This is a genomic window from Polaribacter butkevichii (assembly GCF_038024105.1).
Lineage (GTDB): Bacteria > Bacteroidota > Bacteroidia > Flavobacteriales > Flavobacteriaceae > Polaribacter > Polaribacter butkevichii.
The window spans coordinates 115,344-230,686 of the sequence record NZ_CP150661.1 but is presented as its reverse complement, the minus strand read 5'-3'; the positions used below and the strand labels follow the sequence as shown (position 1 = coordinate 230,686).

General features: G+C 29.9%; 74 protein-coding genes (1 of these 74 only partly in view). 16 read left to right on the top strand and 58 right to left on the bottom strand.

The genetic code is table 11. The features are described from left to right. A protein-coding gene (locus WG951_RS00795; protein WP_105048317.1) for a family 78 glycoside hydrolase catalytic domain crosses the window boundary here: on the bottom strand, nt 1–1,142 show its 5' portion. Its footprint begins 2,056 nt before the window's first position; only the first 1,142 of its 3,198 coding nucleotides appear in the window; it begins with the start codon at nt 1,140–1,142; the stop codon falls past the left edge of the window. A 213-nt stretch (nt 1,143–1,355) separates the two neighbouring features. Between WG951_RS00795 and WG951_RS00790 the strand changes: the two genes are divergently transcribed. Both WG951_RS00790 and uxaC read left to right on the top strand, forming a co-directional pair. After that, nucleotides 1,356–2,231 carry an AraC family transcriptional regulator gene (locus tag WG951_RS00790; protein WP_105048316.1) on the top strand — a complete coding sequence of 292 codons (876 nt, stop codon included), beginning with the start codon at nt 1,356–1,358 and terminating at the stop codon, nt 2,229–2,231. Nucleotides 2,232–2,385: 154 nt separating this feature from the next. Then, a complete protein-coding gene (gene uxaC / locus WG951_RS00785) occupies nt 2,386–3,795 on the top strand; it encodes a glucuronate isomerase (protein ID WP_105048315.1) in 1,410 nt (469 codons plus the stop codon). Nucleotides 3,796–3,885: 90 nt separating this feature from the next. On the opposite strand, the gene WG951_RS00780 is transcribed toward uxaC, so the two are convergent. The 39 genes from WG951_RS00780 to WG951_RS00590 all read right to left on the bottom strand — a co-directional run bounded on the left by WG951_RS00780 (nt 3,886) and on the right by WG951_RS00590 (nt 67,564). After that, nucleotides 3,886–5,802 carry a hypothetical protein gene (locus tag WG951_RS00780; RefSeq protein ID WP_105048314.1) on the bottom strand — a complete coding sequence of 639 codons (1,917 nt, stop codon included), beginning with the start codon at nt 5,800–5,802 and terminating at the stop codon, nt 3,886–3,888. A 236-nt stretch (nt 5,803–6,038) separates the two neighbouring features. Beyond that, nucleotides 6,039–8,501, bottom strand: a complete 2,463-nt coding sequence (locus WG951_RS00775; protein ID WP_105048313.1) for an Ig-like domain-containing protein — start codon at nt 8,499–8,501, stop codon at nt 6,039–6,041. Nucleotides 8,502–8,782: 281 nt separating this feature from the next. Further along, complete coding sequence (locus WG951_RS00770) at nt 8,783–11,236, bottom strand: BNR-4 repeat-containing protein (protein WP_105048312.1); 2,454 nt, start codon at nt 11,234–11,236, stop codon at nt 8,783–8,785. Between the two features lie 186 nt (nt 11,237–11,422). Beyond that, nucleotides 11,423–14,953 (bottom strand): sulfatase-like hydrolase/transferase, encoded by a 3,531-nt coding sequence (locus WG951_RS00765; protein ID WP_245893476.1) that lies wholly within the window; start codon nt 14,951–14,953, stop codon nt 11,423–11,425. Nucleotides 14,954–15,432: 479 nt separating this feature from the next. Next, a complete protein-coding gene (locus tag WG951_RS00760; RefSeq protein ID WP_170062871.1) occupies nt 15,433–15,600 on the bottom strand; it encodes a hypothetical protein in 168 nt (55 codons plus the stop codon). Between the two features lie 27 nt (nt 15,601–15,627). Then, nucleotides 15,628–17,361 carry a T9SS type A sorting domain-containing protein gene (locus WG951_RS00755; RefSeq protein WP_105048310.1) on the bottom strand — a complete coding sequence of 578 codons (1,734 nt, stop codon included), beginning with the start codon at nt 17,359–17,361 and terminating at the stop codon, nt 15,628–15,630. 203 nt (nt 17,362–17,564) lie between these two features. After that, nucleotides 17,565–20,534 carry a carbohydrate-binding protein gene (locus WG951_RS00750; RefSeq protein ID WP_105048309.1) on the bottom strand — a complete coding sequence of 990 codons (2,970 nt, stop codon included), beginning with the start codon at nt 20,532–20,534 and terminating at the stop codon, nt 17,565–17,567. Nucleotides 20,535–21,338: 804 nt separating this feature from the next. Further along, entirely contained in the window at nt 21,339–22,646 is a 1,308-nt protein-coding gene (locus WG951_RS00745; RefSeq protein WP_105048308.1) for a family 43 glycosylhydrolase, read from the bottom strand. A gap of 6 nt (nt 22,647–22,652) precedes the next feature. Further along, nucleotides 22,653–24,032, bottom strand: a complete 1,380-nt coding sequence (locus tag WG951_RS00740; protein WP_105048307.1) for a cellulase family glycosylhydrolase — start codon at nt 24,030–24,032, stop codon at nt 22,653–22,655. A gap of 24 nt (nt 24,033–24,056) precedes the next feature. Further along, the gene (locus WG951_RS00735) at nt 24,057–26,591 is read right to left on the bottom strand and encodes an InlB B-repeat-containing protein (RefSeq protein ID WP_105048306.1); all 2,535 of its coding nucleotides are present in this window, start codon (nt 26,589–26,591) and stop codon (nt 24,057–24,059) included. 190 nt (nt 26,592–26,781) lie between these two features. Continuing rightward, nucleotides 26,782–28,506, bottom strand: coding sequence for a sulfatase family protein (locus WG951_RS00730; RefSeq protein WP_105048305.1), 1,725 nt, complete (start codon nt 28,504–28,506; stop codon nt 26,782–26,784). 87 nt (nt 28,507–28,593) lie between these two features. After that, entirely contained in the window at nt 28,594–29,244 is a 651-nt protein-coding gene (locus WG951_RS00725; protein WP_146105254.1) for a fasciclin domain-containing protein, read from the bottom strand. A gap of 13 nt (nt 29,245–29,257) precedes the next feature. Then, the gene (locus tag WG951_RS00720) at nt 29,258–30,766 is read right to left on the bottom strand and encodes a RagB/SusD family nutrient uptake outer membrane protein (RefSeq protein WP_105048303.1); all 1,509 of its coding nucleotides are present in this window, start codon (nt 30,764–30,766) and stop codon (nt 29,258–29,260) included. Nucleotides 30,767–30,796: 30 nt separating this feature from the next. Beyond that, nucleotides 30,797–33,895, bottom strand: a complete 3,099-nt coding sequence (locus WG951_RS00715) for a SusC/RagA family TonB-linked outer membrane protein (protein WP_170062870.1) — start codon at nt 33,893–33,895, stop codon at nt 30,797–30,799. A gap of 607 nt (nt 33,896–34,502) precedes the next feature. After that, the gene (gene fsa, locus WG951_RS00710; protein WP_105048301.1) at nt 34,503–35,156 is read right to left on the bottom strand and encodes a fructose-6-phosphate aldolase; all 654 of its coding nucleotides are present in this window, start codon (nt 35,154–35,156) and stop codon (nt 34,503–34,505) included. Nucleotides 35,157–35,166: 10 nt separating this feature from the next. Next, nucleotides 35,167–37,203: a transketolase family protein gene (locus tag WG951_RS00705; RefSeq protein ID WP_105048300.1), complete on the bottom strand. Its 2,037-nt coding sequence runs from the start codon at nt 37,201–37,203 to the stop codon at nt 35,167–35,169. An 80-nt stretch (nt 37,204–37,283) separates the two neighbouring features. Beyond that, complete coding sequence (gene xylE / locus WG951_RS00700; RefSeq protein ID WP_105048299.1) at nt 37,284–38,708, bottom strand: D-xylose transporter XylE; 1,425 nt, start codon at nt 38,706–38,708, stop codon at nt 37,284–37,286. 80 nt (nt 38,709–38,788) lie between these two features. Next, the gene (gene xylA / locus WG951_RS00695; protein WP_105048298.1) at nt 38,789–40,105 is read right to left on the bottom strand and encodes a xylose isomerase; all 1,317 of its coding nucleotides are present in this window, start codon (nt 40,103–40,105) and stop codon (nt 38,789–38,791) included. 161 nt (nt 40,106–40,266) lie between these two features. Then, the gene (locus tag WG951_RS00690) at nt 40,267–41,751 is read right to left on the bottom strand and encodes a xylulokinase (RefSeq protein WP_105048297.1); all 1,485 of its coding nucleotides are present in this window, start codon (nt 41,749–41,751) and stop codon (nt 40,267–40,269) included. A 3-nt stretch (nt 41,752–41,754) separates the two neighbouring features. Beyond that, complete coding sequence (locus tag WG951_RS00685) at nt 41,755–42,756, bottom strand: GntR family transcriptional regulator (protein WP_105048296.1); 1,002 nt, start codon at nt 42,754–42,756, stop codon at nt 41,755–41,757. Nucleotides 42,757–42,885: 129 nt separating this feature from the next. Continuing rightward, nucleotides 42,886–43,203, bottom strand: a complete 318-nt coding sequence (gene rhaM / locus WG951_RS00680; RefSeq protein WP_105048295.1) for an L-rhamnose mutarotase — start codon at nt 43,201–43,203, stop codon at nt 42,886–42,888. A 129-nt stretch (nt 43,204–43,332) separates the two neighbouring features. Continuing rightward, the gene (locus WG951_RS00675) at nt 43,333–44,466 is read right to left on the bottom strand and encodes a glycoside hydrolase family 88/105 protein (protein ID WP_105048294.1); all 1,134 of its coding nucleotides are present in this window, start codon (nt 44,464–44,466) and stop codon (nt 43,333–43,335) included. Between the two features lie 2 nt (nt 44,467–44,468). Next, on the bottom strand, nt 44,469–46,739 hold the full coding sequence (locus WG951_RS00670; RefSeq protein ID WP_105048293.1) for a glycoside hydrolase family 3 N-terminal domain-containing protein: 2,271 nt from the start codon (nt 46,737–46,739) through the stop codon (nt 44,469–44,471). 15 nt (nt 46,740–46,754) lie between these two features. Then, entirely contained in the window at nt 46,755–48,116 is a 1,362-nt protein-coding gene (locus WG951_RS00665) for a family 43 glycosylhydrolase (protein ID WP_105048292.1), read from the bottom strand. Continuing rightward, a complete protein-coding gene (locus WG951_RS00660) occupies nt 48,109–49,098 on the bottom strand; it encodes a Gfo/Idh/MocA family protein (protein ID WP_211296702.1) in 990 nt (329 codons plus the stop codon). The genes WG951_RS00665 and WG951_RS00660 overlap by 8 nt, the downstream gene beginning before the upstream one ends. An 8-nt stretch (nt 49,099–49,106) precedes the next feature. Continuing rightward, nucleotides 49,107–50,606, bottom strand: coding sequence for a ThuA domain-containing protein (locus WG951_RS00655; RefSeq protein WP_170062869.1), 1,500 nt, complete (start codon nt 50,604–50,606; stop codon nt 49,107–49,109). Nucleotides 50,607–50,947: 341 nt separating this feature from the next. Beyond that, nucleotides 50,948–53,905, bottom strand: a complete 2,958-nt coding sequence (locus WG951_RS00650) for a glycoside hydrolase family 2 protein (RefSeq protein WP_170062868.1) — start codon at nt 53,903–53,905, stop codon at nt 50,948–50,950. Between the two features lie 140 nt (nt 53,906–54,045). After that, nucleotides 54,046–54,381, bottom strand: coding sequence for a hypothetical protein (locus WG951_RS00645; protein ID WP_105048288.1), 336 nt, complete (start codon nt 54,379–54,381; stop codon nt 54,046–54,048). 1,213 nt (nt 54,382–55,594) lie between these two features. Continuing rightward, nucleotides 55,595–57,082: a hypothetical protein gene (locus WG951_RS00640; protein ID WP_105048287.1), complete on the bottom strand. Its 1,488-nt coding sequence runs from the start codon at nt 57,080–57,082 to the stop codon at nt 55,595–55,597. A gap of 261 nt (nt 57,083–57,343) precedes the next feature. Next, the gene (locus WG951_RS00635; RefSeq protein WP_105048286.1) at nt 57,344–58,300 is read right to left on the bottom strand and encodes a T9SS type A sorting domain-containing protein; all 957 of its coding nucleotides are present in this window, start codon (nt 58,298–58,300) and stop codon (nt 57,344–57,346) included. Between the two features lie 256 nt (nt 58,301–58,556). Beyond that, nucleotides 58,557–59,696, bottom strand: a complete 1,140-nt coding sequence (locus WG951_RS00630) for a hypothetical protein (protein ID WP_105048285.1) — start codon at nt 59,694–59,696, stop codon at nt 58,557–58,559. 208 nt (nt 59,697–59,904) lie between these two features. Continuing rightward, a complete protein-coding gene (locus WG951_RS00625) occupies nt 59,905–61,203 on the bottom strand; it encodes a TRAP transporter large permease (RefSeq protein WP_105048284.1) in 1,299 nt (432 codons plus the stop codon). A 5-nt stretch (nt 61,204–61,208) separates the two neighbouring features. Beyond that, on the bottom strand, nt 61,209–61,679 hold the full coding sequence (locus WG951_RS00620) for a TRAP transporter small permease (protein WP_233269921.1): 471 nt from the start codon (nt 61,677–61,679) through the stop codon (nt 61,209–61,211). Beyond that, nucleotides 61,679–62,665, bottom strand: a complete 987-nt coding sequence (locus WG951_RS00615) for a TRAP transporter substrate-binding protein (RefSeq protein WP_105048283.1) — start codon at nt 62,663–62,665, stop codon at nt 61,679–61,681. Before WG951_RS00615 ends, WG951_RS00620 begins: the two co-directional genes overlap by 1 nt. A gap of 11 nt (nt 62,666–62,676) precedes the next feature. Further along, nucleotides 62,677–63,828, bottom strand: a complete 1,152-nt coding sequence (locus tag WG951_RS00610; RefSeq protein WP_105048282.1) for a DUF4861 family protein — start codon at nt 63,826–63,828, stop codon at nt 62,677–62,679. After that, entirely contained in the window at nt 63,828–64,622 is a 795-nt protein-coding gene (locus tag WG951_RS00605; RefSeq protein WP_105048281.1) for a gluconate 5-dehydrogenase, read from the bottom strand. The genes WG951_RS00610 and WG951_RS00605 overlap by 1 nt, the downstream gene beginning before the upstream one ends. A gap of 5 nt (nt 64,623–64,627) precedes the next feature. Then, nucleotides 64,628–65,467, bottom strand: coding sequence for a 5-dehydro-4-deoxy-D-glucuronate isomerase (gene kduI / locus WG951_RS00600; protein WP_105048280.1), 840 nt, complete (start codon nt 65,465–65,467; stop codon nt 64,628–64,630). A gap of 67 nt (nt 65,468–65,534) precedes the next feature. Beyond that, on the bottom strand, nt 65,535–66,722 hold the full coding sequence (uxuA, locus tag WG951_RS00595) for a mannonate dehydratase (protein ID WP_105048279.1): 1,188 nt from the start codon (nt 66,720–66,722) through the stop codon (nt 65,535–65,537). A 14-nt stretch (nt 66,723–66,736) separates the two neighbouring features. Further along, nucleotides 66,737–67,564: an SDR family oxidoreductase gene (locus WG951_RS00590; protein WP_105048278.1), complete on the bottom strand. Its 828-nt coding sequence runs from the start codon at nt 67,562–67,564 to the stop codon at nt 66,737–66,739. 194 nt (nt 67,565–67,758) lie between these two features. Here WG951_RS00590 and WG951_RS00585 point away from each other — a divergent pair, with 194 nt between their 5' ends. The 8 genes from WG951_RS00585 (at nt 67,759) to WG951_RS00550 (ending at nt 82,681) form a co-directional block, all read left to right on the top strand. Continuing rightward, nucleotides 67,759–68,844 carry a substrate-binding domain-containing protein gene (locus WG951_RS00585; RefSeq protein ID WP_105048277.1) on the top strand — a complete coding sequence of 362 codons (1,086 nt, stop codon included), beginning with the start codon at nt 67,759–67,761 and terminating at the stop codon, nt 68,842–68,844. Between the two features lie 52 nt (nt 68,845–68,896). Continuing rightward, the gene (locus WG951_RS00580; RefSeq protein ID WP_105048276.1) at nt 68,897–72,967 is read left to right on the top strand and encodes a hybrid sensor histidine kinase/response regulator; all 4,071 of its coding nucleotides are present in this window, start codon (nt 68,897–68,899) and stop codon (nt 72,965–72,967) included. A gap of 237 nt (nt 72,968–73,204) precedes the next feature. Further along, entirely contained in the window at nt 73,205–76,231 is a 3,027-nt protein-coding gene (locus tag WG951_RS00575; protein WP_105048275.1) for a SusC/RagA family TonB-linked outer membrane protein, read from the top strand. 24 nt (nt 76,232–76,255) lie between these two features. Then, a complete protein-coding gene (locus tag WG951_RS00570) occupies nt 76,256–77,788 on the top strand; it encodes a RagB/SusD family nutrient uptake outer membrane protein (protein WP_105048274.1) in 1,533 nt (510 codons plus the stop codon). Nucleotides 77,789–78,029: 241 nt separating this feature from the next. Beyond that, a complete protein-coding gene (locus WG951_RS00565) occupies nt 78,030–79,202 on the top strand; it encodes a glycoside hydrolase family 88 protein (RefSeq protein WP_245893475.1) in 1,173 nt (390 codons plus the stop codon). Between the two features lie 77 nt (nt 79,203–79,279). Further along, on the top strand, nt 79,280–81,697 hold the full coding sequence (locus WG951_RS00560) for a glycoside hydrolase family 2 protein (protein ID WP_105048272.1): 2,418 nt from the start codon (nt 79,280–79,282) through the stop codon (nt 81,695–81,697). 237 nt (nt 81,698–81,934) lie between these two features. Then, the gene (locus WG951_RS00555) at nt 81,935–82,318 is read left to right on the top strand and encodes a YchJ family protein (RefSeq protein WP_105048271.1); all 384 of its coding nucleotides are present in this window, start codon (nt 81,935–81,937) and stop codon (nt 82,316–82,318) included. A gap of 3 nt (nt 82,319–82,321) precedes the next feature. Continuing rightward, the gene (locus WG951_RS00550; RefSeq protein WP_105048270.1) at nt 82,322–82,681 is read left to right on the top strand and encodes a hypothetical protein; all 360 of its coding nucleotides are present in this window, start codon (nt 82,322–82,324) and stop codon (nt 82,679–82,681) included. A gap of 1 nt (nt 82,682) precedes the next feature. On the opposite strand, the gene manA is transcribed toward WG951_RS00550, so the two are convergent. The 3 genes from manA to WG951_RS00535 form a co-directional block, all read right to left on the bottom strand. Further along, complete coding sequence (gene manA, locus WG951_RS00545; protein ID WP_105048269.1) at nt 82,683–83,912, bottom strand: mannose-6-phosphate isomerase, class I; 1,230 nt, start codon at nt 83,910–83,912, stop codon at nt 82,683–82,685. A 6-nt stretch (nt 83,913–83,918) separates the two neighbouring features. After that, entirely contained in the window at nt 83,919–84,329 is a 411-nt protein-coding gene (locus WG951_RS00540) for a hypothetical protein (RefSeq protein ID WP_105048268.1), read from the bottom strand. A gap of 73 nt (nt 84,330–84,402) precedes the next feature. Then, nucleotides 84,403–85,557: a response regulator gene (locus WG951_RS00535; RefSeq protein ID WP_105048267.1), complete on the bottom strand. Its 1,155-nt coding sequence runs from the start codon at nt 85,555–85,557 to the stop codon at nt 84,403–84,405. 177 nt (nt 85,558–85,734) lie between these two features. Here WG951_RS00535 and WG951_RS00530 point away from each other — a divergent pair, with 177 nt between their 5' ends. From WG951_RS00530 to WG951_RS00520, 3 genes are read left to right on the top strand one after another with little or no spacing between them, the layout of a single operon-like run. Next, complete coding sequence (locus tag WG951_RS00530) at nt 85,735–88,824, top strand: hypothetical protein (RefSeq protein ID WP_105048266.1); 3,090 nt, start codon at nt 85,735–85,737, stop codon at nt 88,822–88,824. Continuing rightward, a complete protein-coding gene (locus WG951_RS00525) occupies nt 88,824–90,041 on the top strand; it encodes a hypothetical protein (protein WP_105048265.1) in 1,218 nt (405 codons plus the stop codon). The genes WG951_RS00530 and WG951_RS00525 overlap by 1 nt, the downstream gene beginning before the upstream one ends. Beyond that, nucleotides 90,035–91,552: a glycoside hydrolase family 2 TIM barrel-domain containing protein gene (locus WG951_RS00520; protein WP_105048264.1), complete on the top strand. Its 1,518-nt coding sequence runs from the start codon at nt 90,035–90,037 to the stop codon at nt 91,550–91,552. Before WG951_RS00525 ends, WG951_RS00520 begins: the two co-directional genes overlap by 7 nt. Before the next feature lie 10 nt (nt 91,553–91,562). On the opposite strand, the gene WG951_RS00515 is transcribed toward WG951_RS00520, so the two are convergent. Next, nucleotides 91,563–92,747, bottom strand: a complete 1,185-nt coding sequence (locus tag WG951_RS00515) for a glycosyltransferase (protein WP_105048263.1) — start codon at nt 92,745–92,747, stop codon at nt 91,563–91,565. 104 nt (nt 92,748–92,851) lie between these two features. Further along, the gene (locus tag WG951_RS00510; protein ID WP_105048262.1) at nt 92,852–94,120 is read right to left on the bottom strand and encodes an oligosaccharide flippase family protein; all 1,269 of its coding nucleotides are present in this window, start codon (nt 94,118–94,120) and stop codon (nt 92,852–92,854) included. A 230-nt stretch (nt 94,121–94,350) separates the two neighbouring features. Here WG951_RS00510 and WG951_RS00505 point away from each other — a divergent pair, with 230 nt between their 5' ends. Then, the gene (locus WG951_RS00505; protein ID WP_170062867.1) at nt 94,351–96,426 is read left to right on the top strand and encodes a tetratricopeptide repeat protein; all 2,076 of its coding nucleotides are present in this window, start codon (nt 94,351–94,353) and stop codon (nt 96,424–96,426) included. 52 nt (nt 96,427–96,478) lie between these two features. Here WG951_RS00505 and WG951_RS00500 read toward each other — a convergent pair whose 3' ends face one another. The 10 genes from WG951_RS00500 to WG951_RS00455 all read right to left on the bottom strand — a co-directional run bounded on the left by WG951_RS00500 (nt 96,479) and on the right by WG951_RS00455 (nt 106,396). Continuing rightward, nucleotides 96,479–98,146 carry a T9SS type A sorting domain-containing protein gene (locus WG951_RS00500; RefSeq protein WP_105048260.1) on the bottom strand — a complete coding sequence of 556 codons (1,668 nt, stop codon included), beginning with the start codon at nt 98,144–98,146 and terminating at the stop codon, nt 96,479–96,481. Between the two features lie 98 nt (nt 98,147–98,244). Further along, nucleotides 98,245–98,955 carry a LytR/AlgR family response regulator transcription factor gene (locus WG951_RS00495; RefSeq protein WP_105048259.1) on the bottom strand — a complete coding sequence of 237 codons (711 nt, stop codon included), beginning with the start codon at nt 98,953–98,955 and terminating at the stop codon, nt 98,245–98,247. Nucleotides 98,956–98,960: 5 nt separating this feature from the next. Next, the gene (locus WG951_RS00490) at nt 98,961–99,278 is read right to left on the bottom strand and encodes an Hpt domain-containing protein (protein WP_105048258.1); all 318 of its coding nucleotides are present in this window, start codon (nt 99,276–99,278) and stop codon (nt 98,961–98,963) included. A gap of 2 nt (nt 99,279–99,280) precedes the next feature. Next, nucleotides 99,281–100,324 (bottom strand): sensor histidine kinase, encoded by a 1,044-nt coding sequence (locus WG951_RS00485; RefSeq protein WP_105048257.1) that lies wholly within the window; start codon nt 100,322–100,324, stop codon nt 99,281–99,283. Beyond that, entirely contained in the window at nt 100,324–101,469 is a 1,146-nt protein-coding gene (locus tag WG951_RS00480; protein WP_105048256.1) for an FIST signal transduction protein, read from the bottom strand. The genes WG951_RS00485 and WG951_RS00480 overlap by 1 nt, the downstream gene beginning before the upstream one ends. Then, the gene (locus tag WG951_RS00475) at nt 101,470–103,452 is read right to left on the bottom strand and encodes a PAS domain-containing sensor histidine kinase (protein ID WP_105048255.1); all 1,983 of its coding nucleotides are present in this window, start codon (nt 103,450–103,452) and stop codon (nt 101,470–101,472) included. After that, entirely contained in the window at nt 103,452–103,991 is a 540-nt protein-coding gene (locus WG951_RS00470) for a heme NO-binding domain-containing protein (protein ID WP_105048254.1), read from the bottom strand. Before WG951_RS00470 ends, WG951_RS00475 begins: the two co-directional genes overlap by 1 nt. 2 nt (nt 103,992–103,993) lie before the next feature. Next, nucleotides 103,994–104,407, bottom strand: a complete 414-nt coding sequence (locus tag WG951_RS00465; protein ID WP_105048253.1) for a response regulator — start codon at nt 104,405–104,407, stop codon at nt 103,994–103,996. Nucleotides 104,408–104,589: 182 nt separating this feature from the next. Further along, nucleotides 104,590–105,258, bottom strand: coding sequence for a bifunctional 4-hydroxy-2-oxoglutarate aldolase/2-dehydro-3-deoxy-phosphogluconate aldolase (locus WG951_RS00460; protein WP_105048252.1), 669 nt, complete (start codon nt 105,256–105,258; stop codon nt 104,590–104,592). Between the two features lie 91 nt (nt 105,259–105,349). After that, nucleotides 105,350–106,396, bottom strand: a complete 1,047-nt coding sequence (locus WG951_RS00455; protein WP_105048251.1) for a sugar kinase — start codon at nt 106,394–106,396, stop codon at nt 105,350–105,352. Between the two features lie 129 nt (nt 106,397–106,525). Here WG951_RS00455 and WG951_RS00450 point away from each other — a divergent pair, with 129 nt between their 5' ends. Together WG951_RS00450 and WG951_RS00445 are read left to right on the top strand one after the other, a co-directional pair. Beyond that, nucleotides 106,526–107,578: a LacI family DNA-binding transcriptional regulator gene (locus tag WG951_RS00450; RefSeq protein WP_317044726.1), complete on the top strand. Its 1,053-nt coding sequence runs from the start codon at nt 106,526–106,528 to the stop codon at nt 107,576–107,578. Between the two features lie 73 nt (nt 107,579–107,651). Further along, entirely contained in the window at nt 107,652–108,302 is a 651-nt protein-coding gene (locus WG951_RS00445) for a peptidoglycan-binding domain-containing protein (RefSeq protein ID WP_105048249.1), read from the top strand. Between the two features lie 33 nt (nt 108,303–108,335). Here WG951_RS00445 and WG951_RS00440 read toward each other — a convergent pair whose 3' ends face one another. From WG951_RS00440 to WG951_RS00430, 3 genes are all read right to left on the bottom strand, one after another. After that, nucleotides 108,336–108,887, bottom strand: coding sequence for a tetratricopeptide repeat protein (locus WG951_RS00440; RefSeq protein ID WP_105048248.1), 552 nt, complete (start codon nt 108,885–108,887; stop codon nt 108,336–108,338). Between the two features lie 821 nt (nt 108,888–109,708). After that, nucleotides 109,709–112,687, bottom strand: a complete 2,979-nt coding sequence (locus tag WG951_RS00435; protein ID WP_105048247.1) for a cellulase family glycosylhydrolase — start codon at nt 112,685–112,687, stop codon at nt 109,709–109,711. A gap of 420 nt (nt 112,688–113,107) precedes the next feature. Beyond that, a complete protein-coding gene (locus WG951_RS00430; protein ID WP_105048246.1) occupies nt 113,108–114,934 on the bottom strand; it encodes a T9SS type A sorting domain-containing protein in 1,827 nt (608 codons plus the stop codon). Nucleotides 114,935–115,343 lie beyond the last annotated feature (409 nt).

The following is a 115,343-nucleotide window of genomic DNA, read 5'->3' as shown; positions in this document are numbered from 1 at the left end:
AGACCTGAATAATTAGTACCCATATCAACACGATAAGTACCATCATCATTTTTTGAAATTTTGATAGGTTTGTGTTCTTTATATTTAACCTGAGGCTCTACCATTTGAGCGCTTATTGTATGAGGCATTTTTCCTTTACTAATAACAGCGTTCCCCCACAAAGCATCATCAAAACTAGCTTCATTCCAGCCTTTCACTATTCTACGAGCATCAATTAATTCTCCTCCAAAATCTTGAATTTCCCACTGACCAATATACTCACTATAACTCTTAGCACATTTCCAGGTTGTGTCTGAGAGTAAATCGATAGACTTGCTTTTTGTTTTAATATTTGCCTGTAATTTAAACGCATACGGAACATTTTTATGCTCATGAATACGTGTCCAACGTGTCCAACCAGCAGCATGCCAAACAGCAATTACGTTATCTCCCTTTAATAACTGATCTGAAATATCATAAGCAATATAAGGCACTCTTTTTTTAAGATATGAAGAAGCTGGGTTAAGAATATTATCCGTAATTTTTTTACCATTTACATACAATTCGTGATACCCCAAAGAAGCCACATACACCATTGCAGATGTAGGCGCATCTTCTAATATAAAGTTTTTACGATACCAATTATGGTCTAACTTAGATTGGTCTTCTTTCTGTATCCACTCGCCTTTCCAATCTTTCGCATTTAGTAAACCTATTGTAAATTTAGCATTATCACTCCATGCAGATACTTTACCTGATGCATCCCAAACACGTACTTTCCAGAAACATTGTTGTCCTGATTGAAGTTGCTGCCCTTGGTAAATGGTATTTACAGAAACGTCACTTTCTATTTTTCCTGAATCCCAATAATCTCCTTTATTAGAATTTAAATTATTTAAACTACTAGCTACTAAAATTTGATAAGCAGATTGCTTTTGACCACGAGTTTTATTTTTGTCTATATTTTTCCAACTTAATCTTGGTTTTACATTATCTATACCTAAAGGATCTGTGCGATATTCGCATTTAAGATCTGTTGTATTTACTGTTGCAAAAGAGTTATAACTAGTAAAAAATAAAGTTAACACCCCTACTACAAGCAACTTATAATACTTTATTGTAAAACGGTAATTTGAAATATGTTTTATATTAATAAAAAGCATTTTTTGATTTGATTTTTTTTATAAATTTAATTTGATTTTTTTACTTAACTATTCTGTAGTATCAGGCATTCTTTATTCTTTATTTTTACCCCAACTAGTTACTAAATAGATATACACACAAAATAAAATTATCTAATTCTTGTAAAATTAAAGAACAATAATGATTGTATCAATTAACAATTTGATATATTTATTGCACAAAATGACACCACTTTGAAAGAAAGAAACAAAAAATACCTGATCATTTTTGAACAAGACAAAAAATGGGGCTTTTTCATTAATAATTTAGGAAGTACAAAAATAAATAAGAATGAAGAATACCCATCTAAAGGACATCCTGGGAGATATATGTTTACTTGGGAAAAAGGGAGGGTTTTAGATGAATTTCATTTTGTATTAATAACAGAAGGTGAAGGAATTTTTGAAAGTAAAGAAACGGGGAAAAAGAAAGTATCTGCAGGAGATGGTTTTCTACTTTTTCCTGGTGTTTGGCATCGATATAAACCAACTAAAGCAATTGGATGGACAGAAAATTGGGTGGGTTTTTCTGGTACTATTGCCAAACAATTGCTTTCTAACGGCTTTTTTAATCCTCAAAACCCAATAATACCTAAATGCAACCAAGTAAGTATTCTTAATTATTTTGATAGTCTTTTTAAACTTTTTAACAACGAACCTTTTGGCTACCAACGTTCAGCATCGGGCATATGCATGCAATTGATGGCAGAAGCATATAATATACAACAACATAATAGTGATGACAATTATTTAGGTTCGATGGTTTCTTACACCAAACATTTAATGTATAAGAAAATAAATGAATCTATCGATTTAAAGAAAATAGCGTTAGACCTTGGGGTTAGTTATTCTAAATTTAGAATTGATTTTAAAAAACAAACAGGAATATCGCCTTTGCAATACTTTTTACTTCTAAAAATAGAAAAATCTAAAGATTTATTAATTAGAACAAACAAAACACAAAGAGAAATTGCTTTTGAGCTAGGTTTTGAATCTGATTATTACTTTAACCGGTTGTTTAAGCAAAAAATAGGCATTACACCAAAACAATATAGAAACAGTAAAAACTAACTTTTTATAACTAAAAAAAAGATACCTAAATAACGCTTATTTATTTATTTTTATCAACTTAAAACAAGGTAGTTATTAGATGATAAATAGCACTAATTTGTATCTTTGTTTTTAAAATTTCACTTCAATTACGAATTACACTTATACTAAAAAAATGAAAACATTTCTAAAGGATGACTTTTTACTTCAAAATGATTTTGCAAAAAAGTTATATCATGATTTTGCCAAAAAACTACCGATTATAGATTATCATAATCATTTATCACCTCAACAAATAGCAGAAGACACTCAATTTGAAAACATAACACAAGTTTGGTTATATGGCGATCATTATAAATGGAGAGCAATGCGTGCTTTTGGTATTAATGAGAAATATATAACAGGGAATGCAACTGATAAAGAAAAGTTTTTAAAATGGGCAGAAGTGGTTCCTTTTACAGTTAGAAATCCTTTGTTTCATTGGACTCATTTAGAATTGAAAGCTTATTTTGGAATTGATGAAATTTTATCATCAGAAAATGCAGAAGAAATTTACAATAAAACAGCTAAACTATTACAAAACAAAACACACTCTGCTAATGGTTTATTAAAAATGCTAAATGTAGAAAGTTTATGTACAACTGATGATCCTATTGATGATTTAAAACATCATATTGCTATTCAAAAAGATGCTTCTAAAGTTAATGCTTTTCCAACTTTTAGACCCGACAAATCTTTTGCCGTAGAAGATGTAAAAGCTTACAACCAATATCTTACAGCACTAGAAAAAGCAAGTAGTTTATCTATAAATAGTTATCAAGATCTTTTAAATGCTTTAGAAAATAGAATTTCTTTTTTTAATGAAAATGGCTGTAAATTGTCTGACCACGGTTTAGAACAATTGTCTTATTTTGATACAGAAATATATGATATTGCTACACTTTTTAATAAAGTAAAAGCTAACGAAAACTTAACGAATGAAGAGGTTGCTTTCTTTAAAGCAAAAACAATGATTTCTTTAGGTAAAATGTATCATAAAAAAGGTTGGACACAACAATTGCATTTGGGTGCAATTAGAAATAATAATAAACGATTATTAAGTGAACTTGGACCTGATACGGGGTTTGATTCTATTGGAGATTTCTCTCAAGCTAAAGCCTTAAGTGGTTTTTTAAACACCTTAGACAGCACTAATCAATTAACAAAAACTATTGTTTACAATTTAAACCCTGCAGATAATGAAGTATTTGCAACTATGGTTGGTAATTTTAACGATGGTACTATTAAAGGTAAAGTACAGTTTGGTGCAGCTTGGTGGTTTTTAGACCAAAAAGACGGAATGGAAAAACAAATTGAAACACTTTCTAATCAAGGTCTATTAAGTTGTTTTGTTGGAATGTTAACCGACTCTAGAAGCTTTTTATCTTTTCCAAGACATGAATATTTTAGAAGAATTTTATGTAATATTATTGGTACTGATGTTGAAAAAGGAGAATTACCAAATGATGAAAAATTCTTAGGTAAAATTGTAAGTGATATTTGCTATTACAATGCTAAAAATTATTTCAATTTTAAAAATAAATAGACATCACTTTACTTTTTATTAAAAATTAAAAAAACTTAAAACATTAAAATTAATGTTTTAAGTTTTTTTTTAAAACTAGCTAAATTCTATTTAACTTACTGTAATTGCTATAGACAATTCTTTATTACTTTTATCTAAAAAAAACTCTAAAGGAATTGCTTCTACACCAGGAACCATATTAAAAGTTCTGGACCCTACAATTTCTTTCATTTTTATAGCAGTATTTGCTTTTATTCTTACCAATCCTTCTGGTTTCTGAATTGTAATTTCATTATCATTTACCCAACTAACCACTTCTCCTGTTGGTGATGCTATTGGCAAAACAAAAGCCGTATTTTCTATAATAGGCTGTTTTGTTTTTACACAAATATTCATTTCATCTACCGTACATTTATAAGCTATTTTAAAGTTAGAAGCAGTTTCTGCTACCACTTCTCTTGCTTCATTTTTAAGTTTTACATCTGTTAGTAATTCTATTTCGCCATTGCTATCAGATGTACTTACATTAGCTGTTAAATCGAAAAGATTTGTATACCATTGATTACCTTTATAAGTTTCTATTCTAGGTGTTAAAGCGATATCTTTACCAGGTTGAACTTGTTGATTGTTTTTTTCTACCAATTGATAAACGGCCATACTTGCAGCACATAATAAACCAACTTTATTGTGATATAAAACCCCTAAAGCACCTCCTGTTGCCTGACGAAAATCATACTTATAATGGTATTCTGCATCATAAGCACTTACTGTACCTCGCCAATCTCCACGTGCAAAAAGTGAAACATCTAAATCTTTAAAGTGAGTAACTCCATCTGTATTTTTTCTAGGTAAAGCTGTATTTTTATTAATTTCTGGTAAATGCTGCCAATGATCTAATAACGCTGTTAATGGTTTTGCATGCGTAAAAGTATGATGCACACAAGGAGGTACTCCATGAGATATAAAGTGTGGGCCTCCATGGATTAAACCATCTGCCGTACAACGTTGCAATAATTCTGTATTTTTTACAGCAGCAGTACCAAATGCCGGGTTTATATGCGCCATCATACCAAATGCTGGCTGACTACCATCGCAAGTTCTACTCCCCCAATAACTCCATTTGTATTGACGCGTACCCCAACTATTATCCCAAGCGCCATCTGGTAACATAAATTCTAAATGACTGTTTAATGATTTTGTAACTAATTGTAATAATTCTTCATCTTTCTCTTTTAAGGCGTACATTACTAAACTATTTAATGTTTCTTCAACATTATAGCCTAAATCTACACCGTGTAAACCTTTTACACTTAATTTTTTAGAACTCTTTTTACACTCTCCAAATAATAAACCTTCGTTTTCTGTAAAATACAGTTTTACATCTGCTGCTAACGTTTTACTTTTAGCAATAAAGGCATCATTTTTAACAACATTTCCTATTAAATTTAAACCATAAATTGCAGTACCACCGTAATTTATATTGGTAAAATCAATTGTAAATGTATCGTAAATATACTGTCCTGCTCTTTCTAATCTTTTGGTCCAAGTATTTCTAAGTTCTTTTTCTAAAACATGTCCATGATAATGTAATCCTTCTGCCAAAGCAATAGCTCCAAAAACAGTAATCCCTTTCCACGAATTTGGATTAGGAATAACACTCCAACTACCATTTTCTTGAGAAACGTTATGTTCTGCCCAACCCATTACTAAAATTGCTCCTTCTAAATATTTTTTATCTCCAGTAATATCTGCCATATACAAAAAAGGGTACACTGCATCCATACAACGCCCATGAATGTGTGAACATGATGGGCAACCTAAGGCTCCGTGTTCTTCTAAATTAGATGGATTGTTTATTTGTACTCGTAACATACCATCACACCAATCTTTTAAAAGATTAGATGTTAATTTTTTAAACTCTAGCGAATGATCTGCATGATTTGAACATGAATTTAAAACACCTACAGTTGGCAGAGATAAACCTAAACCTGCTAATGCAGATAATTGTAAAAAACTACGTCTTTCCATTTTTATATTTTAATTTATAAGGTAATAACCTTTTGTGCATTTTGATAAAATTCTGTCAATTCGAATAAATTTTACGATTGCAATGCGTAAAATTTGTATCGAGAATACGTATTTTAAGTTAATAAATTGTTCTAGATATAATTTTTCGTACCTCAAAATCACTCGAAAAGATATTTTAGAGTTATAAAAAAGGTGAAAATGCACAACAAGCGGTAATACTATAATTTTAAATTAACTTATTTTATAATTAGTTTAGAATGATATACTTTTTGTTGATCATCTAAAACCTTAATCAAATAAACACCAGGTTTAAAAAGATTCTCTTTATTTAGCAGAATACTTTTACTTTTAGTTTCATTTTTATAAACAACTTTACCTAAAACATTATAAATCTTAAAACTGGTAGCATTTATGTTATTAAGTTCTATTGTAAAGTTACTGTTTGTTGGGTTTGGGTATACTTTTAAATAATCTAAATCTTTATTTTTATCTATGCTAAGAACTCCAACTGGTTCTAGTAGCCACTTGCTTCTATCATCTGTTTTATTAGAATGAATAATAGTGTTGTCTGAGTTATGATATAAATATCTACCTAGATTTCGCGTTTCAAAAGTATATATATTATTACCCTCATTTACAACTTTCCAAATTTTATCTACATCTACTTTAGGTCCTGAGAAATTTGTATGAATTAAAGTACCTGCAGCACCTCCCGTAAATCTTAAAACCCCCTTACCTGTAAGCTTACTTTCTATATTAAAAAAATCACCAGACCCTGTTTCAACAAGCCTCCATTCTTTATCTTCTCCTGCTCCTGAATCACTTGCTAGAAGTGTTGTTTCTTCTGACTCTAAATATTTTCCTGTAGCTACATTTTTAAATGTAAAATACGTTTTAATAACATCTACTTTCGGCTTAACATTTACACTTATACCAATCGAAGAAACGCTATAATTATTTTCATCAAAAACAATTGCTTTTACACTATAATTACCAGGTTTAGTTGGCGCCCAGTTTACACTATAAGAAGCAGTGTTGTCTTCTTTATAAAATTGATTATCAATAATAAAATGCACCTTAGTAATGGTGCCTAAATTAATAGAAGCTTCTGCAGAAAGAGCTATTGTTTCACCTACTCTCATTTCATAATTATCTATAGGTGATGTTAAGGAAACATTTAAAAATGTATTTACCCCTTTATTTAACCTATCACTTAACTGCTTTTCAAACAAACTAGAAGGGTTAAGATGTTTATTTTTAGATTCTACATAGCCTAATTCTAAACCTGTTGCATTACAACAACCTTTTTCTGCATGCGGTCCTTCTGAACCAATTGACCAATTTGTGTGGTCTGACGGAAGTTCTGCTATAATTAATCTATCTGCACTAGAGTTCCATAACATACAAGAAACAGAGGTCCAACCATGCCCTGACCCTGAATTTCTTCTATTTGCTAACTCTAAATTATGACCTTGAATATCTATATTATCAAACAAAATACCAGAGGCCCATCTTTGGTGTGGACCAGAAGGCTGAACAGCCTCAATAGATTTAGAATTTAAAAACACATTAGGCCCTGCAACTCTTGCTCCTGTAACATAATCGTGTCTGCCTCCTTTAGCAAAACAATTTTTAAATAAATTCTGTTGCCCCCAAGTATTAAAAGAATACATTCTACCACCAATTACTTGTCCTTTTGCTTCTTGCATAGTACAGTTATCTACTGTAATTTTTAAAGCTTGATTTAAAATATTGACACACGCATAAGTAAAATAGTATGAATTTACTTTCTTAGCCCATCCATTCTCTACGTTATTAAAAGTAACACCATCCCAAGCATGGTTTTCATCTGTTTGAGAAGCAAAAAATGATTCTAATCTAATATTTTCTATACCCACTTCTTCTATTCTTCCACCCCATGTATATTTATACAAAAAACCTTCGGAATATATAGGATCAATAAGATCCATTACAGGTACATCAATCGTTAATTTATTTCCACTTACTCCTATAATTTTTCTTTTGTATTGAATAGTATAATACTCAGGTGTCCAGTTTGTGTCTCCTTTATTACCTGGTGTTTGATTTAAATCATGCATCCCCAATAAAACAATCCAATCTTGATTAGGTTTTCTTTCTAGCATTATACGATCTCCAACATTAAAAGAATGTCCTTCTGCTACATTTATAGTTCTAGTACCTACTGGTACATACGAATCTATAATTTTTGTTTTTGATGATTGATTTATAATAGGATTTCCATTTCCTTCAAAAGCAATCAAAGTAGATTGAGATCTCTTATCTGCAACAATTACAGTAGCATCACCCTCTCCTCTAATTACAATTCCACTTTTTTTAATTTTAATTGTAGAACTTACGCTGTAGGTACCTGCTTTTAACAACAAAGTACCTCTATGCCCATTTGCATCTAGTGGCAACAGACCTAATTCGTTAATTGCGTTTTGAATATGTACTAAATTGTCTCCAGCTACAGGCTCTATTATTTTCTTAACCTCAACTACAGGAAGTTCTTTTTCACTATGATGATAACCTACATTACTATAATCTGGTATTACATTTCCTTTACTATCTGGCATATATGTTAACCTCCCTTGGTCATCATAACCTAATAAATTAGAGGTCTGTGAATAAGATATCTGAAAAGATAAAAACAAAAAAACTAGAACTACTTTTTTCATAACAAATTAAAATTTTAATTAATTTACTTTTAAATCATTATACTTCACAACAAGAATTTATTATAGAGAAACAAACTTTTTGTAACAGCTCTAAACCTTTATAATTAAAATTTATTACAAAACACTTCTCTTTAATAAAATTAGGTTTTACAATAAACCGTTTAAATGCTGGTATTTAGATTTAAAAATTTATTTTACAGAATGAACAAAACATATTTTTAATGATTTAGATATTATCAATATGTATAATGTACATTTAGTAAAACAATTATTTTTTACTATTATTTAATGACTAATTTTTGATAATGTACTTTATCGTTATTCCCTAAAACCTTAATTAGGTAAATACCTGATTTAAATTTATTGTTATTAATTACATTAATGCTATTACCTATAATTTTAGAGTTTTCATAAACAACCTTACCTAACACATTGTAAATTTTAACATTAACACTATTAAAATTATTAAATGCCAGTGTAAAATTATTGTTTGTAGGATTTGGGTATACCTTTACAGATGACAAGGCAACAACCTGGTTAGTAACACTTAAAGAAGCACTTGTAGATTCTACCTTCCATTTACTTCTTACTTCCGTTTCTTCTGCAAGAAGGTTATAAAACTCTCCATCTTCTTGATGATATAAAAATCTATTTTGATCTTTTGCTTCAAATCGATAAGTATCATCTGACTCATTATAATGTACAGTCCAAATTTTATCAGAATCTGTAGCAGGCGCTCCTTTACCTGTATTTATAATTATATATGGCGGAGTATTACCGCCACCAGTAGCACGTAATATACCTTTACTTGTTTCACTATCTATATTATAATACACTTTAGATTGGTATTCTGTTTTTACAAATGTCCATTCTTTTTCTACTCCTTCACCAGAATCACTACCAATTACCGCTGCCTCATTTGATGTTAAATACTTACCCGAACCTACATTTTTTAAACGGTACACATCTCCTGTTAAATTCGTTTTATCTTCTTCTATTACTTCAATTGTAATTTCTGATGACTCTATATTTTTATCACTATCATTATATGCTATTGCCTTGATGATATATGTACCAACATCCGAAGGTACCCAGTCTAACAAATAAGGATCTGTTGTATCTGTTTCTAGCAACTCTCCATTAACAATAAATTCAACTTTTGTAAGTGCTCCTGTATCTGTCGTTGCTTTTGCGTATAACTGAACGTTTTCTCCTTCTTCAAATTGTTGATTATCTGACGGAGATAATAAAGACACTTCAAATGGTTTTGGACCATTTTTAATATTTAAATCAATTATTTGTAAATAGGTAGGTTGTGTATCATCACTATCTGATGCATTGTTTTCTAATAAATAATAATATAATTTTCCTTCATGAATATTAACAATACCTTTTCTAAATCGTTTACCAGATGTAGCCTCATATACTCTAGAAAACAAATTTGTTCCGCCAGGTGCTTGTTCTACATAAGGTCTACCAGAAGAATTTAAACCAATAATATATATATTATCTCCAGAAGAATAAAGTGCTTCTGCTCCTGCAAAATCTGTGGTTGTTATAAATTCTGTTGCTCCAGAAGGTTTATAAGTATGCACATACTTGGTTACGTTATTCTCATTATCTTTTACTTTACCAATAAAATGTACGTCTTCATTATCTGTTACTGTAAAATCAAAACCACCTACAATATTCACTTTATCTTTTAGAGTAGTTGCTACTAAATCTCCTGGTTCTGAAACTAATATTTTATCTGCATCTGCTAACGGTCTTGTAAACCCAGTTCCTTCATGATTTTTCCATTGTGTAAGTCCGCTTGGGTCATCAGAATACGCATAATAAAACCCATTTTGATATTGGTATTTATCATTTCTATTATCTGATCTTCTTTGAAAACCAATTCTTAACTTACCATTTAAGTATTTAAAATCTCCATATAAGCCCCAGTTATATTCACTACCATAACCTGATGCTTGCATTCTGTTAAATTCTGTATAACCTTCCCAATCAGTTCCATCGTATTTAGCAAATAAAAATTTTCCATTATTAGCATAACCAAATCTCATTTTCATAAATAAATCTCCTTGGTCATTTACAAAAAATGCAGGATAAGTTAATAATCTTGTTGTATTTAAATCATCTATACCAGGAAAAGCTAAGTGTTTGTAATTGTTATTAGGAGATTGAATGAACAAATCTAAAACAAATTCATCATCTGGTACAGTTGCAGCATCAGCAACCGTGTAAGAATATCTTAAATAATCATTAGCAAAAGCGGTTACGTTACCATTTCTATGCATGTCATACAACATGTGTATTGTACCGTTTTTTGGAGAAATACCTACAGCAATTGTATTGTGTGTTTCACCAATCCACCACTTACCATTATACCCAGTATGTTGATGCGGAAATTCTATTGTTTTTTGAATACCTGTTTTTGTATTGTATCTTGTAAGCATAACATGGCGGTCATCTTTACCTCCTCTATACCAGGTCATAAAAACATAATCTCCATAAACCTTTATACAATCTCCGTGAGGTGTAAGTGCTGGTCCATAAACATAATCATAACCCGTTGTTGAGTTAGTGGTTGTGTTAAGTGCTACCCTATTACCATTAAAATACATGGCAAGATCGGTTATTTTAACTTCTTTCTCTAGCGTTACTTGAGCAATTGCAACCTGAAAAGATAACAAGGTTAAAATTGCAAATATTAAATTTTGTAGTGTGTGTTTCATCTCAAATAACTAATTTAAATTCGTTTTTAAAATACTTTATATGTTGTATAATAACATTTTATAAATATAATTTGAAGTTTTTTTTAAACCATCCTGTTATAACCTGATTGCTTGTTTATTCTTATTAAGACAAAAAAAGCCTCAACTTAAAAAAAGTTGAGGCTTTAAAATCTATTTTATTTTTGATTAAAATGAATTTATTTTTAATTGAATTGTGTGTTTTCCAGGAGCTAATCTTACAACTTTAAAAGCAGAAGGTACTTTTTGTCCATTATGGATAAAATCTTTTCCTTCTAAGTTGTTTAATGAAAACTCAGCAACCATGTTACCAGGAATTTCAATTTCATAAGTTTGCAATCTTGGTCCGTTATATTTATAAGATGCTTTTATTGTACCTCTAACCGTTGGTACTTCTATAGAGCTAGATTTAAGTTTACTCATTTGAGGCTTAATAGTAGCTACATCAAAACCTGGTGTTTTAGGTTTAATACCCCACAAACCTCTAGGTATTGCATTTGCTGGTACTGCTCCCCATGCATGGTTCCAATCTAAATTATTTTTATAAGAATTATCCCAAGCTTCTAAAGTAATGGTAGATCCAATACGAATCATATTATACCAACTTCTTTTAGCTTTACTTGCTAATAATTCTAAAGCATAATCTGCTTCACCTGCATTATACAAGCCATCCATTAAAAATTGCGATCCGTAAACACTACAAGCCATTCCTCTAGATTTCACATAATCTACAACCGATTTATAATGCTCTTCTGGGACTAACCCAAATGCTAAAGGCATCATATTTGCGTGTAAAGAGGCATGATCTGTACCAATACCATCTACATAAATACCTCGTTTTTTATCGAACATTTGTTCGTTAACAGCCTTTTTTGCTTTTGCTGCTCTTAATTCAAAATCTAAAACTTCTTGCGTTTTTCCTAAAATTTTAGCAAATTCAGACATAATTTTCATGTTTTCATAAAAGAAAGCATTAATTACTGTACTGTATGGCTTAAATACAAAACCATCTCGTTCTCCTTTGGTTTTACTTCCATTAAAATTAGCTGATGGCCAATCTACAATATCTGTTAATGGTTTTTTATATCCATCTGCAAAACCTAATTTACGCATAAATTCTTTATCTACTTTTGTTGATGTTATTAATCCATCCTCATTAGATAATTCGAACAAAGTTTTATGTTTTAGCTCTTCATAATAACGTTCTATAAGCTCTGTATTTCCTGTATACATATAATCTGCATAAATAAGCAATGCAACATGTTGTTGCCATTCTGTTGGCCATGTTGGATTTTTCATAAAATACTCTATAGTACGTCTTGCCATTGCATACTCTCTATCTGTAGTATAATGGCTTAATTGATTTAAATAAGCATCTGCCTCATAAGGTATTCTTTCTCTATCTCCGTCTACATACAACCCATTAAAAGTAGTTGCTTTTATAGAGTATTTAGATAAATCCCAAACTTGGTTTAAGATATCATTATCACTTTTAAAACTACTTGCTTTTTCATCCCAATAAGTATGGTAAGCCAATTGTGTAAAGTTATCTGCAAAAATTGGTGCTTGTGCTCCTTCTACTTCTGCATATCTAAACGGCACTAAAGGAGGAAATCCTTTTGGTAAAGCAATTGCTTTATTTGGCCTTGTATTTCTTTCGTCTGTATGTACTTTTATTTGATAGTTTGTTTGACCTGGTTTTACATCAATTTTTATTTCTTGATAACGAATATTACTTTTCTTTGGTGGAGTTCTATTAACATTTCCGTTATCATCAACCATTTCACCAACTCTAAAGGTTAATGTGTGTGGGGTTGTTGCATTATATGTAAAATTGATGGTTGCAAAAGCTGCTTTACCAAAATCCATAAAATAGAAATTATTTCTTTTTTCAAATTTTACAGGTTTAATTTTATCAACCTGAAATTTATTTTCTGTAGAAATAATATAACTATCACTTTTACCTGTAGTAAATTTTTGAGCCTCAGAATAATCTACCAATCTATTATCTTCATCCCAAATTCTTACTTTCCAAAAATATGTTTTTCCAACCTCTAAAGGGTTTCCTTTAAATTCTACATTTGAAGATGCATCTGATCTTACTTGACCACTATCCCAAACATCTCCGTTATTATTATTAATACTTTCTAGATTAGAAGATACTAATATTTGGTATGCAGATTGAAATTTAGACGCTAAAGGAACCGTCCAACCAAATTCTGGTTTGGTATCAAAAATTTGAACATCTGTACCTGGTTTTCTTATTAACTCTACTGTTAAATCTGTTGGCGCTGCTCTATATTTATCGCTATTTCTTTTAATAAGCTCATCTGTTTTTGCTCTTAATTCGGCTAAAACTTTAGCATATTTTCTTTTACCAACAAGGTTTTTTATTTCTTTTGGATCTTTTTTAAGATTGTATAACTCTTCTAAAGATTTATCATTTACATATCTAAAGTATTTCCATTCTTCTGTACGCACTCCTTCACTTGGTGGTATTTCGCTAAAATCCCAAATATGTTCTATTAAAATAGTATCTCTAGCAATGGTATTTACATCTTTTAAAACTAAAGGTTTTAAACTTTTCCCTTGCCAAGTTTCAGGTATTTTTACACCTGCAAAATCTGCAATTGTAGAAGTAACATCAATATTTAAAACCATTTCATTGATGTCTTGATGTTTGTTTACTCTAGGATCAAAAATCATTAATGGAACTCTTATTGAGTTGTCATACATTAACCATTTTCCTGCCATTTGACGTTCTCCTAAAAAGTAACCGTTATCTCCCATTACAATAATAACAGTATTTTTATCTAATCCTTTTTCTTTTAGTTTTTTACGGATTTTTGCAATTTCTAAATCTACACCCGCAATCATTCTATAATATCCTTTTAAACTATGCTGATATTTTTCTGGCGTGTCATATCTCCAAGTCCAACGTAATCTGTTAAAGCCTTTTCTAACAATTTCTGGTTGTGCATTAAAATACTTATCCTCAGAAAGATCTGCTTTAGGTATGGTAACATCTGTTAATAGATTGTCTGTAGCATCTTGCCAAAAGTATTGGTCTGGCGCACTATCGTGTGCATGTGGCGCACTAAAACTTAATGATAAACAGAAAGGTTTTTCTTTAGAAGAATCATCTATAAAATCTAAAGCTTGCTGCCCTGTATATCTTGTTAAGTGAACGGTATCTTTACCAATTGTTTTATAAAAGTAACTTCTTTTATCTTTGTATCTATGGTTTCTATCATAAGATTCATAAACATCAAATTGTTTGTCTAACTCTTCATATCTAACTCCATATTTACCAAAAAAACCAGTATGATATCCTGCATTTTTTAAGATCGTTGGATACGAATTATCCATATACTCACTTCTAATATTTCCTGTTTGAAAATTAAAATTATGAGTTCTTTCATGCAAACCTGTTAAAAGACTTGCTCTACTTGCCGCACAAATAGGTGTGGTTACAATGGCATTCTTAAAATAAGTACCCGATTTTGCTAGTTTGTCCATTTCTGGAGTTTTTACATAGCTATTACCTACGTACCCAATAGCATCAAAACGCTGATCATCCGTTAAAATAAATATGATATTTGGTTTTTCTGGATTATCTTTATTTTGTTGAGAATAAATTGGCTTAAACATAGTTAAAGCCAATACTAGTACTAATAAAAACCTTTGTTTTTGCATCATAAAATGTTACTTTATTAATATTATATTTCTATTTTAATCTAATAATAACAGTGAATTTAATTACACTTTTTAAAGATTTAAAAGTAAATTAGTTATGGTAAAATCGTATCCTGTTCTATCCTGAAAAACAATACTTTTACTAAGCTCATAAGTATTATTAAAGCACGCATATCTCTAATTATAAAGCCATTGTTTCTTTACAAATTAATAATTGTTATTGTTTTCTTTTTCATAAATAATATCTAAAAAAGGCTAATGCTACTAACTTTAACTAATATACCTCAGATAAAAGTACAATTGCTGGGTAAATAAAGGCCATTATAAAACAAATTCTTAATAGTAACAACACACATATTACTAATTTAAAACGCCATAACAATTTACTTATTCTTAATGAAATTTGTTAACAAAAAAAAAGGTAGTAAATTAATTTACTACCTTTTTAATAATTAGTTTTTATAAAAATTGGTTTCTTTTAATTAAAACCCAGATCCTGGCGCTTCTATACTTTGCGCTTGTGCTTTTTGTGGGTTTAATATCATATAAGTTCCTAATGCCGTTAAGGCAGCATATTTACCGTAATTACCAATCTTTTTTATAGCTTCTTTTCGAGAAATATTTTCTATATCTGTTTTTTGTTGTTTCATCTTTTATATTTTTTAAATTCTCGTTAATTATTCTAAAATTATTTTCTTATTCAATTTACCAGCTTCAGTTTCTAACTGAACAATATAAACACCTGTAGCTAATTTTGGTAATGCAATATTATTTACAGTAGACGCTTTAAAAGAAGAATTCATTACTGTTTTACCTATTAAATTAACTAATGATACTGATACTTTTCCTTGTTGTAAACCAACTATTCTTAAATTAGAATTATCTGTCTTAAAAATACTTACGCCCTCTAATAATTCTGATTCTAAACTTAAAACAGAAAAAGCACTAGTGTGTATAAAAAAACGTCCTTCGGTTATAGCACTAGTTACTGTTGTTGTATACGCTGCATTTGCTTCATCTAATCTTGTAAGAATATTATTTGTTTTATCTTCTAAATACACATTATAACCAGCTGGTACGTTTAAAGATTTTGCCGAAAAAGTGATTTCTGAATTTGCAGGTGCTTTAACTCCTACAGGAACTACCATAGTTTCTAAACCTTTGGTTGGTAATGATTGTATTGCTAAGTTTTTAGTTGTACTCTCTAATAATTGAGTGTATACTTGAAAATCTTCTGAATACCCTCCAAATACAGAGCTATCATAACCATTATCAAAAGAAGTGGTTGTATTATCTATATATCTAATAGCTGTTTTACGACTTAATTTATCTGTAGAAATAGTTAAATCAATTTCAAATCTATTATTTGTAGTTTTTAAGAAAACATCTCCGTTTGTAGCATGAGTTTCTAAGTCTTTATCAAAAGTAAAAGCACCTCCGCCAGTTTTAGCTTTTACAAAAAACCCTTGTGTTGGACTTATGTGATATGCTGCTGCATCTGATTTATTAACTGTTACCCATGTTGCATTATCTCCATCCCATAGCCATATAGTAGCTTCATCTAAAATTGAATTATTATCTAATAATACATTGTGAGTTGCATTAGCTGCATCATTTGCATATATATAAGCCAGGTATGGATTACCTACTAAATTATATCCATTACCTGCATCTGAAATAGCAACAGATGTTGTTGCACCATGATGATATTTACCATTCATAGTATAAGAAGCGTTACTAGGTGAATTATCTAATAATATAGAATAACCTGCTGCATCTGTTAAATTACCAGATGTTTTACTTGCTTCTAAAGTATAAACATATTTAGAACCAGAAGCATTTGCATCATCATAACTTGCAAAAGAAGTTTTAGATCCATCTCCTGTAAAACCATTAGCTACACTATTTGTAACTGTATTTGTTGAACCTGTAAGAAATTTAGATTTTTTAGCATTTAAGAAAGGACTAGAAATTAAAAACCACTTATTGTTAGATAATACTTTTCTTAAATAAATTCTTCTATCTGTTATTGTTCCTTTAATTATAAGAGTTGGAGGCGCACCTGTACCGTGAAAAAGTCTAAGACTATTGTCAAATCTGCCTAAAGATACATCTCCTTCTACAGTTAAAGTAGAACCATCTCTTAAATCTACCCCTCCACTAGAACCACCTGTTGTTAGGTTGTTACATACCGCATCGTTACCAGAAGAAACATCTACAGTATGACTCGTACTTACAAAAACATCATCAATATTAGAAGGCACGGTGTTTACCCCTCCATTAGCATTTGGGTCTGTAATTGTCCAAGTAGCGGGTGTACTCCAATCTCCAGAACCTGTACTAGTAAAAACTCGTTGAGCGGAAATACTTAAAGAAGCTAAAAAGCAAGATGTAAGTAATAATTTTTTCATAATGTTTGTTTTAATTTAATTGTTAATTGGCTACAAATTAATGGCTTAAAACGTACTAACCATCCTGCGCTATGCTGTTTTTTGGTAAAATAACATATATTTAAGTTAATTTTGATGTGTTTTACAGTTTTAACGTAAAAAATATGACCCATCTTAATGATGAGCCATATAGTTTTACCCTATAAGAAAAGAATCGTAATTACTTACCTATATATCAGTCTTTTATTTTCACCTGTTTCAATTTTCAATAAATACATTCCTTTAGAAAAAGAACTTATATCAACCTGTTTTCCGTTACCTTCTATTATTAAAGTACCTAAAATTGAATAAATTTTCCATTGATGCGATTTATTTAAATTAAACTTACCGTCATTACTAGGTACAGGAAACACTTTTAACTTTTCTTCTAAAATATTTACATCAGTTGTACTTAATGTTCCTACTTTTTCTAGGGTAACAAAATCATAACTTGGTCCTGCTCCACCAGATGGAATATAAAGTTCTAACACCTGTTTTCCTGCTTGCAAGTCAAATTTAGGCGATGTATAATCTCCAAAAACACCTGTTCCTATTTTTACAATTCCAGAAGTTGTAGACCCTGCAGGTAAAGAAAATATTTCTTTTGATGTTGATAAATCCTGAGTCAATATTTTTGCCGAAAAAGGTTTAGAGCTAGAAGAAAACGTTTTATAATTTATCAACATTTGATAACTACCTGCTTCAGCCACATCTATGGTATACCTTGTAAATTCATCACCAGACAAACTTCCTAAAACAAACCCAGATCCAGCTGCAGAAATATCTACATCCTCTCCTATTTCTGTTCTATATGCTCCGCCTGTATTACCAATTGTTGAATCATGAAAAGCAAAGCCTTCTCCACCAATATCATAATCTTCCATTTGTATAACTCCAGGAACTTTATGAGCAAAACCATTGTAAGGTTGTAAAACGAAATCTCTAATATCTAGAGTTATTGAGGTCTCTGAAGTCTGATTTCTATTATCTGTAAGTACTAATTTTAAAACATAAGTACCTTTAACCATATTTTCTAATAAGGTATCTGTTTGCTCATTAAAACCCCATCTAAATGGAGCCGTAGAGATGGAACGGACCAATACGTTATCTAAATATAGGCTTATATTATTTATTTTAGAGGGTTCTAATGTAGTTAGTGCTTCAACTTCTAAATCAGAACCTGGTTCTAAAACATCTCCGTCTTTAAATACTGCAAAAGTTGGAGCCTCGGGCGGAGCAATTAATAAAATATTTATTTTATCTAAATTAAAACCACCACTTAGAACGTTTATTTTTAACTCATGCAAACCTTGTGTTAGTGGTATACTTTCTTGTACACTTGTTTTAAAATCTGTAGCATTTGCTGTTTTAGGTAACAATTTATTATTAAAAAGTAAAACATCATCGAGCGCTACACTAATTAAAGAACCAGACGTAGCTGCTGCGTATATAAATTCGAAATCGTAAATTCCATTTTTTAACACATTTACATCATATTTTAACCATTCTCCTTGTTGAGTATCACCTACATAAGTAATATTATTATCAGTTGCAACATCTACACCATCAGTATCATTACCAGCACTTAAAGTATTATCTACAGTAGTGTCTGAATAACCAACTCCTTCTCCACCTTCTCTATAGTCTTCCGCTTCAATAGAACCAGCAATTACTTTAATGGAAGAATTTAATACAATATTAGTAATTTTACTTATCGATAAAGGAGGTAAGGTAATAGTACCCGATCCTTCTTTAATTAAAGTTAACGGATCTTGATAAAAATCAATTGCAGCTACAACTCCAACATTATCAAACACTAACGCTTCGTGTTTAAAAGTACCTGTATAAGCTATGTTATTAAATTTCAATTCAAACTCAACCGGTTTATCAGATAAATTTATAGCAACAACACTTGTTTCTCCATTTTTGCTTGTGGCTCTTGCATTTACCACGTTTACAGAACCTTTTTCTGTTGTTAACTGACTTGATGCTGTTACAGTTCCTTTTAGCATTTCGGCATCTTTAAGTACGTCTTTAATAATGTTATATGTAGATAAATAACCTCTCTTTTTTAAAGGATATACAGGTTGTCTATTAGCCCCTACTACTACCATTGCATTTAATATTCTATTAAAACTAAACCAGTTTGCTCTATGGAAAATCTGTTGATTTTCCGACATGTATAAATAAGCATCTGCCATACCTAAGCAAGCACCACCATGAACGTCTGACCCTGCAGAAACACCCCATTCGGTTAACCAAATTGGCTTACCTGGTGCATAATTATTTCTTACCCAATTTACATCTTCAGCTAATTCTAATTTTGCGGTTAATAAAGAACTATATGCATTATTACTTTCTCCTGGTATATCTGGATCTGCTCCTAAATACTTATGCACAGTTACAGCATCAAAATATGTACCATCACCAATTATAGAATTATTATAATTAGCCTGTGTTCTTCTCCACCCTAAAGGTATGGATAACTGAATGTCTGGAAACTCTGACTTTAATGCTGCAGATACTGCAGAAGCCTCAGCCAAATATTTTGCTTCGGTAGAGGTTCTATTAGAACGTTGATTTTTCCAAAAATGCTCATTCCCTAATTCTATCGCTTTTACTTCTAAACCTAAAGCTATGTCTTTTTTTGCTCTAGCAACACTACTTGGGCCATCGTCAAAATTAATAGAATAAGTCCACATCATGTCATAACCTTTGCCTCCATTACTATTCTTTTTATCTGTATTTAGAGCTGCAATACCTGCTATGTGCCCTTTTATTCTATCGTCATATATGTCTAATGTATTTTGATGAGAACCATTATCATAACTATCTTGCTGATAACCATCTGTCTCCCATTCGTAAAAATTAGCCCAAACACCATGAGGAAAACGAATTGTAACAGGATCTACTAGTTTAATAAAGCTTTTTTCTAAATTGGTATTAAAACCTTCAATATTATAACCTAATAACTTGTTATTAAAAACTTCTTTATTTGTTGTTTCTATATTAAAACTAGCTGTAATTGTATTTGGTAAATTAAAAGGATAATCTTGTGCATAAAATTCTGCATTTAATACAAATAAACACCCCAAAATAAAAATGTACTTAATAAAGTTAAAAAAGGGAATTTTAGTGCGTGTAATTTTTATCATATTTTTAGTTTTATTACCTATTCTTATTTCATCGAAATTAAAAATAAAGAAGAAGATGTTATAATTAATAAATATAAGAAAAAAAGAAAATTACACCATCCTGCCCTATACTGCAATACCCTGCTAAACAATAAGTAAGAAAATGTTAAAGATAAACCAAAACATATTTTTTAAGATAGGTTCTTTTAAGCTTAAGTATTAGGGGGTAGCATTATAAAAAATAAGTCCCTTTGTCTTGGGGGAGACAAAGGGAACTTGTAAATTAATTCAATAAAGTTAAATAACCTTACGCTTCAAAACTACTTTATGAAAGAAAGATGTCTGTCCTGTGCTCACCTGATTTATATTGTTAAAAATTATATTATTTACACCTTTTTTTATTTTAGTAAAACCTATTATATAAATCAAGTTCAAAGACTTCTTATAATCAACAACTTACTTGCTACTATTTCTATTTTTATAAAAAAGTAAAGCTTTTTTTAGTTGAAATTTAAACTAAAAAAAAACACGTTTCTTTTAATTAAAAGAAACGTGTTTAATAAATACTAATTCAAAATTAATTCTTTTTAAAAAACTACATTACAAACATACCGTAACAAGAAGCATTACTTATCCTGCTCTATCCTGTATAATAAAATTAAGTATGTAAGTAACTAGATTTAAACTTTCTGTATTTACAATAATAAGCTTTAAATTTTATTCATAATTAAAATATTTATAAAAATAAAAACATTCAATATAAAAAGACAATTTTGCCAATTTTATATTGAATGTTAAAAAATTAAATATTTTTTAAAGACTCTTTTACTCTAAGAATTTAAAAGAATCTAGTTCTAAATAAAAATTATGATCTCCTATAAACTTAAAATAAAGATCTCTTTTTCCTTTTATTTTTTTTATTGTAGAAACTATTTTTTGCGTTTCCTTTTTTTGATTTAATGAGTTTATAAAAACACTCCCTAAAAGTTTCCCGTTAAGGCTACCATCCCTAATTTCTAATTCACCTTTTCCTTGAATATTCTTAACAGTAAATTCTATTTTAGATTGTTTATTAAGGTTGATGTTTGCAAACCTTACCCAGCTTTTATTTTGAATATTAGTTAATAAAAATCCTTTTTCTAAAGTTCCTTTTTTTTCAATTTCTGATGATTTTTCATAAAACCACTCTGCCTCAATAACATTCCAAGAAGCATCGTATTGGCCAACTCCATTTTTAAAATGTGCATCTAAAAATTGTGTGTCTGTAACTATTTTTCCATCATCAGAAATATGACAATACGTTATAATAGTTTCTCTAAACTTAAAACCTTTCTTTAAATAATAACACCAAACATGGTAAAACTGACCTTTCCACCAAAAGAAACTTCCATGAGCAAATTCATCTAAATGATGTCCTTTTCCCAAAGCTCCAACAGATTGGTAGGGTCCATAAATGTTTTTTGAAACCGCATAATCTCTACCCCAACTTAAATAATAGGTATTATTATACTTAAACACATAATTTTTATCCATCCAATTCGGAGCATTTTTCCATAAATCTCCATGTATTGTAATTGGTTTTGGTATTTCTGCGGTAGATATCATATCATCATTTAATGCTGCTACATAATAAGTATCAGATTTATCCCCATAAATAATATATGGTGTTTTATTTTTATCGTCATCTATAAAAATAGTGGGATCGTGCATAGGAGCAACCAAAGGTTTATTTAAAGCATCTTTAAAAGGCCCTTTTGGAGAATCTGACACCATAACACCAATTCCTCGTTTTTTATCTGAAAAGTAAAAATAATATTTACCATTTCTAGTAGATGCGTCACTTGCCCAACAATCAAAACTATTATCATCCATATAATTTTCTTTAGGAGATATTGTCTCTTCTAAAGTAAAATCTAATAAATTGGTAGATGAAAATACACGCCAATCTTTCATATTCCATAACTTATCTTCCGGACTAGAATCGTGTCCGGAATATAAATAAATAGTGTCATTAAAAACTCTAATATGAGGATCTGAAACACCTTCTTCTTTCGTTATAGGATTTTGTGAAAAATTTATTTGAGTTAACAAAAAAAGCACATAAAGTAAACTATATTTTTCTCTGTTAATCATAAAATATTATTGTTTATAGATACCTGGAACAATTTTTAATTTTAATTGTTCGTTATCTTTTGGCCATTTTAAAATGGTTAATTGTTGATATTTTTCATTCCAAATAAAGTTAGAAATATTGGTTTTGTTTAGTCCCTTTACCAATTCTAACCCTACGTTTTTAAGCGGATTATAAACCAATACTACATCTGGTCCGCACATTATAGAAAACCCATCAGGATAGTGTCTATTTGCACCTATAAAAATTTGTGATGCTCCTTTGCTATTGTCTGTTGTAACATTAACATTTAAAGTTCTTGTTGCAAAATTAAAAAGAAATGAATTAATAGTTCCTGCAATTGTTTGTGGGTAAGGTCTTGCAATAATGTCTGTAATATATTTTCTTTCTGATGTACCAACGGCATTTTTATCTGAAAATATAGCCCAAGTTGATGGTCCACCTGGCATAAAATTTTGCATACTGGGATTGCCAGAAAACCATGCTTTTATACTACCTACACCCATTTGATCAAAAACTTCAGCAGTTTTTATATAAAGCTCTCTATATTTATACTGCCCTAAGTTACCAACTAAAGTAGTATCTGTTTTAGCAAATGTTGGAAAACCCCATTCGCCAATTAAAATAGGTGCTTTTAACATAATTGCTTCTTTATCAAAACGACTCATTACGGGCTGTACCAAATCTTGTTTATTTTGATAAATGTGCGGAGAAAAAACAATGTTTTTTCTATTTACAGATGCCGTTATTTCGGCATATTGATTGTTATCAACTCCTTCTCCTTTATTCATAAAAATAGACTGAATTAAAATCTTTTTATTAGAATTAATTTTTTGACTTTCGTCTATTATTTTTTGATAAACAGGTATTAAATAATCATTAGTTAAATCTTTATAAGAAATATTCATTGTTAATTTTCTTGGTTCATTAACCACGTCATAACCTACAACATAATCTTCATTTTTAAAATGATGCCAAACTTTTTTCCAAGCATTCATATAAATTTCATGTTCATTATTTTTGTTTGCCCAAAAAGCTTCCCAAGAAAACTTTTTAACACCATAAACCGTCATTTTAAAAACTGTTTTAATGCCTACCTTTTCCCCAAATTCTACCAAACGTTCTAATTGTTCTAAATAACTTTGCTCGAATTTAGCACCCGGAAAATTACTTAATTTACCTAATTCTAAGCGCACAACTTGGTAGTTTGCTCCCATTCTAACCATTCTAACAAAATCTTCATTTTTAAAATCGCCAGCGTTGGTAACAATAACAAAACCTCTAGGAATAACGTGTCTTCCATTTTCATCTCGCAGTCCGTGTTTTATTTGTGCATTAGAAGTAGTAAGTAAAAGTAAAAAAAGTAATAGTGATAAAATATTTTTCATTTTCTGATAATTATATATAGTATGTTAAAGTTTTAATAGTTTAAAAGATTTGGTATCTGTTTTTAAAAAATACAAACCTTTATTAAATTTTGTAAGATCAATTTGTGATCCTTTTCCTTCTTTTATTTTGCTACCAGAAATATTATATACTTGCCAATTTAAACTTTCATTTAATAAGAACAAACCTGTTTTACTAGGGTTTGGGTAGACCGTTAATTTCTCTTTAAATAATTCATCATTAATACTTAATGTTTTAGAAAAAGTAGCTTTTATATTGATGTCTGAATTGGCAGTAATAACTAAAGAACTATCTGCACTAGTAACATTCCCGGTCCAACCTTGAAAATTCCAACCATCATTTGGTGTTGCAGAAAACGTAATCGTTTGCCCTGTGTAACACTTACCAGAAATAGGATTTACAAAACCTAAGCCTTCTATTTCTACATTTATTTGGTGCTCTGCAACACCTGCTTTTAATAAAAACTCTAAAGATTCTACAGTAACATCACCCGAACCTGCTTTGTTGGCTATTTCTACATTAAAAGAATCTATATTACCAGACCAATTTGCATTAGAGCTTAAATCTACCGTATAAGTTTTAAAAGTTGCATCATTAACACTTGCTGTAAACTTTTTTTGGTTTTTCACTCCATTTTTATACCAAACAAACCAAAAGATATCACTTGAAGTTTCATTTTTAAGTGATATTTTAAATTTACTTAAGAAATCTACTTGCATTTCTTGGTTTCTTATCATTTTAGGAAAACTACCAGTAACCGTTATATTAAACAAATTATTGTTTATAGAAGTAGTCATTTGTGAGGTAGAAAATTCTTCAAAATCTTCATTCGTATCCCATTTAATTTTTGGTAGACTTACTGTTGCTATAAAATCTGGATTTTCTCTAATTTCAAATTTTCTAAAAGAAAAAGAAGGTAAATCTGTTTTAATAGTTATTACAGAACCCTGTGTACCATCTACAGGTGCAGTAGTAGTTATACTTTTCCAATCATTAAATTTGTAAGGGTTTGGGTTTACAAAAGTAGACCAAGCTGCCGCTCCTGCTTCATTTAATGATCTTGATGGATCTGCTTTTCTGTCCCAACCAGATTTTACCCATCCGGAAGCTGGTTCATTTTCTAAAAAATTTTGAAAAGCATTTTGATCTTTTCCATAAATGGCATCTTGGTAATATAAAGTTGTTCCTACAGGTACATCTGCTTTAAAACTAATTGTAACCGCCTCTGCATCAAAATAATTTAAGGTTTTAGGTGTATAATTATATACTAAAACATCAAATTCATTTTTTAATTCTGATTTAGAAAATATCGCATCAAATTCATTAACAAATAACAACGGTTCTCCAGATAGATCTGTTTCATATCGTATTTTTCCTTCCATACTTTTTAAAACTTCTATAGCTATAGGGTCTGATGATTCGGGTCTTTGTCCCCATCTAAAAATTTTCTCTAGACCGTTTTCTTCATTTTTATAAAAAACATGTGCCAAACCTAAATTTACTAAAGAAGTATGCGAGGTAACACAACTTAAAGTACCTTTACCATCTGGCACAGGTGGTTGCATAGAAGTTACTACACTATACTCCATAATATCTAAAGTTGCATTTTTATTCCACTTTGGATTCTCTTTAAGAGGCTCAAACAAAGTATTGTATTTTTCGGTTACTTTTCTACTAGTAGCATTATTTATTAAAATATAATCTGATATTCCCCAAAAATTATAGGTAATATTATTATCATAACAATAATTAATTAAACCATTAGCAAAAGATTTAATGGTTTCTCCTTTATAATTTTTTATAGTACCATTTTTAAAAACAAAATCTGGTTCTCTAGTGTGTAAACCTATAATAGCATTAGGCAACACTTCTCTTACAGCTTTAACGGTATTGGCAAAATGCTCTATAAAATCTTGTTCGGTTCCTTTCCAATGATCTGGAGTCTCAATTTCCGATCCAATTCTTAAACGCCAAGATGCAACAGTTTCTATACCATAAGTATCAATTAACTTTTGCATTAAAGCTTTTATATAATTAAAATAGGCAACTTTATCAAACGGAGGTAAAGAGTTTCCGTAAATGGTAACTTTCTCATCTTCTCTAAAATTTACGCCATCAAAAGTACCTTCTGGTATAAAGGTATAACCGTGTTGAAAGGCCCATGGTACTTGATCTAAAACTAATTGATAAATTTTTGTATTGGAATTTACAATTCTATTCATTCTAGAAATTAAAGGTGTCCAATTATAAACGTAAGTACCAGTTGCTTCATCATAAGCTACAGTATCAAAAGACAAATCTGGAACGTTTACTCCATTTACTTTTTTGTTAATTCCGCCAATCATTCTAATAAGATTAACATCTATATCGGGCCTTACTCCTGCTCCTGTTGTTGGACTAATACGATTTGCGACTGTCCAAATATTAGACAATGCTTTTTTTTCTTTGTTAGAATTTGTAAAATCTGTAGACAAGGTTACTTGTGCATTTACAGTAAAAAATGCAAATAAACAATAAATAAAAGTTATACTTTTTTTCATAAAATAGGAGGAAAAATGATTAAGTAATAAAATTACGTCCAAGATTCACTAATTCCGTCCTGCTCTATCCTGATACGAAAAAAAACACCATCAATTAAAATGGTGTTTTTTTATTTTTAATGATTTAAATTTAAAATATCTTTTTCTACTCATAAAAAAAAATTAAAAATCTAATGCTTCTAAAGAATATTTAAAATAGTTTTTTAGGTGTTGTATAACTACCTGTTCTATTTATTTCATCATAGATCCGCATTTTCCAATAATAGGTTTTTGTTTTATCAAGTTTTAAACCTTCATATTTAATATTAGAATTAGTAGCACTTTCTACTTTTTCACTATTCCAAACATCGCCTATATTATTATTAATATTTTCAATTGATGAAGAAACTAATATTTGATATGCTGTTTGCTTTTGTATTTTGTTAGACGTTGACCAATTAAACTCTAAATTATTTTTTAAGTTTACTGATAAATTAACAGGATTAAATTGATAAGGATCTCTATATTTTTTTGTTAACTCTTCTAATTTATTTTGTAATTTAGTTACAACTTTTTGATATTTTGTATCGTTAATAAGGTTATTAATTTCTCTTGGATCGTCTTTTAAATTATATAATTCTTGAATAGATTTATCATTTACATATCTAAAATATTTCCAATCACTTGTTCTTACTCCTTCACTTGGTGCTATATTTTTAAAATCCCATAAATGCTCTATTAAAATAGTGTCTCTTTTTAAATCTGCATTATTAGAATCTACAAAAGGTTTTAAACTTTTTCCGTGCCACGTTTTTGGAGCATCAACGCCTGCAAAATCTAAAATAGTAGACGGAATGTCTATATTTAATGCCATAGCATCAACATCCTTATGTTCTTTATTTCTAGGGTCAAAAATAATTAAAGGTACTTTTATAGAGTTTTCATACATTAACCATTTACCTGAAATTTGTCTTTCTCCTAAGAAAAAACCATTATCTCCCATAAGAACAATAATTGTATTATCTGCAACTCCTTTTTTTTCTAATTCTTTTCTAATTTTACCAATTTCATTATCAATACCAGCAATCATTCTGTAATATCCTTTTACACTATGTTGGTATTTGTCTGGAGTATCATCTCTCCAATACCAACGTAAACGATTAAAACCACTTTTAACTATTTCTGGTAATCGGTTATAATAAATATCTTCAGAAATATTAGCTGTAGGAACAGTAATGTTTTCTAAAACATGATTATTTTCTTCTTGCCAAAAATACTGCTCTACGGTATTATCACTTGCATGAGGTGCACTAAAACTAAGTTGTAAACAAAAAGGTTTGTCTGTTGGTGCATTTTTAATAAACTCTATTCCTTTTTCTCCCGTATATCTAGTTAAGTGAACAGTATCTTTACCTAATTTTTTATAATAATAACTCGTAATATCTTTACGATCATAACGTAAATCGTAATTTTCATAAGTATTATAAAGAGAATCTAAGTTTTTATATTTTACACCAAACTTACCGTACAAACCTGTATAATATCCTGCTTTTTTTAAAACCCTAGGATAGGCATTTTGCATATACTCTTCCTTCATATTACCTGTTGTAAAACTGTAATTATGAGTACGCTCTTGCAAGCCACTAAAAATACTAGCTCTACTTGCCGCACAAATAGGTGTAGTAGCAATGGTATTTTTAAAAAACACACCACTTTTTGCAAGTTTATCCATTTCTGGTGTGTATGCTAATTTATTACCAGCGTACCCTAAAGCATCCCAACGCTGATCATCCGTAAGAATAAAAACAATGTTTGGTTTTACTTCATTTTTTACTATTTCTTTTTTTTGTTTACAACTAAAAAAAACAGAAAAAGCTAATAATATAATTGTTGTTTTTTGTATTCTAAAGATTAGAAAATTTAAAGTATTTTTCATTTTAATATATGTATAAAGAAATTTATTAAACAAAAAAACTTCTCTAAAATATGTTTCTAGAGAAGTTTTTTTGCAGGTATATTTTTATTATTCGAAAGGAGCTATTCTAGCGTGTCCTGTTAAAATATGCGCAACTGAATTACCATTAGAAAAAATATAGTTATGTAACCTACATGGGGTTGCCATAGATGTGCTTGGTAAATCTTCTGAATAATTTAAACCAATTGCATAATTCCAATCTCTTCTTAAAGTCATAAAATTATTTATAGGATCTTTAGATAAGGTCTTAACCTCATAATTAACATCTAGTGTTTGTAAAAGACCTGGTCCTTGATCTATGTATTGAGGTACAATATAATACAATAAAATATTTCTTAATTTTACTGGATCTGTATCAGCAATTAGCGTAGAATTACTACCAAATTCTTTATTCAAAATACTATTACTAATTACATTCCAACCATCATCTTTTACTAAAAAATAAGTTCTTTTACTTGTTGTATTACTAAATTCTTCTTCTAAACCTGCATGTTTTATAGCTTCTATAAGATAGTTATATTCATTACCAGGGTTTGTCTGTATCCACTCCCACGGAGTTTTTGCACCGAAAGTAAATAGCTCACTTGTTCCTGGATCAAACACAAAACTTTCTTGTACTTTTAAATCACACCCCATAAATAGTACAGAAACCAATAGAAGTAGAAAAGTATGCTTGCTTAATTTCATTGTTTTTTTCATCTTTATTATAATTTTATTTATAAGCTTCGTTTTGCTCTAGCTTAGTGTTATTTTGTAAATGTAAAAAATAAATTGGCCAAGTAATTGTAGCTTCTGTTTGTCCGTTAATTGGCCCCAGTACTTCAACAGCTTTGTCTGTTCTAACTAAATCCCACCAACGAGTTCCTTCTGCAAACAATTCAAATTGTCTTTCATCTAAAATAAAGTTTAACATAGCATCTTTATCGGTTACATCAACATCTGCAAAAACACCAGAATTTACTTTAGGTAACCCACGTGCTACCCTAACTTCATCTAATAATTTTATTGCTGCATCGGTATTACCTAAATGATGCTCTGCTTCTGCTTTATAAAGTAACATATCTGCATAACGGAATAGTATAATGTTTGTATCATCCTCTCTTGGGCTGTAATTCCCTTTAGAATATTTAGAAACTCTTAAATCTTCAATGCTTCCATTATGCTCAGTAATAGTCTCTAAAAATCTATAATCACCATAAACAGGAACTTGTAATCCTGTCTCTTCATCTAATACTGATGAAGGTGCTGTTATACCAGGATATTTAGCTTGCCAACCACCTTCGTCTATCGGAAATCTAAAAATCCACTTGCTACGAACCTCTGGAGACACCCAAAAAGCAGGTACACCAGGATAATGTAATTCCCATACACCAGATGCTCTATTACCATCTTCTGCAACATCAAATTTAAGAGACATAATGATTTCTGGTCCTTCTTGTCCTTGACCTGGGAAAAGAACTTTATCATTTAAAAATAAGTTACCCCAAGCAGTTCTATCTGTAGTTAATGAATAAACGCCTAAGTCTATTATTTTTTGTAAAACAACATTAGCTTCATCATATCTTTTTAGAAACATTAAAACTTTAGCTTTAAAAGCTAAAAGACTTCCTTCTGTAAATCTAGTTGCGTTTTGAGTAGATGGAGTCGTTATTAATTTTTCTGCTTCTGCTAAATCAGATAATGCTAAATCTAACACTTCTTGTGCCGTTGCTCTTGCTCTAAAAGAAGTTTCATCAAAAGTTAATGTAGCTTCTTTAAAAATAGGTACACCACCCCAAACTCTATAGGCATCAAAATATGCATAAGCACGTAAAGCATAGGCCTCACCTAATAAGTTCTTATTATAAGATGTAATTTCAGGAATTTTCTCTATAGCTAAATTTGCTCTAAAGATCATAGTATAAAAATTATCCCATCTTAAATAATTCTCTTGTGATGCTTCTAATTTATTATTAATTAACGATTCAAAAGATGGTTGTGGTTTATCAGAAATAACATAATCATCAGATCTAAAATCTCCCCAAAGAAAATGTTTTACACGATATGTTTTTTGCATTGCATCATAAATAGATACAATACCTAATTCAGCATCATCATTTGTTTTCCAAAAAACTTCATCGGAAACCTCACTAATTGGTGTCAATTCTAAAGTCTCTGAACAAGAACTAAATAGAAGTATGAAAACCAATAGAGTTGATAAAATATATTTACTTTTTTTCATTTTTTTTTGTTTTATATTAACAAGGTTTTATTAAAACTGAGCAGTTAAGCTAAAAATTATACTAGTTTTATTTGGGTATCTTAAATTATCTAAACCTGCAGAAATATTATTACCACCGTTTCCTAATTCTGGATTATAACCAGTATAATTTGTAAAAGTTAATAAGTTGTTTGCTACAACACTCATAGAAAGCGACTTAAAAATATCTACTTTATCTAAAACTTCTTTAGAAAATTTATAACTTAATCTTACATTTTGAAGTCTTATATAATCTGCATTACTTACATAATCTGAATCTAAACCAGTTCTATTTTGTGCTCTAGCAACTTCTAAACTAGGGTACCTAGTTATATCTCCTTGGTTTAACCATGCATCTTCAATTCTATCTGGTCCTGGAGTATAAACACTGTTATTTGCTTTATTTCTAGTATGGTCATACCCTCTATATATTTGTTGTCCAAAAGAATAATTTAATAATACAGATAATGATAAATTCTTATAGCTAAAAGTATTACTCCATCCACCTACAAATTCAGCTAGACCATTACCAATAATTGTTCTATCGTTTTCTTGATCTATGTTTAAATCTCCGTTTTGATCTTGCCAAATTACATCTCCACCTTTTAAAACTACATTATTAAATGTTTGTTGCTTAACAGTACCATTATACTCTTGCCCATTTAATAAATAATTTACAAAATTATCATTTTCATCAAAATTTGCAGTAAGTCTAGTTCCAGACTCAGTATATGCATTAGATTCATCATACTGATAAACCCCTAAGTTTTTAAAACCATACATACTACCAATTGGTTGACCAACTTCTAACTTATAACTAAAAGCAGAACCGTTAATAATGTGTCCATCTGGGTCTGCTAATTTTAATATTTTATTTTTATTATAAGAAACATTAAAACCAGAATACCATTCAAAATCTGCTGTTTTTAATGGTGTCCCACTTATTTCTACATCAAACCCTTTATTTTCAATAGAACCAATATTTGCTGTTATACTAGAAAATCCAGTTTCTTCAGGTATAGGTCTTGCGTATAATAAATCTGTAGTAGTTTTAATATAATGATCTACAGAAATTTTTAATCTTCTACCAAATAAATTTAAATCAACTCCATAATTTTGTTGTGCAGTTTCTTCCCATCCTAAATCTGCATTTCCTAATTGAAATGGAGCAAAACCACTTACACCATCATAAAAGTTACCTGGCCCATATAAAGCTTGTGTTAAGTAATTACCTATTCTTTCATTACCTGTAATAGCATAACTTGCTCTTAATTTAAATTCTTGTAAAAATTCTAAATCTAAATCTTTTATGAATTTTTCATTTGAAATTCTCCAACCGGCAGAAACAGAAGGAAAATCTCCCCATCTTTTATTTTCTCCAAACCTAGAAGAAGCATCTCTACGTAAAGTAGCTCCAATTAAATATTTTCTCTTATAATCATACGTTAATCTTGAATATAAAGAAACTAATGAGTGTTCAAAAGCTGTTGTACCTGTATTAGTAAGGTTAAATTCTTTTACATTATTAAACGTCTCAAGATAATCATTATTAAACTCAATTGCTCTTAAATCAGAATTCTCTTGATGCCATTTTTGTACAGAAAAACCAACTAAACCTGTAAATTTATGTCCTCCTTTAAACTTTTTAGAATAATTAAAGAAATTTTCACTTTGTATATCATAAGATAAACGCTGTCTTTCTCTACCATTAATTTTCCCACTTACAGCATCTACTGTTTGAGATGGTCTAAATTCATTTAATTTTTGAAGTCTAAAATTAACACCTATAGTAGTTTTAAATGAAAATTCTGGTGTAAATTGATAATTAAACCAGTTAAAAGAAGATGCTCTATATTGTCTATTATCTTGTCTACCTAAAACAGCTCTAGCAATAGGGTTATTTCTTGCAAAACGCTCTCTAATAAAAGAACCATCATAATCATACACTAAAACATCTGTTTGACGATAAGATAATTCTCTAAAAACGGTTCCTTCAGGTATACCATCTTGGTTTTGATAAGTTGCAGTTAAACGAGTACCAGCAGATAATTTTTTGGTAATATCAAAACTAAGATTTAAATTAGTATTAATTCTTCTAAAATTACTACCAATAATAATTCCTTCTTCATCTAAGAAACCAGTATTCCAGTAGTATTTTGCATTTTCACTACCACCACTAAAAGCAACATTTGCCTGTGTTTTTTGACCAACTTGTTTAATTAACTCTTGTAAATCAACAACAAACTGAGTACGTATACCCAAAGAATCTACTGTTCCACCAGAAGCGTTTGTATTACCCGTTTGTCTTAACTCTATAAATTTATTTCTTTGCACAGTATTTGAAACTGGTACTTTATTCTTTAAATAACTTAGAGAATTTACAACACTTACTTTTACTGTTGGCAAACCTACTTTACCTTTTTTCGTTGTAACCAAAACAACACCATTTGCAGATCTAGAACCATAAATTGCAGCAGAAGCTCCATCTTTTAAAACTTCTAAAGACTCAATATCATTTGGGTTAATATTATCTATATCATCTACTTGTTGTCCATCTACAACATATAAAGGCCCTGTACCAGAATTTAAAGTAGAAATACCCCTAATTACAATCTCTGAAGAACTACCAGGCGCTCCATTTGTTAAAATTTGCACACCAGAAACTCGACCTTGTAAACCACCTAAGGCATCGACAGGAACAGATTCATTTAAAACTTCTGTTTTTACAGAAGCCATAGAACCCAAAACATCTCTTTTATTTGCCGTACCATAACCAATTACAACTATTTCATCTAGTTGCTCACTACTTTCTTCTATAGTAATATTAATTTTTGTTCTATTTCCAATAGCAACTTCTTTATCTTTAAAACCTAAAGAAGCAAAGACTAATACTTTAGAACCACTACCTAATAGCTTTATTGAATAATTTCCATCAAAATCAGTTGCAGTTCCGTTTTTTGTTCCTTTTTGCATTACACTTACACCAGGAACAGGATCTCCGTTATTTGCTATAACAGTACCTGTAACAGTCCTTTGTTGCGCTTTTACCGAAAGGTTACACACCATTAAAAACAGAAACGTAAAAAAGAAGCAAGATTTGCTTAACTTCATTGAACGTGTTTTTATTTTTTTCTTCATGTTTGAAAGCATTATGTTTAAATGTTAATATTTAGTTTTTAAATTAGATGACAATACACATCTATATTTATCTATACAAATAAATAATTTTGATGAACAAACTGCATCCTGCACTGTACTGTTTTTTTTAAAAAAGACCTCTATTAATGAGGATAATATTTCTAATTATTTAAAAAAAACATATAATTTTTACCATAATAGTTATAAAGAGATAAGTTTCTTTAAAAATGGGTTTTGAAAAAGAACCGTAAACTCGAAAAAATATTGAACTTATAATTAAGGTTAATAAATTTTATAACTTTTTTTCTAATAAAAATATCGGTATTTCTTTTTATTTTTATTTTATAAGAATTAGAGAAAACTTACACCTCGTTATTTTATCTAAATTAGTTCTTAAATTTAAACTTAATTTTTTCCTAAATATAATATTTGTGAAATTTAATTTTTAATTATAAGCAAATCTCCACATTTTATCCTTGTTTTTTATTTTGATAAAAGTGGAACTTATTTTTTAAATAAAAAAAGGTAAACTCTACATAGAATTTACCTTTTTTCCTTCTTCATAACAATACTCACAGCATTAATTCCCCTTTTTATAATCTTCTAAAAACTTTGCCAAACCACTATCTGTTAATGGATGCTTTAATAAACCTGTAATTGAAGACAATGGTCCTGTCATTACATCAGAACCTAATTTTGCACAATTAATAACATGCATGGTATTACGTACAGATGCTGCTAAAATTTGAGTTTTAAATCCGTAGTTATCATAAATTTGTCTAATTTCTTTAATCAAATGCAATCCATCCGTAGAAATATCATCTAATCTTCCTAAAAACGGAGAAACATAAGTGGCACCTGCTTTTGCCGCTAACAACGCTTGTCCTGCAGAAAAAACTAAAGTTACATTGGTTTTAATTCCTTTATCAGAAAAGTATTTACATGCTTTTACTCCGTCTGCAATCATTGGTAATTTTACCACAATTTGTGGATGTAAGGCTGCCAATTCTGTTCCTTGTTCAATCATTCCATCATAATCTGTGGCAATTACTTCTGCAGAAACATCTCCTGCTACAATATCACAAATCTTTTTATAATGATTTAAAATATTTTCTGCTCCCGTAATCCCCTCTTTTGCCATCAAAGATGGATTGGTGGTTACTCCATCTAAAACTCCTAAAGCTTCTGCTTCTGCAATATCATTTAAATTTGCTGTATCTATAAAAAATTTCATACTTCTAATTTTATACTGTTTTTAAATATGCTAATACTTCTTTGCTTACTTTTTCTCCTGTAAAACCAAATTTATCATCTAAGATGTTTGCAGGTGCAGAATACCCAAAATGATCTAAACCAAACACTTTTCCTGCATCACCAACTAAACCTTCTAAATTTACTGGTAAACCTGCTGTTAAACCAAATAATGGTTTGTTTTTAGGAATTACACTTTGCTGATATTCTTTAGATTGTAACCTAAAAACTCCTTCAGAAATTACCGAAGCAATATTTACTTTCAATCCGTTTTCTGCTTCTAAAATTGCTGCTGCAGCTACTAATGTTGCTACTTCAGATCCGTTTGCTATTAAAACTACATCAGGATTTTCTACTTCTTTTACCAAGTAACCACCTTTTTCAGCGGCTAATGCTTCTTGATATCTTGAGGATTTAGTAGCTGGTAAATCTTTAATGCCTTGTCTTGATAAAATTAATCCTGTTGGTGTATTTTTATTTTCTAAAGCCATTTTCCAAGCCACACTGGTTTCTGCAGAATCTGCAGGACGTAAAGCCAAGAAACTTGGATTTCCACTGTGGTTTTTCAATTTTTCTAACAAACGAATTTGTGCTTCTTGTTCTACTGGTTGATGTGTTGGCCCATCTTCTCCAACTCTAAAAGCATCATGTGTCCACACATATTTTACACCCAATTCTTGAATTCCGCTTAAACGAATCGCTGGTTTCATATAATCTGAAAACACAAAAAATGTTGCCACCACAGGAATGATTCCTCCGTGTAACGCAATTCCGTTTGCTATACAAGACATGGTTAATTCTGCAACACCTGCTTGTAAGAAGGATCCGCTAAAATCTCCTTTTTTAAGCGCATGTGTTTTCTTTAAGAACCCATCTGTTTTATCAGAATTTGATAAATCTGCAGAAGAAACAATCATATTTTCTACATTTTCAGCCAAATATGCTAATACTCCAGAGGAAGCTGCTCTTGTAGCCAAACCTTCTTTATGTGCTATACCTTCAAAATCTAAGGTTGGTAATTCTCCTGATAAAAAGAAATCTAATTTTGTTGCTAATTCAGGATTCGCTTCTCTCCAAATAGAAATATCTACTTTTTTATCTCTTGCTTGTGCTATTTTTCGCTCTAATAAATTCTGATAAAATTCACTTACATCATCATAAATATCAAAAGGCGCTTCAGGATTTGCTCCTAAATTTAATAAGGTTTTAGTATAATCTGCTCCTGACGCTCCAATAGGTTGTCCGTGTAACTCACATTCACCTTCAAAAGTTTTTCCTTCGGATGTTACACAACCTTTACCCATAATGGTTTTACCAATAATTAAGGTTGGCTTTTCCGTTTCGGCATTCGCATCTTTTAGTGCTTTTCTAATTTCATCATGGTTGTGACCATCAATAGTAACTACTTTCCAGCCCCAAGCTTGGTACTTCATGGCTGTATCTTCGGTAGTAACTTCATCCGTTGGCGTAGATAATTGAATGTCATTAGAATCGTAGAACATAATAAAATTGTTCAATCCTAAATGACCTGCAATTCTTCCTGCTCCTTGTGAGATTTCTTCTTGAACCCCTCCATCAGAAATAAAACCATAAATTTTATGATCCATCCAGTTACCAAAACGAGCTTGTAAAAATTTTGCAGCAATTGCTGCACCAACTCCCATGGTATGCCCTTGTCCTAAAGGCCCTGATGTATTTTCGATACCTCTTGCAACATCAACTTCTGGATGCCCAGGAGTAATTGAACCCCATTGTCTAAAGTTTGCAACATCTTCTTTCTTGTAATTCCCTAAAAGGTAGTATTGCGCATACATTAAAGTTGATAAATGCCCTGCATCCATAAAAAAACGATCTCTAAATGCCCAAGTCATATCTGAAGGATCGAAATTAAAAAATTCTGAATATAAGATGTGCATAAAATCTGCACCTCCCATAGGTCCTCCAGGATGCCCAGAGTTTGCTTTTTCTACCATTGCAACTGCTAAAGCTCTAATATTATCAGCCGCTTGTTGGTCTATTTTCTTGTTCATTATTACTTATTTGTAAATAAACCCAATTGAAAATATTGAAATCAATTGGGTTTAATAATTATTCTAAATTGATTTTTTTATTATTTTTTTTTCCAAAGACCTTCCATTTCTTCTAAAGTTTTACCTTTAGTTTCAGGTATGAATTTTAAGATAAATAACATTGCTAAAATGCTCATAATACCATAAACCCAATATGCAAATCCGTGATTAAAAAGCGATGTTAGATAAGAATTATCATTCATCATCGGAAACGTTAAAGAAACTAAGTAGTTAGAAATCCATTGCGCTGCAACTGCTATTGCTAATGCTTTTCCTCTAATTTTATTAGGAAAAATTTCTGCTAATAACACCCAAGTTACAGGTCCCCAACTCATTGCAAAACTTGCAACGTACAACATCATACAAAACAGTGCTAAATACCCTGTAGATCCAACATAAAAGACAAAACCTAAAGATAACATGGCTACAGCCATACCTAAAGCTCCAATAATCATTAATGGCTTTCTACCATATTTATCTACTGTTTTTACAGCAATAATGGTAAATAAGAAGTTTACAACACCTACAATAATAGTCATTAACAAGGCACTATCTGTACCAGATGAAATGGTTTTAAATATTTCTGGAGCGTAGTACAAAACAACATTAATACCAACAAATTGCTGAAAAATAGATAATACCACACCTATAATAATTACCAACCATCCAAAAGACAACAAGTTTCCTGATGTTTTATCATTCATAGAGTCTTGTATTTCTGCAAAAACTCTATCTCCCTCTTCTTTACCATTTACTTTTATTAAAACATCTAAAGCCTCTGTTGGTTTGTTTCTTAATACTAAAGATCTTGGTGTATCTGGAACAAAAAATAAAAGTCCCAAAAATAATCCTGCAGGAATAACTTCTGATGCAAACATCCATCTCCAGCCAATTTCATTTAACCAATCGTCTGAACCACCGCTTCTAGATATAAAATAGTTTACAAAATAAACTACCATAAAACCACCAACGATAGCCAACTGATTAAAAGAAACCAACTTACCTCTACTTTTTGCTGGTGCAATTTCTGCAATATAAAGAGGTGATAACATAGATGCTAAACCAACTCCAATACCTCCAATAATTCTATACACAATAAATATGGTTGAGTATGTATGATCTAACTCACCTAAAGTACCAATAAACATTTCTGGCATTGCAGAACCTAAAGCTGATATTAAAAATAAAATTGCAGCTAAAATTAATCCTTTTTTTCTACCTAATTTTTTACTTACTACCCCTCCAAAGATTCCTCCAATAATACACCCAATTAAAGCACTGGATACTAAAAAGCCTTTAAAAGCACTTGCTGCTGTTTCTGACAATCCTTTGGGGATGACAAAAAAACTATCTAAAGAACCTACGGTTCCTGAAATTACACCTGTGTCATACCCAAATAATAAACCTCCTAAAGTTGCTACTAAAGTAAGTTTTAAAAGATATCCTGAATTTGTTGATTTTGCCATAAATATGTATTTAGTTAATTGCTATTGAAATGTTATAAAAAAGACCTTTTAGAATATTACTTCTAAAAGGCCTTATATTATTAAATATATTGATTGATGATGTTTTCAAACAATTCTTGTTTACCACTTTGCAAACTTAATTCTCCATTTTCTTGAGCTATTTTATACAAGTCTGAAAGTTGTAATTTACCTGCTTCAAAGTCTTTTCCTTTTCCTGCATCAAAAGAACTATATCTTTGTGTTCTTAAAGAATTGTAAGCAGAAGATGTCATAATTTTATCTGCAGTCAATAATGCTCTTGCAAAGGTATCTGCTCCTCCAATATGTGCGTGAAAAACATCTTCCATATCTGTTGAGTTTCTTCTGATTTTTGCATCAAAATTAACTCCACCTCCTTGTAATCCTCCTGCTTCTAAGAAAACTAACATGGCTTCTGTTGTTTCTTGTATGTTGTTTGGAAACTGGTCTGTATCCCAACCATTTTGGTAATCTCCTCTGTTTGCATCGATACTTCCTAACATGCCTGCTTTGGCTGCAACTGCTAATTCGTGTTGCATTGTGTGTTGTGCCAAGGTTGCGTGGTTTACCTCAATGTTCATTTTAAAATCTTTGTCTAAACCGTATTCTTTTAAGAATCCAATAGCTGTAGCTGAATCAAAATCGTATTGATGTTTCATTGGCTCCATTGGTTTTGGTTCTATAAAGAAAGTTCCTTTAAAACCTTGTGCTCTTGCATAATCTCTTGCCATGGTTAAAAACTGTCCCATGTGGTCTAATTCGCGTCCCATGTCTGTGTTTAATAAAGACATGTAACCTTCTCTACCTCCCCAAAAAACATAATTCTCTCCACCTAATTTAATGGTAGCGTCTAAAGCCAATTTTACTTGACCTCCTGCTCTGGCAACTACATTAAAATCTGGGTTTGTAGAAGCTCCATTCATATAACGTGGATTAGAAAAACAGTTGGCTGTTCCCCATAATAATTTTACACCACTTTCTGCTTGTTTTCCTTTGATGTAATCTGTAATGGTGTTTAATCTTGCTTCTGATTCTGCAAAGGTTGCGCCTTCTTGTACTAAATCGTAATCATGAAAACAGAAATAATCGAATCCCATTTTGTTAATAAATTCAAAAGCAGCATCTGCTTTGTCTTTTGCTGCTTGAATAGGGTCTGATGATTGATCCCAAGCAAAATTTTGTGTTCCTGGTCCAAAAGGATCTCCTCCTTGTCCGCAGAATGTATGCCAATATGCAATAGCAAATTTAAAATGCTCACGCATTGTTTTTCCTGCTACTACCTGATCTGGGTTGTAGTATTTAAAAGCCATTGGATTGTCTGACTCTTTTCCTTCGAATTGAATTTTTTCGATTCCTTTAAAATATTCTTTATTTGCCATTTTTAAATATTATTTAATTGTTTATTTGTTTGATTATTTTACTATGCGATGTTGCGTTAGGGATTGAAGCATCTGTTTGAGCTCTTTTTTACTTTTTTAAGTAAAAAAAGCGAGTGCGTAAAGCCCGACCTTTTTAGGGAACGCCCTAAACATTCTTTTTTTTATTGATTTTTTAAAACGAGTTCTAGTTCTTTTTTCCAGTTGTTATAGGCTTCTAAATACGGTTTTTGATCTTTAAAAGGCATAAAAGTCATTACATGATCGTTGTCCATAATTGCTTTTCCAAAAGCTTCAAAATCTCCTTTGTGTAAATTTGCTGCTCGTGCGGCACCAATGGCACCCGTGGTATTGTAGATTTCTATTTCTTGCTCTATTAAGGTTGCTACGGTATTTGCAAATATTTCTGAACGGAATAAATTGTCGTTTCCTGCTCTAATAACACTTGGCTTTATGCCGTCTGATTTCATGATTTCCATTCCGTATACAAATGAGAATGCAATGCCCTCTAATGCGGCTCTACACATGTGCCCTTTGTGATGGTTATTTAGGTTCATGTTTACAATTCGTGTTCCAATTTCTTTGTTATTTAGCATGCGTTCTGCTCCGTTACCAAAAGGAATTAAGCAAACACCATCTGATCCTACAGGAATTTCTGATGCCAAGTTATTCATCTCTTCATAAGAATCTACGGCTAAGTTATTTAACAACCATCGGTACTGAATTCCGGCTCCGTTGATGTTTAATAATTTACCAATTCTTTTATTTTCTGTAGCATAATTTACGTGTGCAAAATTGTTAACTCGGGTACTTTCTTTACCCGATAAATTATCGGTTACAGCATACACAACTCCAGATGTACCGCCTGTGGCAGCTACTTCGCCAGGGTTAAAAACGTTTAATGATAGTGCGTTATTGGGTTGATCTCCTGCTCTGTAGAAAATGGGTGTTCCGGCTGCAATTCCGCTTTCTGCTTCTCCTTTTTCATCTACCAAAGATTGAACGCCAAAAGTGTCTACAATATCTGGTACCAAATTTTTATCGATTCCATAGTATTCTAATAAAAAATCGGCAACAGTGTTTTCTTTAAAATCCCAAAAGATACCTTCTGATAAACCAGAAATTGTGGTATTTATTTTATTTGAGAATTTATACGCCACATAATCTCCTGGCAACATAAATTTGAAAATCTGACTGTAGATGTCTGGTTCATTTTCTTGTACCCATTTTAATTTTGATGCGGTAAAATTTGCGGGTGAGTTTAACAAATGCGAAGCACATTTTTCTTCGCCAATTTCTGCAAAAGCTTTATGACCAATTTCTACGGCTCTACTATCGCACCAAATAATACTTTTTCGTAGTGGATTTCCTTGTTTATCTACGATAACCAAACCGTGCATTTGGTATGCAATACCAATCCCTTTTATTTGGGTTCTGCTTATATTATATTCTTTTTTTAGCTTGGTAATTGCGTTGCAAATATGCAACCACCAATCGTTTGGTTTTTGTTCTGCCCAACCATTTTTCTGAGCAAACATCCCCATTTCTTCTTTGGGTTCTTGTACAACTCCTAAACTTTTTCCTGTTGCTATTTCTACTAATGCTGCTTTTATAGAAGAACTTCCTATATCTAATCCTAAGTAATACATAATTTATAATGATTCTCTTAATGTTAATTTAGTTGGAACATAATATTGCATTGGTTTTTCTTGCATAACAAATTCCGCTGCTTTGGTACCTAATTCTTTAAAGTCGGTTGAAATTACTGAAATTCCTTTATAAATAAATTTTTTCATAGGCGTTTCATTGTAAGATAGAAAACCAACATTTACTCCTGGTTCTAAATCTTTAGCTCTACATTGTTCTAGAAAAATACCCAACATTCTATCACTTGTGCTTATATAAGCCACCCCTTCTTCTACTTTAAACAAACTAGGTTCTGTTACCACTATATAATTGAACTGAAATAATTCGCAATATTTTTTAAAATAAGTAATGGTTTCTATGGAGTGATAGGTATAGGTTGGATATAAAAAAACAATTTCTTTATATTTTCTAAATACATTTTCTGCACTTTTTAAGGCATCAAAAAAAGCTTTTCCAAAGTCTTGAAACACATAGTTATTGTTACTGTTAGAATGTACATTCCAATCTATTAGTAACAATTTTTCATCTTCTATATCTGACAGTACAGCAGGTACATCACCATGATCAAAAGTCATTACAACGTATTTATAATATTTACCTTTAGAACTATTTAAAATAGTTTTAAAATTATCTATATTATAATGATGAAATTGTACATCGGTAATTACATTGTTGGGTAGGTTATTTACAAACGAATGATATAAAACTTCTTTATAAGCTTTAAATGTATCTAATAAAAGCAATACCTTTTTAGTATCATTTGCAACATAATATCCTTTATTTGGTACTGAGTCTACAACACCATTATCTTTTAAAATTGTATATGCTTTAAATACGGTATCTCTAGATAAATTATATAATTTACAGGCAGCATTAACAGAAAGCAAAACTTCTCCTTTCTTTAAAAGATTTTTGGCTATAGCATCATTAATTGCATTTACTAATTGTTGATATTTAGGAATATCTCCTTGATGTTTTATTATTAAAGAAATTTTATTACTGCCCATTCTGTTCTGTTACGTTTGTAAATTTATAAATACATTTGCTCTAACCCATCCTGTTCTGTACTGTAAAGGTATTAAAAAAACAACTACCATACAAACAACTACTTTACAAGCAGTTAACTTGTTTAAAAATTATTCTAAATAAAAAACCTCTTCTAATACTTTTGATATTGGAGAATTATCTGATCTTACCTCCATGATATCTGCCATATAATCCCACCATTTTTTAACAATAGGGTTTTCTGATAAATCTTGAGAACTTGCTCCTGATTCTACTTTCTGAAATGCAAAAAGCGAGTTGCTTTCTTCATCAAAAAAAATAGAATATTCACTTATACCGGTTTGTTTTAATAAAAGTTTTAATTCTGGCCATATAGCATTATGCCTTTTATAATACTCCTCTTTCTGACCTTCTTTTAATTTCATTTTAAAAGCTAACCTTTCTTTCATTTTATTTTTTTTATTTGTTTTAAAAACAAAAACTTAATCGTTTTATTAAAAGACTTAGACACCTTATTTGCTTGTTTGTTTTTAAAGAATATATAAAGAGAACAAATAAGGCATCTTTTTTTTTAAATTTTAATTTTTTAATTTTAAAACCTCGCTACCTGCTAATAAATAGGCTCCTGTACCAAAGTTTTGCCAGCTTTCTGTACTTGCTGGCTCTGGTGATGCACCTATATTTTGCACCCAACCAATTTTACCATCTTCTTTTTGACATGCCATTAAAGCAGTCCATGCTTTTTTAACTGCTGGTAAGTATTTAGATTCTTTTAAAAGACCATTGTTAATACCCCAAGCTAAAGCAAATGTGTAAAAACCACTTCCGCTTACTTCACCATGATTATAAGTTTCTGGACACAATAAACTCGTTCTCCATAATCCATCTTCTGGCTGAATAGCTAAAATTTTAGCAGCCATTTCCATATAAAGATTCTCATAAAAAGCTCTATGTTTATAATCTTTTGGCATATCATCTAATAACAATGCTAAACCTCCAAGCACCCATCCATTTCCTCTAGACCAAAATATTTTTTCTCCATTAGGTTCTTTTAAATCCTTTTTAGAACCAGACCAAACATAACGCATATCTCTTGCAAACAAATTCTCTTCTTTATTATATAAACGATTGTAAGTTTCCATATAATATTTATGCATTGCATCTAAATATTTTAAATCTTTAGTTTGTTTTGCATATAAATTAATTACCGGAGGTGCCATAAATAACGCATCACACCACCACCATAAAATGGTTTCACCCTTAATATCTTTAGACTTTCCTTCTTTCCATTTATTTGATTGATATAAATGCTCATCTAAGAATTTTTTAGTTGGATTTAGATCTACAAAGTTTCTTCTTTTCTCTGCCATTTCAACATACAAATAACTGTATGAAATAGCAATATCATCTGCATGATAGATTCTTTTATAAGGTTTCCAATCATTATTATATCCTTGATTTTTTAAAGCGGCCATATACATCATATCCTTGGTTGTTTTGTGTGCTCTGGCAACACCAACATAATATGCCCCATTTGTCCAATCAGAAGGTGCAATTGCCATTATAGGATGTGCTTCTTGCCATTCTAAAGCTTTTATCATAGAAGCTTTAATTTCTGCATTATTTAAAACTTCTGAAGAAACAGTTTTTTGTGCTACCGAGCAGCTTATAAGTGTAAAAACTGCAAATAATGTTAAAAGTGATTTATTCATCTTTATTTTTTTAATTTAAATGTTGTTTCTAAATACTCTTTAGAAGATGTACCTACCATTAATGTATAATCTCCAGACTCTAAAGTTTTTTCCATTTTAATACCTGTAAATGCTAACATTTCTGGAGTTACTTTAAACGTTACTTCTTTACTTTCTCCTGGATTTAATTCAATTTTATCAAATGCTTTTAATTCTTTATCTGGTCTTGTTACAGAGCCTATTTGATCTTTTATATACATTTGCACTACCTCTTTTGCTTTTACTTTTCCAGTATTTTTAACGGTAACACTTACTTCTATTTCTGATGTTGGTGTAATCTCATTATTAGATATTTTTAAATCAGAATAATCAAAAGAAGCATAGCTTAAACCATATCCAAATGGATATAAAGGCCCTTCTTTTAAAAATAAATATCCTTTTTTATAATTAATTTCCTTCATACTATAGTGGTATGGTAATTGACCAATTGATCTAGGAACGGTAACAGGTAACTTACCTGAAGGAGAAACTTCTCCAAAAATAATTTTAGCTGTAGATTGGTCTCCAAATTCACTTAAATCCCAAGTATCTAAAATAGCATCTGCTTGTTCAGAAATTGTGTTTATAGATAAGGTTCTTCTGTGTTTTAAAACTACAATTACTGGTTTGCCTAAAGCTTTTACTCTTTTTACCAATTCATCTTGTGCTCCCACAGGGTCTATAGTTGCTCTATCTCCTATTGCATTGGTAAAAAAAGCTTCTTTAGAGGTAAACTCATCTCCACCTACAAATAAAACGGCAACGTCTGCTTGTTTAGCTAAAGCAACCATGTCATCAATAACTGCTGAATCCGTATTTAATAATTTAGGATTTCCTCCTTTACCATCTGTAAGGTTGAATCCTTTTTTTGTTAAAAACTTAATTTTATTTCCAACCACAGATTCAAACATAGCCTGTGTATTTTCTTTAACAAGTGGTCCTAATAAAGCTATTTTAGTAGCTTTTTTACTATCTAAAGGCAAAGTGTTCATTTTATTTTTTAACAAAATAATAGACTCTAAATCTGCCTCTTTAGCTAATTCTAAAGAAGATTTAGCTCTCACTCCTTTTTTTACTTCTTTTATTTTGATGTAAGGTTGATCAAATAAACCTAAAATAAATTTAGTACGTAACACACGTCTTACCGATCTATCAATTAGCTTTTCTAATGCAGGGTTCTTTTTTACCATTTCTGGTAACAAAGCATACGCATCTTCTGCATACAAATCAATATCAACTCCTGCCTCTAACCCCATTTGAGTAGCTGCTTCTGGAGTTTCTGCTACTTTCATAAAATAATGTAAACGACCAATATCATTTGCATCTGAAACTACATACCCTTTAAAATTCCACTGATCTCTTAAAACACCAGTAAGTAACGCTGGGTTTCCGTGACTTGCTACTCCATTTAAATCTCCATGAGAAGCCATAATACCTAATGATTTAGCATCTTTTACTGCAGCCTCAAAAGGCGGATAAATTTCATCGATTAAAGTACGTTCCGAAATTTCTATTGCAGCAAAGTTTGTACCTCCTAACACTTGTCCGTAACCTGCAAAATGTTTAGCTACAGCACCAATATGAGTTCCTTTACCTAAACCTTCATAATTACCTTGTACACCTTTAATAGCATTGGTTACCATTTGAGTTGTTAGATAAGTATCTTCTCCAAAAGCCTCACTCATACGTCCAAAACGAGGATCACGAACCAAATCCGCCTCTGGCGAGTGGCACATGTGCATACCTCTTAATCTTGCTTCTTTACCAACAACATCCCAAACTCTATTTACCAAACTTGGGTTAAATGAAGCGGCAGATGTTAACGGTCGTCCAAAGATAGTACAGCCTTCTGCATCTACACCATTATAAGATTCTGTAACAAAAAGAGCAGGAATACCCCATCTGTTATGCTCAATGATATATTTTTGAAGTTTATTGTTAAATTTTGCTGCATCTACAGCGTCTAAATGTTCTCCTGGGTTTTTTATACCCGCAATACCTAATTCTAATTTTTTTAGAACTTTTTTAGAAAGGTTTAAATTTCCTTTATCATCAGCTTTAACACCAATATTAGCGTGAAAAATCCTCATTTGTGCTACCTTTTCATCTAAAGATAACAAAGGTAATAAGGCTTCTACACGTTCTTCTACAGACAGTGATGCATCTTTATATTTACTTGTATCTATGGTAGATTGACCGTAGGATTGAAAAAATACACTAATTGCAATTAAGGGTAAAACAAATCTTTTCTTCATTATTACTATTATTTATTAATTTTTGTTGTTTAAAAAATGAAAAGAATCCACTTTTAATTTTTTATGTTCATTTTGGTCTATCAAAAAATATAAATTCTCTGTATCAGACAGTAATTTTAAATCAAATACTACATCTTCAAAATCATTTTTATTTGGATTCAGTTTTAGAACTCGTTTACTTACCAATTGTCCGTCTAATTTATCTTTACGAATTTCAATAGAAAATAAACCTCCATCAGGTGCAGCAACTTTTAAAGTTAATTGAGACACTTGGTCTCCTCCTTTTACATTAGGAAAATTTAAATAACTTTTATTAGAAGTAGTTTCTACAACAAAACCGTTATTCATCTCTTTTTTTATAAATCCTTTAGACTTAAAATAGTCTTCAGCTTCTATTTTTGGTTGATTTGCATTGTAATTGGCAACACCAATTCCGTCTACTCTAATGGTTGCTATTTCTCCATTTTCTTTATAATGAATGTAACTTATAAATGTGTCTCTAAAATAACGATTTCCTGTTTGACTGATATCACAATAAGCAAAATAAGTTTGATTATGCCATTCAAAAAAAGAACCATGTCTTCCTTGTTGAAAACCCGTTGGCCATGTAGGTGCATCATATCCCTTTGCAAAACTTGCTTTATTTAAAATAGTTCCTTTACAATCAAAAGGGCCATAAGGATTGTCTGAAACTCCATAAAAAACACCCCAAGACAAATAATATTTCCCATTAAATTTATGCATAAAAGGTTTATCATCTGTTGGTTTTTTTAAATTTTTACCATCTAAATTATAAGGGCCTCTTGGGTTTATTATTTCAATTTTCTTAGGCTTTTCTGCCAAACTAATCATATCATCATTTAGTTTTGCTATGTAATAATCCCAAACACCAAAAACGATGTAATGAGAACCATTATCTTCTAAAATAGCCATGTCGTATTCATCTGTAGGTGTTAACTCTGATGACAATAATGGTTTTCCTAAAACATCTTTCCAAGGTCCTGTAGGCGAATTACCAACAACAACACCTGTTTGTTGATTTTCTTCAGAAAAATACCAATAATATTTTCCGTTTTTATAAGCTACATCTGTTGCCCAACATCTAGAAAAGGGTTTGCCAATATATGTATCTTCTGGTTTTAAAACACTTTCTTTTTTCCAATTTACTAAATCTGGTGAAGACCAAATCCACCAATCTTCCATCACAAATTTCTTATTATCTATAGATTTGTCGTGAGAAGCATAAACGTACGCAGTATCATTAAAAATATGAACATGTGGATCGTTTAAACCTTTATTAGGTACAATTGGGTTTTGCGAGTAACTATTAAAAGCAATCATTAAAACAACCAATAAGTTTGATATTTTTTTAGACATGCTGATCATTTTTATTTATTCCACAAAAAACATCCATAATTTTAGTAACTGTTGCCGCTTGGTTTACAGAACAAGGGTTTTCATTTTTTTCTAAAAAATACGCTACCGTTTTTTCTATCATGGGTTGTTGTACATGCTTGGTACTTTTAAACTGATATTTCTTTTCTTTTTTATCAATAGAAAGAATTATCTCGTCTTTATAAAAAGAAAAAGAGATGCTCCCTTTTTCTCCTTTAATAGTGCAATTATCTTTATTTTCTAAGGCATCAAAATTCCAACATCCTTTAAAACTTACTCCATTTTTAAACTTAAGAGTTCCTTTTACAACATCATGAATATTTACATTTTGCTCAATATCAACTCTATTAATAGTCGCTACTTCGCCAAAATAATGAACCATTAAATCTATTTGATGTGGTGCAATATCATGAAAATATCCACCTCCAGAAATTGCTGGGTTTGTTCTCCAGTTTTCATCCGTTTTGGCTATTAAAGATGCATCCTTTGTTTGATTAATTGTAATTTCGGCAGTAGAAACGGCTCCAATAACATTAGACTCTAGCAGTTCTTTTACGGCAATAAATACAGGTAAACATCTACGATAATGAGCTACTGTTAATTTATTGTTTCCTTTCTTTGTTGCCTCTAAAAGGGTGTTAGCTTCATCATAATTTAATACCATTGGTTTTTCTAAATACACATTTTTACCTGCCTCTAAAGCTTTAAGGGCATATTCTAAATGTGTAGAAGGAGGTGTTGCAATATAAACTGCATTTATATTTTTACTATTAATTATATCTAAAGCATTTGTAGTCCAATTAGAAACGTGGTGTCTTTGTGCAAAATCTTTTACTTTTTCCTCATTTCTTCTCATTACAGCTAATAAATAAGAATTTTTAGCCTTTTGAAAAGCAGGTCCACTCTTTACCTCTGCAACGTCTCCGCAACCAATGATTCCCCAATGAACATTATTTTTCATCATTGTTATCTCTATTTATTTTTTCTGTTTTTTACCTGTTTTTTATACTTTCTTGGCAGGTTTGTTATAGATTTAATATGAACATTTTTATAAAAAACTTCTGCTGCTTCAGATTGAATTTGAATTTTCCCCTTTGTTAATGGAACAATTTTATCGTCTGAATTTTTATATCTAGAATTATACAAAGCCATTACAACTTTTCCGTTTACAACATGGTAACTAGTACCTTTATAACTTATTAATTCTAAAGTATTCCATTCTCCATGTGGTTTCTCATTATCAAAACCTTTATTACAATGGTTGGGCGGTACACGTTGTGTGCTAGAAAACGGGTTTAAGCCTCCATTTTTAACATACGTAAATTCTTTTTCTCCTTCTATTTTTTCTGATGGAATATCTATTAAGGTTCCGCTTAAAGCGTAATAATCCCCTAAATCTCCTTCTTGAACTTGAAACTCTTGTGATGACATCCAAACATTCCAAAAAGCATCATTTGGGCCATAACAATGGTATAAAATGCCACTATCTCTTTTTCTTAATAAACGAGGTTCCCAAATTTGTTCTCCCCATTTAAATTCTAATTTTAAATGATAATTTTCATACTCTTGCTTAGAAGTTAAGGCGCCATAAATTTCTCCAGAAATATGTAAAATATTTTCTCCACTTTCTTTTTCAAATTTAAAAACGTTTTTTGGATCATTATTTAACCCTAAAGGTGTTGCATTTTTACCATCGCTTTTTGGGTCTATATTCTTTAAATCTTTTACACTTGCATGCGGAGCTCCAATAAAAACATCCCAATTTTCTGATGGATTTCCTTCAAACAGATTTGTCCATTTTTTTGTAGATGGTTTTTTAATTTGTTCTAAATCTGCCGCCCAAAGTATAGCTCCCTTAATCATTTTCTGAAACCGAGCATCTGCATAAGATGTAATGGTATGCCCTAAACCTGTATAAAAAATTCGACCTCCATTAAAATGATGAAACCAAGTAATAGGATGATTTTTTGTATTCATCTGTTTTCCTGTATATGAAGTTTCATCTACAGTTGCTAAAACATTTACATGGCTTGCTACTGGTTTTTTAAAATTATACCATTCATCCCTAAAAAGCTCTTCTTCTTTTAAATGATTTGTTGCAGGATGTAAACTAGAATTGTTAAAATATACTTTTGCTTTTTGTACCTTAGGATGATCTTTAAAAACCGCTCCCACCATATCTCCATACCAAGTCCATTCTTTTTCGGTATCAGAAGCTGCATGAATACCTACAAAACCATTTCCATGGCCAATATATTTTTGAAACGCTTCTTTTTGATTTTTATCTAAGATATTTCCGGTTGTGTTTAAAAAAACAACAACATTATAATTCTTTAAATTTTCTAAAGTAAAGTCATTAGCATCTTCAGAGAAATCTATTTTCCAGCTTGTTTCGTTCTTTAAATTAGTAAAAAACTGAATACCAGCAGGAATAGACTTATGTCTAAAACTTGCTGTTTTTGAGAATACCAAAATTGAAGGTTCCTTTTGTTTAGAATAAGTAATAAACACATAGAACAAACAAAAAAATGTAATTACTATTTTCTTAAAAACCATTGAAAAAATATTATTATACAAGGTTAAGCTTTTAATTTTTTGACTCTATCCTGTACTATTATGATTGCTTTTTTTTCTTGATAATTTTTCTGCTAAATCTATTTTTCAGAAAATACTATTCATCATTTTTATGATTTGTAAACGAATCAATTATTAAATTACTAAAAGAGTTTACATCAAAAAAAACATGAGATAAAAAATAGTAATGATTTCCTATTTATATCTCATGTTTTACATTTAAAAACAAAAATTTTATGCTATTTTATTTTCTTTCCTATAACGGTATACATTCTACTATCTTTAGGCACACCGCTATCACTATTTCCTGCCATAATAATACTTTCTCCCTTTTTGGCTGTTCTTTTAAAAACAGACATTGTTACTGTACCAACATTAACATTATCTCCAATATCTTTATAGTCTTCTAACAAAAACGCTGGTCTTTTTACACGATCATCATGCAATACATAAATTTCCATATCTGCCCCTGCAATAAATTGCAACTGATCTCTAGCCCAATATTTTGTATCTGAATTTGGAGTTCTAATATATTCTGCAAATCTTAGATAACCTGGAATAACAGTATAATTCTGATCTAAATCTGTATATGCTTTTTTACCCCAATTCATTGTAGTTCTCAACATCGCTTTTGCATCACCTGTATAACTAAAATTAGTAAATAATTCACTTCTATTTTTAATTCCTGGTACATAAGGAGGCATTTTTGGTATATGAACTGGTACTGGTTCTTCCGCAATAACTCCATCATAATACCCCTGAGGAAGTGTTGTTGTTAATCCATCAGTAATATCAATTGGTAAAGAAGTTAAGGTTATAGTTGCCGGTTTTATCCCTTTTCTTGACGCAGTAATTGTTACATCGCCTGCTTTTAAAAGAGAACGAATTGCTACTCTATTAATTCCGGCTTCTGTATCTAAATATAAATTATTGGTAGAATTTGCTTTTCCGCTATTATATCCCCCACGCCATATTGCAGGACCAGAAATAGTAAAGTCTACACGACCTGCATCTAAAGGACATCTATTTCCATTTTTATCAACAACTTCAAAATCTAATAATGCAATATCAGACCCGTCTGCAAGCCATCCTTTGGCCCCAGTAATTGGTGTCAATTTAATAGCTACTGGATCTCCAATTGTCTTTTTTGTTTGCGAGACTACTAATTTATCATTTAAATATCCTTCTACTTTAATTTCACCAGATTTCCATTCTACATTAGAGAATTTATAAACATACCCATCAACTGGTTTAGAATTTGTTCCTAATAAATTACCATTTACATATAATTTAACCGTTTCGCAGTTAGAAATTACATACATGTCTTTTTTAGTTCCTTCTTTATAATTCCAATGACCAATAACATGTATCTGAGCTTCTGGCCTCCACATCGCTTTTACTGCATAAAAAGCTTCTTTAGGTAATCTAACTCCATCTACTTCTCCACTAGCTCTTGTAACCTCTGTAGGGTTTCTACCTCCATGAGGTCCGTCTGAAAACACCCAATTTGCGCCACCACTATGAAATGGTTTTTTACCCATTTTAGTCCACCAATGATGTACTTGACCAACGGCAAATTGTTCTGATCCTATATCATAAGTATTTTTACTTAAATTAGGATTGTTCCAAAAATTATCATCCGGAGAGTATTTATCCCAAATACGTCTTGGGGCTTCATCTCTCATATATTCACTTTCTATAAGAGGTAAACTAGCAAACTCTCTTTCCCATCCTTCTGTTCCTACTTCTATGGTAACATACTTTTCAGACTCTATTTTTGTATCAGAACGTCTGTTACCCATTAATCTCTTTCCATTAGGATCAACGGTTGCAATAATATCTAATATTTCTTTATAGTGCGCTTCTGTTTCTGCCCAATTACCACCTTCCCAAATAAAAATAGATGGATGATTTCTGTAATAAACCATCATATCTTTAAATGCTTTTATTCTAATATCCCAAACTTCTCCTTCATCTTGAGATTCTCCTGACACCCCTGGCATTAATGTTACAAAACCATATTTATCTCCAAAAGCAACTTCTGCCGGAGATCCTGCACAATGTCCCCAACGTATAAAATTACCACCTGCTTTATCCATTAAATCAAAAGTATACTCTCTTAACCAATCTGGTAATGCTGCTCCTAAACCAGCCCATGTATTTGTAGGTTTTTGTCCCCAACCATGTAATTTTGCATGCTCTCCATTATTATAAAAACCAGAATCTTTATTAAATTCGAAACTTCTAATACCTAAAGGAGTTTCATATCTATCAACAATTTTATCTCCTTCTTTTAAAAAAGTTAAAACCTTATACATATATGGGTTACGTGTATACCAACGTTTAGGATTTGATACACTTGCTGTTGTAGAAAATGTAAATTTTTCTTTAGCTTTTAATTTTTTATTTGCTGATGAAGTAGCCACTACTTGCCCTTCTCTATCTACTATCTGTGTTACATAGGTAACTTCTTTTTCTGTTTCATATTCATTTAAAACCTCTGCATTTGTAGTTACATCTGCATTTGTAGCTGTAATGTTATCTGCATAAACATATGTACCAACAGTTTCTAAATTATCATAAAGTGGTAGGGTAACATGTAAAGGATCCATTGTGTGTAGAAAAACATTTCTATAAATACCACCATGTGTTGGATGCCAATGTTCATGATTCCAAACTAAAGGGTCATTATCTCTAAAGTTATCGCTTTTTCTATCGTTATTCACTTTAACTGCAATAACATTTTCTTCTGTACCAAATTTTAAATATGATGAAATATCATATCCAAAAGGAATAAACCCTGTTTGATTTTTACCTAAATAGTGTCCATTAATGTACACATCTGCAATTTGACGTACACCTTCAAACTCTATATACACCTTTTTATCGGCTTCTTTTGCTGGTAATTTAAAGTGTTTTCTATACCACACAGTACCTCTCCACTGATTTTTCTCTCCTTTATGGCCACCAAGGCTTAAATCATCAAAAGTATCTATATCATTAAAGGTATGTGGTGCACTTACTGTACTCCAAGAGCTATCGTCAAAATTTTTATCTTGTGCTTTTTCCGGATTTTCTTTAATAAATTTCCAGTCCAGATTAAAATTATATTTGATTCTATTACCTTTTTCAGTAATTGCTTCTTTAGATAGGTCTTGGTTTGTATTGGCACAAGACGTTAAAATAAAGCTGGACATTAATATTAGATAAAATGTTTTTTTGAAATGTAATTTAAACATCATTAATTTATTTTTTATAAGCTAACTGCTAGTTTATATATTTTAAAAAAAGGAATCCTTTCAGATTCCTTTTTTTATTTTTAACTTATTTCTATTATTTACTTTTTAGATCTTTCTTCTTTTAAAAAACTAGACCACTCTTGAAACTTTTTCTTCCCAATAATTTTTCTAATTTCTTGAAATTTATCTTGATTAATCTCTTTCATTAAAGCTTGAATTTCTGTTTTATTTCCTGCATTTTCCTTACGAACTTCAGCTCTTTTTTTATTAGAATTTAACTCTACTTTATAAATAGCTTCGGCTTCGGCTTCTGATATAGAAATTACTTTTTGCATTTTTTCTACAGTAGTTTTAGCTGCTGTTTCAAACCTCTTTTGAGAATAGGTTGATAAAGAAATTAAAACTATAAAAACTAATAATACTACTTTTTTCATAATTTAGGATATAATTTAAAATGAATTAAAACTTATTTTCACCTATCAAAACTTAGGTGTATGCTAATTTAATCATAGAAAAAAAACTAAGTGTCCTGCACTATACTGCTATGTCTGTTAAATATTATTATTTTTTTAGAATAATTTGTATTGCATTTCTTGTTTTATTTTCTAATAAAAGATCTACCTTAATATTACTTAAACCATTTAAAATTGTTGTTAAATTTAATATTTAACGTTTGTAATTTTTGAGTAGGATCCCGTACAAAAAACGATTTTAAGCCCTAAACTTTTAGTATGTTGTAAATAAATATCCTGTATAATCATGTTAAAGCCGATCTAATGAATCTATAGCCTTTTCATAAGCTTTTGCAAAACTATGTCTAAGATTTACATTTTTTTAATAGCAGCCTTTAAAAATCTTATATTTTTTTGTTTGTTCATTCGGAAACAATTGTCTGCCAGAAGCACTTATGCAATATTTATGATTACAAATAATACATTGTTGACCATTTTAGTCTGTATTTTCTTAAAATTGAAAAGATATATTTTTATATGCAATGGCTAAATTTTGTACATATTCTAAATACTTTTTTACAGGCCAATATCCACGTATTTTATTGCTATATTCAATCGTTAAAAAAGAACCATTTTCTTCTAAATCTTCAAGGTATTTTTTATCCTGAAGATTATCTATTTTTAAATTTAGATAATAATTTATTACATTTTTATGTAAATATATTAAGCTATTTGGGTATTCAACTTGGTTGTATTAAGACGTTTTTTTATCACAACTAATTAAAGTAAAAAGAAACTCAATTGCATATTACACCCTAGAAACATACCTAATTTTTTAGTTACATTTAATTTAAATTCTATAAAGAGGTTTTAAACCTAACTATATTAATAAAAATATAGTTTTTAGAAACTGATAAATTTAATTCTCCTAAAACAAACTTTAAAGCACCTGCAATAGGTTTTAATTATCTTCTATCAAAGCCCTTAAACTTTTTCTAACATACTTTATTAAACACTTAGTAAAATTAACAAATTAGCTTAAATTTAAGTAAAAACAACTCCAGATTTACCATCTTATTCTATACGCTTAGAAGAATTACTTTTTAGTTATAAGTAAAAAAAAATGCTAATTTAAACTGATAACAAAATTGATAGCAGTTTAAATTAGCACAAATTAAGAATTCTAATTTACAATTTAGAATGATATTTTATTAACAGATAATGGAGGTAAAACGATAATTTCTGTTCCCTCATTAATTAGTGTTAAAGGACTTTCATCCATATTTAAAAGCTTGTTGTCTTGAAGACTATCAAAAGATAATGCTTCGTGTTTTTTAGATGCATCAGAAACTACTCCGTCTACTTTTACTCTAAACGGAACACTTCTAACTGTTTTATTAACTGCATAAACAATTGTTTCTCCATTTTTTGTAACTGCTTTAGCTTCTACTGCATTTACATCTGTATCTAAAATTCTTGTTGAAATAGTAGACTCGTAAACCTCACTGTTTTCAAATACATCACGTGTAATTTCATATACTGCTCCATAACCAGTTTTTTTCATATTCGCTAAAGATTTATCACCTTCAAAAGTGTACATAGGGTTTTCGTCTAATAAACCATTCCATTCTGCACGCTCGTATAAATCTTGATTTTCAAACAAATACATATAAACATCTGCTTGCCCTAAAAAAGATGCTGCATTTAAACCACAACTTACACCCCATTCTGATAACCAAATTGGTTTTTGATCTTCTCCTAGAAAACTTAATGCAAAATCAGAAGATTCTTTAAGAGTTAATCTACTATTTAAAATAGTTTTATATGCATCTGGAGATTTTACAACATCTTCTGTTGTATTTTCAACTTCAATATTTCTATGTAATGAAATTGCATCATAAAAACTTTTTCCAAAAAATCCTACCTGAAGATTATAAGCCGCATCCTCATTATCTCTCCACCCATAAGGTACAGCAATCTTTAAATTAGGTTTTTCATTTTTTAAAGCTGTTGCAATTTGACTTGCAAAACGACCAAAAAATATTGTAGAGCTTGTTCTTCCTGCACGTTGATCTTCAAAATATTGTTCGTTACCTAACTCTACATATTGCACATCAAATCCTTTAGCTTCTCTATCTTTTAATCTTTCTAAAGACTTAGCAGGTGAGTCATAATTAACATTATATGTAAAAAGGGTATTAAAGGCCAATTCATCATGTAATGTTTTCATACCAGGAAATCCTGTTGTAGTATTATTTGCTGCCCAATCATCCATAACTCCTCTATGAAAATCACCAATATCGTAAGAATCAGTAGCGTCATATTCAGAAATATCTTTTTCCCAATTATACCAATTAGCCCAAACACCATTTGGAAAATGAACCGTAACTGGTTTTAAAAATCTAATAATTTCTTTCTCTTCATTGCTTGAAAAACCGCCAAAATTAGCTCCTAATAAAAGATTATTAGCCGTAAATTTAGAAGAAGTATTAATGCTTAATGTTGCCGTTGTCATTTTATCTGACTTGTAAGGGTATCCTGTTTTATCTGCAAAAGGCAAATCTAAACCAGTAAACCAACCGTCTCCTGTAGCCGAATTTGCTCCTGTAACATCGTCATCTACTTCACTAGTACAAGAAAATGAGATAACACATAATAACAATATGTAAGTGATTTTTTTCATTTTTAGTTTTATTTATTAATTTAATTACTTATTCTGTAAATTTAGTTTACCAAACAAATAAAACCATCCTGCACTATACTGTAAAATTCACAATATTATAGCACCTTAAGGTTTTATTTTTCGATCTTAATGAAACTTTTTTTTGTCTCGTTTAAATTGATTGTTGTATTTAAATTATGCAATTAAAACAATCCTATTTATAGAATTAAAAAGGCTATCTAATAAAATTAGATAGCCTCTTAAAATATATTAAATCTAAACTTATTTAGATATTAATGTTTTACTTGTATAAGGTGTTTTTAAAATATAAATTCCTTTTGCAATTTGAGATAAATCTACAGAAGTACCTTCTCCTTTTAACATTTTAACTCCTAAAACGTTATAAACTTCCCATTTGCTTTCTTCACTTAAATTAAATACTCCTCCAATAGCTGGGTTTGGGTATGCAGATAAGCTACTACCTTTAGCTTCTGCATCATCTACACTAGCTGTATCTGTTGAATCTAAAGTAAAAGAAACATAATCAAAATTTGGTCCACCATCTAACGTTCTAAATCTAAATACATAAGTACCTGCCTCTAAAACAAAAGGTTGTGAATCATGAGAATCTCTAAAGATATACCCTCCATCATCTGGATCATTTGTAGAAGCCAACGTTCCATCAGCTGCATCTGCACTTGTTGCATTAAATATAGTTTGAGCAGGTGCTGATAAATCTTCTATAGAATGCTTAGCGATTTGGTATCTTTTGTTTGCACCAAAACTTCTAAAATTTAAATTTAAATGATATGTACCAGAAGTAACCACCTCAATAGTGATTAGTTGATACTCTCCACCTTGAACCCCTGTAATTACATAACCACTAGTACCATCATCATAAGCTATATCTACAATATCTACTTCACCTGTTGGTCTATAAGTTCCTGCTACATCTCCTCCTGCATTATTTCCAGGAACACCGTTACCACCTGCACTTTTATCATAGTAAGTACCAAAAGCATCCGCTGAAAAATTAGCCCCAATATTAAAACCATCAGGAAATCCTTGTAAACCATCAAAGTCTTCTAATTGAATTTTATCACTAACACCTACTGCTGTACCAATTTTTTGAGCAGTACCTCCAAAAGGTTCACCAAAATATTGTTGTGCTTGAGACGTTTGAGCTCCTAAAAGAGCTAATGCACCTATAAATAGCGCTTTGTGTAATTTTGTTTTCATAAGTTTTTTATTATTAATTAATACTCGTTTCAACAAATATATTCTCGCATTCTAATAATTGCATCCTGTACTATACTGCTATGTGTTTTAATTTAACACAAATGTGATTAAAATTGATATTTTTTTACTACAAAAAAGATATATAGATTATACTTTATTGGGATAATCCACAAAATATACCCTTTCAAACTACACTTATTTAATTTTAAAAAAAATCATAATCAGAAAATAAATTATCTTTTTAATGAAAAATTTGTTAATTATTTTTAAAAGTTGTTATTAAAAGACTCTCCCACCTACCTCGTGCCCAAGCAGTACCATTACCTTCTGGTATTAACCCATTTGTATGGGTATTAGAAGATACAGCAATGGCATCTCCTTGGTTTATTTTTATATTTTTAAAGATTACTTGTTCTTTTTTATAATCGTTGTCTTTGTTTACAGCTGAATTTTGGTAAGTACCTACTAAATATTTATTTACAAAAACATGGTAAGTACACTCTCCATCAAACTCTGCCAGTGTATTTAAAGTAATATTATAAGCACCATCTTTACCTGTAAAAATTGTTTCAGCTTTTGCAAACTTATCTCTATCTACTACTACCGATGCTTTAATTGCTAGTGCTTTTCTTACTTTATCCTTATAATAATGTACTTCGCCTGCATTTATATTAGCAAAATCTTTAATTGCTAAATACGTATACTTTTCTGTAATTTCATCGTCATTAATAGACTCTGATTCTGTTACATTGGCTCTTGCCACGTGGTTTTCTATTGTTGTTTTAAAAAATAAAATTCTATCAACATTAAATCGTTTAGAACGCCCAGACATTATCAATGTATAAATTTCTCCTGCTTTAAATTTAAATATTGCTTTTGGCTGCACATGTTTTTTATCATAATTGGTACCCCATCCCCATTTTCCATTACCTCCTCTACCTACAAATAACTTGGTATTATTTTGCATCCAACTAATATCTTTAGGTCCATTAACCCCCACAGTATAATCTCCTTCTACTCTAAACCATGCATCATTAGCCCAATCTCTTTCTTCACCTTTTAACAATCTAGATCTACCTCTTACCTGTAAAGCGTAATCCCCTGCTTGCAAAATTTTAAATCTATAAATTAACGGTGATTCTGCGGCACCAACCCCAGTAACTTCACCTCCTAAATACTCTATATAACCTGTGCCCGAATAATTATTGAAATGTGTACTTACCCCCCATTTACCTAATGGAGAAGTTGTGTTTTCTGCCTCCATCATTACAATTCCATCTTTTTCTACATATACTTTTTGCGAGAATATACTTAAGGTTGATCCTAATAAAAAAAAGAGAATTACACTATTATAAAAACCTTTTCCTTTTAGCTTGTTTTTTTCTAATATGCTCATTTTATAAAATATAAATGGTTGATAAATTTTTATTTGTTAATACCAAAGATAATTAGCAAACAATGTAATTGTGTCCTTTACTATACTGTAACAAAAGAGAGTACTATATCTCTGTTTAATTTAAAGTAATTCTTATACAAAACAGCCCAATACGTTTTAAAATAAAACGTATTGGGCTGTTAAAATTAACTCTAATAATAAATATTGGCTATATCAAATCAAATTGTCTTGGCAACCAAAGTGTTAATTCTGGGAAGTATGTAATTAATAACAATATGGCTATCATCACCAAAAATAAAGGTAACAAGGGTTTTATTACTTGCTGAATTTTTAAATCTGCAACACTACAACCTACAAAAAGCACAGAACCAACTGGTGGGGTACATAACCCAATACAAAGATTCATAATCATAATAATTCCAAAATGAATTGGATCCATTCCTAATTCTGTAACAATTGGTAGAAAAATTGGTGTAAAGATTAATACAGCAGGAGTCATATCCATAAACACACCTACAAATAATAATATTAAATTGATGATAATTAAAATTACAATTGGGTTATCACTAATTGATAATAATGTGTTACTAATTTCCTGCGGAATGTTTTCGTAACTCATTACCCAAGACATTGCAATAGATGTTGCTATTAATAACAATACAATTGCCGATGTTTTTACTGTTTCTAATAATATTGGCGAAATATCTTTAACTGTAATTTCTTTATATAAAAAACCTAAAACCAGAGTATAAATTACAGCAATTGCAGATGCTTCTGTAGCCGTAAAAATACCAGCTACAATTCCACCAATAACTACAACTAACAACATTAAACTTGGTAAAGCTGCTATAAAACGTTTAAAAAACTCTCTAAAACTAACTAATTTATCTGTTGGATATTTCTTTATAATCGAATAAATTAAAGCAACAATCATTAATGCTAAACCAATTAATAAACCTGGTACATAACCTGCAATAAATAAGGCAGCAATAGAAACACCACCACTTGCCAAAGAATATACAATTAATACGTTACTTGGCGGAATTATTAAGCCAGTAGTTGCACTTGTAATATTTACGGCAGCACTAAAAGATTTATCATAGCCATCTTTTTCCATCATTGGGTTCATAAACCCTCCAATAGCAGATGCTGCAGCCACTGCAGATCCAGAAATAGCCCCAAAAAGCATACAAGATATAATATTTACAAAAGCCAAACCTCCAGGAAGTGGGCCTACAATTGCCTTTGCAAAATTAATTAACCTAACGGCAATTCCACCTCTATTCATTATTTGACCTGCCAATATAAAAAATGGTATTGCAGACAATGTAAAACTATCTAAAGAGGTTGCCATTCTCTGCGCTAATGTAGTTACCGATGGCAAAAAAGGCATGGCACTTAATAGCGTAAACAAAGCAGCTAAACCAATTGCATATGCAATTGGAACTCTTAATGATAAGAAAATTAAAAAGCTGGTAACTAAAATTAAAACTTCAACTAAATTCATATCTTTTAAGCTTTATTTAATTTTCTTTTATTGATAAATGTATCTAAACTGTAATAACTAATTAGAATTCCAGAAATAGGAACCACTAAATAAATGAAGCCTAAAGGAATTTCTAAAGTTGCTGATGTTTGCCCAAATTGAAAACTTAATTGGCACAATCTAACACCACCAATAACCATAACTGTAAAAGCAAAAACAAAAGTGGATAAGTAAACAATTGCGTCAAATAAATTTTGTTTTCTTTCTACCACTTTTTCAGGAATTAAATCTATTGCCAAATGCAAATGCTTACCTGTTGCATATGCTGCACCTAACAACCCTAACCAAATTAAAGAGAAACTAGAAATTTCATCTGTAATAGTACTTGGGTTTCGTAAAATAAATCTAGAAAACACCTGCCAAACAACGCTTAATAACATTAATGCTAAAATAAAAAGCACTAATTTTTCTAATATATTATCAATTTTAGCTCTCATTATTGTTGGTTTTTTATGGAAATAATTAATGATTTCATTTCTTCATTATCAGAAAACATCTCTAATATTCCTTTGGTTTGTTCTTCAAAAGGTTTTTTATCTGGATAAAAAATTTGCACACCTGCTTTTTTAACTGCTGCCAAAGACGCTGTTTCTGATGCTCCCCATAATTTTCTTTGTGCTATGGTACTTTCTGCAACGGCCTCTTTTAACCATCCTCTTTCTTGTTCGTTTAAACGACTATAAGTATCTGTACCAATTAATAATACATCGGGTACAGAGGTATGCTCATCTAAAGAATAAAACTTACAAACTTCATAATGTTTGGAGGTATAAAAACTTGGTGGATTATTTTCTGCACCATCTACAACTCCCTGTTGTAAGGCTGTATATAATTCTCCCCAAGAAATTGGTGTTGGAGACCCGCCTAAATCGTTAATCATAGCAACTGCCATGTTACTTTTTTGCACTCTAATTTTTTTACCAGTTAAATCATTAGGCGTTTTTATAGGGCTTTCTTTCATATAAAAACTTCTACTTCCTGCATCATAAAAAGTTAAACCACGTAATCTAAATTTTTCTCCTTTTAATAATAAACGTTCACCAATCTCACTATCAAAAACACTAAATGTATGCGCCTTGTTTCTAAACATATATGGCACACTAAACACTTTATATTCTGGAATAAAATTTTCTAAAACTGCTGCAGAAACCTTTGTAATATCTAAACTACCTATTTGCAACAATTCTAAACATTCTCTTTCTCCACCTAATTGACTACTTGGATAAATATTAACAATTAATTTACCGCCCGACTTTTCTTTTAGTTTTTCTCCTAAAATAACCATGGCTTTGTGCACCGGGTGCTGCGTATCTAAACCATGGGCTAATTTTAAAACTTTTGTTGTTTTTTCTGTCTTACATCCAACTAAAAATAAAGAAAGAGTGATGAGTAAAACGGTAAAAAAAGTATTCCTATTTATCATTATATATTGATTTATAGTATTTTTATTATCAATGGATTATTAATCTTTTTGGCAAATCCTTCTAAATAAGACTCCCAATCTGTTTGCGTTTTAAATTGATTACTCTTTTTCCAACCAAAGCCTGCGTAATAAATTACTTTTTGATCAATAACTTTTAGATTTGTAAAGAAATTACTTTCATCCTTTTTTGAGGTAAGATATACTTCTGAATTGATAAAATAAGCATCTGAAGCTACAACACCTTGCCCTAATTCTGAATCATCTAAAGGTTCCCAATAGCTTATCCAATTATTATTGTCAGCTGTTTTACCATCCTTTTTATGTAAGGTTAACCCAACTGAAATGGTATCTGTACCTTTTAAAGCTACCTCATAACGAGATAAATTTTGACCATAATCTAAAGAAATGTGTTTGGTTTCTGTAATCTCTTTTCCATTTGCATCCCAATTAGCATAGGTTAAAACAAAACTTGTTCTAATAGGTCCTGTGGTAATTGTTTTATAGCTTGTAAAATTTTTAGAAAAATAATAAGACGTATCTACTTTAACTGCAATTCCGCCAACTCCTCTACTAACTCCAACATGAAAATTATCTAAACCTTCACCATGATCTTTATGGTATGCACCTTTTTCTGTTTCGGCTTTTTTGTACCATTTATTAATAATTGGATAATCAACTCGTTTTAACCAAGCATCCATTCCACTTGTTAAAGTACCTCCTTTTACACCGTCTTCAATCATTTTTTGAGCTACTGGTCCAAAAGTTCTAAAGGCAACTCTATTGTTTTCCCAGGCATAATCGTCTGTTCTTTCTGGTACAAAACGAGAATAACAAGTTTCTAGCACAGCATCTTGTTTCTGGTCTGAACTTAATAAAAGATACTTTTTAGTTGAATTTGCTTCTATTTTTGGTTGAAATAATAATACATCATTTTTTCCATCGAAATTAGTATCAACTAATTGAAAAATAATTTTTTCTTCAGAATTTTCTTCAGAAATCTTATAATTTTTAACCTCAAAATTAGAAATATCTATTTCTACGGTTTCAAATTCTCTATCAATATTGAGTGCATTTTTTATTTCAATAGTTGAAAGTACTTGTGCTTTTTTATCACAATTGATAAAAAGAGATAATGCTAAAAAAAATAGGGCTACTTTTTTCATTATTCTTCGTTTGAAGGTTTACCAATAGTTGCCAAAATACCACCATCAACATATAAAATATGTCCGTTTACAAAATCACTCGCTTTAGATGATAAGAAAATTGTTGCACCAGCCAAATCATTTGGATCTCCCCATTTTTTTGCTGGTGTTCTATTTACTATAAAATCGTTAAACGGATGTCCGTCTACACGAATAGGAGCTGTTTGCGAAGTTGCAAAATACCCTGGTCCAATTCCGTTTACCTGTACATTAAAACGTGCCCATTCTGTAGCCATGTTCTTGGTTAACATTACTAAACCACCTTTTGCTGCTGCATAGGCACCAACGGTATTTCTACCCAACTCACTCATCATAGAGCAAATATTAATGATTTTACCTGCTTTACGCGCTATCATTCCTTTAACAACGTGTTTAGAAACAATAAAAGGACTCACCAAATCTATATCTATTACTTGTTTAAAGTCGGCCACTTCCATATCTACTAATGGTGTTCTTTTAATAATACCAGCATTATTTACTAGAATATCAATAGCACCAACTTCTTCTTCAATCTTTTTTATACTAGCAATTACTTGTGTTTCATCGGCTACATTAAACTTGTAACCAAACGCTGTAATTCCTTCTTTTTGATATGCTGCAACCGCATTATCAATTTTTTCTTGTGATGAATTTCCATTCACAACAATCGTAGCACCAGATTTACCCAAACCCATTGCCATTGCCATTCCTAAACCATGCGTTGCCCCTGTTACTAAAGCAACTTTTCCTGTAATATCAAATAAAGTTTGTGACATTTTTTTTATCTTAAATCTGTTATTTTAGCTACATCCATATCGTTGTAATCTAAATTTTCTCCTGCCATTCCCCAAATAAATGTATAATTTGATGTTCCTGATCCAGAGTGAATTGACCAAGGTGGAGAAATTACTGCTTGGTGATTTTGCATCCAAATATGACGTGTTTCTTGTGGTTGTCCCATAAAGTGACATACCGCTTGATCTTGAGGAATATCTAAATAATAATACACTTCCATTCTTCTATCATGCACATGTGCTGGCATTGTGTTCCAAACAGAACCTGTTTTTAACTCTGTCATCCCCATTTGTAATTGACAAGTAGTTACAATACCTCCAATAATCATTTGGTTTACCGTTCTGTGATTTGCTGTTTCTAAACTTCCTAATTCTATTTTATTAGCAGCTTCTTTTGTAACATGTTTTGTTGGAAATGCAGTATGTGCTGGTGCAGAATTGATATAAAATTTTGCAGGGTTATTAGCATCATCACTAGTAAAAACAACATCTTTTGCACCTTTACCAATGTATAAAGCATCTTTATGATTCATTTTAAAAACGTCTCCATCAACAGAAATACTTCCGCTAGCTCCTGCATTTATAATCCCCATTTCTCTTCTTTCTAAGAAAAAATTAGCTTTTAAAGGATCTATAGTTTCTAATTTTAATGGTGCTGTTGGTACTGCTCCACCAGCAATATATCTATCGTAATGTGTATATGTTAGTTTTATTTTTCCTGCTTCCATTAAATCAGGAATTAAAAACTCGTCTCTTAATTCTTGAGTATCGTATTTTTTTACTGTTTGCGGACTTGAAGCGTATCTTGTTTCGAAAGTTGTTGCCATAATATTTTATTTTATAATTTTTTACCTCATAAGTTTTTAAACTTATGAGGTGTAATTTTTATTCTTTTTATAATGAACGTCTAATTCCTAATTCTAATCCTCGTAATTCTGCCAAACCACGCAAGCGACCAATACCAGAGTAACCTGGATTTGTTTTTTTCTTTAAATCGTCTAACATTTTATGACCATGATCGGGTCTAAAAGGCATTCTTACATCTTGCCTACCAGCAGCAATTCTTTTTTGCTGTTCTAAAATTAAAGCTTTCATTACAGCATACATATCTACGTCTCCGTCTAAATGATCTGCTTCATGAAAATTACCTTCTGCATCTCTTTTTGTTGCACGTAAATGAATAAAGTGTATTCTATCTCCTAAACGCTCTACCATACCTGCTAAATCGTTATCTGCTCTTACACCAAAAGAACCTGTACAAAAAGTTAACCCGTTATTTTGTGAAGGAACAGCCTCGTATAAATCTACAATATCTTGCTCTGTAGATACCACTCTAGGTAAACCTAAAATAGGAAAAGGAGGATCATCTGGATGAATGCACATTAAAACACCTGCTTGTTCTGCAGCAGGAATAATTTCTGATAAAAATGAAAATAGATTGGCTTTTAATTCTGTTGGACCTACGTTTTTATACGTTGCCAAAATAGCATTAAACTCTTCTAAAGAATATCCTTCTTCTGCCCCAGGTAAACCTGCAATAATATTTCTGATTAATCTTTTTTGATCTTCTGCGGATGCATTCTTTAAAAAATCTGCTGCTTTTTGTTTCTGAGCATCAGAATATTCATTTTCCGCACCTGGTCTTTTTAACAAATACAATTCGAAAGCGGCAAAAGCAGCTGCTTCAAAACGCAATGCTGTAGAATTATCAGACACTTCATAATCTAAGTTTGTACGTGTCCAATCTAAAACGGGCATAAAATTGTAACAAACAATATCAATACCACATTTACCTAAATTTAAAAGTGTTTCCTTATAATTATCAATATACAATTGATAATTACCAGACTTTGTTTTAATGTTTTCATGAATTGGCACAGACTCTACTACAGACCATGTTAATCCTACATTTTCTATAATATCTTTTCTTTTGGTGATTTCTTCAACCGTCCAAACTTCACCATTTTTAATATGATGTAATGCAGAAACAACACCTGTTGCTCCCGATTGTTTTATATCAGATAAAGAAACTGGGTCGTTAGGTCCATACCAACGCCAAGTTTGTTCTAAATTTTGTCTCATTTTATTACTTTTTATTAAACACCGCTATAAGCTGCAAACCCACCATCAATTGGCACTACAACACCTGTTACAAATTTTGAACCTTCACCACACAACCATAATGTAGTACCTACTAAATCTTCTGGTTCTCCATAACGGCTCATTGGTGTTTGATCTATAATTTGTTGCCCTCTTTGTGTTAAGCTTCCGTCTGTTTCTGTTAACAAACTTCTGTTTTGATCTGTTAAGAAAAAACCAGGAGCCAATGCGTTTACACGAATACCTACTTTAGAAAAATGAACTGCCAACCATTGTGTAAAATTAGAAACGGCTGCTTTTGCCCCACTATAAGCTGGTATTTTTGTTAATGGAGTAAATGCATTCATAGAAGAAATATTTAAAACAGAACACCCTTCTCTACCAACCATATCTGTTGCAAAAACCTGAGTTGGAATTAAAGTTCCTAAAAAGTTTAAGTTAAATGTAAACTCGATTCCTTTTGGATCTAAATCGAAAAAAGTTTTAAAACCTTCTGTTTTATTTGCTAAATCTTCTAATTCTAAAAACGGATTTGAAGTAGTCCCTAAAGGATGGTTACCTCCTGCTCCATTAACCAAAATATCTACTTTACCAAAAGCTTCATTTACCACTTTTTTAGCCTCTATTAAAGAATCTTTTTCTAAAACATTAGCGGCAACACCTATTGCTTTTCCTCCTGCACTATTAATTTCTTTAGCTACTTTATCTGCAGCATCTTTTCTTAAATCTAAAACAGCAACATTATTTCCTTGCTTTGCAAGTGCCAATGCCAATGTGCTGCATAAAACTCCTCCAGCTCCAGTTAATACAATTGTTTTATTCATTATTAAACTTCTTAATTTATTAAAATTATTAATTGTGTGTTTTCGTGTGCGTACACAAATGTAACAAAAAAAAATCGTGTGCGTACACTAAATTATTATTTTTTTACCTAAATTGCCTAAAATTAAGAAGAAGACCTTATCCAGTTTTTTTTCACAAAAACCAACATAAAACACTAGAGATTACCACTTTAAAAATGATTACAATAAAAGATATTGCAAAAGAAGCCAACGTTTCTGAAGGTACTGTAGATAGAGTGATACACAACAGAGGTGGTGTTTCTAAAAAAACAGAAACTAGAATCAGAAAAATACTAGATCATCATAATTTTAGTGTAAACCCTGTTGCTAGTGCTCTTGCAATGAAAAACAAACACCAAATATCAGTTCTTATTCCTGAGTATAAAGAGGATGACCTTTTTTGGAAATCACCCTACTTGGGCATCTTAAAAGCTGCTGACGATGTTAAGAGTTATGGGGTACAAATTAATATTTTTACATTTAATCAATACGATCCTCTTTCTTATTTTAATACTTTTAGAACTTTATTAGCCACAAACCCAACAGCGGTTATAATGGTTCCTAATTTTTCAAAAGAAACGCATACAATTGTTACTCAATTAGAAACGTTAAACATTCCTTACTTATTTTTAAATATTGATATTAAAGGTTTTAACAACATCGCTTATGTTGGTCAAGATTCTTATACCGCAGGTTATATTGCTGGTAAATTAATGCATTTTAACACTCCAAAACCCTCAGAGTTTTTAATTATTCAATCTAGATATAATATTACCAAAAACAATGCTGTTTCTAATAGAATTAAAGGTTTTAATGACTATTTTTTAAAAAATAAAATTAATTCTAAAACTCAAACTTTAAAAATTGAAAATTTAAATAATACTCTAGAAACAAAAGAAATAATAAACAACTACTTAAAAATTCATACAGAAATTAAAGGAATTTTTGTACCATCGAGTAGAATTTATATTGTAGTTGAATGTCTAGAAAAGAGCCATTTAAAAAACATAGATTTAATTGGTTTTGACAATACACCACAAAACACCGAGTGCTTATTAAACGACCACGTGTCTTTTTTAATCTCTCAAAAACCTTTTGATCAAGGTTATGAAGCTATCAGATTATTTTCTGATTACTTAATTTATAATAAAATACCAAATGCTAAAATTCATCTTCCAATAGATATTCTTATTAAAGAAAATGTAAAATATAATATGCAAAATGATTTTATTCATGAAAGTGATTTACAAAAATCTTCATAAAAAGCATATTATTCATACTTAACCTTTTATCTTAAAACTACAAGTCTAATTTATGAATATTAAACATCTATTATTTGTTTTCTCTTTTACGATAAATTGCTTTTTTAGTTATTCTCAATCAGAAGAAATTCAATTTAACCATATATCTACTTCAGATGGGCTCTCGCAAAGTTCTGTGATTGCAATTCATCAAGATAAATTGGGACAAATGTGGTTTGGCACAAGAGATGGTTTAAATAAATATGATGGTAATACTTTTACCATTTATAGAAATATCCCTGGAGACAAAAACTCTATAAGTAACAACGATGTATCATCGATAGTAGAAGATAAAGATGGCTTTATTTGGATTGGTACTTACAATGGTTTAAATAAATACGACCCAAAAAAAAATACTTTTACCAACTATTTACATAACAATAAAACAAACTCTTTAAGCAACAATACTATTTGGGATATTAAAGAAATGTCTAACGGTGAAATCTGGATAGCAACCTCTAACGGACTATCTATCTACAATAAAAAAACAGACTATTTTGTAAATCTCTATCATAACAATGCAAATAACCAAAGTTTAGCAAGTAATTTCGTTTCATCAATATTAGAAACTAAAGAAAACACCATTTACATTGGCACAAATAAAGGATTAAGCATAGTAACTAATAGAATAAAAGAGGCTTTTACTTTTAAGAATTACACAGATATTCATATTCAACAATTAATAGAAAATGTAGATAAAACCATTTTAATTGCCACCAAAAACAAAGGCGTTTTATTTTTTAATCCTATTAAAAAAGATGTAAAAAACTTTTTATCAGAGAGCAATCAAAAAAAAGTATTTAATGATGTTAGACAACTTATTTTTGATCGCAAAAATCAACTTTGGATAGGTACTTACAACGGTTTATACATTCTTGATAAAAACAAAAAAATACAAACCTTAAAAAACAATACAAACAATTCTAAAAGCTTAAGTAAAAATAGTATTAAATCTATACTAAAAGACAAAAAAGGATCTATTTGGGTGGGCACCTATTACGGAGGTGTAAATATTTGGGATGAAGAAAACAGTAATTTTATTAATTTTTCTGAGAACAATAACTTAAAAAAAATTAACTACAATGTTATTAGTTCTATTGAAACCTATAATAATTTATTATTTTTTGGAACCGAAGGAAAAGGAGTAAATATTTTTAATACAAAAACAAATAATTTAAAATATTTAGACCAAAACAACAATTCTATTTTACCTAATAAAAACATAAAATCTCTTTTTGTTGATAAAAACTTACTATGGATTGGTACCTTTAGTAATGGCATTGCCATTTACGATTTAGACAAAAAAAATATAAAAAATGATGAAAGCACAAAAGTAATTATAGATTTATTACAAGATAAAAATGTGTATTCCATAAAAAAAGATTCAGAAAAAACGCTTTGGTTTGGTGTATTTGGTTTTGGTGTTGTTAAGTATAATACAAAATTAAAAAGCTATAAAATATTTAAAAACATTTTTTCTGATGATGATTCTTTAACAAATAATTTAGTAAGATCTTTAACCATAGACTCTAAAAATAACGTTTGGGTTTGTACACAAAGAGGATTAAATAAAATTACAAATAATCATAAAATTCAAAGATATTTTTATGATAATAATACGCAATCTGGCGATGACATTTCTACCGTTTTTGAAGACAAAAACAAAACAATTTGGGTAGGCACAAAGGCAAAAGGCTTGTTTAAACTAGAAGGTAGTATTTTTAAAAAGATTGCCATTCATGGTAAAAAAAACAATATCTCTAATGTTCATAGTATTTTAGAAGACGAAGAAAAAAATCTTTGGATTAGTACTAACGAAGGAATAATTAAATACAATATAGACACAAAAAAATCAACAACATACAATCAAAAAGACGGATTAATAAGTAATGAATTTAATGACAACTCAAGCCTAAAAATTAAACCTTCTCAATTCTATTTTGGCGGACCAAATGGGGCAACTTCTTTTAACACAGATAACCTTAAAACAAACAACTATATTCCACAAGTTTTAATAACAGATTTTAAAATAAAAAATAAATCTGTAAAAGTTAAAGATGCTTCTAACATTTTAAAAAACACAATTGGTTATACAGAGCATATTTCTTTGTCTTATGAAGAAGGAAACTTTTCTATTTACTTTTCAATTCCTAACTTTATTAATGCAAAAAATAACACCTACCAATATCGCTTAAAGGGATTAGAAAAAGAGTGGATATTTACCTCAGATAATTCAGCATCTTATACACTACAAAATCCTGGAAATTATATTTTTGAAGTAAAAGGAGCCAATAATGATGGCTTTTGGAACACAAAACCCACCATACTAAATATAAATGTTAGTCCTGCACCTTGGAGAAGTTGGTGGGCTTTTTTGTTATATGGATGCATTATTGCCACGGCACTTTATTTTTTAATTCAAATACAAAAATCTAAAACACAATTAAAATATAAATTAGATTTAGAACTTTTAGAAAACACAAAAATTGAAGAGAATAATAGAGCTAAACTAGAATTCTTTACAAATATTTCTCATGAGTTTAGAACTCCCCTTACCTTAATACTAGGCCCTTTACAACAAATACTAACAAACTACAAAGGCAATAGTAAAATGTATAAAAAGTTATTGGTTGTAGAAAATAGTGCAAAACATTTACTACAATTAATTAACCGATTAATGGATTTTAGAAAGCTCGAAAAAAATCTTTTTAAATTAGAAGCCGCAGAAGGTAATATTGTAAAATTCTTAAAAGAAATCTTTTTATCATTCTCTGAATACGCTAAAAATGGAAATTACGATTTTAACTTTCACACTACAGATGACAACATATTAGTTTATTATGATCGCTATAAATTAGAACGTGTTTTTTATAACTTAATTTCTAACGCATTTAGATACACCCCACAAAATGGATCAATACAGATACATGTAAAAAAAGAAAACAATACCGTTATTATATCTGTAGAAGATACAGGTGTTGGAATATCCGAAGAAAATAAACAAAAAATATTTGATCGTTTTTTTGAAGTTACCGCAAACAATAATCCAGAAAAAGATTACAATAAAGGAACTGGAATTGGTTTATCTATTGCAAAAAATATTGTAACCCTTCATAAAGGAAACCTAGAGGTTAAAAATAATAAAAATGATAAAGGTTCTATTTTTAGTGTAATTATACCTTTAGGAAAACATCATTTAAATGAAGATGAAATTATACAAAACTTTAAATTTAGCGATGATGTTTCTCAATACATTACACAACTAAATGAACCCGTTGTTATTTTAGAAGATAATTTATCTGATAAAATAACCGACCCAAACAAAGACACTATTCTACTCGTAGAAGATAACAAGCCTTTGCGTAAATTTATGAAAGATTTGCTAAAAGAAAATTACAATATTTTAGAAGCAGAAAATGGAGAAATTGCATTAAATATTGCTATAAAAAATGTACCAAATCTTATTGTAAGTGATGTAATAATGCCTGTAATGGTAGGTACAGAACTTTGTTCTGAAATTAAAAGCAACATAAAAACAAGCCATATTCCTATTATTCTTCTAACCTCTAGGTCTTCCTTAATTTATAAATTAGAAGGTTTAGAAAGTGGTGCAGATTCTTACATCAGTAAACCTTTTAATGTTGATGAATTTAAAATAAAAATTAAAAATTTATTAAATACAACTAATCGACTAAAAGAAAAATTTTCTAGTAGTGAGGCACTATTTCAAAATGAACTTGTAATTTCTTCTTTAGACGAAAAATTATATAAAAAAGCCTTAAAAATTGTAGAAGCCAATATTTCTAATGAAGAATTTGATATTCCTTATTTTTGTTCGGAATTAGGTGTTAGTAGAACGATGCTTTTTATAAAAATTAAAGCATGGACTAACTTTACCCCAAATGATTTTATTCAACATTTTAGAATGAAACGTGCCACACAATTACTAGAACAGGGTAAAATTAATGTTTCTGAAATTAGTTGTAAAGTTGGCTTTAAAAATCCTAAATATTTTAGCAAATGCTTTGTTAAAAAATTTGGAGAAACCCCTACTCAATATTCAAATAAATTTTCTAACTACTAGTTAGCAATATATTTTTTACTTTAATACGCCTCTATATATAAAGGTTTGTACGTTTTTACTACCTATTCTGTATTTCTATTTCAGGAGTTTAAATTAATTTTATAAAAAAAGGAAATAACCTTTTAATTAAAGTACTATTCATATACATAGTATTTTTTTTAAGTGCATTTCTCTTTAATTTTAATACTGTAAACCATTATGGTTTACTATTTTTTTAATCAATTAATATCTAATTTTATGTCAAAAAAAAATTCAATTAAAAAGCTTTCGCTTTTCTTCTTACTTTTTGTGCCATTGGTCGTAATGTCTCAACAAAAAGTAACGGGTACAGTAACAGATAAGGTCACAGGGAGCCTTATTCCAGAAGTAACAATTCAAGTAAAAGGAACAACAATTGGTACTGTCACAGATTTTGATGGATTTTATACTATTACAACAAAAAAAGCTGATGATATATTAATTTTTAGCTATTTAGGTTATGAAAAACAAGAAGTAATGGTTAATGGAAAAACAACTATTAATATTGCTTTAGTAGAAAATTCAAATGCACTAGATGAAATTGTAGTAGTAGGTTATGGTTCTCGTAAAAAAAGTGACATAACAGGGTCTGTATCTTCTGTAAAATCAGAAGAATTAAACGCTTTTCCTGTTTTAAATGCAGCACAAGCTTTACAAGGTAGAGCTGCTGGTGTGGTTGTACAATCTAACAATGGGGGTGAGCCTGGAGCGCCAATCAATATAAAAATTAGAGGAAACACTTCTATTAACGCAAGTAGTTCTCCTCTAATTGTTGTAGATGGTTTTGTAGGCGCAACAATGCCACAACCAAACGACATTGAGTCTATGGAAGTTTTAAAAGATGCCTCTGCAACTGCCATCTATGGTTCTAGAGGTTCTAATGGGGTTGTAATGGTAACTACCAAAAAAGGTAGAACTGGTAAAATATCTGTAGAATTTAATACTAATTACTCTGTACAAAACACCGCAAATGAGTTAGATTTATTAAATGCAACTGAATTTGGAGCTTATCAAACAGCAATAAACCCAGGGTACACAAAAGGAACTGCTAATACAAATTGGCAAGATTTATTATATAGAGCAGGTACTACACAAAACCATCAATTTTCTTTTTCTGGTGGAAGTGAAAACATTAACTTTTATGCTTCTGCTACTTATTTTAAACAAGAAGGTGTTATTATAAACTCTCAATTTGAAAAAGTATCTTTCTTATCAAATATTGATGCACAAGTAACTGATAAATTAAAATTAGGGTTAAATCTTTTTGGCAGTAGAGGCGATAAAAACGGAGTGCCTACACAATCTACAGGTGAAACTGCTAATGGTGGTGGAGATGATGTTGTGTCTTTAAGCTTTCGTTTTTCTCCTGATTTAGGTATCTTAGATGCAAACGGCCAAAATACTGTTAATTCTATAGGTGATAACGTAGATAATCCATACGCAATTGCAACAGAAGGGATTAATGAAACAAAAACAGATAATTTTAGAGCCAACATGTATGCTAATTATGATATTTTAGAAAACCTTGCTTTTAAAACTACTTTTGGTTTAAGTACTGCTAACGGTACAGAAGGTGTTTTTAGACCCTCTACATTAATTACTACTGCTGGTGGTAGTACAGGTGGTAGAGCTACAATTACAAACTATAAAAGAACCACCGTATTAAGTGAAAATTACTTAACTTATAATACAGAAATAGGTAAAGGTAACTTAACTTTATTAGCAGGTTATTCTTATCAAAAAACATCTACAGATCGTTTTTCTGCAGGAGCAGAAGGGTTTACATCTGATTCTTTCTCTTATTATAATTTAGGGTCTGGAGCAACACAATTAATTCCAACATCATCTTTATCAGAATCAGAAATTCAATCTCAATTTGGTAGGGTAAACTACGATTATAATGATAAATATTTAATAACAGCTACTGTAAGAAGAGATGGTGCCTCTAATTTTGCTGCCAATGAAAAATATGCCATTTTCCCTTCTGGTGCTTTAGGTTGGAAAATTTCTAATGAAAACTTCTTAAAAGAAAGCAAAACGATTTCTAATTTAAAGTTAAGAGCAAGTTACGGTGTTACTGGTAATCAATCTATTGCTCCTTATCAATCATTATCTAGTTTTGGTTCTGTATATACTCCTATAAATGGATCAACAGTAATTAATGTTACCCCAAACCAAGTTGCTAATCCTAATTTAAAATGGGAATCTTCTTACCAAACAAATGTTGGTTTAGATTTAAGTATGTACAATAGTAAAGTTTCTCTTTCCTTAGATTATTATAATATAAATACTAAAGATCTTATTATACAAGATTCTAGTCAACCACAATATTTAGGTTTTCTAACTCCGGCTAGTTTAAGAAATGTTGGTGAGGTAAATAACAAAGGTTTTGAAATTACTTTAAATACAAGAAATATAAGTAACGACAATTTTACTTGGACAACAGACTTTAACTGGTCTACCAATAAAAATAAATTTGTTACATTATTAAATGGTCAAGATATATTTCAAGATGCCTCTCCTGGTTATTTTAACATACCACGTACACATGTTTTAAGAGAAGATGAAGCTGTGGGTGTTTTTTGGGGGTATGAATACCAAGGAGTTTACCAAGGAGGTAATTTACCTGCAGGAACTGCAATTTTAGCAGGAGCAACAGCAGGAGATCAATTATTTACAGATGTTGATGGTAGTGGCGAAATAACTACTGCAGATCAAAAAATAATAGGAGACCCTAACCCAGATTGGACCATGGGTATTACAAATAATTTTACCTATAAAAACTTTGATTTAAATATCTTTTTTCAAGGATCTTATGGTGGAGACATTATGAATCTAACGAATGTACAGTTAGCTAATGGAGATTCTAATACAACTAGAGATTTGTTTAATAATGCTTGGACACCAACAAACACAGATACAAATGTACCTTCTGCTAAACTTAGAGGAAAACAAATTTCATCTCGTTTTGTAGAAGACGGTAGCTATATTAGATTAAAAAATATAGCATTGGGTTATAATTTACCATCAAGTGTAACAGAAAAATTAGGGATGGATAATGTAAGGTTAGCTATTAGCGGACAAAATTTATTGACTTTTACTAATTACTCAGGGTTAGATCCAGAGGTAAGCTACTTTGGTGCTGGAGGAGGAAATAGTTCTGATAGTAATACTTTTAATGGCTTTGATTTTGGTAATTATCCAACAGTACAATCTGTTAACTTTAGTCTTAATATAAAATTTTAATCCATAATTTAAAAACGTATAAATATGAAAACATATAAATATATATTCTTATTATTGATGAGTTTATCAATAGTTGGATGTTCTAATTTAGAAGAAGAACCTATAGGCTTATTAGCTCCAGATGGTTTTTTTAATACTCCAAAAGACATACAAACGGCTGTAAATGCTGCTTATGGACATATGACCCATGAAAAATTTTGGGGAAGAAAAATGTCTTTACCTTTAATGTTACGAAGCGATATGGTAGCTATTGGAGATCTAACAACATCATCTAGAAGAGTTGAACATGATGAATTTACTGTTGCTGCCGACAATGGTATGGTTGAAGGCTATTGGCTTAGAGTTTATCAAATTATTGCAGCTTCTAATCAAGCAATTGCAGGTGCAGAAGATGTAAATGTAGATGAAAACGTAAAAAACCCAGTTACAGCACAAGCTTATTTTACAAGAGCTTTTGCCTACTTTCATTTAGTAAGACAATTTGGAGATATTCCTTATATAGACAAACCAGTAACAGACTTAACAACCACAAGTTCTCTTAGTAAAACAGCTGCCGCTGATGTGTATAAAAACATTATTGCAGATTTACAATTTGCAAAAAAATGGTTACCAAATACGCAAGCAGGTAGATCTTTACCTGCAAAATCTGCAGCTCATTCTTATTTAGCCTTGGTGTATTTAACAATTGGAGATTATGATAATGCTTATAAAGAAGCTAAAGGTGTTATAGATAATGAAGGTGTTTATAATTTAGGTTTAGAAGCAGACTTTCAAGATTTATTTAATTCTTCTAAAGTAGATGCTTCTAATGAGCCAATATTTGTTTTAGATTTTATTGGTGCTAGTGACGGAGATGATGGTAGAGATTACCAAGCCGCTTTAACAGGTCTTAGAGATGACGAACAATACCCTAATGTATCTGGTGGTGGTTGGTCTGTAGCCGTACCTACTCTTGCTGTTTACAATACTTGGGATGATAGAGATTACAGAAAAGCTGTAAGTTTTGATAATACTGCCGTTTTTAATGGTGCTGTAAAACCATATACTGTTTTTAAAGAAAACGGAGGAAGTGGTAGAGGTGTTAACAGACCGCATATTGCAAAATATACTCGTTTTAACGGAACCTCTGCAACAGGTAACGGTAGAGCTTCTAACAATAATTATATAATGATGAGATATGCAGAAGTATTATTAATTGCTGCCGAAGCATTAAATGAAATTTCTCCTGGTTCTGCAGAAGCACATGGTTACGTAAATAGAGTTAGAGCAAGAGCCAGAAACGGTGCTACTTTTCCAGAAAATGTTTCTGGTTTAAACCAAGATGATTTTAGAACCATGGTTCTAGAAGAACGTAAATGGGAACTTGCTTTCGAGTGTAAAAGATGGTATGACATTACTAGAAGAAAAATGGCAAACCCAGAAAATGGTGATGTATTTGGTACAAGTGGGTTAGAATACAGACCTAACTTTGATGTTAATAGAGATTATTTATATCCATTACCGGCAGATGAGTTAGCAAGAAATACAAACCTAATGCCAAACAATCCTGGATACTAAAATATATAATTGATTCATATTTTTTTAATTGGGTTTACAACTTTACAAACAAGTTCTAAACCCAATTTTAGATTTAATTAAAAATTAAATCGTTTTTAAAGCTAATAAAAAATAGAAAAACACAAATAAAACACTCATAATAAAGTGATTGCACAATTTTACATCCTTTTTAGAATTTCTATATATTAGATTTAAAATACCTTTAAACCGAATAACACATTTTCTTTACATTTTAAATTTTATGATGAAAAAACACCATTTTAAACTCTTATTTATAGCATTAAGTTTTTTAGTTTCTTGTAAAACAGAAAAAAAAGAAAACTATAATTATCAACAAAAACTAAAAAAAAGATACAGTAAACTTTTAGAATATAACTTAGATTCTTTAGCATTTCCTAGAAGTTATAATCCGAAAGAAAAAAAAATAAAAAAAGTACCTTCTAAAGATTGGACTAGCGGTTTTTTTGCAGGAAATATCTGGCAGATTTATCAGATTACAGGAAACCCAAAAGACAAAGAATTAGCACAAAAATGGACTGCTTTTATAGAAAAAGAAAAGTACAATGATAAAACTCACGACATGGGTTTTAAAGTTTATAATAGCTTTGGACAAGCATTAAAACATAATAACAATCAAAAATATAAAGATATTATTGTTAAAAGTGCACAAACACTTAGCTCTAGATTTAATAACACTGTTGGAAGTATTCGTTCTTGGGATTTTAATAAAGATAAATGGAATTTTCCTGTTATTATAGATAACATGATGAATTTAGAATTACTGTTTGAAGCTTCTAAGATTTCTAATGACAGTACTTTTTATAAAATTGCAGTAACACATGCAAATACCACATTAAAAAATCACTTTAGAGAAGACAATAGTTGTTTTCATGTATTAGACTACAATCCAGAAAATGGAGCTATTAGAATGAAAGTAACACATCAAGGTTATAGCAACAACTCTTCTTGGGCTCGTGGTCAGGGGTGGGCCATTTATGGGTTTACAATGGTTTATAGATACACAAAAGATAAAAAATATTTAGAGCAAGCAAAAGCAACAGCTAATTTTTTCTTAAACCATAAAAATTTACCTGAAGATGGTATTCCGTATTGGGATTTTGATGCTCCAAACATCCCTAACGAACCTAGAGATGTATCCGCAGGAGCAATTGTAGCCTCAGCATTGGTAGAACTTTATGAATATACAAAAAACGAAACATACCTTAATTACAGTAAAAAATTCATGAATAATGTACAAACAGAAAAATACATTTTACCTGAAACTCTAGACATACCTTTTATTTTAGATCACAGTTCTGGAGATTGGTCTAAAAGATCAGAAATGGATGCGCCAATTGTATATGGCGATTATTATTTTCTAGAAACTAAATTAAGACTTAAGCTATTAAAATAGTAAATAATAACGCAGGATATCACAGGATAATAGCAACAAAATGTTAAACTAATTTTGATTTTAATTTCCCATTAAAGATGACTTTTAAAACAACTCCCTATCACTTATTAATTATAGGTACTCTTATCCTATTTTCATGTACTTCTAAAGATGTTACAAATAAAACCATAACGAGAACAAAAACCAATATTAACCTAAATTGGATGTATTTAGAAAATGATACCGAAAACATTTCTGAAGCTTTAAATACTAATAATTGGAAAAATATAAATTTACCTCATTCTTGGAATAGTCTAGATGCAACAGATTTAGAGCCTGGTTATAGAAGAAGTGGCAGTTGGTATAAAAAAACGATTGATATTTCTCTTACCCCCAACACAATCTATGAATTGTATTTTGAAGGTGTAAATATAACCTCTAAAATATATGTAAATGGAAATAAGATAGGCACCCATATTGGTGGTTATATTGGTTTTACTTTTGATATATCTAATGCACTAAAAAATGGTGAAAATGAAATTATAGTTAGAGCTGATAATAGTTATGACCCAGAAATTATTCCATCACAAAAAAGTGATTTCTTTATCTTTGGAGGAATTACAAGAGACGTTTGGCTGCAAACAAAACCAAAAACACATTTAGCAAATTTAAAATATACAACTCCAAATGTTTCTAATAAAAAAGCAAATTTAGAAGGAACCGTAGATGTTGTAAACGCTAATGATACTTCTAAAATAAAAGCTTCTTTAATAGATGCTGATGGAAAAACAGTTACAGAGAAAGAGTTTTCGGTTGCAGATAATTCAGCAAAAATCAATTTTAAAAATATTGAAAACCCTAAATTATGGGATACAGAAAACCCTAACTTATACACAATTGAAGTTTCTTTAGTTGATAAAAATGAAATAACTACAGATAAAATCTCAGATAAAGTTGGTTTTAGATGGTTTGAATTTAAAGAATATGGCGCATTTTTTTTAAACGGAAAACGCTTACTTTTAAGAGGAACTCACAGACATGAAGAACATGCTGGTGTTGGTGCAGCAATGAGCAACGAGCAACATAGAGCAGATATGGAACTCATTAAAGAAATGGGAACTAACTTTGTACGTTTGGCACACTACCCACAAGACCCAGAAGTTTATAAAGCTTGTGACGAGTTAGGTTTATTAGTCTGGGATGAGTTACCTTGGTGCAGAGGCGGTGTTGGTAATGACAATTGGAAAAAAAACACCAAAAACATGTTAACAGAAATTATCAACCAAAACTACAATAGACCAAGTGTTATTATTTGGTCTTTAGGAAACGAGATGTATTGGTTGCCAGATTTTGAAAATGGAGGAGATATAAAAGAAATGAATTCATTTTTATCAGAAATAAACGATTTATCACATAAATTAGACCCAACTAGAAAAACTGCTATTAGAAAGTATTATGAAGGTGCAGATATTGTAGACGTCTTCTCCCCTTCTATTTGGTCTGGTTGGTATTCTGGAAGTTATAAAAGTTATCAAAAAGCCATCGATCAATATAAAAAAGAATACAAATCTTTCTTACATGCAGAATATGGTGGTTCTAGTCATTTAGGTCGTCATACAGAAAATCCAATTACGGGAGAAGGAAAGATTCAAGCAGATGGTTGGGAAGAAGCAATTGTACAAACAGATGTTGCTAATATTGCGCAAATTGGAGATTGGAGTGAAAACTACATTGTAGATTTGTTTGATTGGCATTTAAGAATCTCTGAAAATGATAGCACTTTTGTTGGGAATATTCAATGGGCTTTTAAAGATTTTGGTACACCATTAAGACCCGAAAATGCTATTCCTTACATGAATCAGAAAGGTTTGGTAGATAGAGCTGGCAATAAAAAAGATGCCTTTTATGTATTTAAAAGTTACTGGAGTAAAGATCCATTTACGTATATTGAATCTCATACCTGGACAGAGCGTCAGGGACCAAAAGGTTTGGCAAGAGACATTAGTGTTTACAGTAACTGTACAGAGGTAGAATTATCTTTAAACGGAAAAAGTTTAGGTACAAAAACAAGAAATACAAAACAATTTCCGGCTGCTGGTTTAAATTGGAGTTTGCAATTTAAAGAAGGTGAAAACACATTGGTTTCTAAAGGTAAAACTACAGACGGAAAAATAGTATCAGACAAATTAATTGTTAACTATAGATATACAAAAAACGGAAAAGCAAAAGGGTTAAAACTATCTTACACAACTTTAGAAAACGGCAACTATTTAGTTACTTCCATTGCCCACGATTCTAAAGGATTACGTTGTTTAGATTATGAAGACAGAGTCTATTTTCAATGTTTATCTGGTGGCCAAACTATGAAGAGTTTAGGAACACCAACAGGAAGTGAATCTATACAAATGGCAAACGGTAAAGCTTCTATTGAAGTTAAAAGGAACACACAAAATAAACCATTAAAAATGATGGTTTTAAACCAAAATTTTAAAGGAACCTATCTTACCATTGAATAAAAATTTTAGTTGATTAATTTGAAAAAGAAATCTCATAATTTATTATTAAATAGTGGGGTTTCTTTTTTTTTTGATAGAAAATATTCAGACAATTAACTGTATAAATTTAAGCTCTTCATATAAATACTACAGCAATTTTGGTTTACAAATGTATAAATAAAAGTATTTTTGCTTAAAACAGAAAAACCTTTATTAATTAATAAAAAAAGGGGTTCTAATTAAAGATTATAAAAACAAATGAATTGCCCTTGTAATCCTGTAAAACTTTATAAAGATTGTTGCCAAAAAGCACATAATAACATAGAGAGTGTTACATCTGCAGAACAATTAATGCGCTCTAGATACAGTGCTTTTGTTTTAGCTGATATAAAATATTTACACAAAAGTCATCATAGTACCACAAGACTTTCTGAAAAAGAATACAAGGAATTAGAAAAATGGACAAAATCTGTAAAATGGGTTAAATTAGAAATAATAAACTCCACAGAAAGCACCGTTCGTTTTAATGCTTTCTTTTTAGAAAACGGAAATTTAGAAAGTATACAAGAAAATTCTACTTTTTGTAAAGAAAATGGATATTGGGTATATTTAGATGCAAAAAATGAAGTCAAATATTTATAAAAAATGACAGTTGAAGATTTAGTAGGTACATTTTCTATTATTGGAAGCAATCAAGATGATGAAAAAAACTCTTATAAAGGAACACTTAATTTGTCTTTAGATACTAATCATAGAATTATTGCTAAATGGTTGATTGATGATACTCAAGAACAATCTGGAACAGGATTTTTTAAGGATAATATTCTAGTTATCAACTTTAATTATAAAGGTTATAATGATAAAATATTTAAAGGCACTGTCGTTTACAAATGCTTAAATAAAGATATTCTAGAAGGTTTTTGGTCTGAAGAACTTGGAGACCCCAAGTTTTTGGGAATGGAAAACTGTTTTAGAGTAAAAAACTCTAAAACAGTTTTAAATTAATTTATTTAGGCACACTTGCCCTGTATATTTCTACTTGAGAGTTTGTTTCAACTTTATAAGAAGTATTTGGTTTAATAAGTATTGCTTGTCCTTTTTCTATAGCAATAGATTCATCACCTTGTAAAAGTGTAGCAGCTCCGTTTAAAGCCATTAATATTTCTACAGAATTAGAAGTTGAAGTATGCGTTATTGCTTCTTTTAATTCAATTTTACTCAATTCAAAATCTTTTGCAATGGTTTTAAAAACAACTTCTCCATTTGCATTATTTTCAACTCCGTTTAAAATATTAGGAATCGTTTCTTCAAACTTTGTATTTTTTATAAGCTCCTCAACATCAATATGTTTGCTGGTTAATCCTGCTCTTAACACATTGTCAGAATTTGCCATTAACTCCATATTTACACCTTCTAAATAGGCATGAGGCACACCTGCATCCTGAAAAATTGCTTCACCTCTACTTAAATTTAAAATATTAAAAAAGTAGATAGAAAAGATTCCTTTATCTATATCTTCAGAATCTTTATTGTTTAATGATTTAGCTGCCCAATAAGCTGGAGAAGATTTTTCTAACTCATTATTTATAAATTTAGGAAGAATACGTTTTACCAAAGGTCTAAGAATTGTATTTACTTCTTTTTGACTATATTCCATCACTTTTTTATAAAGACCTAAATAACCATCTTCTAAAAAAGTATTTAATAAAAAACTTAATTCTGCGGTTTCTTTTAAATTTTTTACTAATTTTTCTTGTTCTAAAAAACCATGTAACAACCAAAAATCGGTTAAAGCAACCATTATTTCTGGTTTATGATTTTCGTCTTTAAAATTTCTATTACTTGCTGTTAATGGAATACCTAATTCGTTTTCTTTTTTATATCCAATTTTTGCAGCTGCAATACTTGGATGTACTTGTATAGAAAGCATCTTATCAACATCTAAAACCTTAAATAAATAGGGTAATTTTCCAAAATTATTTACAACATCCGCTCCTAAATTTTCAATCGGGTTTTCATTTAAAAACTGATCTAAAGAAATACTTCCTTTAGCTGTAATTACTTTTGATGGTGCTTTTAAATGGGCTCCTAACCAATATTCTGCATACGTTGTATTTGCTTCAATTTTTTCAGAAACTAAATTAGGAATAAAACTTTTTCCTCCCCAATCATAATTCTGTATTTGTCCAACTATCTTATAAAACTTATTGTCCCTTTTACCTAAATTTTCAACCATCTTTATTTAACAATTTATTAATTCATCTAGAGCATATACCTTTCTTAGTAATACTCTTTCATCTATTTTAAGCGCTAAATCATCATCAGATATTTTTAACATTTTCTTCATCAGATTTTTGTTAAAAATATTTTTCGGTGGCGTATGTACAATTAAGTTAATGTCTTCTGTTTTAGACAAAAAACGTACCCCTGCTTTTACTGCTGCCATTGATGCTTTTTCTTTTCTTAAGTTTAAAATAGAAATGTCAAATTTAGAAGATTCTTTTAATTTAAATAATAATTTTAGTATTTTATTGTCATTGCCATTATTAACTAGGCAAATCTTAAGTTGTTTGTTAAAAAATGACTTTAAAGGAAATTTTTCTAAAACATCAATATCGTTTTTTTCGAAAACTACAATTACTCCTTTCTTCATATCTCTTTGTTTAATAGTTTCGACACTCGTTAATGAAATCGTACAAACCTTTTAACTATATTATTTTAATGAACTACTTTTTCTTACTTTTTCTATAATGCCATGCAATCTGCCCTAACTGCCCAACAATTTTAACAGAATCTTTCATAGATAGCTTAGATCCATCTGCATGAATCCATCTTTTTAAAGGTTGTTCACACAACATTTCTTTTGCTTTATCTAAGCCATAATATAGGGTGATTCTTCTAAAAATTTCAACATCAAAAATCCATTGAGTTACAAATTTATCCCCAAAAGAAACATCAATAACATCTTTATGAAAAATTTTAGCACCACATTGTGTGTCTTTAAAATCCATAGAAAGAATTTTTCTGATGATAAAATTAATCGTCATACTAATAATTTTTCTTGCAGATTCTTTGGTAATATTGGCTCCCATTCTACTAATTCTAGAACCACTTACTATTTTATACTTCTCGTTATTTTCTATAGTGGTTACCAAGTCATTAAAATCGGCTAAATCTGTAGATAAATCAGCATCTAAAAAACCTATAAAATCTAAATCTTCTTGTTTAGCCATATAGAGCATTCCTTGTCTTACAGCTTCTGCTTTACCTCCATTTTTTTCACAATCGTAAACGGTAATAAAATCTTCTCTTCCTTTTTTAAGATTGTTTAAAACATCTAAAGTTTTGTCTGTACTGCCGTCGTTTACAAAACACAAATGATACCCCGAATTTTTATCTATATAATCTGTAAAGTCTTTACTTAATAACCTTTCTTCTTCATTATAACAAGGTATAACAACCCCAACACATCTTTCTTGAATAATGGTATTTGAGTATTTTTTTGTACGATCCATATTTTCTGGAGCGCCAATTAATCTTTTAGTTCTTAAACCAACTTCTGTTAAACTCAAAGGTTTTTTCATGTAATCATTTACCCCTAACTCAAAACCTTCCGTAATCATTTCATCATCAGTATTACCAGATAAAATCATAATAGGTGTATTCGATTTTCTTACTTCTCTAATATGTTTTACAACATCTAACCCAGAAATACTAGGCATATTAATATCAACAATAACTAAATCTGGCTGAAAAGAATCATAAAGTTCAATTCCCTTTACACCATCTGTTTCTGTTAGAACTTCGTACCCCATTTCTTTTAATCTGCTTTCTAGCGGAATTAAGACTAGTTTCTGATCATCTATTGCTAATATTTTCATGTTTGAGGTTTATTTGTTAATTACAAGGCAAAAATACTTTAGTTTTACTTTATTCTTTTTAAATTAGTCATTAATGGTAGGTTAACTCTGTTGAAAGGTAGTTTACTTTAGACTAATAAAAAAAAAATACCCTTAAAAATATTTACCTTTACAGTATTATAAGCGAATGCTCTGTTAATGAAAGAAAAATCTAATAAATACTTAATTACTGCAATTCTATTAGCCATACTATTTCATGGTTCTTCTATTTTCTTTACGTTAGAAACTACTTATGATGCTTTAATTCATTTATTTTTTGCTGATCATTATGCCCATAGTTGGTTTGAGCCTTGGAATTATAAATGGTATACTGGTTTTACCGTACAAAGTTATCCGCCTTTAGTACACCAAACCATTGGTGCTTTATCGTTAATTGGTGGCTTAAAATTTGGGATGTTTACCGTAGCATTAATTGCAATTGTTCTATTTGTAACGGGTTCTTATAGGTATTCTTTACTCATCACCTCTAACAGAACAGTTGCGGGATATGCCGCTATTTTGGCCGTTTTTTCTTCATCATTTGTAGAAACCTTACACATTTTTGGTCAATTGCCCAGTATAATTGGTGTTTCGGTATTAATGCACGCGCTACCAGAAATTTATTTATGGCTTAAAACAGGTAAATATAAGTTCTTTTTTACCTCGCTTTCTTTAATTGCTGTTACCGTAACCTCGCATCATGTTACGCCTATTTTTGGAATGTTATTTTTTATTTTTCCATTAATTGGTACAGTAATTATGGATGTTGCTAGAGAAGAAGTAAATTCTTATAAAGAGGTTACGTTTACTTTATTTCTAAAAACATTTATGAAACAACTGAAGAAAAACTTAGCGTTTGGTTTCTCTTCTTTATTCCTTATTATTTTTTGCATTTTTCCTTATTGGATGAATTCGAAATTAAACCCCATTACACAAGTACCAATTCCGCATGGATCTAGAGATAGTTTTATTGAGGTAACCTCTTCTGGTTTGGTGTTTTTTACCATTCCATGGGGAATTTTATTATTTATTCTACCGTATATATTTTACAGATATTTTAGCAAACGTTATTTATTTTTTGGTTTGTCTTTTACCATGTTAGTTATTTTAGGAACAGGCGGTACAACACCAATACCTAAAATAATTTTGGGCGAAACGGCTTTTAATATTTTAACCTTAGACAGATTTACGCTTTGGGGTTCTATCATGTCGATTCCTATTTTTGGTGAGTTTATTTATCGATTTGTAGAAGGAGATTTAAAAACATTAATTCAAGATAGATTCGGAGCCGTTTATCATCGATTATTAGGTGGACTTTTAGCGGGTGCTTATGTTTCTATGGTTATTTTTACCATGAGTTTAGGATACTTTAGACCGTCTCAACCTCAAAAAATAAAAATGCTGCCTATTGTTAATTTTCTAAGTCAAGATTCTCATGACCATTGGCGCTATTTAACTTTAGGTTTTGGAGACCAAATGGCTTGGTTAGCAGCACAAACAAATGCCATGAGTGTAGATGGTAATTACCATTCTGCAAGACGTTTACCCGAATTGACGACAAGACCTATAGAGCGTTTAGAAAACTCTAAATTTAAAGGTGTTGCTGGTATTGGTTCTTTGCAACAATTTTTAACTACTCCAGAAAAGTACAATTTAAAATATATTTTTTCGAATGATAAATTTTACGATCCGGTTTTATTTTTCTGTGGATGGCAACGTTTGTCTCAATTAGAAAACGGCATTATGGTTTGGGAAAAATTGAACGTCCCTCCTGTTTCTTCAATCTTACCTAAAGAAGATGTACCTGCTTGGGTAAAAATAATTTGGGGTGTCATTCCTTTTTTAACGGTTTTAATTGCCTTTATTTTAAATGTGCAATCCTTGTTTGTAAATGGCTTAAAAACAAAAGTAAAAGCAGTACCTGTTTATTTTAAATTTAAAGTAGACTACCTTAAATTTCCTAGAATTGTTTTAAGAGCATTACATATTTGGGCAGTGGTTTTAATCTTTGTAATTGCCTATGCGTGTTATATGTTTTATATTAAAAACGAAACACAAAGGTCGCCAGAAAATGTGGTAAAAGCTTATTATGATGCCATCGATTTTAAAGAATTGAATAAAAGTTTTACTTATATAGACCCAGAAGATGAACTTACACGCGCTCAATATTTATTAGAAATTTCTGTTACTGATGGTTTGCTAAGTTCGTATGCAAAATTAGATGCAATTACCACAGAAATTAAAAAAGAAACGGATAGTATGGCTACTTTAAAAGTAGAAACCAAATGGATTACGCCTTTAGAAAAACTATCTAAAACAGAAATTAAAACAGCTGTTAAAAGAAAAGGAAAGTGGTATTTAAAGCCTACAAGAAAATCGATAGATTTACCACCAGACCAACTCTATTCTAAAAATGCTACGGGGTATTTTAATCAAGGTAGAAGAAGAATTACAACAGAACAAACGCATCATGAAGATGTTTTAAAACAGCCTGTTTTAGAAATTGTTTCTGCCAAACTGATCAAATTTAACAAACGCTATGCTATTATTGGTGAAGTACAAAATATAGACAATGTACCTGCGGATGTTGTTTTAAAAGGAACTCTTTATAATGATGATAATAAAGAATTGGCAACCTACAATGCAAAGCATATTTTAAAGCATAAATTAATGCCTAAAGAAATTAGTGCTTTTAGAATTAATTTTGAAGGTATTGCTTGGTCTAAAACCAAAGATTCTATTCCTAAAACATTTAATCCAGATGAATTTACACCTGTGGAATTAAGTGAGCAACCTACTAAATTTAATTTACAAGCTGCAGGAAACACTACAAATTCTGATTTATTTAAAGACATTGTTTTAAGTGAAATAAGCATCACTCCTAATAATATTAACGGGACTTTATTCAATAGCGGAATTCAAGAAATTACGGTTCCGCAAATGATTATTACTTTTTACAACGAAAACAAAGAAATGATTTGGGTAGATAATTTATTTTTAAAAGAAGGAATACGTCAAGAGCGTAAACTTCGTTTTCAGTATCCAATTCCTTTAAATCCAACAATAAAAACAATTAGTGATGATATGAGTTTTTGTTTTGTAAATGGCTTACCTAATAAAGATATTGCCTTTAAAATAATGCCAAACAGAATTAAAAATCAGACCATTGGTAACTTACAAAAAGTAGAACATCCGCTTTTTAGTTATATTAGAATAGAATTAAGTATGTATATCGGTAATCCAAAATAATGAAATTAAAAAAACTTTTTTTGCTAACCATTTTACAACTAGTTATTGTTTCTTTCTTTGCGCAAGAAACAACAACTAAACAGTCTTCTATTTCTTTACTATCAACAAAAACAACTTTTAATGTAAATGATAAAATTACACTAGAGTTTACCGTACAAACCGATTCTATTTATCAATTATATTGTGCTAACAGTTATGGTGCAACCGTTTTAGAACCTACTATTACAAATAAAAAAACGGTCTTTGAAATCCCTAAATTTCTATCCAAAAAAAGAGGCATTTTATCTTGGAAAATCATCAATGCATCAGAAGATATTTCGGGGAATATCACCATTAATTCTCTGCAACAACCAACATCAATAGAAACTTATTTAGGACCACCAAGTATAGATGCAGGTGGTTTAGATTATACCATGTTAGTGGTAATACCAACAGATAGTTTAGATAATCCTATTTTAGATGATAGCAAAGTTGATGTAAAATATCAGTTTTTAAGATCAGAAACATCAAAAGCTATTTTTACCGATAAATTAATTGGATATAGAAATATTTATTCGCCTAAAAAAAGTGGAAGAATGATTATTTCATCGGAATCTTTTGGTTTAAATTCTAAAGAATTTGATGTAAATATTATGCCTGCCATCGCTACAAATTTTAAAATCTATGTAAGCCGAAATCATGAATATGCAGATGGAAATCAAATAACCACTTTTTATACCTCTACCATAAAAGACAAAAACAACAATATTGTAAGTGATGGTAGTTATGTGGAGTTTTATATCACCAATAAAAATGGAGGTATTTTAAAAACAACAGGTACTACTTTAAACGGTGTAGCTCATGCAAAAATTATTCATCCAGATTTTGAAGACCAATGGAGTATAAAAGCCTATTTTATTGGGATTGCAGAGAGTAACGTGTTAAAAATTAAATACAAAAAAGTAATAGAAGATTACCAAGTTGCTTTCTTAGATAATAACAGAACTATAAAAGTAGGCCCATTAAAAAGTTTTATGAAGCAAATAATTCCGGATGGATTGTCTGTAAAACTTACCATTTACAAAAAAGACACACTTGTTAGTGAGCTTTTTAAAGAATCACAAAACGGGTTTGCAAGCTTTTACTTAGATCCAAATATTTTTGAAAATAATTTGTACACATTTTATATTGAAACCGCAGGAATAAAAAAAGAGTTTAAAAGTTTTAAATTATGGTAAAAACAAATAAACGAATTCTTAGAGGGGTGTTAATGCTCACCTATATGGCCATAATTGGTATCCTTTTATTTTTAGTGAGCTCTTTGTACAGTTTTTTAAATACAGGTGCAGACAGAAGTAAAATGTTGCACACAGAAGTTAAACAGGCAGAACAATATTTACCAAAAGTTACCTGGAAAAATGATGGTAACGAAGGACGAAAAATAAGTTTGCAAAAAATAAATGCGGTTGAAAACGATTATTTAGATGCTTGGTATGTAAAACAAGTAGCCTACAAAACCAATACACAAGTTGGTATAGAAGATTATTTTACCAAAAGTGCTAGAAAAAATATTTACAAACTTATAAAGAATAATAAATCAGAAAAAATAACCATTGATGCCACTACATTAGAGCATCATTTAGATATTGAATTTTTTAGTGAAGACGGACAATTAATTGTTTTAAAAGATACCAATGCTTTAGAATATAAAAAGGTTTTTAAAGATCAAAAACTACTTTTAGAAACTACAGAAGTTTCTACCTATAGATATGTTTTATTGTTAGAAGATGGTTTTTGGCGTATTAGACACGTGGTAAAAGAAGCTTCTAAAAAATTTAAAGATTCGCTTGTAAAAACCCCTATTGCTTTCTCTAACATAAAAGGAATTAATTATTATCCGCAAGCCACACCTTGGAATATGTATGGTGATGAATTTGACATTAACATTATTAAAAACGATTTTAGAATTATTAAAAAAGCAGGCTTAAATTCTATTCGAATATTTGTTCCGTATGAAGATTTTGGAAAAGCAAATGTTAAATTTGATAAATTAGAAAAACTTAAAAAAGTTTTAGATACGGCATTCTCAGAAGACTTAAAAGTAGTAGTTACTTTGTTTGATTTTTATGGAAATTATGATGTTTTAGATTGGACCTTAAACCAAAGACATGCAGAAAAAATTGTAGAAACCTTTAAAGATCATGAAGCTATTTTAGCTTGGGATGTTAAAAATGAACCTAACTTAGATTTTGATTCTAGAGGAAAAACAAACGTAACTGCTTGGTTAGATTTCATGATTATTCTTATTAAAAAGATTGATACAAAACACCCTGTAACTATTGGTTGGTCTAACACAAAAAGTGCAACTATTTTAAAGGATAAAGTAGATGTTGTTTCTTTTCATTATTATGATAAACTTGAAAATTTTGAAACAGCATACCTAAAACTAAAAGAAGAAATAAAAGAGAAACCCATTATTTTACAAGAATTTGGTTTGTCTTCTTATGGCGGTTTATGGAGACCTTTTGTAGGTTCTGAAGAAAAACAAGCAAACTATTATAAAGAAATACAAAAAGTCATGACAAAAAACGAAATTCCTTTTATGTCATGGACTTTATATGATTTTGATAACGTACCTAAAGAAGTTTTAGGGAGACTTCCTTGGCGAACAAATCCGCAGAAAAAATTCGGATTTATTACAAGTTCTGGTAAAAAGAAATTATCTTATAAATATATTTCTAAAGAATAATTTATAACACTTACTTTTTCTTTTTAGCAATAATTTTATTGAACTCGTCTAAATAAATATTAGTAATTCTTTCCATAGGAAAAGCAGTTGCAGCCTTGTAATTAGCTTCTCCTAATTGAATTCTATATGCATCATTAGTTACAATTGCTTTAATTGCATTTGCCAAACTTACCACACTCTCTGGTTCAAAAAACTCGCCTCTATAGCCTTCATCTTCAATTAAAGTAGCTAAATCACCTAAATTAGGCATTACTACTGCTCTACCATAACTACCTGCTTGATGCAATACTCCAGAGCTACCAGTTGTAGAGGTATACGGAAAAACAACTACAGCACTTTCTGTAAACAAAGGTGCTACTTCTTCTTCTTCTACATACCCTGTAAAAGTAAGTTGTGGTACATGCTTGTAGGTTTCTTGTGCATTTTCTAAATAACCAGGTACATTTGGGTTGTCTGTTCCTGCAATTACAATTTCTAAATCTAAGCCAGTTTCTTTTCTTACCAATTCTACAGCCTCAATCATAGATTCTACTTTTTTGTAAGTTCCGAACTTACCAAACGTCATAATTTTTAAAGGACCTTCTGGCAATTCTTGAGACGGATTTTCTGGAATTTCAAAAGTTCCGTGAGGAATCATTTTTACATTATCTACCTTATATTTATCAACCAAAGTAGTAACATATTTATCCATAGTTACAGCCACTAAATCTGCTTTTAAAATTAATTTGGTTAAAGATGTACCAATAAAATTATATACTTTTTGAGCCAATTTATTCGAGGTAAAACCTGCACTTTCTAAATCTACTTGTTCTAAAATATTGTGTAATAAAACAATGGTTGGTATTTTTTTAATTTTACATACCATTGGTATTGCCAAACCTAAAGCTGCAGCCACTTTTTTATCACCAAACTTCATAAATTGTAAGTTAAATAATATAGCATCTGGCTTTGTTAAATTAATGGCTTTGGTAACATTTATAATGTTACTATAACTATTAAATTTCCAACATTCTTTCACGGTAATTTTACAACCATTCTCTGTAAAGTTAATATCTTTTCCTTCTGGCGTTTCGTCTGTTAACAAAATTAATTCACTTACTTTTTCACTTTGCCTAAAACTCTTAACTAAATGATACGCGTATTCATTTAAGGTTACTTTACTTGGTGGGTATGCTGTTACGATGGCTAATTTCATATGGTTAATTTTATTACAAATTTATATTTTAACTTATTATTTTTTATAATAAACTGCTCAAATGCAATTATATATAGATGATTGGAAAATAGGTTTAGATAATATTATTCTGCTGTTTCTTTGATTGTAACCTTTGTCTTAGAATCTTTAAAAAAGAAGAAACTAAGTTGTACAATTAATAGCATTACCATTGCTATAATTTGTACATGAACCACTTGCTCTAATGTTTCATGAAAAAGAACTACTAATACTATTTGTAACATTCCAAAAATTCCAGAAAGTACTACAGGTACGTATTTATCTAATGATAAATAATAATAGGCAAATATATTTGAAATGGCAAAAATACCCGTTGCAGAAGCATATTTCCATAATAAAGGAGCTACAGATAAGTATTCGCTACCAAACAATATTTTAATTATTTCATTCGGAAAAAGGAAACAACTAATAACAATGGTTGCAGCAATAACACCAATATAAGCAACATATTTTAATAAAATGGGTAAGGTATCTTTCCCTTCTTTTTTAAGCTGAACAACGGTTGGTAATAATAGCATTACAAACATCCAAGCAATAAAATAGACTACTCTACCAATTAAAGCTAAAGAAGCATATAAACCCGCTTCGTAAGACTCAAAATAATGTTTCACCAATAAAATATCACTGTTATTTATAATAATCTGAGTTAACTCATAAAAAGCTGTTATTATAAAAAAATTCTTCACTAATTTTTTATTATCAGCATCTAATACAAAAGGTTTAAACAAAGTAAAGTTGCTCGTTCTAAAAGGAATCAATCCAAAAACAAAAGAACAAAAAATACCAATAGCAATAATTAAAGACGAATCTACATCTAGAAAATATAACAACGCAAAGGTTAACAATAACCGACTGATCATTTCTGATTGATAGGTTACTGATAAAGATTTTAATTCTTGTTTCCCTTGAAAAACACCTCTATTAACACTCATTAAAAAGTAAAACGGAACTCCAAAACCAAAAATCACAAACATGGTAGAAGAAGTTGTTTTAAAAAAATGCTGTAATTGGGTAGAAAAAACAATAATTGCAATTCCTAAAAGGATACCAGTAAATAGCGCATTTTTGTAAATTTTAGAAATAAAACCACTAAATATTGAATCTTCAAAAAGCACAGAAAACTTAGCCGTTACCAATTGAAACGTCATGGCAACAAAAGACAACACTAATAAAAAAGTAATTAAAATAGCTGCATCTGCAAATTTTTCGGGTCCTAAAACTCTTCCTAAAACTAAATTATAAATGTAGTTTCCTCCATTTACCAAGAGAACACTTAACATAAATAGTTGTTCTGGCTTAATTTTGTTTTTTACAAATCGTATAACTTCTTGCATATTATGTATCTTTTTATTAAGCTATTTTGGGTTCTTTAAATTAATCATAAATAACTTTACATTAATGCATATTTGCATTATTATTTAAAATTATTTCTCTTTTTCTATAATTCTAAGCAAATATCACCTAGTTCCCTTAAAAAGAATCTCTAAAGACGTTGAAAAACACTTTTATATAGTTTAATGATTAATTACTATTGCTTAACTTGCCAATACAAAAAACAAAATCAATGAAATTAATATATTCTACTCTTATATTCTTTCTTTTCTTTAGTTTACAAGGTTTTAGTCAAGACATGAAAGAAGGTTTTACGTATTTAGAAACGGGTAAATACCAACAGGCTGAAGTTTTTTTTAAAGATGTTTTAAAAGAATATCCTACTAACAAAACAGCAAGACTTTGTTACGGAAGAGCCATTGGTTTAAACGGTAAGGCTACAGCAGCTGTAACACTTTTCACAAATCTGTTAAAAGATTATCCTACAGATTTTGAAGTAAAATTGAATTATGCAGAATCTTTACTTTGGAGCAAAAATTACCCTGATGCAAAAGTCTATTATCAAACATTATTAAAAGAAAATGATAAAAGTTTTGCTGCTTTATTAGGATATGCAAATACGTTATCTAATTTAAAAGAGTTTGAAGACGCATTAATCAATGTAGATAAAGCCTTAGAAGTATTGCCTGGAAACCCAAATGCATTGGTTTCTAAAAAATATATGAGATTAGGATTGGCAAATAAGAAAGTAACGGATCAAAAATATGAAGAAGCGGAAACCATTTTAAAAGAAAACTTTACTTCTTTTAAAGATGATAAAGAAACCTTACTTAATCTTGCTAATTTGTATTTAATATCCAATCAAACAGAAAAAGCAAAAAGCACGTATGAAATCATAGGTAAAAACCCTGCGGATAAATTAACATCTTTAAACGGTATTGCTTTGTCCTATCATTTAAAAGGTGATGACAAAACAGCCTTAACAGTTAGTGAAAAATCATTAAATAGTATTGATAAAAACACACCTGAAACCTTAAAAAATCAAACTATAGAAAGATACATTCAGGCTTTAATTTGGAATAAAAAATATACGCCTGCTAAAACTGAAATTGATAAGTTATTAGACAATAATAAGAATCCAGAAAACTGGATGCTTTCTTTAAGAGCTACCTTAAATATTTATAAAAGTGATTTTAAGAAAAGTATAGATGATTATAATTTAATCTTAAAAAAAGACAGTGCTTCTTTTGATGGTAATCTTGGAAAAGCAAATGCTTTAAAAGCCTCTGGTTATTATAACAATGCCTATAAAAGCGCAGAAAACACTTTAACTTTTTATGAAAAACAAAAAGATGCTTCTAATTTTATAAAACAATTAGATTTAAGTTTTACGCCTTTTGTAGAAACCAAATTTTCGTATTCTTATGATAACGGAAACAATGAAGCTAATGCATACGATGTAAAAGCAGAGATTCCGTTTTCTACAAAATTTAAAATTTTAGCCAATTATAATTATAGAACAACCTCTAATCCTGACACCAACTTAAAAGCTACCACCAATAATTTATTGCTGGGAGCTTCTTATCAATTATTAAATAATGTAACCTTAAAAGGAAGTTTAGGTGTTACTTCTTCAGATTCTGATGAAAGTAACTACAATCAACTTTTAACAGACATTTCATTAAATATAAAGCCTTTTAAACTTCAAAATCTAGAATTAGGTTATAAAAGAGATATACAAAATTTTAATGCGGCCTTATTAAATGAGCAAATTGTACAAAACAACCTAATATTAAATTATAGTTTAAGTACCAACTTTAATTTAGGTTGGTTTACTCAGTATTATTACACATGGCAAAGTGATGAAAATGCTAGAAATCTATTATTTACCTCTTTGTATTATAACCTATTTGCAAAACCTTCTATAAAAGCAGGACTTAATTATCAAAACATATCTTTTAAATTACAATTGCCAGAAGTATACTTTAGTCCAAGTAAATTTAATGCTGTAGAAATATTTGTAAATCTGATAAAAGATGAAGCGGCTGCAAAAAAGAAAGAATGGTTCTATGGATTAACAGCTGCAACGGGTTTGCAATACATAGAAGATGATGATGCGCAAAGCACTTATAGAGTCCAAGCTAAATTAGGCTATAAATTTTCTGAACGCGCGCTTTTAAACATCTACGGATTACAAAGTAATATTGCTTCTGCTGTTGCCACTGCAGGTTCTGCTGGTTTTACGTATACTGAATTCGGAGTAAGGTTTAAATGGGTTTTATTAAAAAAACCTTTATACAAAAAATAAGGGCAAAAGATTTCTCTTTTGCCCAAACAACATTCCTTCTGGAGATTGGGGGCTAGTTGACGATAAATGTTCCAGAATGTTGACTTTTTGTATCGTCAATTAGGCTATATTTATAAACTCCTTTTTTTAATTGAGGAGCATTGTATTGTACTTCTTTAGAAGATGAATGGGCACTTAATTTTTGAACATCTACTACTCTACCCATTACATCATAAACTTTAATTTGAATATCATTAGAAGCCACTGGCAATAAAATTGTTGTAGAACTTGTAAAAGGATTTGGATAATTTTTTAACTTGTTGTTCTTTTCTACGATAACATCATCTGTAATTAAAGTATTATTTATTGTAAATGCTATTTGGTTTATATCAAAATTAAAAGGTTTGTAATTGGTGTAATCTCCTATAATTGAAAACACTACCGTTTTAATATCTGTAATTGCCGCTTTATTCCCAAGATGATCTACAAAATCTGAAAAGGAAATACTGTACATTTTTTCTTTTGAATTTGCCGGAATTGTATAACGCAACCTATTTTTCCAAGCTCTATCTTCACTAGACATAAGTACTATTTCTACAGGCTCATTATTTCTAATTTTAAAATTAAGAAAGTTATATTTAACCACATTTAAAGTTTTATTTTCAGGTAAAAGATGTCTAAATAAATTAACATTTCCTTTTACCTCTCCAATAGCTTTAACACTTCGTTCTACTTCATAAACAGTTTCCTTAAATTCTCTTTTAAAGGTCTTTATTTCAAAATTTGAAACCATTGCATATTCTTTCAAATAATCTAAACCCCAAGGTCCATCTGCCAAATACAACGCATCTTTTTGATTAGAAGAAGTAGTTTCTAAATAAAACCCAATATCAAATAAAATACCTGTTTCTATAGCTAACACTTCATTATAATCACCCGAAAGTGAAAAAGTATTTGCTGCTTTAACGTGATCAGAAACTTCTGTATCTGCAATATTACCGACAAAATTAACGGCTTTTTCTTGAGTTCTATTGATTAAATTTAAATGGACAATACCGTTAGAGTAACTTCCTGTTTGTACAAAAACGTTTGGTAATACACTTTCTATAGTTTTGCTTTTAAGTGTACCTATTAGGCTATATTTTTCTAAAATATAATTTGCAGTTGCATAAACTTGAGCATAAGAACTTCCCCAAATTAAATAATTTTGATAATTCCCTGTAGGATATTGGTCTATATTCCAAAAACTAAACAACTCCTTATTGTTGTTATCTACTTTAATTGAAAAGCTTAAAGTATATTCAACTTTACCAGAAACGTTACGTATTTTAGATTTTATTACTTGATGCTCTTTTACTAAAACAGTACTAATGCTATCTAAACTAGCTCCATTTAATCGATTACAAATCTCTTTATAATGATTGTAAACACCGCCTTCCGTTTTTGTTGCAACAACCGAAGCTACTTTATGTTCTCGTTGATAATAAGCTACCGATAAAAAATCTTTTATATTTTTATTAACGACCAGTTTTTCTGGGATAGAAACAAATGCTGTTTCTGTATGATTTATTCCTGTTTCTGGTAAATATTCGTTGAAAGAATTTGTATAATTCTTTTTATAAAGTTGCTTATTTTTTACACCTTCTATACTAACAAAATCACTTTTGTCTGTTTGAGCGATGGTGTTTCCTATTGTTACAAAAAGGAGAATTAGCAATATTTTTTTTATGATATGTTTCATTATATCACAAAAATAAACACAAAGTAAAGGTGATTTATTAACTTTTAGCCACTAACACTTTAACTATAGATGAGCTGTAAGACTTGTTTAGACAAACATTAAAGTAGGTCTAGCCTTTTCATTAATTCTGGACGCTTAGACCTACTAACAGGAATAACATCTTTTTTGATTAAAACGCTATTATCTTCAATATCTATAATTTTTTTAATATTGATAATGTACGAACGGTGTATTTTTAGGAATAAAGAATCGGGAAGTTTTTCTTCTATTTTTTTAAGTGTAGAATGCACTGTATAATCTTTACTTTCTGTTTTTATTTTAATATAATCGCCTTTTGCTTCTATTAAATAAATACTTGGTAAATCTATTTTTATTAATCTACGATCTATATTTACATAAAAATCGTTTTCAGTATCTTTAGTTTTAGCAATTTGTTTTGCAGAAGTAGTTACAGATATATTTTTTTTCTCGGCCTTTTCTATTGCCTTTTTAAAACGTGGCAACTCTACTGGCTTTAATAAATAATCTACAATAAAATCATATTCAAAAGCTTCTATAGCAAATTTTGGATCTGATGTTGTTAAAATAATTTTTGGTGGATTTTTTAGACTTCTAATAAAATCTAAACCACTAAAATTGGGCATATGAATGTCTAAGAAGATTAAATCTACTTCATTTTCATTCAAATATTTTATTGCTTGTATGGCACTAGGAAACTCTTCTAAAATATTTAAAGAATCTATTTCATTGCATAAGGTTTTAATTATAACCCTTGCCATTTTTTCATCATCAATAATAATACAATTCATAAAACTTATATAGTTTCTATATACGTTGTAATTGCTTTTAAAATTTTTTCAAAATCTTCTTGTTTCTCTAAACTTAGTTCTCGAAGGTTGTGTTCAAACTCATTAGCAATTTCGTAACTCTTTTCGAGACCTAAAATACTAATTTTATGTTTAAGTTTATGAACACTTTCTTCTATTTTTTTAAATTCTTTCTTTTCTAGGTAATCATAGTACTCTTTCTTTTCATCTGGAAACTCTGTTTTAATAACGTCTATTAACTCATTTCTAATAGATTCGTCTCCTCTTGCTAACTGTTCTATGTATTCTAAATTTGGTTGTTCCATCTTTATTTTTTTATGCTAAAATAAAAAGTAGAGCCTACTTTTGGCTCAGATTCTAAATAAATTTCTCCTTTATATACTTCTACAATCTTTTTTACAATAGATAAACCTATTCCTGTAGACTGATAATCATCTTCTAATTTTTGAAATGCCACAAATATTTTATCAAAATACTTACGATCAATTCCGTTACCATTATCTTTTATATAAAATCTCCAAAAATCAGGAGTTTCTTTAAAGCCAATTTCTACCGTTTTGGCTTCTTTATCATTAAATTTTACAGCATTATTTATTAAATGCTTAAATAATTGGTTTAACCTAAATTTATCTCCTTTTATAGTTGGCAATTTTTCTGGAATACTAAAAGTAGCCGCATTTGATATTTCTTTATTATTTAAAATTTCATCTACTAAAGTATCTATACTTACATCATAAAAATCTTTTTCAATTTTACCAATGGTAGAATATTGTAAAATCCCTTTTACAAGTGTATCCATTTTTTCTACATTTTCTCTAATAAATTGTAAATTCTCTTTACCTGTATCATCTAACACACCAGAATAATCTTCTAAAACCCATGCCGTTAAAGCCTCTATACTTTGTAAAGGCGATTTTAAATCGTGAGAAACCATGTGCGCATAATCATTTAATTCTTGATTTTGGCGCTCTAAATTTCTTAAAAGTTTGTCTTTTTGTTGATTAATTTTAATGATTTCTTTGGTTTGATTGTCTATAAAATCAACCAATTTTAAAGAATCTACACTTTCTTTAGGACGATTATTCTTTAAATCATAGAACTGTAATTTGTCTATGACACTTTCTAATTTTGAGATTACTTTTTTTTGAGAATCAGATTCTTCTCTTAATTGTTCATTAGCACAAAACAGCTCTTCAGAACTAAATGTTGTAGCTCTCTGAAGCATTAAAAACTGCTCTTCTGAAGTACTATAAGATTTATCAATAGCCTCTAAGAATTCTTCTAACTCAGCGTTAGACTGCAATTCTTTGGGTAGATATTTTCTTATTTGTCTTTTTAATAAAGAATTCATTATTCGCTAATTAGTGTAACTGTCATGGTTTGGTTATGTAATTCACAACTATTTTCTCCTATAAAAGGCGCTATTTCTCCGTAAGAATACAACCCTGTTATGGTTGTTGCATCTCCTACAACTTCCATTACCTCTTCTACTTCTTCTTCTACTCTTTGGTCTAAAACTAGTTTTCTACCTATACAACTTACTAAAATGGCTAATTCTGGTTTCTTTTTTCTAAACTCTAAAGCATTTTTAGCCGCTTTTTCTGCTGCATTTACAATATTATCTACATTGGTCATCATTAATTGTACTTTAGAATTCTCTAAAATATCACCCGCCAAAATCATAGAATTTTCTTCTTCATCTATATTTAAAATACTTCTTACAATGGTGTTGTGCCCATCTTCTGTTTTTACATTTAACGGGTATAATAATGCTGCACCTGGCAATTCTTTAGATTTTTCTCCTAAATATTTCTTATATAAATCTAATGCAGGTAAATTATCTAATTCATATAACGTATTTCCTTCTGATTTTGTTACAATTCTTTCTGGTCCAAAAGGTGTCCAACCGCCATTAATAGAAAATGTAATCTCTAAAGACTCACCATACAAGCCAATAGCCACTATTTCTCCTGATTTTGGTTTTTCGTTATAAGAAGCTATTGTTTTTTCAAATCGAGCATCATCTCCACACAAAGCACCCGTAATTAATAAATTATTTTCTGTGGCAGCATTCATACCTCTTGTTAATTGACTTCCGTTTATAAAACTTCCTTCAGAAACAACAAAAACGTGCTTTAAACCTTCTTGAGAAAATTGGCTAATTAAATCTTTACCTACAGAAAAACTATCTACTTTAGAATCTGAATTTGAGTCTAAAACATTTGTAGTTTTAATTATAAAATTACTTTTTTCAAATTCTATAGCTGTAATAGTAATACTTTCATCATCTATAGATTCTGATGAAATATCACCACAAGCAGACCCAAATACAATATGTCCGTCTTTAAATTTTGTTCTAATTTCATCAAAAATAGCTTCGTCTTCTAATAAAAACCTATTTCCAAAAACAAGTACTAAAGGAGCTTTTAGAGGGATGTTTTCTGATAAGTATTTCCAATCAGAATTTTTATTTTTTTTAAGTTGTACAGTTTTCATTTAAGTTTTTTTTATGGTGAAGTAAAAAGTAGTTCCTTTATTTGGTTCACTTTCTAACCAAATAGTTCCCTCATGTAAGTCAATTATTTTTTTTACAATTGACAGCCCTATTCCTGTAGAATCTTCTCTTTTATTTAAAGAGGTAAAAACTTCAAAAATTTTATCATGATATTTTTTTTCAATTCCAATACCATTATCTCTAATAGAAAATTGATAAAAAGAAGCATCTTCTTTATAATCTACTTCTACAATACCTATTTCTTTATCACAAAATTTAATTGCATTACTTATAAAATTTTGAAATAATTGTTGAAATTTGGTTTTATCTCCTTTAACAATTGGTAATTTTTTTAAAACATTAACAGAGATGTTTTCGGGTATAAATAATATCTTTTTTAAATCTGATAATGTGTTATTTAAATCTACATTTTCATCTTCTTGTGTGCTAGAACCAGCACTAGAATATTCTAAAACATCAGAAATTAGTTTTTCCATAGTTTCTAAAGTATCTTCTACAAGATCAAAATTTTGAAGTGTCATTTCATCAAACTTACCTTCGTTATCTGCTTTAATCCAAGAAACCAATGCGTCGATACTTCTAAGTGGCGATTTTAAATCGTGAGAAACAATATGTGCATATTCATGTAAATGTTCATTACTTTTTTCTAATTCCTTTAAAATTTGCTCTTTTTGTAATTGCAACCTTTTAAATTTAGTAATATCTAGATTCAAAGCAATAGAACCAATATTTTCTCCCAACAAATTATAATTTGGAGCAGCACTTACCAACCAATATTTAGTTTCTCCACTTTTATTTTTTGTTTTAAATTCATAAGAGGTAGATTCTCCTTTAAGGCGTTTTTCTTTTTGATCTTTTACAACATTTGAACTATCGTTAAATGCAAAAATATCACGACCTACTTTTCCTATTAATTCTTCTTTGGCATACCCAGACATTTCTAAAAAACTTTGATTTACCATCGAAATTTCATCATCTGTATTAATCTCTACCAAACCTAAATTCATATTGGCAATTATACTGCTATATTTTTCTTTTTCACTTTCTAAACTTAAGCTGTATTTTTTTTCTAAGGTAATATCTCTAAAGGTCCATAAATACCCCTTTATTTTGCCTTCTATAAATATGGGTATATAATTTCTTTCTAAAATGATACCATCTACCATTTCTAGTTGCTCTCCAAAAACAGGTTCTCTAGCAGCCACTATTTCATCCATTCTATCTACAAATGATGTAGGTTCTTTAAATAAGACTTTGTTATGTTCTGAGGCTACTTTACAATCCATCCCCAATAAATCTTGAGGTTGTGCATCAACTTTAAATAATTCGCAAAACTTTGTATTTGATAATACTATTTTTCGATTTTCATCTTCTAAAATAATACCACTATTTAAGTTTAACACAAGTGCTGCTAATCTATTTTCTGACTCTACTAATAAATATTCTTCTTCTTTTTCTTTTGTAATATCTCTAATAATACCTTGCGCTGCAATTGCTTTATTTTCTTTATTATAAACAATAGTTGCATTTATTTGCACCCATTTTATTTCTTTATTTTTGGTATAAACTCTTGCTGTAAAACCATTAAAAAAACCTTTTTCATATAATTCTGTAAAAGACTTATAAGTATATTCTACATCTTCTGGGTAGATAATTTCTGTGACATTAAAATCTTCTACTTCAATATTGTACCCAAAAAGACTTACAGCTACCTCGTTCATTTTTAAAACATTACCAAACAAATCCATTACTAGATATGCATCATTAATGTTATCAAACAACCCTTTTAATGTAGATGATTTTTCTTCTAAAAGTTCATTTAACTTTATATTAGAATCTTTTAATTCTTCTGAAAGCTCATATAAATCTCTAGATTTATCTTCTAGAATTTTTTCGGCAGCTTTTCTAGCAGCTTTTTCACGTTTTAGGGCGCGTTGTAGTATTTCTATTTGATCTTGACTCATTATTTTTTATTAACAATAAATCGAACCTCTGTACCGTCTTCTTTAATTTTTTCTAATACTATTGAAGCTTCTGTATTAAAATGCTCAAAAGTTTTATTCATTAATCCTAATCCAAAATGATGCATTGCTCTACTAGATTTATACACCATTGTTAAAGAGTTCTCTGTTTTTTCTTCTACTACAAATGTTGGCAATTCTGCTTCTGGATAAATTTTTTGCACCTCTACGTGTATATGATTTTCAATAGAAGCCAACATTTCTATTGGGTCTTTATAGGTTGCTAAAAGACCAGGATAACTTCTTTCTATCATTCCAAAAAAGTGTTCTGCATAAACCAAAAGTAAGTTATCTGTAGAAATACCAGTGTTATCACTAAGGTTTGTTACTAATTGTAACATCTCAGAAAAACTATAAGTTCCAACAGATGTATAAATTCCTTCTGACGCTAATTCTGATTGATAAATAATTTTATCAACCATTTCTAAACCAAACTTTTCTTCTACTAGATCTAAAAATTCTGTAAAAACAATTCCTTTCATAATTAGTATTTTTTTAATTCATTCACACTCCAATATGACAATACTGTTTCAATCTTTTTAACATAATCATCATATTTTAAAGGCTTTAAAATATAACCAGAAACACCAAGTTTATAACATTCTTCTAAATCTTTTTGATTATCTGAAGTAGTTAATATGACAGTAGGAATATGTTGTATATTTTCATCCTTTTTTAAGATCGATAGAAATTCTATCCCACTCATTTTAGGCATGTTTAAATCTAATAAAATTAAATCAGGAAAATTACTTTTATCCTGCAAAATTTCTAATGCTACTTCACCGTTTTTAGCTTCCTGCATTGTATGATCTAATTTTAACAATGAAAGTGTTCTTTTCATTTTCATTATTTCAATTAGATTATCTTCTATTAACAATACTTTCAAATTTTTAGACATTTTGTAGGGTTTAACTTTTAATTTCTACAAATTTAGGTTAATAAAACAATGTCTTTTATAGGTAGTTGGTCAGACAATTTAAAGTATCGATGAAATGCAAAAAAGTATAGATAAGATATTTTGGTCTAAACCAAAAAACTCCAACTTTTCAGTTGGAGTTTTTATAAAAAAAATACTTAAATTTATTTTCTAACAGCTTTTACAATAGCTAAAGCTGCTCTTACATCTTTTTCTAATTTTGCATAATCTTTGTTAGCAATAATTTCTTTAGAAATTAATTTAGATCCCATACCAACACAAGTAACACCTGCATCAAACCAACCTTTTAAGTTTTCTTCTGTAGGAGAAACTCCACCTGTTGGCATTACACTTGTCCAAGGTTGTGGGCCTTTAACTCCTTTTACAAATTGAGGTCCATAAATATCACCAGGGAATAATTTTACGATTTCGCATCCTAATTCCTCTGCTCTAGTTATTTCTGTTAATGTACCACAACCAGGAGACCATAATACTTTTTTACGGTTACAAACAATTGCAATATCTTCTCTTAAAACAGGAGTTACAATAAAATTTGCTCCTAATGCCATATATAATGAAGCTGCTCCTGCATCTGTAACAGAACCAACACCCATAATCATACCTGGTAATTCTGCAATAGCATATTTTGTTAACTCACCAAAAACTTCGTGAGCAAAATCTCCACGTGCTGTAAACTCCATTAAACGAGCGCCACCATCGTAACATGCTTTTAATACTTTTTTACTTAATTCTATATCATTATGAAAAAACAAAGGAATCATCCCTGTATCTTTCATAACTTGTGCTACTTCTAATCTTGAAAATTGTGCCATTTCTATTATTTTTTAATTGTGTAAATGTTTAACTGTGTAAATGTTGTAATAAAATATTACGATTAAACAATTACACAATTAGTCCAAAAATTTATCTTGCTACTCGTCCAGAAGCATCACCACCCATTAATTTTTCTACTTCTGCAACTGTTACTAAATTTGCATCACCTTTAATAGTGTGTTTTAAACAAGATGCCGCAACTGCAAAATCTAATGCATTTTGATCATCTTCTGGGTATGTTAATAATCCGTAGATTAAACCTCCCATAAATGAATCTCCACCACCTACTCTATCTACGATATCTGTAATTTGGTACTGACGTGTTTGTAACATTTCTTTACCATCATATAAAACTCCTGCCCATGTGTTATGAGAAGCAGAAATAGAACCTCTTAAAGTAGTAATTACTTTTTTAGCTCTTGGAAATTTCTCTGTCATTTGTTTACAAACAGATAAAAAAGCTTCTGCTTTTACATCATGACCAGCTGTTTGAACTGCTGCTCCGTCTGGTTTAATACCAAAGTGCATTTCTGCATCTTCTTCGTTTCCTAAAATAATATCACAGTAAGAAGTTAATTCTGTCATAATAGATTCTCTATGTGCAGCATCACAGAAATTCCATAATTTAGCACGATAGTTTAAATCTGTAGAAATAGTAATTCCTTTTGCGCTAGCAGCTTTTACAGCTTCTAAACAAACATCTGCAGAACCTTGAGAAATTGCAGGCGTAATTCCTGTCCAATGGAACCATTCACAACCTTCAAAAACAGCATCCCAATCGATCATACCAGATTCTATTTCTGCAATTGCAGAATGCGCTCTGTCATAAACCACTTTAGATCCTCTAGATACAGCCCCTGTTTCTAAGAAATAAATTCCTAAACGGTCTCCACCATAAACAATCTTATCTACACCAACTCCTCTTTTACGCATTTCCATCATTGCACACTCACCAATATCATTTTTTGGTAAACGAGTTACAAAATCTACATCTACTCCATAATTGGCTAATGATACTGCTACGTTAGATTCTCCACCACCATAAATAGCGTCAAAATTATTTGCTTGTGAAAATCTTAAAAATCCTTGAGGAGCTAATCTCAACATGATCTCTCCAAATGTTACTACTTTTGCCATTCTAAATTCTATTTTAATATTACAGTTAATTGGTTAAACGTTTAAGCAGTTTTCTAAAATAAAATCAAAAGGAAAGATTTACACTATCATTTTGATTATAAATATTATCGTACTACATTTGCTTAAACGATTAAGCAAAGATATAAAAAAAATATTATCAAAAAGAAAACTACCATAAAAGATATTGCAAATGTTCTAAACATTTCACCTGCAGCTGTTTCTAAAGCCTTACATAATGATACTCGAATTAGTGAGAAAACAAAAAAAGCAGTTAGACAGGTAGCAAAAAATCTTAATTACCAACCAAATTATTTAGCAAGTGCTTTAAGAAGTGGAAAAAGTAAATTAGTTGGTGTAATAGTACCTAGAACAAACAGCAACTTTTTTTCATCAGTCATTCAAAATTTAGAAGAAGTTTTAAATAAAGAAGGTTATAATATTATTATTACACAATCTAACGAATCTTTTAAAAAAGAGTGCGCTAGTATCGATACCTTATTATATACACAAGTAGATGGCATAATTGCTTCTATGGCCAATGAAACTGTAGATTTAACGTATTTTGAAAAAGTTAAAAAAGCAGGCATTCCATTAATTATGTTTGATAGAGGTGAAAATGATTTAAATGTAGATTATATTGGTATAGACGATTACAATAGTAGCCAAATAATTGTAAAGCACTTGGTTGATAAAGGCTGCAAAAGAATTGCCCACATTGGTGGTTTTAAGCATACTAGAATTTTTAACAATAGAATTAGAGGTTATATTGATGCTCTAAAAAAAAATAATTTACCTTTAAATGATGAGTTACTAATAGAAAGTAACCTTAGCATAAAAGATGGAAGAGAAAAAATGACTCAGCTTTTATCTCTAAAAAACAGACCAGACGCTGTTTATGTTGCAGGTGATTATGCTGCATTAGGTGCTTTACAAGTATTAAAAGAAAATAATATTAAAATACCTGATGAAATTGCTTTGGTTGGTTTTGGTAACGAACCCTTTACATCGATGACTACACCTACAATAACAAGTATAGATCAGCATAGTGATGAAATTGGTAAACAAGCTGCCTTTGCGTTCTTAGAACACGCAAAAAAAGCAGTGGTTAAACAGACCTTTACCAAAAGAATTTTAGATGTTGCACTGATAGCTAGAGACTCTACAGATAGAAAGCATTCTTAACCTTTTCTTTCTATTTTTTTTAGAAACTTTACCGTATTTTTGTTCTCTTTTTAAAGAACTCCAATTACTTGCTATGAAACAACTCATTATTTTATTATTACTAATTATTGCTTTTAGTATTGGTTTTGGAAAGTACCAAGAATACAAAAGATACAACGCTCCTAATGTTAATTATAAAACAACGAAAAAATTAGATTTAGACTATTACAATCAAGAAACTGTACTTAATTACTATAAAGCCATTGAAGACGTAAATAGTTTTGTAAAAATGCAATGGACTGCTAATGATATAGATGTTAGAACCCCAGAAGACGATACTGAAAAAACTAAATTAGCTGTTAAAAAGTATGCAAATAAACTTGCTATTATTAAATACTATGAAAGTAAATTAGAAAACTCTCAAATTTTAAAAGCAAACGGTTTAAATAACAAAGAAATACAATTTTTAGAAGAAACAGGAACTAATTTTAAAGCCTACCAAAAATCTTTAGCAAAAAACAAAATTAAAAGGATGTTTAATCCTGATAAAGCTTTGATTAATGGCCATAAAACTGCTTTTATTTATGAAATACAAAAGCAATTAAACAAAAAAGGTTTTGAGATTACTACAGATGGTGTTTATAAAATTGAAACACTGAATGCTATTAAAATTTTTGAAGAAAAAAACAACCTATTTGCTGATGGTGTTTTAGATATTTTAACTTTAGATACTTTATTTGAATAACCAAAGATGTTAGCTTTTACTAACATCTTAAAATTATTTTTTGTTTTTTGAAGCTTTTGCCTTTGAGTCAGTATTCTTATGATCTTTGGTTTTCTTTTTCTTCTTATTTGGCATTTTACCTTTTATTCTATCTTTTTCTATAGTAATGTCTGCCATAAATTCTGAATTAAACGTATGTTCTTTTGCTAATTTTATATATGTTATAGCTGTTTTATAATCTTTTAATTGCTCATATAAAATGGCTTTTTTAAGATATAAAAGTGCTTTATCAGATCCTTTTACTTTTAATGCAAAATCTATAAAATCTTCTACTTCTTTGTAATCTTCATTCCATAGAAGTGTGTTTATATATGGTGTATAAACCTCAAAAGCATGAATATTTTCTGCCAAAGCTTGTTTAAAATAAGCTATTGCTTCTTCATATTTATACAACTTTTCTGCATAAACTCTTCCCATTAAAGTTAATGCCATTGTATTTTTATCATCATAAGACAACGCAAAATTTAAAGCCTCCATTACCTCTTCTAAATCGAAAGGATAACTTTCTAATGCTTTAAAAATATAATTATTTACTAGTGTTCCCATTTTTTTTCTTTGTTTGTCATTGTAAAATACAATGACTCTTTTATTCTATTTTAAAAATCATTTTAAGTTGATTGCGCTACTTTTAAATAATTTTTATTTTTTTTGATGTCTCTTTTTCATTTGTATGCTATTATAATATACACCTTTTTTTTTGTAAATTATTAATAACAACATCTTCTTTGTTTATGTATTCATCAATTGTGCCATTTTATAAACTGCTTTCTAGAGAAAGAATTGTTTATCAATTCTTTTAGAAATATTCTTAAAACTTTAGCAACGACAAAAGTACGTCCTCTTTTTCCTTTTTTTACAGATATTTCTATTATATTTTTATCTTTTGATATAAAACAGTGAAAAAGGTTTAAAATGGACTTTTATAAAAATACAAATGCATTCTTTTATTTTGTTAATTCGTTGGCAAAATTGCTTGCGTTAGGGATTGAAACGGCATCCTTTTTGTTTTTTTTACAAAAAGATATAGTGAAAAGCCCGACCTTTAGGTAACGCACAAAAAGGGTATTATTTTGCATAAAAAAACGTCTAAAAAATTAATTTTAGACGCTTATACTATTTTAATTTAATGTTATTATTTTATAAATTTTGTAGTTACGACCGTATTATTTACGGTGTAGTTTATTAAATTAATATTAGATGCTATGTTAGAAACATCTAAAGATTTAGTGTTTTTACTGATGGCTTTTTAGATATTTTAACTTTAGAGGCTTTATATTATAAATAAAACATACCATATTAATTTAAATAAGCAGTACAATAATTATTTTATTGTACTGCTTACTATTTTTTATACAAACTTGTTTTTTTTACAATTTAGAAAGTAAGATTGTTTTTAGAACTCCTTTATTTTGAATAGAAACAACATATAAACCTGTTTTTAATTGAGAAATATCTAATACTGTTTTAGATGTATTTTCTAATGTTTGTTTTATTACAGCTTTACCTTGCAAATCGAATATTTTTACGATTGCTCCTTTTTCTGGTATATGGGTAATTGTTAACTGTTGATTTCTAACAGGATTAGGATATAATTTTATTTGCTCTTTTATTTTTATCTCTGAAACTTTTTGTAAACTTTGTACACTATTACAACTTGGTGCTGTTGTAGAATTATTAAAGTAAATTGTAAAGTTTCCACTTTTAGAAACCATTACAAAATTTCCATTATTTTCTGCTACCCAATAAGAATCATCTAAATTAGAAATACCCGAATTACTGATAGTTAACTCTGGCTTTGACTTACTAAAATCATAGGTCATTTTCTTTTTTAAATCTAGATAATAAGTAGGAACACCATTATTGGTATTTATTGCAAATCTGCCCAATATATTACTTGTACTATTCCAGTTAATTCTAAATTTTTTTAAATTAGATAAATCTGGTCCTCCTGTACCAAGTACGTGTGCATTTAAAAAAACAGCATCTGTAAATGTTGGTAACGCGTTTGGTGATGGCGTATTAAAAACACAACTTGTATCTGTATCTATTACATTACTTACTGTAACGGTAATATTAGCTTCTGCTGTAGCGCCTATATTATCGATTGCTTTTACAGACAAATTATAGTTTCCTATTTGTGCATTTGTAATGCTATATTTATACGGAGCGGAACTATCTTCACCTAATTTTTCGTTATTATTATAAAATTCTACTTTAGCAATACTACCATCACTATCTGCTGCAATAGCTTCTATAGAAATTGTTTCTCCTACTGTAAATTTAGTTCCATTATTAGGCAATTTAATGCTAACGGTAGGGGCACTATTACCTGCGTCTCCATTATCACATTTTACAATATTCCAACTAGGGCAAGATAAAACCATAGCTTTTAAAGAAAAACTACTTGTTGGGTCTGCTGTATTAGGATTACGAGTATTGTTCCAGAAATGAATTTCTGAAGGGCTACCTCCTTTTGCTCTCATTGAAGGAATATCTGCTCCTCTTGTACCTAAATTAAATGTATTATTAAAAACAGCATTTCTATAACCTGTATTGTAATTTGTTTTTCGATCTTGAAAATCTATTGCAGAATTTATAATTGTAGATCCATCTAAATTAAAAGTATTACCATACACAAAGGTATACGCTCCTTTAAGATCTATAAAAGCGTCTGCACTATTTTCTCCTGTAATTCCCTCTGCAGAAAAAGTACAGTTTCTAATAATAGTATTTAAAGTTCCTTCTTTTATATCTACCCCTTCTGCAGCAACATTAGGACCAATAATACAATTTTCTATTGTATTATTATTACAATCTGGACTATAAGGATTGTTGTGTTGAGATTTATCTGAACCAACATACAAACCCTCTCCAAAACCTGGTTTTTTAACACCTGTATTAGAAACGTTACAACCAGTAACTAAATTATTACTAGAGCCATCTCTTAAATGTATACCTTCTTCTCCGATATCTCTAACTGTTATGTTTTCTATAAGACCATTATTTGCATTATCAAAGACCAATCCTTTAGAACCATCTTCTAAAATAAGGTTTTTTATTTGCCAGTAATCACCTATAATTCTCATTACGTATCCATCATATTTACCTTCTTTTCCTTTAAGAATTGGAGGGTTAAGAGCATCTTTTGCTCTAATTATAATAGGCTTATCTGCATTACCATCTTTTGCAGAAAAAAATAGAGATGCTCTACCATTAGTATTGTCTTTTTCTAATGCAACATAAGTACCTGGAGCTATAACAATTTCGTTTCCTGGTTTTGCATTTTTCATTGCATTTAAAATACACTCTACAGTATTACATTCAATTTTACCTGTAGTGGTAGTATCTTCATTTTTAGGAGTATCATCTGACCAGTTTTTTATAATGTCTTTTACAAATACTCCTGTTGCAGTTAAATCATCATTTTGCAACCCAGAAATTCCTTTACCCGAATTTATAATTGAAGCTCCTTCTGGTTTATCGCTAACCGCCCAATTTACATGACTTATTTTATTTTCCTTTAAAAAACGCATCCATTCTTCTGTTTCGGAAACAGATGCATCTCCTTTACCGTCTGCATTTACAGCTCCCCATTCTGTTGCAAAAATTGCAACTCCGTTATTTAATGCTTTTTTAACTTTGTCTCTTAAAAATCCAGAATGTGTACCCGCATAAAAATGTAAAGCATATGCTGTATTACTATCTACTATTGGGCTTTGAGATGCAACATCAACATCTTGAGACCAATTAGGGGAACCTACAATAATTAAATTATCTGAATCTTTAGAACGAATTGCATTAATTACCTGAGTGGCATAGGATTTTACCACAGACCAAGGTTGCTTTATGGGTTCATTATAAATTTCATAAATAACATTATCATTTTGTCCGTATAACTCTGCCATTTCTCTAAAAAAGGCAACAGATTCTTCTTGATAATTTTCAGCCTCATGGGTATGCCAATCTATAATAACATAAATACCTTTGGCTATTGCAGCATCTATTACTTTTTTAATTTTGTTTTTTTGAGCAATAGGACTATCAATGTATCCTGTTCCTCCATCCCATGATTCTTTTACACCCATGGCAATTCTAATAATTGAACTATTCCAATTATCAGCTAAGTGATTCACTGTACTCGAATTGTAAAAATCTGAAGAATCTCCTGCGCTACTCCAAAACAAGCTGTTACCAGCTAAACTAATAGAGGTGCCAGATTTGTCTACAATAGTATTACCATCAACCCGTAATCTACCATGTTTATCTACAATAGATTGAGCTTGGATACCATAGGATATCAATGAAAAAATAAATAATGCGTAAAATTTTAGTTTTAGTTTGGTCATAATTATAAGTTTTTATATCGCTAAATTAACACAATTACTCATTCTAAAAAACTAAAAAACAAACCATAACAACCTAAAAAACAAACAATTAAACTATTATACTCCTATTTAGGATAATAGTTATATTCTTTTGATAAATATTTAAGTTTATTTCTTTTAAAAGAATGGTTTCATAAATAAAATACATCTATCACAATTATTTACAACAAAAAAAAGTGCCTAAAATTTAATTTAGACACTTTTACTATTTTATTTAAAGTTCTTAATCTACAATATTGAGTTTAGTAGTAGCAAATGAAGTCAGTTTATATTTACTCATACATTAAAAATTACTGTTTTGTTAAAAATTTAGGTTATAAAAATGTAAAAAAAAGAGATCCTAAAATAGCATCTCTTTTAAATTATTATAAAGAAGTAAAGTTATTCTTTAATAAACTTTGCAGTACCTATAGCATTATCTACAGTATATTTAATTAAATAAATACCAGATGCTAAGTTAGAAACATCTATAGATTCACTGTTTTTATTGATTGCTAAACTGATAACTTGTTTCCCTAAAATATTATAAATAGCAGCATTTTTAATAGTGCTTTCTGCTGAAATATTTAAACTGCTCGTAGTTGGGTTAGGATACATAGACACATTTAATTGTTTATTATCTGACACGCTTGCTGTTGCTGCATTAAACAACATAAGATCGTCTATATAAAAGGTATAGTTTGCACTTCCGTCTCCCATAGTTCCTAAATCGAAAATTAAAACAACGCTGTCATACGATCCACTAGGAATTGCTGAATAATCGAAGGTTAAAGTTTCCCACGCATTTGCTGTGGTTATGGTTACTTCTTTCTCGAAACTAGTAGCTGGACTTGCAGAATTTTCTACTTTTAATAACACTTTTGCATTTGCTCTTGGCGAATATACTTTCATTGTAAAAGTATCATTTGCTGTAAAATCCATTGCTGAACTTAATTTTACGACACTTCCACCCCAAGGTTGACCTGCATTTTTTACCATTTTACCTACATTTGCAGAAGAATTATCTGCATTGTTATGTGGGTTTGTTTCTGTGGTAACAACTCCTCCATCAAAATTGGTCCATGTTGTTGCACTTTCAAAATCTAAAGGTAATGCTACTGTAGGAAGCACAACACCTGAAGAAGTTAATGCAATATCATCTATATAAAAAGTAAAGTTAGCAGAACCATCTCCAACTGTTCCATTATCAAATATTAAGACCAATTTATCATACGAATTAGCCTTACTAATAGTTGCATAATCAAAGGTTAAAGTTTCCCATCCGTTGATTATGGTTGTTGTAACTTCTTTTTCGAAACTAGTATTCGCATCCGCAGAATTTTCTACTTTTAATAAAACTTTCGTTCCTATTCTTGGTGAATATACCTTCATTGTAAAAGTATCATTATTAGCAAAATCCATTGCAGAACTTAACGTTAAGGCACTTCCACCCCAAGGTTGACCATCAAATTTTACCATCTTACCAACTTTTGCAGAAGTATTGTCTGCATTTTTATAAGGGTTTGTTTCTGTTGATACAACTCCTCCATCAAAATCTGACCAAGTTATTTCGCTTTCAAAATCTAATGGTAACGAAGCAGTACCTGCAACAGGAACTTCTGGTGCATCTGTTAATTTTTCTGCATTAAATTTAATATTGTCTATATATATGGTATTTCCTGGTGCTCTATCTGCCATATCTTGCGTCCAATCTACAAAAACAACCATTTGACTGATGTTAGATAAATCTCCATTAGGGTTTATTCCAGAAAGATCAAAAGTTAATGTTTGCCATTCATTTACCACTGTATTACCAACATTCTGGTCTGTAATCTGAAATGATGTTCCTGCACTATTGGTCCCCATTTTAATACCTACAGTACCTACGTAATTTTTATGTACGTCCATAGTTAAGGTTAAGTTACTTACAACACCCATATCTATTTTCCATGTTCCAAATTTAGAGTCTTCCCATTTATTATTAACACCTGCATAAAAAGCATTTCCAGGTCCCATAACAACTTTCATTACTTTAGAAGCAGTAGTATTTACACCATTTAAATTGGGGTTATCTACAATCTCTGCAGGAGCAGGTTGGTTATCAAACGTATACCAATTAGACGCAATTCCAGATGGCGTACCTTCTTCAAAATCTAAATGATATTCTTGTTGTTGAGAAAAGCCTATTGATGTGATCAATAAAGCAAATAATAGAGTAATTTTTTTCATAATAGTTATTTCTTTAAATTAGTGTATTCAATATTAACCTTAAACTATACAATATTGATTTTTTAGACCTAAACAAAAAACATACAGTTTGAAAAAAATGATAAAAAAATGAATTAAAATAGCAACAAAAGCAATGATAGCATCATAATAATAGCAAATTATTAAGAATGAATAAAAGACAACAAATAAGCATTATTTTACAACTGTATAGGTAATGTATTGTTTAAATAGTAAGTGTTGTTGTTCTAATTTTTGATGTATAGCTGCATTAAAAAAAAAGAGGACTATAAATAACCAAACACGGACAACAACAGCACAAAAAAAACATATTAAAAACCTAATAAACAACAAGATAACACCACTAAAAAAACTATTAAGAGCTTAATAATATAAAGCTATTAAGAAAGTT

Excerpts from the sequence above, each read along its gene's own strand:
- WG951_RS00650 (WP_170062868.1), bottom strand. The coding sequence starts at position 53,905 with ATGTCCAGCTTTATTTTAACGTCTTGTGCCAATACAAACCAAGACCTA.
- kduI (WP_105048280.1), bottom strand. The coding sequence starts at position 65,467 with ATGGCAACAACTTTCGAAACAAGATACGCTTCAAGTCCGCAAACAGTA.
- WG951_RS00540 (WP_105048268.1), bottom strand. The coding sequence starts at position 84,329 with ATGAAGAAAGGAGTAATTGTAGTTTTCGAAAAAAACGATATTGATGTT.
- WG951_RS00620 (WP_233269921.1), bottom strand. The coding sequence starts at position 61,679 with ATGAGAGCTAAAATTGATAATATATTAGAAAAATTAGTGCTTTTTATT.
- WG951_RS00510 (WP_105048262.1), bottom strand. The coding sequence starts at position 94,120 with ATGCAAGAAGTTATACGATTTGTAAAAAACAAAATTAAGCCAGAACAA.
- WG951_RS00575 (WP_105048275.1), top strand. The coding sequence starts at position 73,205 with ATGTCAAAAAAAAATTCAATTAAAAAGCTTTCGCTTTTCTTCTTACTT.
- WG951_RS00475 (WP_105048255.1), bottom strand. The coding sequence starts at position 103,452 with ATGAGTCAAGATCAAATAGAAATACTACAACGCGCCCTAAAACGTGAA.
- WG951_RS00610 (WP_105048282.1), bottom strand. The coding sequence starts at position 63,828 with ATGAAAAAAGTAGCCCTATTTTTTTTAGCATTATCTCTTTTTATCAAT.
- WG951_RS00665 (WP_105048292.1), bottom strand. The coding sequence starts at position 48,116 with ATGTCTAAAAAAATATCAAACTTATTGGTTGTTTTAATGATTGCTTTT.
- WG951_RS00730 (WP_105048305.1), bottom strand. The coding sequence starts at position 28,506 with ATGAAAAATACTTTAAATTTTCTAATCTTTAGAATACAAAAAACAACA.
- WG951_RS00660 (WP_211296702.1), bottom strand. The coding sequence starts at position 49,098 with ATGATGAAAAATAATGTTCATTGGGGAATCATTGGTTGCGGAGACGTT.
- WG951_RS00435 (WP_105048247.1), bottom strand. The coding sequence starts at position 112,687 with ATGACCAAACTAAAACTAAAATTTTACGCATTATTTATTTTTTCATTG.
- WG951_RS00515 (WP_105048263.1), bottom strand. The coding sequence starts at position 92,747 with ATGAAATTAGCCATCGTAACAGCATACCCACCAAGTAAAGTAACCTTA.
- WG951_RS00640 (WP_105048287.1), bottom strand. The coding sequence starts at position 57,082 with ATGAAAAAAATCACTTACATATTGTTATTATGTGTTATCTCATTTTCT.
- WG951_RS00745 (WP_105048308.1), bottom strand. The coding sequence starts at position 22,646 with ATGATTAACAGAGAAAAATATAGTTTACTTTATGTGCTTTTTTTGTTA.
- WG951_RS00750 (WP_105048309.1), bottom strand. The coding sequence starts at position 20,534 with ATGATAAAAATTACACGCACTAAAATTCCCTTTTTTAACTTTATTAAG.
- WG951_RS00760 (WP_170062871.1), bottom strand. The coding sequence starts at position 15,600 with ATGAAACAACAAAAAACAGATATAGAAAATATTTCTCGAAAAGAAGCT.
- WG951_RS00755 (WP_105048310.1), bottom strand. The coding sequence starts at position 17,361 with ATGAAAAAATTATTACTTACATCTTGCTTTTTAGCTTCTTTAAGTATT.
- WG951_RS00530 (WP_105048266.1), top strand. The coding sequence starts at position 85,735 with ATGAAAGAAAAATCTAATAAATACTTAATTACTGCAATTCTATTAGCC.
- WG951_RS00645 (WP_105048288.1), bottom strand. The coding sequence starts at position 54,381 with ATGAAAAAAGTAGTATTATTAGTTTTTATAGTTTTAATTTCTTTATCA.
- WG951_RS00630 (WP_105048285.1), bottom strand. The coding sequence starts at position 59,696 with ATGAGCATATTAGAAAAAAACAAGCTAAAAGGAAAAGGTTTTTATAAT.
- WG951_RS00590 (WP_105048278.1), bottom strand. The coding sequence starts at position 67,564 with ATGAATAAAACAATTGTATTAACTGGAGCTGGAGGAGTTTTATGCAGC.
- WG951_RS00485 (WP_105048257.1), bottom strand. The coding sequence starts at position 100,324 with ATGAATTCTTTATTAAAAAGACAAATAAGAAAATATCTACCCAAAGAA.
- WG951_RS00670 (WP_105048293.1), bottom strand. The coding sequence starts at position 46,739 with ATGAAGAAAAGATTTGTTTTACCCTTAATTGCAATTAGTGTATTTTTT.
- WG951_RS00625 (WP_105048284.1), bottom strand. The coding sequence starts at position 61,203 with ATGAATTTAGTTGAAGTTTTAATTTTAGTTACCAGCTTTTTAATTTTC.
- WG951_RS00740 (WP_105048307.1), bottom strand. The coding sequence starts at position 24,032 with ATGAAAAATATTTTATCACTATTACTTTTTTTACTTTTACTTACTACT.
- WG951_RS00765 (WP_245893476.1), bottom strand. The coding sequence starts at position 14,953 with ATGATGCAAAAACAAAGGTTTTTATTAGTACTAGTATTGGCTTTAACT.
- WG951_RS00480 (WP_105048256.1), bottom strand. The coding sequence starts at position 101,469 with ATGAAAACTGTACAACTTAAAAAAAATAAAAATTCTGATTGGAAATAC.
- WG951_RS00495 (WP_105048259.1), bottom strand. The coding sequence starts at position 98,955 with ATGAATTGTATTATTATTGATGATGAAAAAATGGCAAGGGTTATAATT.
- WG951_RS00430 (WP_105048246.1), bottom strand. The coding sequence starts at position 114,934 with ATGAAAAAAATTACTCTATTATTTGCTTTATTGATCACATCAATAGGC.
- WG951_RS00560 (WP_105048272.1), top strand. The coding sequence starts at position 79,280 with ATGACTTTTAAAACAACTCCCTATCACTTATTAATTATAGGTACTCTT.
- WG951_RS00520 (WP_105048264.1), top strand. The coding sequence starts at position 90,035 with ATGGTAAAAACAAATAAACGAATTCTTAGAGGGGTGTTAATGCTCACC.
- WG951_RS00570 (WP_105048274.1), top strand. The coding sequence starts at position 76,256 with ATGAAAACATATAAATATATATTCTTATTATTGATGAGTTTATCAATA.
- WG951_RS00685 (WP_105048296.1), bottom strand. The coding sequence starts at position 42,756 with ATGGGCAGTAATAAAATTTCTTTAATAATAAAACATCAAGGAGATATT.
- WG951_RS00465 (WP_105048253.1), bottom strand. The coding sequence starts at position 104,407 with ATGTCTAAAAATTTGAAAGTATTGTTAATAGAAGATAATCTAATTGAA.
- xylA (WP_105048298.1), bottom strand. The coding sequence starts at position 40,105 with ATGGCAAATAAAGAATATTTTAAAGGAATCGAAAAAATTCAATTCGAA.
- WG951_RS00500 (WP_105048260.1), bottom strand. The coding sequence starts at position 98,146 with ATGAAACATATCATAAAAAAAATATTGCTAATTCTCCTTTTTGTAACA.
- WG951_RS00780 (WP_105048314.1), bottom strand. The coding sequence starts at position 5,802 with ATGGAAAGACGTAGTTTTTTACAATTATCTGCATTAGCAGGTTTAGGT.
- fsa (WP_105048301.1), bottom strand. The coding sequence starts at position 35,156 with ATGAAATTTTTTATAGATACAGCAAATTTAAATGATATTGCAGAAGCA.
- WG951_RS00775 (WP_105048313.1), bottom strand. The coding sequence starts at position 8,501 with ATGAAAAAAGTAGTTCTAGTTTTTTTGTTTTTATCTTTTCAGATATCT.
- WG951_RS00605 (WP_105048281.1), bottom strand. The coding sequence starts at position 64,622 with ATGTCACAAACTTTATTTGATATTACAGGAAAAGTTGCTTTAGTAACA.
- WG951_RS00705 (WP_105048300.1), bottom strand. The coding sequence starts at position 37,203 with ATGAACAAGAAAATAGACCAACAAGCGGCTGATAATATTAGAGCTTTA.
- WG951_RS00550 (WP_105048270.1), top strand. The coding sequence starts at position 82,322 with ATGACAGTTGAAGATTTAGTAGGTACATTTTCTATTATTGGAAGCAAT.
- WG951_RS00455 (WP_105048251.1), bottom strand. The coding sequence starts at position 106,396 with ATGGCAAAAGTAGTAACATTTGGAGAGATCATGTTGAGATTAGCTCCT.
- WG951_RS00535 (WP_105048267.1), bottom strand. The coding sequence starts at position 85,557 with ATGAAAATATTAGCAATAGATGATCAGAAACTAGTCTTAATTCCGCTA.
- manA (WP_105048269.1), bottom strand. The coding sequence starts at position 83,912 with ATGGTTGAAAATTTAGGTAAAAGGGACAATAAGTTTTATAAGATAGTT.
- rhaM (WP_105048295.1), bottom strand. The coding sequence starts at position 43,203 with ATGAAAGAAAGGTTAGCTTTTAAAATGAAATTAAAAGAAGGTCAGAAA.
- WG951_RS00460 (WP_105048252.1), bottom strand. The coding sequence starts at position 105,258 with ATGGCACAATTTTCAAGATTAGAAGTAGCACAAGTTATGAAAGATACA.
- WG951_RS00690 (WP_105048297.1), bottom strand. The coding sequence starts at position 41,751 with ATGTATTACTTAGGATTAGATATAGGAAGTTCTTCTATAAAAGCAGCA.
- xylE (WP_105048299.1), bottom strand. The coding sequence starts at position 38,708 with ATGGCAAAATCAACAAATTCAGGATATCTTTTAAAACTTACTTTAGTA.
- WG951_RS00490 (WP_105048258.1), bottom strand. The coding sequence starts at position 99,278 with ATGGAACAACCAAATTTAGAATACATAGAACAGTTAGCAAGAGGAGAC.
- WG951_RS00615 (WP_105048283.1), bottom strand. The coding sequence starts at position 62,665 with ATGATAAATAGGAATACTTTTTTTACCGTTTTACTCATCACTCTTTCT.
- WG951_RS00555 (WP_105048271.1), top strand. The coding sequence starts at position 81,935 with ATGAATTGCCCTTGTAATCCTGTAAAACTTTATAAAGATTGTTGCCAA.
- WG951_RS00445 (WP_105048249.1), top strand. The coding sequence starts at position 107,652 with ATGAAACAACTCATTATTTTATTATTACTAATTATTGCTTTTAGTATT.
- WG951_RS00675 (WP_105048294.1), bottom strand. The coding sequence starts at position 44,466 with ATGAATAAATCACTTTTAACATTATTTGCAGTTTTTACACTTATAAGC.
- WG951_RS00470 (WP_105048254.1), bottom strand. The coding sequence starts at position 103,991 with ATGAAAGGAATTGTTTTTACAGAATTTTTAGATCTAGTAGAAGAAAAG.
- WG951_RS00525 (WP_105048265.1), top strand. The coding sequence starts at position 88,824 with ATGAAATTAAAAAAACTTTTTTTGCTAACCATTTTACAACTAGTTATT.
- uxuA (WP_105048279.1), bottom strand. The coding sequence starts at position 66,722 with ATGAGACAAAATTTAGAACAAACTTGGCGTTGGTATGGACCTAACGAC.
- WG951_RS00635 (WP_105048286.1), bottom strand. The coding sequence starts at position 58,300 with ATGAAAACAAAATTACACAAAGCGCTATTTATAGGTGCATTAGCTCTT.
- WG951_RS00770 (WP_105048312.1), bottom strand. The coding sequence starts at position 11,236 with ATGAAACACACACTACAAAATTTAATATTTGCAATTTTAACCTTGTTA.
- WG951_RS00505 (WP_170062867.1), top strand. The coding sequence starts at position 94,351 with ATGAAATTAATATATTCTACTCTTATATTCTTTCTTTTCTTTAGTTTA.
- WG951_RS00580 (WP_105048276.1), top strand. The coding sequence starts at position 68,897 with ATGAATATTAAACATCTATTATTTGTTTTCTCTTTTACGATAAATTGC.
- WG951_RS00585 (WP_105048277.1), top strand. The coding sequence starts at position 67,759 with ATGATTACAATAAAAGATATTGCAAAAGAAGCCAACGTTTCTGAAGGT.
- WG951_RS00725 (WP_146105254.1), bottom strand. The coding sequence starts at position 29,244 with ATGAAAAAAACAATGAAATTAAGCAAGCATACTTTTCTACTTCTATTG.
- WG951_RS00735 (WP_105048306.1), bottom strand. The coding sequence starts at position 26,591 with ATGAAAAAAAGTATAACTTTTATTTATTGTTTATTTGCATTTTTTACT.
- WG951_RS00565 (WP_245893475.1), top strand. The coding sequence starts at position 78,030 with ATGATGAAAAAACACCATTTTAAACTCTTATTTATAGCATTAAGTTTT.
- WG951_RS00440 (WP_105048248.1), bottom strand. The coding sequence starts at position 108,887 with ATGGGAACACTAGTAAATAATTATATTTTTAAAGCATTAGAAAGTTAT.
- WG951_RS00715 (WP_170062870.1), bottom strand. The coding sequence starts at position 33,895 with ATGAAGTTAAGCAAATCTTGCTTCTTTTTTACGTTTCTGTTTTTAATG.
- uxaC (WP_105048315.1), top strand. The coding sequence starts at position 2,386 with ATGAAAACATTTCTAAAGGATGACTTTTTACTTCAAAATGATTTTGCA.
- WG951_RS00720 (WP_105048303.1), bottom strand. The coding sequence starts at position 30,766 with ATGAAAAAAAGTAAATATATTTTATCAACTCTATTGGTTTTCATACTT.